The organism is Pseudomonas sp. R9.37, assembly GCF_963878885.1.
Lineage (GTDB): Bacteria > Pseudomonadota > Gammaproteobacteria > Pseudomonadales > Pseudomonadaceae > Aquipseudomonas.
The window spans coordinates 1-114,570 of record NZ_CAWNZA010000047.1; the positions used below are offsets into that span (position 1 = coordinate 1).

At 60.9% G+C, this 114,570-nt stretch carries 101 protein-coding genes, 2 rRNA genes and 2 pseudogenes; 65 read left to right on the top strand and 40 right to left on the bottom strand.

The genetic code is table 11. The features are described from left to right. From AACU78_RS23950 to AACU78_RS23985, 8 genes are all read left to right on the top strand, one after another. Positions 1-108, top strand: a 23S ribosomal RNA gene (locus tag AACU78_RS23950); the annotation flags it as partial. 168 nt (positions 109-276) lie between these two features. Next, a 5S ribosomal RNA gene (gene rrf, locus AACU78_RS23955) occupies positions 277-392 on the top strand. A 166-nt stretch (positions 393-558) separates the two neighbouring features. Then, positions 559-4,008 (top strand): exodeoxyribonuclease V subunit gamma, encoded by a 3,450-nt coding sequence (recC, locus tag AACU78_RS23960; protein ID WP_106578165.1) that lies wholly within the window; start codon positions 559-561, stop codon positions 4,006-4,008. Continuing rightward, positions 4,005-7,679 carry an exodeoxyribonuclease V subunit beta gene (gene recB, locus AACU78_RS23965; RefSeq protein WP_106578166.1) on the top strand — a complete coding sequence of 1,225 codons (3,675 nt, stop codon included), beginning with the start codon at positions 4,005-4,007 and terminating at the stop codon, positions 7,677-7,679. The genes recC and recB overlap by 4 nt, the downstream gene beginning before the upstream one ends. After that, a complete protein-coding gene (gene recD / locus AACU78_RS23970) occupies positions 7,676-9,745 on the top strand; it encodes an exodeoxyribonuclease V subunit alpha (protein ID WP_106578167.1) in 2,070 nt (689 codons plus the stop codon). Before recB ends, recD begins: the two co-directional genes overlap by 4 nt. Before the next feature lie 140 nt (positions 9,746-9,885). After that, the gene (locus AACU78_RS23975) at positions 9,886-10,452 is read left to right on the top strand and encodes a YfiR family protein (RefSeq protein ID WP_106578168.1); all 567 of its coding nucleotides are present in this window, start codon (positions 9,886-9,888) and stop codon (positions 10,450-10,452) included. Then, the gene (locus tag AACU78_RS23980) at positions 10,449-11,711 is read left to right on the top strand and encodes a diguanylate cyclase domain-containing protein (RefSeq protein WP_106578169.1); all 1,263 of its coding nucleotides are present in this window, start codon (positions 10,449-10,451) and stop codon (positions 11,709-11,711) included. Before AACU78_RS23975 ends, AACU78_RS23980 begins: the two co-directional genes overlap by 4 nt. Positions 11,712-11,715: 4 nt before the next feature. After that, entirely contained in the window at positions 11,716-12,207 is a 492-nt protein-coding gene (locus AACU78_RS23985) for an OmpA family protein (protein WP_106578170.1), read from the top strand. A gap of 1,628 nt (positions 12,208-13,835) precedes the next feature. Here the strand turns inward: AACU78_RS23985 and AACU78_RS23990 are convergent. Both AACU78_RS23990 and AACU78_RS23995 read right to left on the bottom strand, forming a co-directional pair. Beyond that, complete coding sequence (locus AACU78_RS23990; protein WP_106578171.1) at positions 13,836-14,126, bottom strand: DUF3077 domain-containing protein; 291 nt, start codon at positions 14,124-14,126, stop codon at positions 13,836-13,838. 330 nt (positions 14,127-14,456) lie between these two features. Next, complete coding sequence (locus AACU78_RS23995) at positions 14,457-15,404, bottom strand: LysR family transcriptional regulator (protein WP_106578172.1); 948 nt, start codon at positions 15,402-15,404, stop codon at positions 14,457-14,459. Positions 15,405-15,533: 129 nt separating this feature from the next. Between AACU78_RS23995 and AACU78_RS24000 the strand changes: the two genes are divergently transcribed. Continuing rightward, entirely contained in the window at positions 15,534-17,051 is a 1,518-nt protein-coding gene (locus AACU78_RS24000) for a CoA-acylating methylmalonate-semialdehyde dehydrogenase (protein ID WP_106578173.1), read from the top strand. A 14-nt stretch (positions 17,052-17,065) separates the two neighbouring features. Next, positions 17,066-17,953, top strand: coding sequence for a 3-hydroxyisobutyrate dehydrogenase (gene mmsB / locus AACU78_RS24005; RefSeq protein ID WP_106578174.1), 888 nt, complete (start codon positions 17,066-17,068; stop codon positions 17,951-17,953). A gap of 223 nt (positions 17,954-18,176) precedes the next feature. Here mmsB and AACU78_RS24010 read toward each other — a convergent pair whose 3' ends face one another. Next, positions 18,177-18,521, bottom strand: a complete 345-nt coding sequence (locus AACU78_RS24010) for a cupin domain-containing protein (RefSeq protein ID WP_010566207.1) — start codon at positions 18,519-18,521, stop codon at positions 18,177-18,179. Between the two features lie 386 nt (positions 18,522-18,907). On the opposite strand from AACU78_RS24010, the gene kynB reads away from it, so the two are divergent. Together kynB and kynA are read left to right on the top strand one after the other, a co-directional pair. Then, positions 18,908-19,558 (top strand): arylformamidase, encoded by a 651-nt coding sequence (kynB, locus tag AACU78_RS24015; RefSeq protein ID WP_106578176.1) that lies wholly within the window; start codon positions 18,908-18,910, stop codon positions 19,556-19,558. Further along, a complete protein-coding gene (gene kynA, locus AACU78_RS24020; RefSeq protein WP_106578177.1) occupies positions 19,555-20,412 on the top strand; it encodes a tryptophan 2,3-dioxygenase in 858 nt (285 codons plus the stop codon). Before kynB ends, kynA begins: the two co-directional genes overlap by 4 nt. Before the next feature lie 142 nt (positions 20,413-20,554). On the opposite strand, the gene AACU78_RS24025 is transcribed toward kynA, so the two are convergent. From AACU78_RS24025 to antA, 4 genes are all read right to left on the bottom strand, one after another. Then, the gene (locus AACU78_RS24025; protein ID WP_106578178.1) at positions 20,555-21,955 is read right to left on the bottom strand and encodes an amino acid permease; all 1,401 of its coding nucleotides are present in this window, start codon (positions 21,953-21,955) and stop codon (positions 20,555-20,557) included. 72 nt (positions 21,956-22,027) lie between these two features. After that, positions 22,028-23,035 carry an anthranilate 1,2-dioxygenase electron transfer component AntC gene (gene antC, locus AACU78_RS24030; protein WP_106578179.1) on the bottom strand — a complete coding sequence of 336 codons (1,008 nt, stop codon included), beginning with the start codon at positions 23,033-23,035 and terminating at the stop codon, positions 22,028-22,030. A 244-nt stretch (positions 23,036-23,279) separates the two neighbouring features. Beyond that, entirely contained in the window at positions 23,280-23,771 is a 492-nt protein-coding gene (antB, locus tag AACU78_RS24035) for an anthranilate 1,2-dioxygenase small subunit (RefSeq protein ID WP_106578180.1), read from the bottom strand. Then, entirely contained in the window at positions 23,771-25,162 is a 1,392-nt protein-coding gene (antA, locus tag AACU78_RS24040; RefSeq protein WP_106578181.1) for an anthranilate 1,2-dioxygenase large subunit, read from the bottom strand. Before antA ends, antB begins: the two co-directional genes overlap by 1 nt. Before the next feature lie 338 nt (positions 25,163-25,500). Here antA and AACU78_RS24045 point away from each other — a divergent pair, with 338 nt between their 5' ends. Continuing rightward, positions 25,501-26,493 (top strand): AraC family transcriptional regulator, encoded by a 993-nt coding sequence (locus tag AACU78_RS24045; protein WP_106578182.1) that lies wholly within the window; start codon positions 25,501-25,503, stop codon positions 26,491-26,493. Between the two features lie 115 nt (positions 26,494-26,608). On the opposite strand, the gene AACU78_RS24050 is transcribed toward AACU78_RS24045, so the two are convergent. Continuing rightward, complete coding sequence (locus tag AACU78_RS24050; RefSeq protein WP_106578183.1) at positions 26,609-27,484, bottom strand: LysR family transcriptional regulator; 876 nt, start codon at positions 27,482-27,484, stop codon at positions 26,609-26,611. A 114-nt stretch (positions 27,485-27,598) separates the two neighbouring features. Here AACU78_RS24050 and AACU78_RS24055 point away from each other — a divergent pair, with 114 nt between their 5' ends. The 3 genes from AACU78_RS24055 to catA are packed head-to-tail and all read left to right on the top strand — an operon-like array spanning position 27,599 to position 30,000. Next, the gene (locus AACU78_RS24055; protein WP_106578184.1) at positions 27,599-28,726 is read left to right on the top strand and encodes a muconate cycloisomerase family protein; all 1,128 of its coding nucleotides are present in this window, start codon (positions 27,599-27,601) and stop codon (positions 28,724-28,726) included. A 12-nt stretch (positions 28,727-28,738) separates the two neighbouring features. Continuing rightward, positions 28,739-29,029 (top strand): muconolactone Delta-isomerase, encoded by a 291-nt coding sequence (gene catC, locus AACU78_RS24060; RefSeq protein ID WP_106578185.1) that lies wholly within the window; start codon positions 28,739-28,741, stop codon positions 29,027-29,029. A 41-nt stretch (positions 29,030-29,070) separates the two neighbouring features. Continuing rightward, positions 29,071-30,000: a catechol 1,2-dioxygenase gene (gene catA, locus AACU78_RS24065; protein WP_106578186.1), complete on the top strand. Its 930-nt coding sequence runs from the start codon at positions 29,071-29,073 to the stop codon at positions 29,998-30,000. A 121-nt stretch (positions 30,001-30,121) separates the two neighbouring features. Here catA and AACU78_RS24070 read toward each other — a convergent pair whose 3' ends face one another. Continuing rightward, positions 30,122-30,595: an Lrp/AsnC family transcriptional regulator gene (locus AACU78_RS24070; RefSeq protein WP_003194103.1), complete on the bottom strand. Its 474-nt coding sequence runs from the start codon at positions 30,593-30,595 to the stop codon at positions 30,122-30,124. Between the two features lie 144 nt (positions 30,596-30,739). Between AACU78_RS24070 and kynU the strand changes: the two genes are divergently transcribed. Together kynU and AACU78_RS24080 are read left to right on the top strand one after the other, a co-directional pair. Beyond that, complete coding sequence (gene kynU / locus AACU78_RS24075) at positions 30,740-31,990, top strand: kynureninase (protein ID WP_106578187.1); 1,251 nt, start codon at positions 30,740-30,742, stop codon at positions 31,988-31,990. A gap of 163 nt (positions 31,991-32,153) precedes the next feature. Then, entirely contained in the window at positions 32,154-33,560 is a 1,407-nt protein-coding gene (locus tag AACU78_RS24080) for an amino acid permease (RefSeq protein ID WP_106578188.1), read from the top strand. On the opposite strand, the gene AACU78_RS24085 is transcribed toward AACU78_RS24080, so the two are convergent. Beyond that, positions 33,506-34,396 carry a LysR substrate-binding domain-containing protein gene (locus AACU78_RS24085; RefSeq protein WP_106578189.1) on the bottom strand — a complete coding sequence of 297 codons (891 nt, stop codon included), beginning with the start codon at positions 34,394-34,396 and terminating at the stop codon, positions 33,506-33,508. The two genes, AACU78_RS24080 and AACU78_RS24085, sit on opposite strands and share 55 nt — an antisense overlap. A 183-nt stretch (positions 34,397-34,579) precedes the next feature. On the opposite strand from AACU78_RS24085, the gene AACU78_RS24090 reads away from it, so the two are divergent. From AACU78_RS24090 to AACU78_RS24110, 5 genes are all read left to right on the top strand, one after another. Continuing rightward, positions 34,580-35,344: a sulfite exporter TauE/SafE family protein gene (locus AACU78_RS24090; protein ID WP_106578190.1), complete on the top strand. Its 765-nt coding sequence runs from the start codon at positions 34,580-34,582 to the stop codon at positions 35,342-35,344. Positions 35,345-35,467: 123 nt separating this feature from the next. Continuing rightward, the gene (locus tag AACU78_RS24095) at positions 35,468-36,058 is read left to right on the top strand and encodes an NAD(P)H-dependent oxidoreductase (RefSeq protein ID WP_106578191.1); all 591 of its coding nucleotides are present in this window, start codon (positions 35,468-35,470) and stop codon (positions 36,056-36,058) included. Positions 36,059-36,089: 31 nt separating this feature from the next. Then, the gene (locus AACU78_RS24100; RefSeq protein WP_106578192.1) at positions 36,090-36,986 is read left to right on the top strand and encodes a LysR family transcriptional regulator; all 897 of its coding nucleotides are present in this window, start codon (positions 36,090-36,092) and stop codon (positions 36,984-36,986) included. Between the two features lie 103 nt (positions 36,987-37,089). Continuing rightward, on the top strand, positions 37,090-37,983 hold the full coding sequence (locus AACU78_RS24105; protein WP_106578193.1) for an NAD-dependent epimerase/dehydratase family protein: 894 nt from the start codon (positions 37,090-37,092) through the stop codon (positions 37,981-37,983). A 206-nt stretch (positions 37,984-38,189) separates the two neighbouring features. Further along, positions 38,190-39,635 (top strand): SulP family inorganic anion transporter, encoded by a 1,446-nt coding sequence (locus AACU78_RS24110; RefSeq protein ID WP_106578195.1) that lies wholly within the window; start codon positions 38,190-38,192, stop codon positions 39,633-39,635. A 4-nt stretch (positions 39,636-39,639) separates the two neighbouring features. Here the strand turns inward: AACU78_RS24110 and AACU78_RS24115 are convergent, their stop codons facing one another. Further along, the gene (locus tag AACU78_RS24115; RefSeq protein ID WP_106578196.1) at positions 39,640-40,032 is read right to left on the bottom strand and encodes a lysozyme inhibitor LprI family protein; all 393 of its coding nucleotides are present in this window, start codon (positions 40,030-40,032) and stop codon (positions 39,640-39,642) included. Between the two features lie 247 nt (positions 40,033-40,279). Here AACU78_RS24115 and AACU78_RS24120 point away from each other — a divergent pair, with 247 nt between their 5' ends. Genes AACU78_RS24120 through AACU78_RS24135 form a run of 4 tightly spaced genes read left to right on the top strand, consistent with a single transcriptional unit; the run spans position 40,280 to position 44,379 of the window. Beyond that, positions 40,280-41,629 (top strand): GntT/GntP/DsdX family permease, encoded by a 1,350-nt coding sequence (locus AACU78_RS24120; RefSeq protein ID WP_242201127.1) that lies wholly within the window; start codon positions 40,280-40,282, stop codon positions 41,627-41,629. 26 nt (positions 41,630-41,655) lie between these two features. Beyond that, the gene (locus AACU78_RS24125; protein ID WP_106578198.1) at positions 41,656-42,516 is read left to right on the top strand and encodes a MurR/RpiR family transcriptional regulator; all 861 of its coding nucleotides are present in this window, start codon (positions 41,656-41,658) and stop codon (positions 42,514-42,516) included. A gap of 1 nt (position 42,517) precedes the next feature. Further along, complete coding sequence (locus tag AACU78_RS24130) at positions 42,518-43,981, top strand: N-acyl-D-amino-acid deacylase family protein (RefSeq protein ID WP_106578199.1); 1,464 nt, start codon at positions 42,518-42,520, stop codon at positions 43,979-43,981. Between the two features lie 29 nt (positions 43,982-44,010). Beyond that, entirely contained in the window at positions 44,011-44,379 is a 369-nt protein-coding gene (locus tag AACU78_RS24135) for a glyoxalase superfamily protein (protein WP_106578200.1), read from the top strand. Between the two features lie 643 nt (positions 44,380-45,022). Here the strand turns inward: AACU78_RS24135 and AACU78_RS30145 are convergent. Together AACU78_RS30145 and AACU78_RS30150 are read right to left on the bottom strand one after the other, a co-directional pair. Then, positions 45,023-45,886: a methyl-accepting chemotaxis protein gene (locus tag AACU78_RS30145; protein ID WP_371317720.1), complete on the bottom strand. Its 864-nt coding sequence runs from the start codon at positions 45,884-45,886 to the stop codon at positions 45,023-45,025. 39 nt (positions 45,887-45,925) lie between these two features. Beyond that, positions 45,926-46,942 (bottom strand): annotated as a pseudogene (locus tag AACU78_RS30150) (methyl-accepting chemotaxis protein); the annotation flags it as partial. 291 nt (positions 46,943-47,233) lie between these two features. Here AACU78_RS30150 and AACU78_RS24145 point away from each other — a divergent pair. After that, a complete protein-coding gene (locus AACU78_RS24145; protein WP_106578202.1) occupies positions 47,234-47,851 on the top strand; it encodes an FKBP-type peptidyl-prolyl cis-trans isomerase in 618 nt (205 codons plus the stop codon). 135 nt (positions 47,852-47,986) lie between these two features. On the opposite strand, the gene AACU78_RS24150 is transcribed toward AACU78_RS24145, so the two are convergent. From AACU78_RS24150 to AACU78_RS24160, 3 genes are all read right to left on the bottom strand, one after another. Further along, entirely contained in the window at positions 47,987-48,244 is a 258-nt protein-coding gene (locus AACU78_RS24150) for a PA4570 family protein (protein ID WP_003194088.1), read from the bottom strand. 160 nt (positions 48,245-48,404) lie between these two features. Next, positions 48,405-48,746, bottom strand: a complete 342-nt coding sequence (locus tag AACU78_RS24155; protein ID WP_017254008.1) for a zinc ribbon domain-containing protein YjdM — start codon at positions 48,744-48,746, stop codon at positions 48,405-48,407. A 204-nt stretch (positions 48,747-48,950) separates the two neighbouring features. Then, on the bottom strand, positions 48,951-49,919 hold the full coding sequence (locus tag AACU78_RS24160) for a polyprenyl synthetase family protein (protein ID WP_106578203.1): 969 nt from the start codon (positions 49,917-49,919) through the stop codon (positions 48,951-48,953). 239 nt (positions 49,920-50,158) lie between these two features. On the opposite strand from AACU78_RS24160, the gene rplU reads away from it, so the two are divergent. The 7 genes from rplU (at position 50,159) to AACU78_RS24195 (ending at position 55,813) form a co-directional block, all read left to right on the top strand. Then, complete coding sequence (gene rplU, locus AACU78_RS24165) at positions 50,159-50,473, top strand: 50S ribosomal protein L21 (RefSeq protein WP_007950961.1); 315 nt, start codon at positions 50,159-50,161, stop codon at positions 50,471-50,473. 34 nt (positions 50,474-50,507) lie between these two features. After that, positions 50,508-50,765 carry a 50S ribosomal protein L27 gene (rpmA, locus tag AACU78_RS24170; protein ID WP_003176049.1) on the top strand — a complete coding sequence of 86 codons (258 nt, stop codon included), beginning with the start codon at positions 50,508-50,510 and terminating at the stop codon, positions 50,763-50,765. A gap of 193 nt (positions 50,766-50,958) precedes the next feature. Then, positions 50,959-52,182 carry an Obg family GTPase CgtA gene (cgtA, locus tag AACU78_RS24175; protein ID WP_016976186.1) on the top strand — a complete coding sequence of 408 codons (1,224 nt, stop codon included), beginning with the start codon at positions 50,959-50,961 and terminating at the stop codon, positions 52,180-52,182. Positions 52,183-52,319: 137 nt separating this feature from the next. Next, positions 52,320-53,438: a glutamate 5-kinase gene (gene proB / locus AACU78_RS24180; RefSeq protein WP_083356799.1), complete on the top strand. Its 1,119-nt coding sequence runs from the start codon at positions 52,320-52,322 to the stop codon at positions 53,436-53,438. A 16-nt stretch (positions 53,439-53,454) separates the two neighbouring features. Beyond that, a complete protein-coding gene (locus AACU78_RS24185) occupies positions 53,455-53,919 on the top strand; it encodes a CreA family protein (RefSeq protein ID WP_106578204.1) in 465 nt (154 codons plus the stop codon). Positions 53,920-54,020: 101 nt separating this feature from the next. Next, positions 54,021-54,503 carry a glutathione peroxidase gene (locus AACU78_RS24190; protein WP_106578205.1) on the top strand — a complete coding sequence of 161 codons (483 nt, stop codon included), beginning with the start codon at positions 54,021-54,023 and terminating at the stop codon, positions 54,501-54,503. 206 nt (positions 54,504-54,709) lie between these two features. Continuing rightward, a complete protein-coding gene (locus AACU78_RS24195; RefSeq protein ID WP_106578206.1) occupies positions 54,710-55,813 on the top strand; it encodes an NADH:flavin oxidoreductase in 1,104 nt (367 codons plus the stop codon). Here AACU78_RS24195 and AACU78_RS24200 read toward each other — a convergent pair. Both AACU78_RS24200 and cysZ read right to left on the bottom strand, forming a co-directional pair. Next, a complete protein-coding gene (locus AACU78_RS24200; protein WP_106578207.1) occupies positions 55,782-56,984 on the bottom strand; it encodes a glycosyltransferase family 4 protein in 1,203 nt (400 codons plus the stop codon). The genes AACU78_RS24195 and AACU78_RS24200 overlap by 32 nt on opposite strands. Positions 56,985-57,038: 54 nt before the next feature. Then, positions 57,039-57,803, bottom strand: a complete 765-nt coding sequence (gene cysZ, locus AACU78_RS24205; protein WP_106578208.1) for a sulfate transporter CysZ — start codon at positions 57,801-57,803, stop codon at positions 57,039-57,041. Between the two features lie 292 nt (positions 57,804-58,095). On the opposite strand from cysZ, the gene trxB reads away from it, so the two are divergent. Further along, positions 58,096-59,058, top strand: coding sequence for a thioredoxin-disulfide reductase (gene trxB / locus AACU78_RS24210; protein WP_010206474.1), 963 nt, complete (start codon positions 58,096-58,098; stop codon positions 59,056-59,058). 182 nt (positions 59,059-59,240) lie between these two features. Here trxB and AACU78_RS24215 read toward each other — a convergent pair whose 3' ends face one another. The 6 genes from AACU78_RS24215 to AACU78_RS24240 form a co-directional block, all read right to left on the bottom strand. Next, positions 59,241-59,582 (bottom strand): HopJ type III effector protein, encoded by a 342-nt coding sequence (locus AACU78_RS24215; RefSeq protein ID WP_177410097.1) that lies wholly within the window; start codon positions 59,580-59,582, stop codon positions 59,241-59,243. Then, positions 59,575-59,871: a DUF1244 domain-containing protein gene (locus tag AACU78_RS24220; RefSeq protein WP_106578210.1), complete on the bottom strand. Its 297-nt coding sequence runs from the start codon at positions 59,869-59,871 to the stop codon at positions 59,575-59,577. Before AACU78_RS24220 ends, AACU78_RS24215 begins: the two co-directional genes overlap by 8 nt. A 98-nt stretch (positions 59,872-59,969) precedes the next feature. Next, the gene (gene folX / locus AACU78_RS24225; protein WP_003194073.1) at positions 59,970-60,341 is read right to left on the bottom strand and encodes a dihydroneopterin triphosphate 2'-epimerase; all 372 of its coding nucleotides are present in this window, start codon (positions 60,339-60,341) and stop codon (positions 59,970-59,972) included. A gap of 2 nt (positions 60,342-60,343) precedes the next feature. Continuing rightward, positions 60,344-60,904, bottom strand: coding sequence for a GTP cyclohydrolase I FolE (gene folE / locus AACU78_RS24230; RefSeq protein ID WP_053257937.1), 561 nt, complete (start codon positions 60,902-60,904; stop codon positions 60,344-60,346). A gap of 20 nt (positions 60,905-60,924) precedes the next feature. Then, on the bottom strand, positions 60,925-61,635 hold the full coding sequence (folM, locus tag AACU78_RS24235; RefSeq protein ID WP_106578211.1) for a dihydromonapterin reductase: 711 nt from the start codon (positions 61,633-61,635) through the stop codon (positions 60,925-60,927). 57 nt (positions 61,636-61,692) lie between these two features. Further along, a complete protein-coding gene (locus tag AACU78_RS24240) occupies positions 61,693-62,253 on the bottom strand; it encodes an antibiotic biosynthesis monooxygenase (RefSeq protein ID WP_106578212.1) in 561 nt (186 codons plus the stop codon). 212 nt (positions 62,254-62,465) lie between these two features. Here AACU78_RS24240 and AACU78_RS24245 point away from each other — a divergent pair, with 212 nt between their 5' ends. After that, positions 62,466-63,416 carry a MerR family transcriptional regulator gene (locus tag AACU78_RS24245; protein ID WP_106578213.1) on the top strand — a complete coding sequence of 317 codons (951 nt, stop codon included), beginning with the start codon at positions 62,466-62,468 and terminating at the stop codon, positions 63,414-63,416. 2 nt (positions 63,417-63,418) lie between these two features. Here AACU78_RS24245 and AACU78_RS24250 read toward each other — a convergent pair whose 3' ends face one another. Both AACU78_RS24250 and AACU78_RS24255 read right to left on the bottom strand, forming a co-directional pair. Beyond that, positions 63,419-64,024, bottom strand: a complete 606-nt coding sequence (locus tag AACU78_RS24250; RefSeq protein WP_106578214.1) for a hypothetical protein — start codon at positions 64,022-64,024, stop codon at positions 63,419-63,421. A gap of 58 nt (positions 64,025-64,082) precedes the next feature. Further along, on the bottom strand, positions 64,083-64,550 hold the full coding sequence (locus AACU78_RS24255) for a PAS domain-containing protein (RefSeq protein ID WP_106578215.1): 468 nt from the start codon (positions 64,548-64,550) through the stop codon (positions 64,083-64,085). A 129-nt stretch (positions 64,551-64,679) separates the two neighbouring features. Between AACU78_RS24255 and AACU78_RS24260 the strand changes: the two genes are divergently transcribed. Continuing rightward, the gene (locus AACU78_RS24260; protein ID WP_106578216.1) at positions 64,680-65,135 is read left to right on the top strand and encodes a flavodoxin; all 456 of its coding nucleotides are present in this window, start codon (positions 64,680-64,682) and stop codon (positions 65,133-65,135) included. Here AACU78_RS24260 and AACU78_RS24265 read toward each other — a convergent pair. Then, a complete protein-coding gene (locus tag AACU78_RS24265) occupies positions 65,116-66,012 on the bottom strand; it encodes a LysR family transcriptional regulator (protein ID WP_106578217.1) in 897 nt (298 codons plus the stop codon). The two genes, AACU78_RS24260 and AACU78_RS24265, sit on opposite strands and share 20 nt — an antisense overlap. Positions 66,013-66,110: 98 nt before the next feature. Here AACU78_RS24265 and AACU78_RS24270 point away from each other — a divergent pair, with 98 nt between their 5' ends. The 8 genes from AACU78_RS24270 (at position 66,111) to AACU78_RS24305 (ending at position 76,716) form a co-directional block, all read left to right on the top strand. Next, positions 66,111-66,497 carry a CidA/LrgA family protein gene (locus AACU78_RS24270; RefSeq protein WP_106578218.1) on the top strand — a complete coding sequence of 129 codons (387 nt, stop codon included), beginning with the start codon at positions 66,111-66,113 and terminating at the stop codon, positions 66,495-66,497. Further along, on the top strand, positions 66,487-67,173 hold the full coding sequence (locus AACU78_RS24275; RefSeq protein WP_106578219.1) for an LrgB family protein: 687 nt from the start codon (positions 66,487-66,489) through the stop codon (positions 67,171-67,173). The genes AACU78_RS24270 and AACU78_RS24275 overlap by 11 nt, the downstream gene beginning before the upstream one ends. A gap of 150 nt (positions 67,174-67,323) precedes the next feature. Next, entirely contained in the window at positions 67,324-68,106 is a 783-nt protein-coding gene (locus AACU78_RS24280; RefSeq protein ID WP_106578220.1) for a class II aldolase/adducin family protein, read from the top strand. Next, entirely contained in the window at positions 68,106-69,008 is a 903-nt protein-coding gene (locus AACU78_RS24285) for an alpha/beta fold hydrolase (protein WP_106578221.1), read from the top strand. Before AACU78_RS24280 ends, AACU78_RS24285 begins: the two co-directional genes overlap by 1 nt. Before the next feature lie 414 nt (positions 69,009-69,422). Continuing rightward, positions 69,423-70,334 (top strand): SDR family oxidoreductase, encoded by a 912-nt coding sequence (locus AACU78_RS24290; RefSeq protein ID WP_106578222.1) that lies wholly within the window; start codon positions 69,423-69,425, stop codon positions 70,332-70,334. Positions 70,335-70,817: 483 nt separating this feature from the next. After that, on the top strand, positions 70,818-72,608 hold the full coding sequence (locus AACU78_RS24295; protein ID WP_106578223.1) for a DUF1302 domain-containing protein: 1,791 nt from the start codon (positions 70,818-70,820) through the stop codon (positions 72,606-72,608). Between the two features lie 26 nt (positions 72,609-72,634). Beyond that, positions 72,635-73,993 (top strand): DUF1329 domain-containing protein, encoded by a 1,359-nt coding sequence (locus tag AACU78_RS24300; RefSeq protein ID WP_106578224.1) that lies wholly within the window; start codon positions 72,635-72,637, stop codon positions 73,991-73,993. A 227-nt stretch (positions 73,994-74,220) separates the two neighbouring features. Then, positions 74,221-76,716, top strand: a complete 2,496-nt coding sequence (locus tag AACU78_RS24305) for a LuxR C-terminal-related transcriptional regulator (RefSeq protein WP_106578225.1) — start codon at positions 74,221-74,223, stop codon at positions 76,714-76,716. Between the two features lie 209 nt (positions 76,717-76,925). On the opposite strand, the gene AACU78_RS24310 is transcribed toward AACU78_RS24305, so the two are convergent. Continuing rightward, positions 76,926-77,801 (bottom strand): helix-turn-helix domain-containing protein, encoded by an 876-nt coding sequence (locus AACU78_RS24310; protein WP_106578226.1) that lies wholly within the window; start codon positions 77,799-77,801, stop codon positions 76,926-76,928. A gap of 137 nt (positions 77,802-77,938) precedes the next feature. On the opposite strand from AACU78_RS24310, the gene AACU78_RS24315 reads away from it, so the two are divergent. Beyond that, complete coding sequence (locus tag AACU78_RS24315; RefSeq protein WP_106578227.1) at positions 77,939-78,850, top strand: DMT family transporter; 912 nt, start codon at positions 77,939-77,941, stop codon at positions 78,848-78,850. Positions 78,851-78,973: 123 nt separating this feature from the next. On the opposite strand, the gene norR is transcribed toward AACU78_RS24315, so the two are convergent. Then, entirely contained in the window at positions 78,974-80,521 is a 1,548-nt protein-coding gene (norR, locus tag AACU78_RS24320; protein ID WP_106578228.1) for a nitric oxide reductase transcriptional regulator NorR, read from the bottom strand. A gap of 147 nt (positions 80,522-80,668) precedes the next feature. Here norR and hmpA point away from each other — a divergent pair, with 147 nt between their 5' ends. From hmpA to AACU78_RS24400, 15 genes are all read left to right on the top strand, one after another. Next, a complete protein-coding gene (gene hmpA / locus AACU78_RS24325; RefSeq protein WP_106578229.1) occupies positions 80,669-81,850 on the top strand; it encodes an NO-inducible flavohemoprotein in 1,182 nt (393 codons plus the stop codon). 233 nt (positions 81,851-82,083) lie between these two features. Then, a complete protein-coding gene (locus tag AACU78_RS24330) occupies positions 82,084-82,590 on the top strand; it encodes a disulfide bond formation protein B (protein WP_106578230.1) in 507 nt (168 codons plus the stop codon). Between the two features lie 792 nt (positions 82,591-83,382). After that, complete coding sequence (cyoA, locus tag AACU78_RS24340; RefSeq protein WP_106578232.1) at positions 83,383-84,324, top strand: ubiquinol oxidase subunit II; 942 nt, start codon at positions 83,383-83,385, stop codon at positions 84,322-84,324. A gap of 3 nt (positions 84,325-84,327) precedes the next feature. Then, the gene (cyoB, locus tag AACU78_RS24345) at positions 84,328-86,346 is read left to right on the top strand and encodes a cytochrome o ubiquinol oxidase subunit I (RefSeq protein ID WP_053257915.1); all 2,019 of its coding nucleotides are present in this window, start codon (positions 84,328-84,330) and stop codon (positions 86,344-86,346) included. A gap of 3 nt (positions 86,347-86,349) precedes the next feature. Further along, positions 86,350-86,976 (top strand): cytochrome o ubiquinol oxidase subunit III, encoded by a 627-nt coding sequence (locus tag AACU78_RS24350; RefSeq protein ID WP_016971084.1) that lies wholly within the window; start codon positions 86,350-86,352, stop codon positions 86,974-86,976. Further along, entirely contained in the window at positions 86,976-87,317 is a 342-nt protein-coding gene (gene cyoD / locus AACU78_RS24355) for a cytochrome o ubiquinol oxidase subunit IV (protein WP_010206434.1), read from the top strand. The genes AACU78_RS24350 and cyoD overlap by 1 nt, the downstream gene beginning before the upstream one ends. An 11-nt stretch (positions 87,318-87,328) precedes the next feature. Beyond that, complete coding sequence (cyoE, locus tag AACU78_RS24360; RefSeq protein ID WP_106578233.1) at positions 87,329-88,216, top strand: heme o synthase; 888 nt, start codon at positions 87,329-87,331, stop codon at positions 88,214-88,216. A gap of 103 nt (positions 88,217-88,319) precedes the next feature. Continuing rightward, positions 88,320-89,018: a 7-cyano-7-deazaguanine synthase QueC gene (gene queC / locus AACU78_RS24365; protein ID WP_106578234.1), complete on the top strand. Its 699-nt coding sequence runs from the start codon at positions 88,320-88,322 to the stop codon at positions 89,016-89,018. A 76-nt stretch (positions 89,019-89,094) separates the two neighbouring features. After that, positions 89,095-90,180, top strand: coding sequence for a pyoverdine biosynthesis transaminase PtaA (gene ptaA, locus AACU78_RS24370; RefSeq protein ID WP_106578235.1), 1,086 nt, complete (start codon positions 89,095-89,097; stop codon positions 90,178-90,180). 214 nt (positions 90,181-90,394) lie between these two features. After that, entirely contained in the window at positions 90,395-91,111 is a 717-nt protein-coding gene (locus AACU78_RS24375; RefSeq protein ID WP_106578236.1) for a helix-turn-helix transcriptional regulator, read from the top strand. Between the two features lie 250 nt (positions 91,112-91,361). Then, a complete protein-coding gene (locus tag AACU78_RS24380) occupies positions 91,362-92,432 on the top strand; it encodes a fatty acid desaturase family protein (RefSeq protein ID WP_106578237.1) in 1,071 nt (356 codons plus the stop codon). A gap of 4 nt (positions 92,433-92,436) precedes the next feature. Beyond that, entirely contained in the window at positions 92,437-93,408 is a 972-nt protein-coding gene (locus AACU78_RS24385) for a proline dehydrogenase family protein (protein ID WP_106578238.1), read from the top strand. Between the two features lie 13 nt (positions 93,409-93,421). Further along, the gene (locus AACU78_RS24390; protein ID WP_106578239.1) at positions 93,422-94,672 is read left to right on the top strand and encodes an ATP-grasp domain-containing protein; all 1,251 of its coding nucleotides are present in this window, start codon (positions 93,422-93,424) and stop codon (positions 94,670-94,672) included. Further along, positions 94,672-95,874, top strand: coding sequence for an MFS transporter (locus AACU78_RS24395; protein ID WP_106578240.1), 1,203 nt, complete (start codon positions 94,672-94,674; stop codon positions 95,872-95,874). The genes AACU78_RS24390 and AACU78_RS24395 overlap by 1 nt, the downstream gene beginning before the upstream one ends. 1 nt (position 95,875) lies before the next feature. Further along, positions 95,876-97,003 carry an aminotransferase class V-fold PLP-dependent enzyme gene (locus AACU78_RS24400; RefSeq protein WP_106578241.1) on the top strand — a complete coding sequence of 376 codons (1,128 nt, stop codon included), beginning with the start codon at positions 95,876-95,878 and terminating at the stop codon, positions 97,001-97,003. Here AACU78_RS24400 and AACU78_RS24405 read toward each other — a convergent pair. Both AACU78_RS24405 and AACU78_RS24410 read right to left on the bottom strand, forming a co-directional pair. After that, complete coding sequence (locus AACU78_RS24405) at positions 96,990-97,706, bottom strand: hypothetical protein (protein ID WP_106578242.1); 717 nt, start codon at positions 97,704-97,706, stop codon at positions 96,990-96,992. The genes AACU78_RS24400 and AACU78_RS24405 overlap by 14 nt on opposite strands. A gap of 69 nt (positions 97,707-97,775) precedes the next feature. Beyond that, positions 97,776-98,285: pseudogene (locus tag AACU78_RS24410) on the bottom strand (DUF6622 family protein); the annotation flags it as partial. Between the two features lie 195 nt (positions 98,286-98,480). On the opposite strand from AACU78_RS24410, the gene AACU78_RS24415 reads away from it, so the two are divergent. Beyond that, a complete protein-coding gene (locus tag AACU78_RS24415; RefSeq protein ID WP_106578244.1) occupies positions 98,481-100,496 on the top strand; it encodes a c-type cytochrome in 2,016 nt (671 codons plus the stop codon). On the opposite strand, the gene AACU78_RS24420 is transcribed toward AACU78_RS24415, so the two are convergent. Next, a complete protein-coding gene (locus tag AACU78_RS24420; protein ID WP_106578245.1) occupies positions 100,490-101,740 on the bottom strand; it encodes a 2-aminoadipate transaminase in 1,251 nt (416 codons plus the stop codon). The two genes, AACU78_RS24415 and AACU78_RS24420, sit on opposite strands and share 7 nt — an antisense overlap. 89 nt (positions 101,741-101,829) lie before the next feature. Beyond that, the gene (locus AACU78_RS24425; protein ID WP_106578246.1) at positions 101,830-102,723 is read right to left on the bottom strand and encodes a LysR substrate-binding domain-containing protein; all 894 of its coding nucleotides are present in this window, start codon (positions 102,721-102,723) and stop codon (positions 101,830-101,832) included. A 144-nt stretch (positions 102,724-102,867) separates the two neighbouring features. On the opposite strand from AACU78_RS24425, the gene AACU78_RS24430 reads away from it, so the two are divergent. Continuing rightward, complete coding sequence (locus tag AACU78_RS24430; protein WP_106578247.1) at positions 102,868-103,896, top strand: amino acid ABC transporter substrate-binding protein; 1,029 nt, start codon at positions 102,868-102,870, stop codon at positions 103,894-103,896. Between the two features lie 28 nt (positions 103,897-103,924). On the opposite strand, the gene AACU78_RS24435 is transcribed toward AACU78_RS24430, so the two are convergent. From AACU78_RS24435 to AACU78_RS24460, 6 genes are all read right to left on the bottom strand, one after another. Next, entirely contained in the window at positions 103,925-104,938 is a 1,014-nt protein-coding gene (locus AACU78_RS24435) for a sensor domain-containing diguanylate cyclase (protein WP_106578248.1), read from the bottom strand. A 141-nt stretch (positions 104,939-105,079) separates the two neighbouring features. Further along, positions 105,080-106,975 (bottom strand): hypothetical protein, encoded by a 1,896-nt coding sequence (locus AACU78_RS24440; RefSeq protein ID WP_106578249.1) that lies wholly within the window; start codon positions 106,973-106,975, stop codon positions 105,080-105,082. Positions 106,976-107,081: 106 nt separating this feature from the next. After that, positions 107,082-107,273: a hypothetical protein gene (locus tag AACU78_RS24445; protein ID WP_106578250.1), complete on the bottom strand. Its 192-nt coding sequence runs from the start codon at positions 107,271-107,273 to the stop codon at positions 107,082-107,084. Between the two features lie 234 nt (positions 107,274-107,507). Next, positions 107,508-109,751, bottom strand: a complete 2,244-nt coding sequence (locus tag AACU78_RS24450; protein WP_106578251.1) for an ATP-binding protein — start codon at positions 109,749-109,751, stop codon at positions 107,508-107,510. Beyond that, positions 109,748-110,362: a biliverdin-producing heme oxygenase gene (locus AACU78_RS24455; RefSeq protein ID WP_106578252.1), complete on the bottom strand. Its 615-nt coding sequence runs from the start codon at positions 110,360-110,362 to the stop codon at positions 109,748-109,750. Before AACU78_RS24455 ends, AACU78_RS24450 begins: the two co-directional genes overlap by 4 nt. Positions 110,363-110,556: 194 nt before the next feature. Then, positions 110,557-110,937, bottom strand: a complete 381-nt coding sequence (locus AACU78_RS24460; protein ID WP_106578253.1) for a response regulator — start codon at positions 110,935-110,937, stop codon at positions 110,557-110,559. Positions 110,938-111,115: 178 nt separating this feature from the next. On the opposite strand from AACU78_RS24460, the gene AACU78_RS24465 reads away from it, so the two are divergent. Further along, positions 111,116-111,490, top strand: a complete 375-nt coding sequence (locus AACU78_RS24465) for a c-type cytochrome (RefSeq protein WP_106578254.1) — start codon at positions 111,116-111,118, stop codon at positions 111,488-111,490. Here the strand turns inward: AACU78_RS24465 and AACU78_RS24470 are convergent, their stop codons facing one another. Next, positions 111,491-113,512, bottom strand: coding sequence for an LTA synthase family protein (locus AACU78_RS24470; RefSeq protein WP_106578497.1), 2,022 nt, complete (start codon positions 113,510-113,512; stop codon positions 111,491-111,493). It abuts the gene before it with no gap. Between the last annotated feature and the right edge of the window lie 1,058 nt (positions 113,513-114,570).

Here is a 114,570-nt window from a genome sequence, read left to right on the forward strand (position 1 = left end):
TTGAGTTCCCTGAAGGGCCGTCGAAGACTACGACGTTGATAGGTTGGGTGTGTAAGCGCTGTGAGGCGTTGAGCTAACCAATACTAATTGCCCGTGAGGCTTGACCATATAACACCCAAGCAATTTGCATGCTCTGCGCTGAAAAGCAAAGAGACCAGATTGCGGTGTGTGAAGACGAAATGAACCGAAAGTTCGAATCTCACAAAACACCGAAAGCTGTCACATACCCAATTTGCTGAAGCGAGGCCACATGGTCACGACTCAGTACCCGAATTTCTTGACGACCATAGAGCATTGGAACCACCTGATCCCATCCCGAACTCAGCAGTGAAACGATGCATCGCCGATGGTAGTGTGGGGTTTCCCCATGTGAGAGTAGGTCATCGTCAAGATTAAATTCCAAAGCCCCTGTTTGCTAACGCAAACAGGGGCTTTGTTTTGGGCGGTCGAAAACATTCCGGTCACCACCGTTTCAGTCGGCTTGCCTCACTTGCAGCCTGCGGCCATCTTCAATGCTAAAGTCGCTGCCTCGATTTTGCTTTTCCCAAGGAAGCCGTTATGCCGGATGCGACGTCCCTCAGCGCTGGATTCATGGTGGTTCACGGCAACCGCCTGGACGAGCTGCGCAGCCTGGTGGTCAGCTGGATGCGCCGCTATCCGCTCGCGCCCTTGGAAAACGAAATCGCTCTGGTACAAAGCAATGGCATCGCCCAATGGCTCAAGTTAGCCCTGGCCGAAGACCCAGAAGACGACGACATGGGGGGCTGCGGCATCGCTGCGGCAATCGACGTGCAACTGCCCGGCAGCTTCATGTGGCAGCTCTATCGCATGGTCCTGGGCCGTGACGAAATCCCGCCCAAGTCCCTGCTCGATAAAGCGCCTCTGACATGGCGCCTGATGCGCCTGCTCCCTGAACTCATCGATCAACCGCACTTCGAGCCGTTGCAGCGCTTCCTTACTCACGACACTGACCTGCGCAAACGCTATCAACTGGCTGAACGCCTGGCCGACCTGTTCGACCAATACCAGGTCTACCGTGCCGACTGGCTGGAAGACTGGGCTGCTGGCCGCCACCAATTGCGTAACGGGCGAGGCGAATCCAAGCCCCTTAATCCCGCAAACTGCTGGCAGGCCGAATTGTGGCGTGCATTGCTGATCGACGTCGGTGAGGAGGGGATGGCCGAAAGCCGCGCCGGTGTGCACCAGCGCTTTGTTGAACGCATCAATACCCTTGAACAGGCGCCCGCAGGCTTACCATCCCGAGTGATTGTTTTCGGCATTTCCTCATTGCCTGCGCAAGCCCTTGAGGCGCTCGCCGGCTTAGCGAGGTTCAGCCAAGTCCTGCTCTGCGTGCACAACCCTTGCCGTCATCACTGGTCCGACATCGTTGCCGACAAGGACCTGCTGCGTAATGAATACAAACGCCAAGCGCGCAAAGCCGGCATGCCGGTCACCATCGATCCGCAAACCCTGCACCAGCACGCCCACCCGCTGCTGGCCGCTTGGGGCAAACAGGGCCGTGACTACATCAGCTTGCTGGACAGTTACGACGACCCCAACAGCTACCGCGCCGCCTTCCGTGACGGCCGCATCGACCTGTTCAGTGACAGCGAGCCCACCACGCTGCTCAACCAGTTGCAGGATGACATCCTCGAACTGCGCCCACTCAACGAAACGCGCGAGCTATGGCCGGCCGTCGATCTAAATAACGACACCTCCATCCGCTTCCACATCGCCCACAGCGCCCAACGCGAAGTGGAAATTCTCCACGACCAATTGCTCCAACGTTTCAGTGCCGACCCGACGCTGCGCCCGCGCGACATCATCGTCATGGTCCCTGACGTTGACAGCTACGCGCCGCACATTCGCGCCGTGTTTGGCCAACTTGAGCGAAGCGACCCACGCTTCATTCCCTTCACCCTTACCGACCAAGGCCAGCGTGGCCGCGACCCTCTGCTGATCGCCGTGGAACACCTGCTCAAACTCCCGGACAGCCGCTTCCCGGTCAGCGAAATCCTCGACCTGCTCGACGTCCCCGCCTTGCGCGAACGTTTTGCCATCAAGGAGCGTGACCTGCCTACGTTGCACCGCTGGATCGAGGGGGCGGGCATCCGTTGGGGCCTCAACGCCGAGCAACGCGCCGGCCTCGGCTTGCCGCATGAGCTGGAACAAAACAGCTGGCGATTTGGCCTGCGCCGCATGCTGCTGGGTTACGCCGTCGGCACCGGCGTCGCCTGCGACGGCATCGAACCCTACGATGAAATCGGCGGCCTCGACGCGGCCCTGATCGGCCCGTTGGTCTCCTTGCTCGATGCGCTCAACGACGCCCATCAGGCCTTGTCTCAACCGGCAGCGCCCCATGAGTGGGGTGAACGCCTGCAACGCCTGATGCAACTCTTCTTTCTGCCCAGCAGCGAACACGACGACTACCTCTTAGGCCAACTCGAACAACTGAGAGAGGACTGGCTGGAAACCTGCGAGTCCGTCGGCCTGCAGGACGAGTTACCCCTCACTGTAGTCCGCGAGGCCTGGTTGGCCGGCCTGGACCAGGGCCGTCTGTCCCAGCGCTTCCTCGCCGGAGCTGTCAATTTTTGCACCCTGATGCCCATGCGCGCCATCCCGTTCAAACTCGTTTGCCTGCTCGGCATGAACGACGGGGACTACCCGCGCGCGCAACCGCCGTTGGACTTCGACCTGATGGGCAGCGACTACCGCCCCGGCGACCGTTCACGCCGCGAGGACGATCGCTACCTGCTGCTCGAAGCCCTGCTGTCCGCCCGCGACCAGCTCTACATCAGTTGGGTCGGCCGCAGCATCCGCGACAACAGCGACCGGCCGGCCTCGGTACTGATCGGCCAACTGCGTGACCATATCGCCAGCGGCTGGCACAACGCACACCAGCAAGAATTGCTGGAAGCAATGACCCAGGAACACCCGCTCCAACCCTTCAGTGCGCGTTATTTCCATGAAGGCGATGCGCTCTTCAGTTACGCCCGCGAGTGGCAGTTGCTCCACGAGGCACCCGAGGTTCCAGTTAAAGAACACGAACTGGCAGAGCACCAACAGGAAGAACCCCTGAGCCTCGGCCAGTTGCAGGATTTCCTGCGCAACCCGGTCAAACACTTCTTCAGTCAACGTCTGAAAGTGTTCTTCGAAGCCGCCGAAGTACCGCTCGCCGATGAAGAGCCCTTCGTGCTCGACGCGCTGCAACGCTACAGCCTCAGCGACAGCCTGCTGAACGCCGCACTGACCCAGCCCGATCATGTGGATCAAGCACTCAACGCCCAGGCCCTGCGCCTGCAAGGCAGCGGCCTGCTGCCCATGGTGGGTTTCGGCGAGTGCCTGCGTAACGAACTGATCGAGCCGCTGCCCGATTTGCTGCAACGCTACCGCCACTTATTGGCACTTTGGCCCACACCACAAACCACCGCCGAGCCGATCAGTTTTGAGCATCAAGGCATCCAGTTGGAAGGCTGGATCAGCGGCCTGCACCGACGCAGTGATGGCGGCTTGCTCAGCGTGACCACCATCCCCAACAGCATCGGTTCGATCAAGACGCGTAAGTGGCACCGTCTGATTCGCCCCTGGGTCAATCATGTGGTGGCGTGCGCCTGCGGGCTGCCACTCAGCACCGGTTTGGTGGCGAGTGACGACACCTTGTTACTCGCCCCGCTGGATCAATCCAATGCTCGGGAAATCCTTGGCAACGTGCTGCTGGCCTGGCACACCGGCATGCGCAAGCCGCTCCCGGTAGCCGTTAAAACCGCCTTCGCCTGGCTCGGCCAAACCGATCCCGCCAAAGCCCTGGCCGCCGCAAGCAAAGCCTATGAAGGCGACGGCCTGACCACCGACGGTGAGCGCCGCGAAACCCCTGCACTCACCCGCCAATTCCCCGACTTCGCCACGCTCATCGCCAGCGAAGAGTTCGAAGGCTGGGCCGAAACCCTTTATCGCCCATTGCTCAACGCACCCTGGCGATCGCTCAACAGTGAGGAGGCCAGCGCATGATGGGTAAACCTTTAGCCCTGGCCTTCCCGCTAAAAGGCAGCCAACTGATCGAAGCCAGCGCCGGCACCGGCAAAACCTTCACTATTTCCGCGCTGTACCTGCGCCTGGTGCTTGGCCATGGCGGCGACGAAGCCGGCTTCGTCCGCGAGTTACTGCCGCCGCAAATTCTGGTGGTGACCTTCACCGATGCCGCCACCAAAGAGCTGCGCGAACGCATCCGCGTTCGGCTGGCGGAAGCCGCACGTTTCTTCCGCGACGAAATCGAGCAACCGGACGCATTGATCGCCGACCTGCGCGACCAATACCTCCCCGAACAATGGCCCGCCTGCGCCAATCGCCTGGACATCGCCGCGCAATGGATGGACGAAGCCGCCGTCTCGACCATCCACAGTTGGTGCCAGCGCATGCTGCGCGAGCACGCGTTCGACAGTGGCAGCCTGTTCATCCAAACCCTGGAAACCGACCACAGCGACCTGCTCGGCGAAGTGCTGCGTGACTACTGGCGGCTGTTTTGCTACCCGATGCACGACGACGCGCTCAACTGGGTGCGCAAAAACTGGAGCGGCCCCGCCGCCCTGATGCCCCGCGTGCGTGCGCTGTTCGGCAGCGAACGGCCCACTGGCGAAAGCCGTGAGCCCGCCGAGCTGATCAACGCTTGCCTGCAAGAGCGCCGCGAAGCCTTGGTAAGTCTCAAGGCGCCGTGGCAACAATGGGCCGCCGAACTGCGTGATATCTGCCTGCAAGCCGTGGCCGCGAAAGCCGTCGACGGCCGCAAGATGCAGGCGCGTTACTTCGAGCCCTGGTTTGAAAAAATCAGTGCCTGGGCGGCTGACGAAACCCTCGAACAACTGGACATCGGCACCGGCTTCACGCGCCTGACGCCCGACGGCATGGCCGAAGCCTGGAAGGGCGAGCCGCCCAATCACCCCGGCATCGACGCCATGGCCACTCTCAAAGCCAGCCTCGATGCCTTGCCAACACCCGACGCCGCTGTGCTGCAACACGCCGCCGGCTGGGTGGGTAAACGCTTCGAAGAAGAAAAACGCCGCCGCGCCGAAATGGGCTTCGACGACATGCTGATCCGCCTCAACGCCGCCCTGCAGGCCGACGGTGGCGAACGTCTTGCCAGTGTGATCCGCGAGCAATTCCCGGTCGCCTTGATCGACGAATTCCAGGACACCGACCCGGTGCAATACAGCATCTTCGACAGCATCTACCGCATCGAAGAAAACCACCTCGACAGCGGCCTGTTCCTGATCGGCGACCCCAAGCAGGCGATCTATGCCTTCCGCGGCGCCGACATCTACACCTACCTGCGCGCCCGTCAGTCCACCACTGGCCGTCACCACACACTGGGCACCAACTTCCGCTCCAGCCACGCCATGGTCGAGGCGATGAACCACGTGTTCCAGCGCGCCGAAAGCGGCCGGGGGGCTTTCCTGTTCCGCGAGCCGAATGGCGACAACCCGGTGCCGTTCCACTCGGTGCTGTCCCAGGGCCGCAGGGAGCAACTGCAAGTCGATGGTCACACGTTGCCAGCAATGAACCTCTGGCACCTGCCCACCGATCAGCCGATTTCCAACGCGGTGTATCGCCAGCAACTGGCGGCTGCCTGCGCCACCCAAATCGTCGCGTTGCTCAATGGCGGGCAGCAAGGTACCGCCGGTTTCCTACACGCGGACGCCAGCTTCAACGGCGTCCTTCCGTCAGACATCGCCATCCTGGTACGTGACGGCAAGGAAGCCCAAGCCGTGCGCGCCGAGTTGGCCGCTCGGGGCGTGCGCAGCGTGTACCTGTCGGACAAAGACTCGGTCTTCGCCGCCCAGGAAGCCCACGACCTGCTCGCCTGGCTCAAGGCCTGCGCAGAGCCCGACGTCGAGCGCCCGCTGCGTGCCGCGCTGGCCTGCGTGACCTTGAACCTGTCACTGCCGGAACTGGAGCGTCTGAATCAGGACGAACTGGCGTGGGAAACCCGCGTGATGCAGTTCCGTGGCTACCGCGCGATCTGGCGCACCCAAGGCGTGCTGCCGATGCTGCGGCGCCTGCTGCATGATTTCAAACTGCCGCAAACCCTGATCGCCCGCAGCGATGGCGAACGCGTGCTGACCAACCTGTTGCACCTCAGCGAGTTGCTGCAACAGGCCGCGTCAGAGCTGGACGGCGAGCAAGCGCTGATCCGTCATCTGGCCGAACACTTGGCCCTCTCTGGTCAGGCCGGTGAGGAGCAGATTCTGCGCCTGGAAAGCGATGAGCAATTGGTCAAGGTAGTGACCATCCATAAATCCAAAGGCCTGGAGTACGACCTGGTCTTCCTGCCGTTCATCTGTTCGGCCAAGCCCGTGGATGGCAGCCGCCTGCCGCTGCATTACCACGACGGACAGGGCAAATCGCAAGTCAGCCTGCGGCCCACCGCCGACTTGATTGCCCAGGCCGATGATGAGCGCCTCGCCGAAGACCTGCGTTTGTTCTACGTGGCGCTCACACGGGCCAAACATGCGTGCTGGCTGGGCATTGCCGATCTCAAACGTGGCAATAACAGCAGCTCGGTCCTGCACCTGTCCGCGCTCGGCTATTTGCTCGGCGCCGGTGCGTCGCTGGGCGAGTCTGCCGGCCTGACGCGCTGGCTGCTGGATGTGCAGCAAGGCTGCGCCGCGATCCACTACGGCCATGTCCCGGATGCGCAAGACACGCTGTTTCACCCGCCGCGCAACGCAGCCACGCTGCTCGCGCCGTTGCTGCCCAAGCGCAAGGCCGCCGAAAACTGGTGGATCGCCTCTTACAGCGCATTGCGCATCGGCGACAGCATGAGCGCCGCGCCCCTCGAAGCACCGGAGAGCCCACAAGCCCAGAAGCTGTTTGACGACGAGCGTCTCGACCCTGACGCACCGCGTGAAGTGGCGGCGTCTGGTGGCGACATACACCGTTTCCCACGCGGACCAAACCCCGGCACCTTCCTTCATGGCTTGTTGGAATGGGCGGGCGAAGAGGGTTTCAACGTCACCCCCGAGGCCATCGAGAAAGCCGTGGGCGCGCGCTGTAACCGGCGCAATTGGGAAGGCTGGATCGTCACCCTCAGCGCTTGGCTCGGCCACCTGCTGCAAACGCCGCTGCCGGTGGATAACGATCAGCTCACCCTGAGCAGCCTGCAGCAGTATCAGATCGAGATGGAGTTCTGGTTCGCCAGCCACAAAGTCGACGTGCTGGCCCTCGATAAACTGGTGTGCCAGTACACCCACAACGGCGTGTCCCGCGTCGCCGCCGAACCGGTGCTGCTCAACGGCATGTTCAAAGGCTTTATCGACCTGACCTTCGAACACGACGGCCGCTACTACGTGGCTGACTACAAATCCAATTGGCTCGGCCCTGACGATTCGGCCTACACCTTAGAGGCCATGGAACACTCGATCCTCGAGCATCGGTATGACCTGCAATACGTGCTTTACCTGCTGGCCCTGCACCGCCAACTGAAGGCGCGCCTGCCGGATTATGACTACGACCGCCACGTCGGCGGTGCGCTTTACGTGTTCCTGCGCGGCACGGAGTCGGTGAGCAAAGGCGCGTATTTCACCCGGCCGCCACGTGAACTGATCGAAGGCTTGGACGCGTTGTTCCAGGGCAAACCCATACCGCCCAAGGTTGAGCCCGCCTGGGAACAAGGAGTGCTGCTATGAGCCTGTCGCCGTTACCGCTTGAAGCGCTGATGCCGCTCAACCGCGCCGCCGACCTGCTGCAACTGCTCGAACGCTGGGTTGACCGGGGCTGGCTGCGCGCGTTGGACAAGGCTTTTGTCGGCTTCCTGCACGAACTCGATCCGCAGGCCGACCCTCTGGTGTTGCTGGCCGCGGCCTTAACCAGCCACCAATTGGGCCATGGCCATGTGTGCCTCGACCTGTTCGAAACCCTCAAGGCGCCGGATTTCGCCCTGTCGTTGCCGCCCGAAGGCGACCTGCAGACCGGTGCGATGCTGCTGCCGTCGCAGCTGCTCGACGGCCTCGACGGCGCCCACTGGTGCCACGCGCTGGCTGCCAGCCAATTGGTCGCCCTGGCGGTTGATGGCAGCGAAGCCGCGCAGAGCCGCCCATTGGTCTTGTCCGGCAAACGCCTTTACCTGCGCCGCTACTGGACGTACGAACGGCGCATCGACACAGCCTTGCGCCTGCGCCTGGCCACCCAGGAAGACATCGCCGCCGATTTGCCGCAACGCCTCGACAGCCTCTTCAACCAACCGCCGCCCGACGGCGTGATCGACTGGCAAAAGCTTGCCTGCGCCTTGGCCACGCGCGGTGCTTTCAGCATCGTCACCGGCGGCCCCGGCACCGGCAAGACCACCACCGTGGTGCGCCTGCTCGCGCTGTTGCAGGCGCCGGCCGTGGAAGCCGGCAGCCCGTTGCGCATCCGTCTGGCTGCGCCCACCGGCAAAGCTGCCGCGCGCCTCACCGAATCCATCAGCCAACAAGTGCAGTCGTTGACCGTGCCCGACAGCGTGCGGGAAAAAATCCCGACAGAGGTCACCACTGTTCACCGTTTGTTGGGCAGTCGCCCGGGCACGCGGCACTTCCGCCATCACCTGGGCAACCCATTGCCGCTGGACGTGCTGGTGGTGGACGAAGCCTCGATGATCGACCTGGAAATGATGGCCAACTTGCTGGACGCCTTGCCGCCCCACGCACGCTTGGTATTGCTGGGCGACAAGGACCAGCTTGCCTCGGTCGAGGCCGGCGCCGTACTGGGCGACTTATGCCGCGACGCCGAAGCCGGCTGGTACAGCCCCGACACGCGCCAATGGCTGCAAGCGGTCAGTGGCGAAGACCTCAGCGCCAGTGGCCTTCACGAAGACCTCGACGCCAGCCATCCGCTGGCCCAGCAAGTGGTGATGCTGCGCTATTCGCGACGTTTTGGTGAAGGCAGCGGCATCGGCCAATTGGCACGTTGGGTCAACCAGCAAAACGCCGAAGAGGCGCGCCAACTGCTCGCCGCGCGCAGCCACGATGACCTGTTCTGCCTCAGCCTCAAGGGCGAGCATGACCACGCCCTCGAGCGGCTGATATTGGACGGGCAGGGCGGCGACGCCCAAGGCTATCGTTATTACCTTAACTTGCTGCAAAGCGCACGCCCGGCCCTCGACACCCCGCGCGAAGACCTCGCCTGGACGCACTGGGCGCAGCAACTGCTGCAAGCTTTCGACGCTTTCCAGTTGCTCTGCGCTGTGCGCAAAGGCCCGTGGGGCGTAGAAGGGCTGAACCTGCGCATCACCGCGGCCTTGCGCAAAGTGCGGCTGATCGAAGGGGACGAGCAATGGTACGAAGGCCGCCCGGTGCTGATGACCCGCAACGATTACGGCCTGGGCTTGATGAACGGCGACATCGGCATCGCGCTCAAACTGCCCGAAAGCGATGGCGGCCCCCACGTGCTGCGCGTGGCTTTCCCACGTAACGATGGCCAGGGCGGTGTGCGCTTTGTACTGCCCAGCCGTCTGAATGATGTGGAAACCGTGTACGCCATGACCGTGCACAAGTCCCAGGGCTCGGAATTTACCCACACCGCGCTGATCCTGCCGGATGCGCTGAACCCGGTGCTGACCAAAGAACTGATCTACACCGGTATCACCCGCGCCAAACGCTGGTTCAGCCTGATCGAACCGCGTGGCGGCGTGTTTGAAGATGCCGTGCGGCGTAAGGTCAAGCGCTTGAGTGGGTTGATGCTGGAATTGGACGTAACGGCTGGAAAAACTGACTGATTGGTCATGAATATTTCTGATTCAGTCGTCTGAATTTTCTGGAAAAATAGCGGACTCCGCGAAGGCCCGGCTTCGCGGGGCCTTCCGCCGCTGTGCTATCGTTGCGGCATCACCCTGAAAAACCTGAAGAGAATCGCTGCATGAACGTGGCTGTCTCGCCCACAGAGCGCAGTTTGAGCTGGAGACGCATGTTACTGGTGGCACTTCTGTGCGTGCTCGCCCCGCGAGCATTTGCCCAGGCCCCCGGCCCGGCAGACCAGCGCGCCCAGGCGGTGACGCAAGTGGTGCTCGGCATCCTCAGCTATGCACGCTGGCCGGTCGAGCCTGCGCAACTGCGCTTGTGCATCGTCGGGCCCACCCAATACACCGATGACCTGGTCAAAGGCACTACCCAGGCGACCGGCCGTCCGGTGGTGGTGCAGCGTTTGCTCGCCGATCATCCTGATATCGTCAGTGCCTGCGACGCCGTGTACATCGGCAAACTCAGCGCCGATGAACGCTCGCGGTTGTTTACCTCACTGATCGGCCACCCGGTGCTGAGCATCAGCGAAGGCGGCGACCAATGCACCGTGGGCAGCCTGTTCTGCCTGCGCGTGGGCGATGAGCAGGTGTCATTTGAGGTCAACCTGGACTCCGTCGCCCGCAGCGGCGTGCGCATTCACCCCAGCGTGTTGCAGTTGTCCCGCCGTCGAGCGCCTGCGTCATGAGAACCCCGAAAGCGCGGCCGACCTTGCGCTCGGTCATCGGTCGTGGGCATTTGATCCTGGCGTTGGTGGCCGTGACCCTGGCGAGTGTGTCCTTGACCCTGCTCGGCGTGTTGGCGCTGCGCGTGTATGCCGAGCACAACCTGCACCTGATCGCGCGGTCGATCAATTACACCGTGGAAGCGGCGGTGGTGTTCAACGACAGCGCCGCCGCCACTGAGGCACTGAGCCTGATTGCCTCCACCGAAGAAGTGGCCCAGGCCGAAGTCTTCGATGCCAGCGGCAAGCTGCTGGCGCAATGGGTGCGGCCGGAAACCGGCATGCTGTCCCAGGTCGAACTGGCACTGGCGCATGCCTTGCTCGAACAGCCCATCAGCCAGCCGATCTTGCACCAGGGGCAAACCGTGGGCAGCATTCACGTGGTCGGCCACGGCGGTAGCCTGCTGCGCTTCCTGCTCAGCGGCCTGGCCGGCATCGTGATTTGCACCGCCCTCAGCGCCTGGGTGGCGTTGTACTTGGCGCGGCGCCTGCTGCAGGGCATCACCAAACCGTTGCAAAGCCTGGCCGCGGTGGCCCACGCCGCCCGTAGCGAGCGAGACTTTGACCGACGCGTGCCACCGGCGCAGATCGCCGAGCTCGACAGCCTGGGCAGCGACTTCAACGCCCTGCTCGGCGAGATGGAAGCCTGGCAGAGCCACCTGCAAAGTGAAAACGAAACCCTGGCTCACCAGGCCAGCCACGACAGCCTGACCGGCTTGCCCAACCGCGCGTATTTCGAAGGCCGGCTGATCCGCGCGTTGCGCAGCGCCGCCAAGGTCAATGAACGAGTCGCCGTGTTGTTTCTCGACAGCGACCGTTTCAAAGACATCAATGACAACTTCGGCCACGCCGCCGGCGATGCAGTGCTGGTGGCCGTCGCCGAGCGGGTGCGCGCGCAGTTGCGTGAAGATGACCTGGTGGCGCGCCTGGGCGGTGATGAGTTCGCGGTGCTGCTGGCGCCATTGCATAAAGCGGAGGATGCCCAGCGTATTGCCGACAAGATCATTGCCAGCATGGACACGCCGATCCGGGTGCCCGGCAACACCGAGGTGTTGACCTCCCTCAGTATCGGCATTGCCATCTACCCCGATCATGGCGCCACTCCCGGCACCTTGCTCAATGCCGCCGATGCGGCGATGTACCAGGCCAAACGCTTGTCCCAGGGCGGCCAGCAAACGGCGGATTCGGAGCCCACCGCCGCAAACGTTATCCACAGGAGTTGATCCCTTGTTCTCGACCGCGCGTTTCATGTTTATCACGTTACTGGTGGCATTCCTTGCCCTCGGCGGGTGCCAGACGGCCCCACCCAAAGGCCTGACACCGGCGCAAATTGCAGTCCTCAAACAGCAGGGTTTTGAACTGACTGACGAAGGTTGGGCGTTTGGCCTGTCGGGCAAAGTGTTGTTTGGCAGCGACGTTGAAAGCCTCAACAAAGCCAGCACCGACATCGTTGAACGCATCGGCAAAGCCCTGTTGGGCGCCGGCATCGAACGCGTGCGCGTCGACGGCCACACCGACGCCTCGGGCAAAGAAACCTACAACCAGCAACTGTCCCTGCGCCGCGCCAAAAGCGTGGGCAACGTGTTGACCGGTGTGGGCATGAAGGAAGAAAACATCCAGCTGCGCGGTTTGGGCAGCAGCGAGCCGGTGGCGCCGAACACCACCGTAGCGGGCCGCACCGAAAACCGGCGCGTGTCGATTGTAGTGATCGCGGACTGAGCGGGTTCACCCCTCTCAATCTGAAATGCCATCAAACTGTGGGAGCGGGCTTGCTCGCGAATGCGGTGTATCAGCAGCAAATAATCTGACTGACCCACCGCCATCGCAGGCAAGCCAGCTCCCACCTGCATTTGTGCCTGACGCAAAATTTCCACCCGCCACAGCCCAAAACTGTGGGAGCGGGCTTGCCCGCGAATGCGGTGTATCAGCAGCAAATAATCTGGCTGACCCACCGCCATCGCAGGCAAGCCAGCTCCCACACTGATTTGCGCCTGACGCAAAATTTCCCGCCCGCCACAGTTCAAAAATGTGGGAGCGGGCTTGCCCGCGAATACGGTATATCAGCAGCAATTAAGCTGGCTGCCCTACCGCCATTGCAGGCAAGCCAGCTCCCACACTGATTTGTGCCTGACGCAAAACTTCCACCCGCCACAGTCCCAAATGTGGGAGCGGGCTTGCTCGCGAATGCGGTGTATCAGCAGCAAACAATTTAGCTGACCCACCGCCATCGCAGGCAAGCCAGCTCCCACACTGATTTGTGCCTGACGCAAAATTTCCACCCGCCACAGTTCAAAAAGTGTGGGAGCGGGCTTGCTCGCGAATGCGGTGTATCAGCAGCAAATAATCTGGCTGACCCACTACCATTGCAGGCAAGCCAGCTCCCACACTGATTTGTGCCTGACGCAAAATTTCCCACCCGCCAAAGCCCCAAATGTGGGAGCGGGCTTGCCCGCGAATGCGGTGTATCAGCAGCAAACAATTTAGCTGACCCACCGCCATCGCAGGCAAGCCAGCTCCCACACTGATTTGTGCCTGACGCAAAATTTCCACCCGCCACAGTCCCAAATGTGGGAGCGGGCTTGCTCGCGAATGCGGTGTATCAGCAGCAAACAATTTAGCTGACCCACCGCCATCGCAGGCAAGCCAGCTCCCACACTGATTTGTGCCTGACGCAAAATTTCCCGCCCGCCACAGTCCCAAATGTGGGAGCGGGCTTGCTCGCGAATGCGGTGTATCAGTAGCAAATAATCTGGCTGACCCACCGCCATCGCAGCCAAGCCAGCTCCCACACTGATTTGTGCCTGACGCAAAATTTCCCACCCGCCACAGTTCAAAAATGTGGGAGCGGGCTTGCTCGCGAATGCGGTGTATCAGCAGCAAATAATCTGGCTGACCCACCGCCATCGCAGGCAAGCCCGCTCCCACACTGATTTGTGCCTGACGCAAAACTTCCACCCGCCAAAGCCCCAAATGTGGGAGCGGGCTTGCTCGCGAATGCGGTGTATCAGCAGCAAATAATCTGGCTGACCCACCGCCATCGCAGGCAAGCCAGCTCCCACACTGATTTGTGCCTGACACAAAATTTCCACCCGCCACAGTCCCAAATGTGGAAGCGGGCTTGCCCGCGAATGCGGTGTATCAGCAGCAAATAATCTGGCTGACCCACTACCATTGCAGGCATGCCAGCTCCCACACTGATTTGTGCCTGACGCAAAATTTCCCGCCCGACACAGCCCAAATGTGGGAGTGGGCTTGCCCGCGATGGCGGTCGTTCAGGTAATGATGTATTGGCTGATCCAGCGCATTCGCGAGCAAGCCCGCTTCCACCTTTATGCCGCAGTGTTCGCTTAACTGCCCGGCGTCATCGCTTGCGTCAGGTCATCCACCACGGCTTTGCCCATCTCACACAGGTAATGCGCGGCCCAGGCGTATTGCTCGCCGCGCACGTCCATGGCGGCTTCCATCGCGAGTTTCTTGGAGTAAAAAAGCAGGGTGGAGGCGTGTTCCAGGGCTTGCTCAATCGGCATGCCGGCGTTGACGCGGAACAGGGGTTGTTGGTTTTCGCCGTAGTCGCCGAACGTGACGACGCCGAGGGTGGTGATGGAGGAAAGCGGTGGATCGGGGACGACTTTGCTCATGACGATTGCTCTCTGCTGAAGTAGAGCCGCCACATCACATCGCTAAACATGAAGAGGGTGGCAGCTGTGTGCAGGTTAGCGATCCGGGCCAGAGCGCATCCCGGGTAGACTCGGAAGTCTCCCGCACACAGCCGCCATAAAACGCTAAAAGCTGGCGAGCGCCAGCTAATGCTATTGGGGCAATGTCACGCCTGAAACCCGGATCGCTAAACCCGATCGCTGATGTACAGCGACCCAGGGAGGCTAGTGACCCAAACGGTAAGGCGCAATGGGGTAGGGAGTCTCTAGGAAACGTCCTGAAAATTAAAGCGAATCGTCATTGATGGCCCTTTAATCCGCGAACGTTATCTCCCGCGTTTCCCCCATCAACAACCCGGTGTTCTGCTCTGTCACCTCTCGGATGTAATCCCACAACAACGTAATCCGCTTCAACTTGCGCAAATCCTCCCGGCAATACATCCAGAACTGCCGCGTGATCGAAATCTGCTCTCCCAACACCGGCAACAACCGCGGATCCTGCGCCGCCAAAAAGCACGGCAATATCGCCATCGACCGGCCCTGCTGCGCCGCCACGTACTGCGCGATCACGCTGGTGCTGCGCAAACTCGCGCTGGCGCCGGGCACTACATTCGCCAGGTACAACAGCTCCGAGCTGAACGCCAAGTCATCCACATAACTGATAAACGGATGCTCAGCCAAATCCGCCGGGCGTTGGATGGGCGGGTGTTGGTCGAGGTACTCCTGGGTCGCGTACAGCTGCAGTTTGTAGTCGCACAGCTTGCAGCACACATAGGGCCCGTGCTCCGGGCGTTCCAGGGCGATGACGATGTCGGCTTCGCGCTTGGACAGGCTGATGAAGTGGGGCAGGGGCAGAATATCCACCGAAATCGCCGGGTACGTGTCGACAAAATGGCTGAGCTGCGGCGTGACAAAAAAACTGCCGAAGCCTTCGGTGCAGCCCATGCGCACGTGGCCGGACAGCGCCACGCCGGAGCCGGACACCTGCTCGCACGCCATGTGCAGCGTGCTTTCGATGGACTCCGCGTAACCCAGCAAACGCTGGCCTTCGGCGGTGAGCACGAAGCCGTTGGTCCGGGATTTTTCGAACAGCAGCGTGCCAAGCGACACTTCCAACGAGCTGATGCGCCGCGACACAGTGGTGTAGTCCACCGCCAGGCGCTTGGCGGCGACGCTGGCCTTGCGGGTGCGGGCCACTTCGAGGAAAAACTTCAGGTCATCCCAGTTCAGGGAGCCCAAGGACGTGATGTTTTTTTGCATATTGGACCGGCTTTTATGTGCGTTCTTATTAGAGATTTGCACATCTATACTCCAAAAACAGTCCGAACGCCTCATTCCCAAGGCGATTCACGCGCCTTGTCTCTGCATAACTACAAGATTGGAGACCACATGAACGCTTCTGCCGACATTTCCGTGCAACAGGTCAAGTTGCTGATCAACGGTGAATGGGTCGAGTCCAAGACCACCCATTGGCAAGACATCGTTAACCCGGCCACCCAGCAAGTGCTGGCCAAAGTCCCTTTCGCCACCGCCGATGAAGTCAACGCGGCCATCGACGCTGCCCATCAAGCCTTCCAAACCTGGAAGCTGACGCCGATCGGCGCGCGCATGCGCATCATGCTCAAGCTGCAAGCCTTGATCCGTGAACATTCCAAACGCATCGCTGTAGTCCTCAGTGCCGAGCAGGGTAAGACCATTGCCGATGCCGAAGGCGATATTTTCCGTGGCCTGGAAGTGGTCGAACACGCGTGCTCCATCGGCACGTTGCAGATGGGCGAATTCGCCGAAAACGTCGCCGGTGGCGTCGACACCTACACCCTGCGCCAACCTATCGGTGTGTGCGCCGGTATTACCCCGTTCAACTTCCCGGCGATGATTCCGCTGTGGATGTTCCCGATGGCGATTGCCTGCGGTAACACCTTCGTACTCAAGCCGTCCGAGCAAGACCCGCTGTCGACCCTGTTGCTGGTTGAGCTGGCGCTGGAAGCCGGTGTGCCGGCCGGCGTGCTCAACGTGGTGCACGGCGGCAAGGATGTGGTGGATGCGCTGTGCACCCACAAAGACATCAAGGCGGTGTCCTTCGTCGGCTCAACCGCCGTGGGCACTCATGTGTACGACCTGGCCGGTAAACACGGCAAGCGCGTGCAGTCGATGATGGGCGCCAAGAACCACGCCGTGGTGCTGCCGGACGCCAACCGCGAACACACGCTGAATGCCTTGGTCGGTGCCGGTTTCGGCGCGGCGGGCCAGCGTTGCATGGCCACCTCGGTGGTGGTGCTGGTGGGCGCGGCCAAGCAATGGCTGCCGGATCTGAAAGCGCTGGCGCAAAAACTCAAGGTGAATGCCGGCAGCGAAGCCGGTACGGATGTCGGCCCGGTGATTTCCAAACGCGCCAAGGCGCGCATCCTGGAGCTGATCGAAAGCGGCGTGAAAGAAGGCGCCAAGCTGGAGCTGGACGGTCGCGACATCAAGGTGCCGGGCTTCGAGCAAGGCAACTTCGTCGGCCCGACCCTGTTCTCGGGCGTGACCACGGACATGCAAATCTACACCCAGGAAATTTTCGGCCCGGTGCTGGTGGTGCTGGAAGTTGCGACCCTCGATGAGGCCATCGCGCTGGTCAACGCCAACCCATTCGGCAACGGCACCGGCCTGTTCACCCAAAGTGGTGCGGCGGCGCGTAAGTTCCAGAGCGAAATCGATGTAGGCCAGGTCGGCATCAACATTCCGATTCCGGTGCCAGTGCCGTTCTTCAGCTTCACCGGTTCGCGCGGTTCCAAGCTCGGCGACCTCGGCCCCTACGGCAAGCAAGTGGTGCAGTTCTACACCCAGACCAAAACCGTCACGAGCCGCTGGTTCGATGACGACACGGTCAATGATGGCGTCAACACCACCATCAACCTGCGCTGATTCGGGAGACGACCATGAAGATTGCATTTATCGGCTTGGGCAACATGGGCGCGCCCATGGCCCGCAACCTGATCAAGGCCGGGCACGCGCTGAACCTGTTCGACCTGAACCAGGCCGTGCTCAAGGAACTCGCCGAACTGGGCGGCACCGTCAGCGACTCACCACGCGATGCCTCGAAGGACGCTGAGCTGGTGATTACCATGCTGCCGGCCGCCGCCCATGTGCGCAGCGTGTGGCTGAATGAAGACGGCGTACTTGCTGGAATTGGAAAGGGCGTGCCCGCGGTGGATTGCAGCACCATCGACCCACAAACCATCCGCGATGTCTCTGCGGCGGCGTCCAAGCAAGGTGTTGCAGTGGCTGACGCGCCGGTCTCCGGTGGCACCGGCGGCGCACAGGCTGGGACGCTGACCTTTATGGTCGGCGCCACCCCGGAGCTGTTCGCCACCCTGCAACCGGTGCTGGCGCAGATGGGCCGTAATATCGTGCACTGCGGCGACGTCGGCACCGGCCAGATCGCCAAGATCTGCAACAACCTGCTGCTCGGCATCAGCATGGTCGGCGTCAGCGAAGCCATGGCGTTGGGCGATGCGCTGGGCATCGACACCCAAGTGCTGGCCGGCATTATCAACAGCTCCACCGGGCGCTGCTGGAGTTCCGACACCTACAACCCCTGGCCGGGCGTGATTGAGACCGCGCCGTCATCGCGAGGCTACACCGGTGGTTTCGGCGCCGACCTGATGCTCAAGGACCTGGGCCTGGCCACCGAGGCTGCGCGCCAGGCCAAGCAACCCGTAATTCTGGGCGCTGTGGCCCAGCAGTTGTATCAATCGATGAGCCAGCGCGGGGAAGGCGGTAAGGATTTCTCGGCGATCATCAATAGCTATCGCAAGCCCCAGTAGAGTGCCGAGCCCGCTTGCCGTAGCAAGCGGGCTTGCAAATGGGCTTTTTTTGGCTGCCGGACTTGTTGTGGCGAGCGGGCTTGCCCCGCGTTGGGCTGCGCAGCAGCCCCAATAAAGTCAACGCATCTTCCCAGCCAAACCGCGGTGCCTGGACCAGGGGCCGCTACGCAGCCCAACGCGGGCAAGCCCGCTCGCCACAAGGAAGTAGTCCGAGTTAGGTTGCTCAGGCAAACACAAAATACTTACGCACCGTCTCGACCACTTCCCACGTGCCCTTCATCCCCGGCTCCACCACAAAGATATCCCCAGCCCGCAGGTGGATCGGCTCCAGGCCTTCCGGGGTGATCACGCAATAGCCTTCCTGGAAATGGCAGTATTCCCATTTCACGTATTCCACGTACCACTTGCCCGGTGTGCAGATCCAGGTGCCCATGATCTTGCTGCCGTCTTCGCTGGTGTAGGCGTTGAGGTTGACGGTGTGCGGGTCGCCTTCGAGTTTTTCCCATTTGCAGGCATCCAGGACCGGCAGTGGGTGGGTGTCGCGCAGTACGGTGATGGGCTTGGACATGGTGGCTCCGAGGCAGGGAATAGAAAGAGCAACCCTAAGGCCTTGGGCATTGTGCCAGTGGTCTGAACTCGACATCGGGATGCCCAGAAGCGCAGGCGAATGCGATTGCTCTGACACCCATGCAGTCCCTGTGGGAACGGGCTTGCTCGCGAAAGCGGTGGCTCAGCCCGCACATGTCTTGACTGGCACACCGCCTTCGCGAGCAAGCCCGCTCCCACATTGGATCTCCAGTGTTTGAGCGGCTTTGGTCAGACAAAATATTCGGGCGCCAATCCGGCATTTCCTCGCAGTAACTGCGAAAGAATTCCCGCCTGGCGCTGGAATTAGCAAGAAAATGCACGGCCGGCCCTCGTATCATTCACCCCAGAACGAGTGAGAGCCTTGAAATGAACCCAATAAAAACGTGGTGGGATATCAGCCCACCCTTGAGCACGGCGACCCCGACCTGGCCGGGCGATACGCCGTTTCAGGAAGAGCGCGTGTGGCAGTTCGGCCCCGAGTGCCCGGTGAATGTGGGCCGCGTGACGTTCTCGCCGCACACCGGCGCGCATGTAGATGCCCCGCTGCATTACAGCGCTGACGGCGCGCCGATCGGCGAAGTGTCGCTGGACGTGTACATGGGCCCGTGCCGGGTGTTGCATTGCCTGGGCAGTGGCGCGCTGGTGCAGCCGCATCAGTTGGAAGGCCGTGTGGATAACTTGCCCGAGCGCGTGTTGCTGCGCACTTATCCACAAGCGCCCCTGACCGAATGGGATTCGAACTTCACCGCCATCGCGCCGCAAACCATCGAGCTGCTCGCCAGCCTGGGCGTGCGCCTGATCGGTATCGACACGCCGTCCCTGGACCCGCAACAGTCCAAGACCATGGATTCGCACAATGCCGTCGCCCGCCATGGCATGGCGATTCTCGAAGGCATCGTGCTTGATGACGTGCCGGAGGGCGACTATGAATTGATCGCGCTGCCGCTGCGCTTTGCCAACCTGGACGCGAGCCCGGTCCGCGCCATCCTCCGCCCGCTCAAGGAGCCCACGCGATGAGCCAATGCCCGTTCTCACCTGATTACCAGCCCCCGGAAGAATGGCATAACGCCGAGCTGAATTTTTCCGAGTCCATGAGCTACGGCGACTACCTGGACCTGGGCAAGGTCCTGAGCGCCCAGCACCCGCTGTCGCCCGACCACAACGAAATGCTCTTTATCATCCAGCACCAGACGTCCGAGCTGTGGATGAAACTGATGCTCCACGAACTCAAGGCTGCCCGCGAACACGTGCGCCTGGGCGAGCTGCCGCCGGCGTTCAAGATGCTGGCGCGGGTGTCGCGGATCTTCGATCAACTGGTGCACGCCTGGGCGGTGCTGGCCACCATGACGCCGTCGGAATACAAGGCCATTCGCCCGTTCCTGGGGCAATCGTCGGGGTTTCAGTCGTTCCAGTACCGCGAGATCGAATTTATCCTCGGCAATAAAAGCGCGGCGCTGTTGCGGCCTCACGCGCACCGGCCGCAGTTGTTGAACGAGTTGAAAGTGGCGATTGCCACGCCGTCGCTGTATGACGAGGCGGTCAACCTGATGGCGAAAGCCGGGTTGGCGATTGACCCCAAACGCGCCGAGCGCGACCCGACAGCGGCCACGGTTCACGATGAGTCGGTGGAAGCGGCCTGGCGTGAGGTGTATCGCGACCCGAATCGGTATTGGGATTTGTATCAGTTGGCCGAGAAGTTTATCGACCTGGAGGATTCATTCCGCCAGTGGCGCTTCAGGCATGTGACCACGGTTGAGCGGATCATCGGCTTTCAACCTGGTACGGGCGGCACCGAGGGCGTGGGGTATTTGCGCAAGATGCTCGACACGGTGCTGTTCCCCGAGTTGTGGCGAGTGCGTTCCACGCTATAAAAAAAGCCCCGGAATCCCGGGGCTTTTTCATGAGCAATCCAATCAAATGTGGGAGGGGGCTTGCCCGCGATGGCAGCGTGTCAGCCACCGCATCCGGTGTCTGACCCACCGCCATCGCGGGCAAGCCCGGCTCCCACAAGGATCACTGCGTCACTACAACTTTCGCGTTTCTAACCCGCATCCGGTAGGCCATGTAGATAATCCCCACCCAAACCGGCATCGCATACACCGACTCACGAATGCCATCGATCGCCAGCATCACGCTGACAATCATCGCCATGAACGCCAGGCACAGGTAGTTGCTGAACGGGAACCAGAAGGTCTTGAACGACGGCGTCACGCCTTGCTCGCCCATGGCCTTGCGGAACTTGATGTGAGTGATGCTGATCAGCGCCCAGTTGATCATCAGCGAGGCAACCACCAATGCGAACAACAACTCCAGGGCGCTCTTGGGCGCGACGTAGTTGACCACCACGCACAGCATCGTCACCAGTGCCGAAATCGCCAGGGCGCGCAGCGGCACGCCTTGCTTGTTCAGCTTCATCAGCGCTTTGGGCGCATCGCCTTGCTCGGCCAGGCCGAACAGCATGCGGCTGTTGCAGTACACGCCGCTGTTGTACACCGACAGCGCCGCGGTCAGCACCACGAAGTTGAGGATGTGCGCGGCGGTGTCGTTACCGATCAGCGAGAAGATCTGCACAAACGGGCTGCCGCTGTAGGGATCGCCCGACGCGCCGAGGGTTTGCAGCAGTTGGTCCCACGGGTACAGCGACAGCAATACGGTCAGTGCGCCGACGTAGAAAATCAGAATCCGGTAGACCACCTGGTTGATGGCTTTGGGGATCACTTTGCGCGGCTCGCTGGCCTCGGCAGCGGTGATGCCCACCAGCTCCAGGCCACCAAACGAGAACATGATAAAGGCCATCGACATCAGCAGCCCCATGCCGCCATTGGGGAAGAACCCGCCGTGGCTCCACAGGTTGCTAACCGCGGCTTGCGGGCCGCCGGTGCCGCTGAACAGCAGGTAGCAGCCGAGCACGATCATGCCGACAATCGCGACTACCTTGATGATCGCGAACCAGAATTCGGCCTCACCGAAGAACTTCACGTTCAGCGTGTTGATCAGGTTGACCGCCACGAAGAACACCAGCGCGCTGACCCAGGTCGGAATTTCCGGCCACCAGAACTGGATGTACTTGCCCACGGCGGTCAGTTCGGCCATGCCCACCAGCACGTAGAGCACCCAGTAGTTCCAGCCCGCCAGAAAGCCTGCGTAGCCGCCCCAGTATTTGTGGGCGAAGTGGCTGAAGGAGCCGGCCACCGGCTCTTCGACGATCATCTCGCCGAGCTGGCGCATGATCAGGAACGCGATGAAACCGGCAATCGCGTACCCCAGGATCATCGACGGGCCCGCCGATTTGAGCACCCCGGCCGAGCCGAGGAACAACCCCGTGCCAATCGCCCCTCCCAAGGCAATCAGCTGAATATGCCGGTTCTTCAGGCCACGCTTGAGGCCTACCGGGTTAACCATGTCATCCGCCATTAACATTCCCTTCTACTTGTTTTTCTCAGGGTTGATTGCACGCCGCACCCGCCCCTCAAAAGTACTGAGGGGTCAGATATTACTCTGCGTAAACTTTTCGTAATACAGCTGAACGCCAACAAGTGCCTGATCCAGCAGCCATTGTTGGATGGATTCGACCATCGGAGGGGGGCCGCACACGTACATATCCGCCGATTGGTCCCGCAATTCGGCCAGGTCGAAATGCTCGGTGAGGTAACCGCGCTTGCCGGGCCACTCGGGCGATGGGTCACTCAGCACTTGGGTGTAGCGAAAACCCGAGATTTTCGACGCGTAGGCTTCAATGCGCACTGCTTCGCACAAGTCCTCGGCGCCCCGTACACCGTAGTACAGATGCACCGGCTGCTCGCAACCGTTGGCCGCCAGCTCATCGAGCATGCCCAGCAACGCCGACAACCCGGTGCCGCCCGCCACCAGCACCAGCGGTTGGGTGACATGCCGCAGGTAAAACGCGCCCAACGGTGCTTCCATCAACACTTCATCACCGACCCGGCAACGCTCGCGCAGGTAGTTGCTCATGACGCCATCGGGCAGCAGGCGCACCAGAAACTGCAACTGATTGCCTGGCCGGTTGGCGAAGGAATACGAGCGCCAGCTGTCGGTGCCGGGCACCGACAGGCGCGCGTATTGGCCGGGCAGGAAGTCCAGCGGCGCCTCCAATTGCACGTGCAAAATGGCCGTGCTGGCCGAGACCAACTGCACCGCACTCACCAATCCGCGCACCTGCACCGGCCCCGGCGCATTGCACAGGCTCGAATCGAAATCGAAGTAAAACGTGGCATCGGATTTGACCCGCGTCTGGCAGCTGAGCATTTTACGTTGCTGCAGGTCGAGGCTGGAGAGCGCTTCCTCGTCGACATAATCCTGGCTGTAGTCGCCCGACTCGCAACGGCCCTGGCAGGTGCCGCACACACCTTCACGGCAATCCAGCGGGATCTTGATGCCGTTGCGCAAGGCCGCGTCCAGCAGGATTTCGTTGGCGCCCACCGGGAAAAACAGGGTTTTGCCGTCGGCAAAGCTGAAGGCCACTTTGTGATTCATCCGCATAACTCCGCGTATTTGATTGGATGGCTGACGAGTGAGCTTTTGTGGCGAGCGGCCTGTTGTGGCGAGCGGGCTTGCCCCGCGTTGGGCTGCGAAGCGGCCCCAATTAAAGCCACCGCATTTCTGCAGTCAAACCGCAGTGGCTGGGCCAGGGGCCGCTTCGCGCCCCAACGCGGGGCAAGCCCGCTCGCCACAACAAGCCTTCTCGCCACAACCGGCCCGGTCGCCACGCCAGGCATGGTCAAAGGTGATAAAAATCCAGCACCGAATTGATGGTGTCGTTGAGCAGCAGGGCGTGCTTGCGGGTGATCAGCCAGCTGTCGCCATGGGCTTTCAGGCTGTAGGTGGCGCTGCCATAGAACTGCTCCGACATGGCCAGCCGATAGAACAGCGTGTGCCAGTTCAACTTCACTTCCAACAGCCCGCCGGGTTGCTCGGCAATCCGCACGTTACTGATCAGGTGCAAGGTGCGCGGCATTGGCGTGGCCGACGCCGCCTTGCCGGTGCGCAGGCGGAACACGCGGTCTTCCAGGCCCGAACGGTTGGCGTAATAGATCAACGACATCTCGCGCTTGGGATCGCGGGTGTAGACGTGTTCCGAGTCCCATTGCGGCAGGTGGAACTCACTCTGCGGGTCGAACAACTGCACATAAGCGTCCCAGTCCTGGGCGTCGCACAGCTCGGATTTACGGTAGAAAAACTGCTCGATCTGGTACTGCAATTGCGCATTCATCACTTCACCTCCCGCAGCTTCAGCGCGTGTTGGTCCAGGCCGTTAAGCAGGAAGTGCTGCCAGTTGCGGTGCTGGTTGACGTACAGGCCTTCGTGGGTGAACTCGGTGCCGGTCATCGCCGGTTGGATGCCGATGGCTTCGCTGTTCGGCGTAGGCCCGGTCTCCCAGCGATGGCTGCCGCGTGAGATATCGCTCCAGCGTTCCAGGCGGCCCTGGAAACCGCGCTGGGCTTCGCGAAATTCCACCAGGTCATCGGGTGTGCCCATGCCCGACACGTTGAAGAAATCCTCGAACTGGCGAATGCGGTTTTCGCGGTCGGCGTCGGACTCGTTTTTCACCCCCAGGCACTGGCTGATAATTTCGGTCTTGTTCCACGCCACCGGGCGAATAATGCGCAGCTGCGAGCTGATCTGGTCGAGGAAGAACAGGCTCGGGTAGATGTTCAGGTTGCGCAGGCGGTGCATCATCCACTCGGCCTTTTGCTGGCCGTGTTCTTTTACCAGGCGCGGCATGATGGTGGCGTAGCCGGAGCGCACGCTTGGGTTGGGCATGTCGCTGAACAACAGGCTGTGGCCATTCTTGAAGGCGAACCAACCGTCGTCGGTGTTGGCGTCGCCGGCGCCGAGTTTGCTGTAATCCAGCGTGCTGGCAGAGCCGCTGCCGTTTTCGGTATTCACCTGCTGGCGATGCTGCACCGTGGCCACGTAGTTGTAGTGCACGGTGCTGACGTGATAACCGTCCAGGCCGTTTTCGTTCTGCAGTTTCCAGTTGCCGTCGTAGGTGTAGGCGGATTTGCCCGGCAGCACTTCCAGCTCACCGGTGGCGGACTGCGCGACCATCATGTCGAAGAACACTTTGGCGTCGCCGAGGAAGTCCTCCAGGCTGTCGCTGCCATTCACGTCCAGGCTGATAAACACAAAACCCTTGTAGCTTTCGATGCGGGCTTTTTTCAGGCCGCGCGTGGCTTTGTCGAAGCCTTCCGGGTATTCCCCCGGCGCCTTGACCTTCACCAGCCGGCCATCGCTCTTGTAGCACCAGGCATGGAACGGGCAAGTAAAGGTGGATTGGTTGCCTTTGCCGACGCGCGTCAGCGTGGTGCCGCGGTGCTGGCAGGCGTTGATCAGCGCATTCAGTTGGCCCTCGCCATCGCGGGTGATGATCATCGGCTGGCGCCCGGCGCGCATCGTCACGAAGTCGTGGTTATGGGCCAGTTCGCTTTCGTGGCAGGCGTAGATCCAGTTTTTTTCGAAGATCAGTTCCATCTCCAGGTCAAACAGCTCCGGCTCGGTGAACATGTCCCGGGCGATGCGGAACACAGCGTCCGCCGGGCGAAAATCCAGGCAGCTTTCGATAAACGTTTTCCACTGCTCGACGCTTTTTGCACCACTCATGGGAGGCACCTTTTTGATAGGGGCTAATCGGTGGTTCATTAGAGGCAGCGCGGCAGGGTGCGGGCTATCCGCTTAATGGGCAGAGATGGGCCGCATAGTTGGGCCGCATAGTTGGCGCGCGTCATTGGGCAGCAAATACCCAGTTCGGTGCAGCGAGGTGACGCGATGCGCTACTGTCATACCAAGGGAAAGTCGCAAAAACCTGCGGCTTATCCACATAGTCGATCGTTGCTATCCACCCCGTTGCATTACGGCGCGCGTGGCGTAGAACTTGCTGTCGATTGTCAACGACGCGCCGCCAGAGCGCGCAACCGCCTAACCGCCGTGGGTGCACCCTGATGAGTAGCCATACACGCGAAATCCATATTCAACGCTTCGACCTCGAAGGCGCCTGCAGCTGGATGTCCGGCATCTGTGGGCCACACCGCCTGGCGACGTCGACGCCCGAGCGCCTGCGCTTTCACCACAGCGCCAATGTGTTCAAGTCCCGCGCTACCACCTTGGGCGTGATCGAGTACGGCACGGACGTGACCATCGGCATCGAAGACGCCGAGCACTTCAGCAGCTACAGCCTGAGCCTGCCATTGGTGGGCGAGCAGGAATTGAGCAAGAACGGCGAGCGGCTGAGTTCCAATCGCGACCAGGGCGTGATCCTGTCGCCCAACGAGCATCAGGTGCTGGCGATCTCCGGTGATTGCCGCAAGTTGCAGGTGGTGATCACCCGCGCGGCGATGAGTGAATCCCTGGAGGGCTTGCTGCAACGGCCGATTGAGGCACCGCTGCGCTTTGAGTCGGTGATGGACGCGGTGGAGGGGGCTTCAGCGTCGTGGTGGCGCATGGCGCGGTATTTCATTGCCGAGCTTGAGCGCAGCAGCGAGTTGTATGAGCAGGCGGCCTTTACGCGTGACTTGGAAAGCTCGTTGATCAAAGGCTTGATCCTCGCCCAGCCGAATAACTATTCAGAAGAGCTGCGCGACGTGCTGGGCGTGAAGCTGCCGCACTACCTGATTCGTGCCCGGCAGTACATCCACGACAACGCCCGCGAAGCGGTGCATCTGGAAGACCTGGAAGCGGCTGCGGGCGTGTCGCGGTTCAAGCTGTTTGATGCGTTTCGCAAGTACTTTGCGCTGTCGCCCATGGCGTACTTGAAGAAGTACCGGCTGGGCGCGGTGCGTCAGGAAATCCTTGAGCAGGGCTCTACTCGGACCATTTCCGAGATTGCCCTGGGTTGGGGCTTTACCCATTTAGGGCGGTTTTCGGCGGAGTACCGCAAGCTGTTTGATGAATCGCCCAGCCAGACCCTGCAGCGCAAGCGCCTGCGCAGTCTCTAAACCTGATGAAGACCAGAATGTGGGAGCTGGCTTGCCTGCGATAGCGGTGGTGAATGTTCCACCGCCATCGCAGGCAAGCCAGCTCCCACAGGGGATTTGTGTCGTTTGGGAGATCTCAGATCAACTCTTCCACCAACTGCAAACAATGACTGAGCCCCGGCGACTGATCATTCACCCGCCGGCTGAGAATGATCGGCGAGGTCGCGGTGGTTTCCACAATCGGCGTGTAGCCGATATCCGCACGGTGCAGCACCTGCACCGAGGCCGGCACCAGCGTCACGCCCATACCGGCACCGACCAGGCCGATGGCGGTCTGCAATTCGTTGGTCCACTGCGCCACCTTGAGGCTCAGGCCGTGGGCGTCGAACAGTGCGATCACATGGTCGGCATAGCTGGGGCGCGGGTTGCCGGGGTAAAGCACAAACGGCTCGGCGGCCAATTGGGCGAGGGTCGCGGGCGCACCGAGCAGCGGATGGCCGGCGGGCAGTACGGCGACCAGTCGATCCTCCACCAGCACACGCTGGACGATGGCCGGGTCGTCGATGCGAATGCGCCCGAAGCCCACGTCAATGCGGCCGGCTTTCAGCGCGTCGACCTGCTGCAAGGTGGTCATCTCCGACAAACCCAATTCCAGCTCCAGCACCGCGTGGTTGCGCAGCCGCCGAATCAACTCAGGCAGCACGCCGTACAAGGTCGACGGCGCAAAGCCGATGCCCAGCCAGGTCTTTTCGCCCTGGCCAATGCGGCGCGTGGTGTCGCACACCTTGCCCAGTTGCTCGAGCAGCACATTGGCGTGTTCATAGAAAAACCGCCCGGCTGCGGTCAGCCGCAGCGGTCGGCCACGCTCGAGCAGAATCACCCCCAGTTCGTCTTCCAATTGCTGGATCTGCCGACTCAGCGGCGGCTGGGCGATGTGCAGGCGTTCGGCGGCGCGGGTGAAGTTCAGCGTTTCACCCAGCACCTGGAAATAGCGCAGATGACGCAGTTCCATGGCGGCTCCTTTCATACCTTGAGGGTATTGTGCGAGACCCATTCTATATTGGAAGCCACGAAAAATACGGCACAGAATCGGCTCAAACCTATAAAGAACCCCACGGGTATAGCCATGCCGATTTGCGCCATCGAGTCGATTGAAACGGTCATCGTCGACCTCCCCACCCTGCGCCCGCACAAGCTGGCCATGCACACGATGCAAAACCAGACGCTGGTGATCATCCGCCTGCGCTGCGCCGACGGCATCGAGGGCATCGGTGAGGCCACCACCATCGGCGGCCTGAGCTACGGCAACGAAAGCCCTGACAGCATCAAGGTCAACATCGACCGCCATTTCGCGCCGCTGTTGATTGGCCAGGACGCGAGTAATATCAATGCGGCGATGTTGCGCCTGGAGCGCAGCATTCGTGGCAACACCTTTGCCAAGTCCGGCATCGAAAGCGCGTTGCTCGATGCGCTGGGCAAACGGCTTGACTTGCCCGTCAGCGAGCTGCTCGGTGGGCGGGTGCGGGATGCCTTGCCGGTGGCCTGGACCCTGGCCAGCGGCAACACCGAACAAGACATTGCCGAAGCGGAAAAGATGCTCGACCTGCGCCGTCACCGCATCTTCAAATTGAAGATCGGCGCCGGTGAAGTTGGCCGCGACCTGGCCCACGTGATCGCGATCAAAAAAGCCCTGGGCGAGCGCGCCAGTGTGCGCGTTGACGTCAACCAGGCGTGGGACGAAGCCGTGGCCCTGCGTGCGTGCAAGGTGCTCGGCGACAACGGCATCGACCTGATCGAACAACCGATTTCGCGCAACAACCGCAGCGGCATGGCTCGGCTGAATCTATCGAGCCCGGTGCCGATCATGGCCGACGAGTCCATCGAGTGCGTGGAGGATGCCTTCAACCTGGCCCGCGAAGGCGCAGCCTCGGTGTTCGCGCTGAAGATCGCCAAGAACGGCGGCCCGCGCGCCGTGTTGCGCACCGCCGCCATCGCCGAAGCCGCCGGTATTGGCCTGTACGGCGGCACCATGCTTGAAGGCGGCATCGGCACCCTGGCCTCGGCGCATGCCTTCCTGACCTTGAACAAACTGGCGTGGGACACCGAACTGTTCGGCCCGCTGCTGCTCACCGAAGACATCCTCACCGAGCCGCCGGTGTACCGCGATTTTGCGCTGCATGTTTCCACTGCACCGGGCCTTGGCCTGGCTATCGATGAAGAGCGTCTGGCGTTCTTCCGTCGTGACAACCACTAAGAGGCGCCTGCCATGTTGTTCCACGTAAAAATGACCGTGAACCTGCCCCTGGACATGAACCCTGAGCGCGCGGCTGGCCTGAAAGCCGAAGAAAAAGCCCTGGCGCAGCGCCTGCAGCAAGAGGGCAAATGGCGCCACCTGTGGCGCATCGCCGGGCATTACGCCAACTACAGCGTGTTCGACGTCGGCAGTGTGCAAGAGCTGCACGACCTGCTGATGCAGCTGCCGCTTTTTCCTTACATGGCCATCGAAGTGAATGCCTTGTGCCGCCACCCTTCGTCGATTCATGAGGACGACCGCTGAGCCTGTTTTGCACCCAATAATGACAAGATGAGGATTGCACCATGTCCATCCGACTTTCCCAGACTGCCCACGCCCAAGCGTTTCTCGAAGAAGCCAGCGGCAACCACAATGACGCTGGCAACCCGCGCGCCAAGGCGCTGATTTACCGGATCCTGCGCGACACGGTGAACATCATCGAAGACCTGGAAGTGACCCCGCAAGAGTTCTGGAAAACGGTCAACTACCTCAACGAGCTGGGCAAACATCAGGAGGCCGGTTTACTCGCTGCCGGCTTGGGCCTGGAGCATTACCTGGATTTGCTGATGGACGCCGCCGACGAAGAAGCCGGCAAATCCGGCGGCACGCCGCGCACCATCGAAGGCCCGCTGTATGTGGCCGGGGCGCCGCTGAGCCAATACGAAGCGCGGCTGGACGATGGCAAGGACGACGCGGTGCCGCTGTTTATGCGCGGGCAAGTGCGCGGCACCGACGGCGAGCCATTGGCGGGTGCCATTGTGGATGTGTGGCAGGCCAATACCGGTGGCACCTATTCGTGGTTTGACCCGACGCAGTCGGAGTTCAACCTGCGCCGGCGCATCGAGACCGATGCCCAGGGCAACTACCGTTTTCGCAGCATCGTGCCATCCGGCTACGGCTGCCCGCCGACAGGGCCGACTCAACAGCTGCTCGACCAACTGGGTCGCCATGGGCAGCGGCCGGCGCACATTCACTTCTTTATCTCGGCGCCGGGGCATCGGCATTTGACCACGCAGATCAACCTGTCGGACGACCCGTACCTGCACGATGACTTTGCCTATGCGACACGCGATGAATTGATTGCTGAGATTCGCTTCAGTGACGATCAACAGCTGGCGCGGGAGTTTGGGGTGCAAGGGCGCTTTGCGCAGATTGATTTTGACTTTGAGCTGCAACGGGCTGATGCGCCGGTAGAGCAAAAACGCATGCAACGCGTGCGCGCCCTCGAAGACTAAACACGGTTAAAAAATGTGGGAGCTGGCTTGCCTGCGATGGCATCAACTCGGTGTAACTGTTGCACCGAGGTGTCTGCATCGCAGGCAAGCCAGCTCCCACATTTGAATGGAGGCGTTGCGGCTATTTGCGCAGGACCAAGTCCAACACCTCATCCCGATCCTTGATCTTCTGCAACACAATCTCCGAGCGAATATCCATCACCCCCGCCGTGCGGTTCAGGTGGTTCACAATAAAGTCCGAAAAGTGCTTTAAATTTCGCGCCTGCACCCGCAGCACATAATTGCTCGCGCCGGTAATCACGTACGCGCTGGCCACCTCCGGCCAGCCTTGCACCTTTTTGATGAACGTCTCGTGCCAATCCTCCACGTCCTGGCGCAAGGACAGGTGCACGATGGCTTCCAGCTCGATTCCCAGCTGCTCGGCATTCAGCACCGCGCGGTAGCCGCTGATGATTCCTTCGCTCTCCAGCAGGCGCAAACGGCGCAGGCAGGCGGAGGGCGACAGGGCGACTTTTTCGGCCAGTTCCTGGTTGCTGATGCGGCCATCCTGTTGCAGAAAATGCAGGAGGCGCAGGTCGGTGGCGTCGAGAATCATGCTTAGAATAAATCCGCGTGTTTTGGGGTTAAATTCGAATTTCCTACAGCTTAATTAGCCTGTTACCCACCACTTTGCACGAAAATTCTCTAAAGCTTCGTTCATTATTTGCTGCATCTTCACTTATAAAAACCAGGACAGCCCATGACCACCCGAAGCCACTGCCAAGCCCTCGACGCTCAGGACCCGTTGGCGCCACTGCGTCGTCAGTTCGCCTTGCCTGAGGGCGTGATCTACCTCGACGGCAACTCCCTCGGTGCGCGCCCGGTGGCGGCGTTGGCGCGGGCGCAGCAGGTGATCGCCCAAGAGTGGGGCAATGGCTTGATTCGCAGCTGGAACAGCGCCGGCTGGGCAGATCTGTCCCAGCGCCTGGGCAACCGCCTGGCGCCCTTGATTGGCGCGCGCGACGGCGAAGTGGTGATCACCGATACCACCTCCATCAACCTGTTCAAGGTCCTCAGCGCCGCGTTGAGCGTGCAGCGCCAACGCCAGCCGGGCCGTAAGGTGATCGTCAGCGAGGCGAGCAATTTTCCCACCGACCTGTACATCGCCGAAGGCCTGGCCGAGTTGCTGCAGCAGGGTTATTCGTTGCGACTGGTGAACAGCCCCGATGAACTGCCGCAGGCTATCGACCAGGACGTGGCGGTGGTGATGCTCACCCACGTCAACTACAAAACCGGCTACATGTACGACATGCAGGCGCTCACCGCCTTGAGCCACGAATGTGGCGCGCTGAGCATTTGGGACCTGGCGCATTCGGCGGGCGCGGTGCCCATCGACCTGCACAAGGCGCGGGCCGATTATGCGATTGGCTGCACCTACAAATACCTCAATGGCGGGCCGGGTTCCCAGGCGTTTGTGTGGGTCACTCCGCTGCTGGTGGACCTGGTGCGCCAGCCGTTGTCGGGCTGGTTCGGGCATACCCGGCAGTTTGCGATGGAAGCTCAATACGCGCCGAGCGCCGGCATCGCGCGCTATCTGTGCGGCACGCAGCCGATCACTTCGCTGGCCATGGTTGAATGCGGCCTGGAGATTTTTGCCCAGACCGACATGGCCAGCCTGCGGACTAAATCCCTGGCGTTGACTGACCTGTTTATCGCGCTGGTCGAAGCCCGCTGCGCCGCCCACGGCCTGGTGTTGATTACCCCGCGCGAGCACGCCAGGCGCGGCAGCCATGTGAGCTTCGAGCACCCCGAAGGTTACGCGGTGATCCAGGCGCTGATCGCTCGGGGCGTGATAGGTGATTACCGCGAGCCGCGCATCATGCGTTTTGGTTTTACGCCGTTGTACACAAGCTTCACCGAGGTATGGGATGCCGTGGAGATACTCGGCGACATTCTCGACACCGGCACCTGGGACCAGCCGCAGTTCAAGGTTCGCAACAGCGTCACCTGATTCACGCCGATTAAGAATGTGGGAGCGGGCTTGCTCGCGAAAGCGGTGGATCAGCCAGCACGTGTAGTGACTGGCACTGCGCATTCGCGAGCAAGCCCGCTCCCACAGTGGATCTGCGTCTATATCCAAACTGTGCAATCACAATAATAAAGGGGCACACCACGTGACCACACCCGACAACGGTTTTGCAGAGATCACCCACCGCGAACTGGGCCTGCGGCGCCAGCTCACTTCCGGCCAGATGAGCATGATCGCCATCGGTGGCGCCATCGGCACCGGGCTGTTCATGGGCAGCGCCTATGCGATCGGCTATGCCGGGCCCAGCGTGCTGGTGAGCTACGCCATCGGCGCGCTGATCACCTTGCTGTTGATGGGCTGCCTGGCGGAAATGACGGTGGCGCATTCCACCTCGGGCTCATTCGGCGCGTACGCTGAGTTTTATATCAGCCCGCTGGCCGGGTTTCTGGTGCGTTACGCCTACTGGGCGGCGATTGTGCTGGCGGTGGGCGCCGAGGTCACGGCGGTGGCGATGTACATGAAGTACTGGTTCGCCAACGTGCCGGAGTGGGTGTGGATTGTGTCGTTTTCCAGTGTGCTGATCCTGCTCAATGCCATCAGCGTGAAGACCTTCGGCAATTTCGAATACTGGTTTTCGACGATCAAGATCAGCGCCATCGTCGGCTTCATCATCCTGGCGGTGTACGTGGTGTTCGGCTCCGGCAACCCGCAGTACGGCGCGCAGAACTACACCGCCCACGACGGCTTTTTCCCGCATGGCTTGAGCGGCATGTGGATCGCGGTGATCGTGTCGATCTTCAGTTACCTGAGCGTGGAGATGATCGCGGTGGCCGCCGGTGAAGCCGCCGACCCGGAACAGGCAGTGAAGAAAGCCTTTCGCGCGACCATCGTGCGGCTGGTGGTGTTCTACCTGCTGACCCTGGCGCTGATGCTGGCCATCGTGCCGTGGAACCAGGCCGGTCAGACCCAGAGCCCGTTCGTCACGGTGATGCAGACCATCGGCATTCCCGGCGCCACCGGGGTGATGAATTTTGTGATTCTGATCGCGGCGCTGTCGGCGATGAACAGCCAGCTCTACATCACCACGCGCATGATGTTCAGCTTGTCGCGGGCAGGCTTTGCGCCCAGGTCGATGGGCGCCTTGAGCAAGAGCGGCATTCCGCTGAACGCCTTGCTGCTGTCCAGTTCCGGCATTGCCCTGGCGACCTTGCTGAACGTGGTGTACCCGCAAAGCTCGTTCACACTGATGATGGCGATCTCGATGTTTGGCGCGATCTTCACCTGGTTCATGATCTTCCTCACGCACCTGTTTTTCCGCCGCTACCGCAAGCGCCATGGCGGGGCGAAGCTGTCGTTCCAACTGCGCCTGTTTCCCTACAGCACGCTGCTGGGCCTGGTGCTGATGGGCGCGGTGATGATCACCACGTATTTCACCGAGGCGTTCAAGATGACGCTGGTGTTTGGCGTGCCGTTCCTGCTGATGCTGTCGGCGGTGTATTACGGGTTTTTCCGCAAGGGCAGGGCGAGGGCATCGAACAAAGCCTTGGCGTAACCGGGCAATTGTTCGAAGGAGCGCGCGCATAACAGCAGCGTGCGGCGGGCCCACTCTTCGTGCAGCGGTTGGGCTTTGAAGCGGCGCTGCAGCGGCCAGCGCTCCAGTGCCGCTTGGGGCACGATGCCCAGGCCGGCGCCGCCCGCGACCATGCGAATCAACCCATCAAAACCATCGGCGCGGATACGGGTTTGCAGGCGAAAGCCGGCGTGCAGCGCTTGTTCCTCCAAATACACCGCCAGCGCGCTGTTGGCGGCCAGGCCGACGTAGTCGTATTGCAGGCTGTCGATGAAACTCGCTGTCGTCAGCGGGTGGTCGAGGGGCATGATCAGTACCAGCGGGTCATCGCGAAAGGGCAGGGTTTGCAGGCCGTGGGTGTCCACTGCGTCGGAAATGATGCCCAAATCCGCGGTGCCTTGACGCAAGGCTTGGGTGATGCGCAGGCTCGGCAGTTCTTGCAGGTCGATATCGAGGTTGGGGTGTTCGCGCAGAAAATCGGCAAGCAATTCGGGCAGGTATTCACTCAGGGCGGTGGTGTTGCACAGCAGGCGCACCTGGCCTTTGACGCCGTTGGCGTATTCGGCGAGGTCTTGTTGCAGGTGTTCGGCTTGTTGCAGCAGCAAGCGCGCGTGGCGGGCCAGGGCTTTGCCCGCTGGCGTCGGTGTGACGCCACGGCGGCCGCGCTCAAGAAATTCGATGCCCAACGACGCTTCCATCGCACGGATGCGCGCACTGGCGGCAGCCAGGGATAAATGGCTGCGCGCCGCGCCGGCGGTGATGTTGCCGGTGTCGAGAATGTGCAAGTAGAGGCGCAGGTCGATCAGGTCAAAGTGCATGGCTGAAGCTCTTCGGTGACTGGGCTGGCGCCTTCGCGAGCAAGCCCGCTCCCACAGTTGAAACGCATTCCAAAGGTGGGAGCGGGCTTGCTCGCGAAGAGGCCTTCAGCCTCACACAAAACAAGAGGCTGCCTCAGTATATGGCGAATTTGCGACCTCATCGAAATACACCACAATCCTGGCATGACTACCTTCCTGGCGTTTTACCAAAACCTCGGCCCCGCCCTGACCCTATTGGTCATCGGCACCTTCCTGCTGGCCGGCACCGTCAAGGGCGTGATTGGCCTGGGCCTGCCGACCGTGGCCATGGGCATGCTCGGCCTGGCTATGCTTCCGGCGCAGGCTGCGGCATTGCTGATTATTCCGTCGACGGTCACCAACCTGTGGCAACTGGCATTCGGCGGCCACTTGAGCGCGTTGCTCAAACGCCTGTGGCCGATGCTGCTGCTGATTTTCCTCGGCACCGGGCTCGGCACGCTGTGGCTGGGCATGGACGGCGGCCATTGGGTCGTTCGCGCGTTGGGTGGCGCGTTGCTGGTGTATGCGTTGAGTGGGTTGTTCCTGCCCACGTTCAAGGTGCAGCCTCACACCGAGCGCTGGCTGGGAACTCTGTGCGGGCTGATCACCGGCATCATCACCTCGGCCACCGGCGTGTTCGTGATTCCCGCGGTGCCGTATCTGCAAGCCTTGGGCTTGAACCGTGATCAGTTGGTGCAGGCGCTGGGGCTGTCGTTCACCGTTTCCACGTTGGCGCTGGCGGCGGGGCTGGCGTGGCGTGGCACCCTCGGCGGCGGCGAAATGAATGCCTCAATACTGGCGCTGGTGCCTGCGCTGTTGGGCATGTGGCTGGGCCAGGCACTGCGTCAGCGCATCAGTGCGGTGCTGTTCAAACGGGTATTTTTTATCGGCATGGCGCTGCTGGGCGGCCATTTGCTGATCAGCGGTTAAATCAAGAGTACGGCGTTATTCGTGCGTTTTGATCAAATGTATTTTGCCGCACGGCTGCTTATTCCGAGGGTTGAATGTCGATAGCCTGCCGGCAGACATTTCTAACCCTTTGGATTCGCTCCCATGAAAAAAGTACTCCTGCTCAACGGCGGCAAGAAATTCGCCCATTCCGACGGCCGCTATAACGCCACCCTGCATGAAGCCGCCGTGGCGGTGCTGGACCGCGGCGGTATCGACGTCAACGTCACCCACATCGACGAAGGCTACGACGTGGCCGAAGAAGTGGCCAAATTCCTCTGGGCCGATGTGATCATTTACCAGATGCCCGGCTGGTGGATGGGCGCGCCGTGGATCGTCAAAAAGTACATCGACGAAGTCTTCACCGAAGGCCACGGCAGCCTCTACGCCAGCGATGGCCGCACCCGTTCCGACTCGTCGCAAAAATACGGCAGCGGCGGCCTGATCCAGGGCAAGCAGTACATGTTGTCGCTGACCTGGAACGCGCCGCAGCAAGCCTTCGACGACCCGACCGATTTCTTCGAAGCCAAGGGCGTGGACGCGGTGTACTTCCCGTTCCACAAAGCCAACGAGTTCCTCGGCATGACCGGCCTGCCGACCTTTCTGTGCGTGGACGTGATGAAACGCCCGGCCATCGAGGCGGACGTGGCGCGCTACGAGCAGCATCTGGCGCAGGTGTTTAACCTGTCGGTGTAAGCTGCTACCCACCGATCAAGAAGGACAGCCTGTGAAAGCCCGATCCGATGAGTTACAGATCTTCGTCAGCGTGATTGAGTGCGGTTCGATTTCCGCCGCGGCGGAGCAGGTTGGGCAGACGCCGTCGGCGGTCAGCCGCACCCTGTCGCGCCTGGAAGCCAAGCTCGACACCACGCTGATCAACCGCACCACGCGGCGCATGGACCTGACCGAAGAGGGTAAGTACTTCTTCGAGCAGGCCAAGGTGATCCTGGCGCAGATGGATGATCTGGAAGAGCGCCTGTCGTCGCGCCAGAAAAACCCGGCCGGGCGGCTGCGCATCAACGCCGCCGTGCCTTTCATGCTGCACGGGATCGTGCCTTACATCGCCGAGTTTCGCAGCCTCTACCCGGAAATCCAGCTGGAGCTGAACAGCGATGACTTGATCATCGACCTGCTGGAACAGAGCACCGACATTGCCATCCGTATCGGCGCCCTGGCCGACTCCACGCTGCATGCCCGTTCGTTGGGCTGTACGCCGCTGCATATCCTCGCCAGCCCCGACTACCTCAAGCAACACGGCACGCCCACGACGGTGGCCGAGTTGGCGGACCATACATTGCTGGGTTTCACCCAGACCGAAACCCTTAACCATTGGCCGTTGCGCCATGTGGAAGGCGACCGTTGGCTGATCCAGCCGAGCATCGCCGCCTCCAGTGGCGAAACCCTGCGCCAGTTGGCGCTGGAAGGGCAGGGCATTTGCTGCCTGTCGAACTTCATGACGGTCGAAGACATCAATGCCGGGCGGCTGGTGCCGGTGCTGGAGGCGTTTAACAGTGGTTATCGCCAACCGATCCACGCAGTGTTCTATCGCAACTCGCAATTGGCGTTGCGCATCCAGTGTTTCCTGGACTTCATTCAGACCAAGCTGGCGCGGTATGCCTGCTGATTCGTGACCTGTGCGCAAGATTGAATTGGGCAATAGGGTCTTATTCGACAGGGATGAGTCCTCGATACTGGACCCATCACTTACCCAGTCAGGAGCACACTCCATGAATGTATTCGTTACGGGCGCAGCAGGTTTTATCGGCGGCTCCATCGCCACTGGCCTGGTCAAGGCTGGCCACACCGTTACCGGCTTGGTGCGTAGCGCCGAGCAAGCCGCTGAAATGACCGCCCTGGGCATCACCCCGGTGATTGGCACCCTGGATGACGCTGGCATGCTGACCGAGCAGGCCTCGAAGGCCGATGCGGTCATCAACGCCGCCAGCAGCGACCATCGCGCTGCCGTGGAAACCTTGCTGGCCGCCTTGAAAGGTTCGAACAAGCCCTTCCTGCACACCAGCGGTTCGAGCATCGTTGGCGATGCGTCGGGCGGTAAGGCCAGCGATGTCATCTATTTCGAGGACACGCTGCCGGCGCCGACCGTCGACAAGGCTGCGCGCGTGGCCATCGACAACCTGATTCTGGCGGCGGCCAAAGACGGCGTGAATTCGGCGGTGATCTGCAACACCCTGATTTACGGCCACAGCCTGGGCGTGAAGCGTGACAGCGTACAATTGCCGCGACTGGTCAAGCAGGCGCGCAAAAGTGGCATGGTGCGCCATGTGGGCACCGGGCAGAACATCTGGTCCAACGTGCACATCGAAGACGTGGTGGCGCTGTACTTGCTGGCGCTTGAGAAGAATGTGCCGGGCACCTTCTACTTTGTGGAAAGCGGTGAAGCGGCGTTTGTCGACATGACCACCGCCATCGCCGAAGCGCTGAAGCTGGGCAAGCCGCAGGATTGGCCATTGGCCGAGGCTGAAGCCGAGTGGGGCTATGAAATGGCCAACTATGGCCTGGGCTCCAACAGCCGCGTACGTGGCAAGCATGCCCGTGAGTTGCTGGGCTGGGCGCCGAAGCGTACGTCGGTGGTGGAGTGGATTCGCAACGAAATGGTGTGATGTTCGCTTAGCACCCCGGTGCTGCCTTCGCGAGCAAGCCCGCTCCCACATTTGACTGCATTCCACTGTTGGAACGCGGTCAAGTGTGGGAGCGGGCTTGCTCGCGAAAGGGGCTACTCGGTTTATCTGGTTTACCCAGCGCTGGCCTCACCTCGCCCAATTCCGTACCATTCCCCGCCTTATCCCCCGCAACGCCCTGGTACCTCATGAACCTCACCCGTCTGCGCGCCGATGCCCTGGCCGGCCTCACCACGTCTTTTGCGCTGCTGCCCGAATGCATCGCCTTTGCCCTGGTCGCCCACCTCAACCCGCTGATGGGGCTCTACGGTGCCTTCATCATTTGCACCCTCACCGCGTTATTCGGTGGCCGCCCCGGTATGGTTTCGGGCGCCGCGGGGTCGATGGCGGTGGTGATCGTCGCGCTGGTGGTGCAGCACGGCGTGGAGTATTTGCTGGCGACGGTGTTGCTGGGCGGGCTGATCATGGTCGCATTCGGTCTGTTGCGCCTGGGCAAGCTGGTGCGCATGGTGCCGCACCCGGTGATGCTCGGTTTCGTCAACGGCCTGGCGATCATCATCGCGCTGGCGCAATTGGAACATTTCAAAAGCGGCGAAAGCTGGCTCAGCGGCGAGCCGTTATACGTAATGATCGGCCTGGTGGCGGTGACCATGGCGATTGTCTACTTGCTGCCGCGCCTGACGCGCGCTGTGCCGCCCGCGCTGGTGGCGATCCTCGGCGTCGGTTTGGCGGTGTACCTGCTCGGCTTGCCGACGCGCACCCTGGGCGATATGGCCCACATCGCCGGTGGCCTGCCGACCTTCGCGCTGCCGCAAATTCCCTGGACCCTGGAAACCCTCGGCATCATCGCGCCCTATGCGTTCCTGATGGCGATGGTCGGCCTGCTGGAAACCCTGCTGACCTTGAACCTCACCGACGAAATCACCGAGACCCGTGGCTACCCTGACCGCGAAAGCGTGGCCCTGGGCGCGGCGAATATGGTCTCGGGCCTGTTCGGCGGCATGGGCGGTTGCGCGATGATCGGGCAAACCGTGATCAACTTGAGCTCCGGCGGGCGCGGGCGTTTCTCCGGGGTGTTTGCCGGGGTGATGATCCTGTTGTTCATTTTGTTTCTGTCGCCGCTGATCGAGCGGATTCCGCTGGCGGCGCTGGTGGGCGTGATGTTTGTGGTGTCGCAGCAGACCTTTGCCTGGGCGTCGTTGCGGGTGATCAACAAAGTGCCGGTCAATGATGTGCTGGTGATTCTGGCGGTGACGGTGATTACGGTGTTTACCGACCTGGCCACGGCCGTGCTGTGCGGCATTGTGATTGCGGCGCTGAACTTCGCCTGGCAACAGGCGCGCGAGCTGTATGCCGATGAGCATCTGGAAGCCGACGGCAGCAAGCTGTACCGCCTGCATGGCACGTTGTTCTTTGCCTCGACCACGCCGTTTCTGAACCAGTTCGACCCGGCCAACGATCCGGCTCAGGTGACGCTGGATTGTCGTCACCTGAGCGTTGTCGACTACTCGGCGATTGCCGCGCTGATGACCTTGCGAGAACGCTACCGCAAGGCCGGCAAACATCTGCGGGTGCTGCATTTGTCCGAGCGCTGCAAGAAGCTGTTAAAGCGTGCGCGCGTTCATCATGAGTAACTGATCACGGCCCGACCAGGTCTTCGAGCTCCTGCGCGCGGGTCTGGGTCATGTCCAGCACGCAGCCGGAGCCGTTGACCTGGTCGATGGTGCCGCCCGTGGCACTGCCGGCGAAGGCGCAATTGGCGTCACGGTATTTGAGCCACAGGCGCTGCACGTCCTGCAGCTTCTGCTTGCGGTCGCCTTCCTGGGCGGCCAGGGCGGTTTTATAGGCTTTGTTCAGGCGATCGTCCTGAACCTTGGTTTCCTTGACGTTGCAATTGACCATGTCGACGGTGGTGTTGGCGCTGTCCATGCATTTTTTCAGCGCCGCATTCTCGGCGGCCGAGGCGCTGGTGCAGAACGCCAGCAACAGCGCGCTGGCGGCGAAAGGAACAAGCAGGGTCTTGCGATTCATTGTCGGGATTCCTGATCGACGGTAGGGCTGCCCTCTCAGACTCGGCCCTTATGGTTGAGTTTCGGCGCGGCAAAAACTTCATGTAAGAACACCCCTCGGATTTTCATCGGCTGGCGCTGGGCATGTCCCCAAGCGACAGCACTTATCCGTGGGCGAAAATTACTTTCATAAAAATTGAAAATTTAATCGAGGAATGATTTATGAGTTTCACAACCAATTCGACGTGACCCTTTCCAAGGAGTACCGCATGGCCGCACCACTGGGCTTGGGGCTGCTGGCATACGCTGCCATCGCCATCATTGCATTGATCGTGCTGATCGCACGTTACCGACTCAACCCGTTTATCGTCATCACCTTGGTGTCCATCGGCCTGGCGCTGATGGCCGGCATGCCGGCAGACACGATCATGGGCTCGTACGAGGCGGGCGTGGGTAAAACCCTGGGGCACATTGCCCTGGTGGTGGCGCTGGGCACCATGCTCGGCAAGATGATGGCCGAGTCCGGCGGCGCCGAGCAGGTGGCGCGCACGCTGATCAACCGCTTCGGCGAGCGCAATGCGCATTGGGCGATGGTGTGCATCGCGTTCCTGGTGGGGCTGCCGCTGTTTTTCGAGGTCGGTTTTGTGTTGCTGGTGCCGATCGCCTTTACCGTGGCGCGGCGCGTTGGGGTGTCGATCCTGATGGTCGGCTTGCCGATGGTCGCCGGTTTGTCGGTGGTGCATGCGCTGGTGCCGCCACACCCGGCGGCGATGATGGCGGTGCTGGCGTATAACGCCTCGGTTGGGCAGACCGTGCTGTACGCAATTTTGATCGGTATTCCCACGGCCATCATCGCCGGCCCGCTGTACGCGAAGTTCATCGTGCCGCGCATTCACTTGCCGGCGCAGAACCCACTGGAACGCCAGTTTATCGAGCGCGAGCCGCGCACCCGTCTGCCGAGCTTTACGTTGACCATGGGCACCATCCTGTTGCCGGTGGTGCTGATGATGATCGGCGGCTGGGCCAATGTGATTTCCACCCCCGGCACAGGCTTTAACCAATTCCTGCTGTTTATCGGCAACTCGGTGATTGCGCTGTTGGTAGCGACCTTGGTGAGCTTCTGGACCTTGGGCCTGGCCCAGGGTTTCAACCGCGAGGCGATACTCAAGTTCACCAATGAATGCCTGGCACCGACCGCCAGCATCACCTTGCTGGTGGGCGCGGGCGGCGGCTTGAATCGCATTTTGGTGGACGCGGGCGTCACCAACGAAATTCTCGGCCTGGCCCACGCCTTCCATCTGTCGCCGCTGGTGATGGGCTGGTTGTTTGCTGCGCTGATGCGCATCGCCACCGGTTCGGCCACGGTGGCCATGACCACCGCCTCCGGTGTGGTCGCGCCCGTGGCCATGGGGCTGGGTTATCCACACCCTGAATTATTGGTGTTGGCCACCGGCGCGGGTTCGGTGATCTTTTCCCATGTCAACGACGGCGGCTTCTGGCTGATCAAGGAATACTTCAATATGACGGTGATCCAGACCTTCAAGACCTGGACCGTGCTGGAGACGTTGATCTCGGTGGTCGCGTTCGGTCTAACTTACGGCCTGTCTCTGGTTCTATGAGCCTTATTGTGTAACCCGGAGCCCCGATGGACATCCTCTACCAGATCCGCGCCCGCCAGGATTCCTTCAGCGCCGGCGAAGGCCGTATCGCCAAGCTGATGCTCGATGACGTGGGCTTTGCCGCGTCGGCCAGTCTGGAGGAGTTGTCCCAGCGCGCCGAGGTCAGCACGGCGACCTTGTCGCGGTTTGCCCGCAGCGTCGGCTGCCGCGACTTGCGCGATTTACGCTTGCAACTGGCCCAGGCCAGCGGGGTGGGCAGCCGCTTCCTGGACCCGGCGGGGTTGCCGGAACAGTCGGCGTTTCATCGACAGATTCTCGGCGATATCGAATTGACCTTGCGTCAGCATCTGTCGGGGTTCAACCAGGCGAGTTTTGTCGATGCCGTCAGCCTGTTGGGCAAGGCGCGGATGATTCACGCATTCGGCATGGGCGGCCCGTCGAGCCTGTGCAGTGAAGAGTTGCAAGTGCGACTGGTGCGCCTGGGTTACCCGATTGCCGCTTGCCGCGACCCGGTGATGATGCGCGTCACCGCCGCGACCTTGGGCCCTGAACAGGCGCTGATCGTGTGCTCGCTCTCCGGCCTCACGCCCGAGTTGTTGGACGTGGTGGGGCTGGCGCGCAATTACGACGCGCCCATCGTCGCCATCACCCTGGCCGATTCACCGCTGGCGCAGTTGGCGGATGTGTTGTTGCCGCTGCAACCGGCCGAAACCAGTTTTATCTACAAGCCCACCGCGGCGCGCTACGGAATGCTGTTGGCCATCGACCTGCTCGCCACTGAGCTGGCGCTGGTCATGCCGGACGAAAACCAGGAACGCCTGCGTCGGATCAAGCTGGCTCTGGACGATTATCGCGGCGGCCCCGATAGCCTGCCGCTTGGAGATTGATATGAAGTACGACACGCTGATACGCCAGGCGCTGATCATTGATGGCAGCAACACACCAGGTTATGTCGCCGATGTAGGGCTGCGTGACGGGCGTATCGAGACAATCGGCGATCTGTCGAACGCCCAGGCTGAGCATGAAATTGATGCAGATGGCCGCGTCTTGGCCCCCGGTTTTATCGACGTACACACTCACGATGACACGGTGGTGATCCGCCACCCGCAAATGCTGCCCAAACTCAGCCAGGGCGTGACCACGGTGATTGTCGGCAACTGCGGCATCAGCGCCTCGCCGGTGAGTCTGCGCAGTGATCCGCCGGACCCGATGAACCTGCTGGGCACGCGTGAAGCATTCGCTTACCCGCGGTTTGCCGATTACCGTGCTGCCGTGGAAAGTGCTCACCCTGCGGTCAATGTCGCGGCGTTGATCGGCCATACGGCGCTGCGCAGCAACCATATGGACGACCTGCACCGCACGGCCACGCCGAATGAAATCGGTGCCATGCGTGTGCAGCTGCGAGCAAGTCTTGAGGCTGGCGCGCTGGGTTTATCCACAGGCCTGGCCTATGCCAGCGCGTTTAATGCCGATACCGATGAGGTGCTGCAACTCAGTGAAGAACTGACGGCGTTTGGTGCGGTGTACACCACGCATTTGCGCAGCGAATTCGAGCCCGTGCTGGAGGCGATGGACGAAGCGTTTTTGATCGGCCGACATGCCAAGGCACCGGTGATTATTTCCCACCTCAAGTGCGCCGGTGCGGGCAACTGGGGGCGCAGTCCGCAGCTGTTGGCGTCGCTGGAACTGGCGGCGAAAACTCATCCGGTGGGCTGTGATTGTTATCCCTATGCGGCCAGCTCTTCGACCCTGGACCTCAAGCAGGTCACCGACGCATTTCGCATCACCATTACCTGGTCGACGCCACACCCGGAAGTCGGCGGGCGCGACTTGCAGGACATCGCCGCCGAGTGGGATGTTTCGTTGCTGGACGCGGCACGCCGCCTGCAACCGGCGGGTGCGGTGTACTACGGCATGGATGAAGCAGATGTGCGACGCATCCTCGCGCATCCGCTGTCGATGGTGGGCTCTGATGGCTTGCCGGAAGACCCGTTCCCGCATCCACGCTTGTGGGGCGCGTTCCCACGGGTGTTGGGGCATTTCAGCCGCGATGTGGGGTTGTTTCCGCTGCACACGGCGGTGCACAAGATGACCGGGCTGTCGGCGGCGCGCTTTGGCTTGGCCGAGCGTGGGGAAATTCGTCAAGGGTATTGGGCTGACCTGGTGTTGTTCGACCCATTGCGGGTGCGCGACGTGGCGGACTTCAAGGAGCCCCAACGCGCGGCTGAAGGCATTGATGGCGTGTGGATCAACGGCGTGTTGAGCTACAGCGACGGGCAGGCCAATGGTCAGCGGCCAGGGCGGTTTTTGGCGCGCAGTGGGGATTTGCGTGGTGGGTTTTCGACTCTATAGTGGGCGCTTTCATACACGGAGCTGTGGTCATGCACTTAGGAAAAGTCACCCCCATTCTGCGGATATTCGACGAAGCCAAAGCGTTGGAGTTCTACGTCGACTTCCTCGGGTTCAAGGTCGACTGGCAGCATCGCTTCGAGGCGAATTTCCCGTTGTATCTGCAGGTGTCGCTGGGTGAGTGCGTGCTGCATTTGTCCGAGCATCATGGCGATGCGTCGCCGGGGTCAGCGGTGCGGATTCAGGCGCAAGGCGTGGACGCGTATCAGCAGCAATTGCTGGCCAAGGATTATCGGTATGCCAAGCCTGGCGTTGAAGAAACGCCCTGGGGCTCGCGGGAGATGAGCATCGGCGATCCGTTTGGTAATCGGCTGGTGTTTGTCGAGGAAGGCGAGGGCTGATCGGTCAATTGCAGGCAATAAAAAACCGCCTTAGTAGGGCGGTTTTTTATTGCAAACCCAGTGAGTGGCTGGGGTTGCTGTCTCAAAGGACGCATCGACCCGCGGGTGGATACTACCTGCCAGTCACATCGTCACGCAAGACGGAAAGGATGGTTGGCAGGGAGCGCTTTTCGGACTTCATCCCTGGACAGATTTGATCGCAAAAGCTTGCAATGAATCTATCGATAAATGCTGGATGTTTGACCACTGTTGGACACACCTCCGGCAGGAATGTTGGTTAGGCTCTTCCTCGTTCTGCGTTTGTCGCTTTTCAGGTGAGCCGGGTATGCGCGCGAATTCTGGACCGACCGCCACGGGCTAGTAATCCGTGCCGGATTGATGCGGAAGGACCACTAGCCCGGCCACCTCAAAGGACGCATTGACCCGCGTCCAAAGGCTCACGTGTTCCGGTAAGTGCGCTGGAGGTAAGGCTCAACGCTTGGAGGGCCGAGTATGTCTAAGTTTGCACGACGTACGTGGAACCTCGTAGTGAGTGCCCTGCGTGTTTATCACGTGTGGACATTCCTGCGGGACAGCTTCGATGACCTTTAAGGTCTGAGAAGTGGAGCCGCCTCGGTTTCGGCCGAGGCGGTTTTTTGGTTTTTTAAACCCGGAAGTGACTGACCATCTGCTGCAATTGGCTGCCCAGACGCGCCAGTTCCACGCTCGACTTGGCCGTCTCGTCGCTCGCCGTTGCGGTCTGCTCGGACACATCACGCACGTTCACAATGCTGCGGCTGATCTCTTCGGCTACGGCACTCTGCTGTTCGGCCGCGGCTGCAATCTGCTGGTTCATCGATTGGATGTTCGACACGGTGCGGGTGATGTTTTCCAGCGACACGCCGGCCTTGCGCGTCAGCTCAACGCTGCTGTCGGTGAGGCTGCGGCTGTTGTTCATCACGGTGGCCACTTGCTGAGTGCCGTTCTGCAGGCCGGCGACCAGGCCTTCGATTTCTTCGGTGGATTTCTGTGTGCGCTGGGCCAGGCCACGCACTTCGTCGGCGACCACGGCGAACCCACGACCGGCTTCACCGGCACGCGCCGCTTCAATCGCGGCGTTGAGTGCCAGCAGGTTGGTTTGCTCGGCCACGGCCTTGATCACGTCCATCACGCTGCCGATCTTGTTGCTCTCTTGCTGCAGGTGCGTCATGGCGTCGGTGGAGCGCGCCACTTCAGCCGCCAGGCGTTCGATCTGGGCGATGGCCTCGGCCACCACTTTGTCGCCTGCGCGGGCTTGACCATCGGCATCGGCGGCGGCCAGGGACGCTTGCTCGGCGTTGCGTGCGACTTCCTGCACGGTGGCCGTCATTTCGTGCATCGCCGTGGCGACTTGATCGGTCTCGATCTTCTGGCTGTTGACGCCGGCACTGGTCTGCTCGGTTACGGCCGACAGTTCTTCGGCGGCGCTGGCGATCTGGGTCACGCCATCGCGAATACCGCTGATCAATTCACGCAGGGTGGTGCCCATGCGCTGGATGCCTTGTTGCAACACGCCGAGCTCGTCACGACGGGTCACCTGGATATTGTGGCTCAGGTCGCCGGAGGCGATGCGCTCCACTACGGCCAGGGTGTCCTGGATCGGGCGAGTGATTTGGCGGGTGATCACCACTGCAGCAATGATGCCGACCAGCAGGGCAAGCAACGTGCTGATCAGTTGCAGGCTGCGGGCCTGGGTACTTTCGGCGTCACGACGGTCCAGTTGAATGTCATACAGTTTGTCGCTGATGGTGACGATATCGGCGCCTTGAGTGGTCATTTCGGCGCGGGCGCTGACGATGTTGGCGTTGGCCGCCTTGTAGCTCTGCACGGCGCTGCGATAGGCGCCCAGGGCGGCTTCCAGCGAGGTCAATGCGCTTTGCTGGCTGGTGCCGAACGCCGCGCTGAGGCCTTTCAAACCGCCGATGGCTTTCTCGATTTGCGCAGCGGCGCGAGCTTCGGTCTCGGCATTGACGGTGTTGGTGTAGCCGCGCACCTCGTAACGGGCCAACTGGAACTCTTCCTTGGCGTGAGTCACGGCCTGGTACTGGGTGAAGCGCTCCGGGCTGTCGGGCATCTGCTGCACGCTGGTATCCAGCGCATCGATCTGTGCGTTGGCGATGTCGGCTTTGTCGCCCATGACCTGGCGCGCGGTGTTGCCATTGCGGTAGGCCTCACGCATTTTGTTCAGGGACTGCTGATACGCGGTGATGACGGCCTTCTGCTCGGTGAGCAGCTTGAGGTTTTCCGGGCTCTTGAAGCTGTCCAGCAGTTTCTGTTGCTGTGCGGCGAAGGCGTCGAGACTGGTCTGTACGTTCTGTGCCACGGCTTCGTCGCCGTTGGCCAGCATGTATTGCAGGCGCACGATGCGCAGCTTGGTCAACGAGGCATTGAGCTGGGTGATGTCGCTCATCCAGTTGCTGCGGTCGATCAGGCTGCCCAGGCTGGTCCAGCCGGTCAATGCCAGGATCGACGTGAGGACCAGCACCAGGCCGAAGCCCAGGCCGAGTTTGAGGTTGACGCTGATGTTGCCGAACCAGCTATTCATCGAATGCTCCGCAAGAATGATGTGTGTCTGCTGGACGGTGTTTTTTGTTTGAGCCAGCCAAAGTGTGTAGGGCTGTATCGGCGAAGGCGGGGGATTCTGAAATGTTTTTAATCTGGGTGCGACGAAGTGTCGCCATCGCCGCTGAGCAATCCATTCCCTGCCGGGCCTCAGAGGCCGGGGATGGGGGGCTCATCATCGGCCGGTCTTGTGTGCTAGTCTGCTGGCCCTTTTAGTTCAGGGCCGCCACGCAAAACAGCGTTTTTCGTAATGGCCCTACAGCGGAGCCTCTTCATGTCCGAAGTTAATCTGTCCACCGACGAAACCCGCGTCAGCTACGGTATCGGCCGTCAGTTGGGCGACCAACTGCGCGACAACCCGCCACCGGGCGTGAGCATCGACGCCATCCTGGCAGGCCTGACCGACGCGTTCGCAGGCAAACCAAGCCGCGTTGACCAAGAGCAAATGGCGGCCAGCTTCAAAGTTATCCGTGAAATCATGCAAGCCGAAGCGGCTGCCAAGGCTGAAGCCGCGGCTGGCGCTGGCCTGGCGTTCCTGGCTGAAAACGCCAAGCGTGATGGCATCACTACCCTGGCTTCCGGCCTGCAATTTGAAGTGCTGACTGCCGGTACAGGCGCCAAGCCGACCCGTGAAGACCAAGTGCGTACTCACTACCACGGCACGCTGATCGACGGCACTGTGTTCGACAGCTCTTACGAGCGCGGCCAGCCTGCAGAATTCCCGGTTGGCGGCGTGATCGCCGGCTGGACCGAAGCCCTGCAATTGATGAATGCCGGCAGCAAATGGCGTCTGTACGTGCCGAGCGAACTGGCTTACGGCGCTCAAGGCGTTGGCAGCATCCCGCCGCACAGCGTTCTGGTGTTCGACGTCGAGCTGCTCGACGTTCTGTAAGACCTGATAGCACTGGCATTGGCTTTATGTGGGAGCCGGGCTTGCCCGCCATGCGACGACTCGGTCTGACGTCTTACCGAGTTGAGGCCATCGCAGGCAAGCCAGCTCCCACATAGGGCCTGTGTGTTGGCTCGCTCATGGATGGAACTTGCCATTGAGCTCCGTCGCCGGGCGCAACGCTCGGGCATAGCAGAACAGAAACAGATTACGCACCACTTCCTTCAGCACCCCAGGTTCACTGGAACTCAGGCCATTCACGTCCAGGTCGCCCTGGTCCTGCAGTTCATTCAGTGCTTCTTCTTCCAGCACTGCACAGACTTCTCCGGTTTCCCGATGCAGGATTCGCAGGTAGGGGTGTGGGCGGTCCAGCCAGGCATCTATCAAATAAGTCATGAGTCATTCTCCTTGATGGGTTTCAATGAGAATAATTCTTATTCGTAGAATAGCAAGTGCCTATTGGCGGTTTCCTGGTTTTTCTGTGTGGATATTGCGCGTGATCAACGCTGAGGGCGAAACGCCATCCCGCGGCGGGCGCGGGATGGATGCAGCAGATTCAGACTTTACGGACGAACTCGGACTTGAGTTTCATCGGGCCGATGCCGTCGATCTTGCAGTCGATATCGTGGTCGCCGTCGCACAGACGGATATTCTTGACCTTGGTGCCGACCTTGACCACCAGCGACGTGCCCTTGACCTTGAGGTCTTTGATCACGGTAATGGTGTCGCCGTCTTGCAGGACGTTGCCTACAGAGTCTTTCTTCACGGTTTCATCACCGGCTGCTTCGGCCTCGCCATTGGCGGACCACTCATGGGCGCATTCCGGGCAGATCAGCTGGGCCCCATCTTCGTAGGTGTATTCGGAATTGCATTTTGGGCAGGGTGGCAACGTGCTCACTAAAGCTCCTTGAAAGTCAGGAATGGCTAAAGTCGCACATTATATAGGGATTTGAGGCGCGAGCGGGGGAGTGGGTTGGCAGTGGGATCTGGATGTGGGAGCGGGCTTACTCGCGAAGGTGGTGGATCAGCTGGATATTTCTCACTGATCCACGGTTTTCGCGAGCAAGCCCGCTCCCACACAAGCCCACTCCATCAATCGTCTTCAGTGCGTACGCGCGACCGCGAACTCACTCAGTTCGACCAGGGCGTCCCGGTATTCGCTGGCAGGCAGGGCTTCAAGGCACTTGATGGCGCGGGCGACGTAGTCACGCGCCAGTTGCGCGGTGTACTCCAGAGAGCCCGAAGCTTCAACGGCTTCGCGGATGGCCTCCAGGTTTTCGATCCCGCCTTTCTGGATCGCCTTGCGCACCAGGGCGGCCTGTTCTGGCGTACCTTCGCGCATGGTGTAGATCAGCGGCAAGGTCGGCTTGCCCTCGGCCAGGTCGTCACCGACGTTCTTGCCCAGGGTCTCGGCGTCGCCCTTGTAGTCGAGCAGGTCGTCCACCAACTGGAACGCCACGCCCAGGTGATCACCAAAGGTGCGCAGGGCTTCGGCCTGTTCGGCAGTGGCGCCGCACAGGGCGGCAGCACTGTGAGTGGAGGCTTCGAAGAGCATCGCGGTTTTGCCGCGGATCACTTCCATGTAGGTTTCTTCGGTGGTGCTGGCGTCGCGGACCTTCGACAGCTGCAACACTTCACCTTCGGCGATGATGCGCGTGGCTTGTGAAAGAATCTTCATCACCGGCATCGAGCCCAGTTCGACCATCATTTCGAACGAGCGCGAGTACAGAAAGTCGCCGACCAACACGCTGGGGGCGTTGCCCCACATGGCATTGGCGGTCTCACGGCCACGACGCATGCCGGACATGTCGACCACGTCGTCATGCAGCAGGGTGGCGGTGTGCAGGAATTCGATAGTGGCGGCCAGCAGGCGCAGGTCATCGCCTTCGCGGCCCAGGGCCTTGCCACACAGCAACACTAATAAAGGACGCAGGCGTTTGCCGCCCGCCGACGTAATGTAGTCGCCAATTTTGGAGACCAGCGGCACTTTAGAAGTCAGCTGCTGCTTGATGATGCCGTCGACGGCGCTAAAATCGTCCGCGACCGCGCGGTAGAAAGCTTGGGGTTGCATCAGCGACAGTCGCTCCAGAAGGGTTGCGCGGCATGCTAGGACCCTCACCCCCGGGTGTCAAGGCGCGATAGACGGCCTCTTGCAACGCTCCGTTGCCTTGCGTACAATCGCGCACCCTGAACTTCCTGGGCAGCACCTGCCTTACGCAATTGCATTCGGGACGTCCATCCCATGCAGCCATGCCAGCCAATACCTCTTCTTATAAAGCGCTGGGTGAGCAGGATTATCGGAGAAATACCATGTCGTACGCAGTAATTGTTACTGGTGGCAAGCAATACAAGGTCGCCCCAGGTGAATACCTGAAGATCGAAAAACTGGAAGTCGCCACTGGCGAATCCGTTACCTTTGATCGCGTTCTGTTGGTCGCCAATGGCGATGACGTGAACATCGGCGCTCCAGTTGTTGCTGGCGCTACCGTTGTGGCTGAAGTGATCTCCCAAGGTCGTCACGATAAAGTCCGCATCATCAAGTTCCGTCGTCGTAAGCACCACATGAAGCGCATGGGCCACCGCCAGTGGTACACCGAGATCAAAATCACCGGTATTCAGGCTTAATTTCAGCCTAATTCCTCACTAGGAGAATTGACTCATGGCACACAAAAAAGCTGGTGGTAGTACCCGTAACGGTCGCGACTCAGAAGCCAAACGCCTTGGCGTGAAGATGTATGGCGGCCAGAAAATCATTCCGGGCAACATCATCGTGCGTCAGCGCGGCACCCAATTCCACGCCGGTTACGGTGTTGGCATGGGTAAAGATCACACCCTCTTCGCTAAAATCGAAGGCGTGATCAAGTTTGAAGTAAAAGGCGCTTTCAACCGCCGTTACGTGAGCGTTGTCGCCGCTTAATTGCGCGATCGCTGGAAAAGCCCTGTCTCGCGACGGGGCTTTTTCGTTTGTGGAGTGAGTCTCTTGCAAAGCTGTTTGTAATGAGCTCAGGCGCTGGATAGGCGGTCATTGTTTGAGGTCGCTGCGCTCATTTTTGCAAGAGTCTTATGTCTTGGTTTCTTAAGCTCGTCCATGCGACGAGAGGCGTTTTGTTATGAAGTTCGTTGATGAAGTTTCCATCCGAGTAAAAGCAGGCGACGGCGGTAACGGTTGCATGAGTTTCCGTCGCGAAAAATTCATCGAAAACGGTGGCCCCAACGGGGGTGATGGCGGTGACGGCGGTTCCATCTACATGATGGCCGACGAAAACCTCAACACCCTGGTCGACTACCGTTACACCCGGCACTTCGATGCCGAGCGTGGCTCCAACGGCGGCAGCACCGACTGCACCGGTAAAAAAGGCGAAGACCTGGTGCTGCGCGTACCGGTCGGCACCACGATCATCGACTCGGCCACCCAGGAAGTGATTGGCGACCTGACCAAGGCCGGCCAGAAACTGATGGTTGTGCAGGGCGGCTGGCACGGTCTGGGTAACACCCGATTCAAGTCCAGTACCAACCGTGCACCACGCCAGACCACGCCGGGCAAGCCGGGCGAGCAGCGTGACCTCAAGCTGGAAATGAAAGTACTGGCAGACGTCGGCCTCTTGGGCCTGCCGAATGCCGGCAAAAGTACCTTCATCCGCTCGGTCTCGGCCGCCAAGCCGAAAGTCGCCGACTACCCGTTCACCACCCTGGTGCCAAACCTGGGCGTGGTCAGCGTGGACCGCTGGAAAAGCTTCGTGATCGCCGACATTCCGGGCTTGATCGAAGGTGCTTCCGATGGCGCCGGCCTGGGGATTCGCTTCCTCAAGCACTTGTCGCGTACCCGTTTGCTGCTGCACCTCGTCGACATGGCGCCGCTGGATGACACCAGCGCACCGGACGCCGCCGAAGTGATCGTCAGCGAACTGACCAAGTTCAGCCCGGCCCTGGCCGAGCGCGATCGCTGGTTGGTGCTCAACAAGTGCGACCAGATCCTGGAAGAAGAGCACGAAGAGCGCGTCAAGGAAATCGTCGATCGCCTGGAGTGGGAAGGTCCGGTCTACGTGATCTCGGCCATCGCCAAAGAAGGCACCGAGCGCCTGACCCGCGACATCATGCGCTACCTGGAAGACCGCGCCGACCGACTGGCGGCCGACCCGGTGTTCAAGGCCGAACTCGCCGAGCTCGATCAACAGATCGAAGACGAAGCCCGTGCCCAGCTGCAAGCCCTGGATGACCAGCGTGCCCTGCGCCGCAGCGGCGTGAAGTCGGTCCATGACATCGGCGACGATGATTGGGACGAAGAAGACGTGGATGATGAAGACGGTCCGGAAATCATTTACGTGCGCGACTGATTCGTTGCAGTAAACTTAAGCGCCGCTCACTCGAGCGGCGTTTTGGTATCTGGGTATACGGGTAGTCACTAAAGTAGTCACGAATAACGTTATGGGCCGCGCTGGGTCGCGCAGCCCTCAATCTAAGGTTGAAGATGATGCGGAGCAAAGTGACAGGTGCGCAGCGCTGGGTCGTAAAGATCGGAAGTGCGCTGCTGACGGCGGATGGCAAAGGTCTGGATCGCGCAGCCATGAGCGTCTGGGTCGAGCAGATGGTGGCCTTGCATGAGGCCGGTGTCGAGTTGGTGCTGGTGTCGTCCGGGGCCGTTGCCGCCGGCATGAGCCGCCTCGGCTGGACCGCGCGACCCAGCGCGATGCACGAGCTGCAAGCCGCCGCTGCCATCGGCCAGATGGGCCTGGTGCAAGCCTGGGAATCCAGCTTTGCCGAACATGGCCGCCACACGGCGCAGATCCTGCTGACCCACGACGACCTGTCCGACCGCAAGCGTTACCTCAACGCCCGCAGCACACTGCGCGCGCTGGTCGAGCTCAAAGTGATCCCGGTGATCAACGAGAATGACACAGTGGTCACCGACGAAATCCGCTTCGGCGACAACGACACCCTGGCCGCGCTGGTGGCCAACCTGGTGGAAGCCGACCTGCTGGTGATCCTCACCGACCGCGACGGCATGTTCGACGCCGACCCGCGCAACAACCCCAATGCCCAACTGATCTACGAAGCCCGCGCCGATGACCCGGCGCTGGATGCCGTGGCCGGCAGCGTCGGCGGCGCGCTGGGCCGTGGCGGCATGCAGACCAAGCTGCGTGCTGCACGCCTGGCCGCGCGTTCCGGCGCGCACACCATCATCGTCGGCGGGCGCCTGGAGCGTGTGCTGGACCGTCTCAAGGCCGGTGAGCGTATTGGCACGTTACTGTCGCCGGAACGCGGCATGCTGGCGGCGCGCAAGCAGTGGCTGGCCGGGCACCTGCAAACCCGTGGCACGCTGGTGCTGGACGATGGCGCCGTGTCGGCGCTGTCCCAAGGCAACAAGAGCCTGCTGCCAGTGGGTGTCAAGCTGGTGCAGGGCAGCTTCCGCCGTGGCGAGATGGTGGTGTGCGTTGCGCCCGACGGTCGTGAGATCGCCCGTGGCCTGGCCAACTACAGCGCCCTTGAAGCGCAGAAAATCATTGGACAATCGTCTGACGCGATTGTCGGACTATTAGGGTACATGGCCGAACCGGAGCTGGTTCACCGCGATAACCTGATCCTGGTCTAAATAAAGGGAATACACGATGCGCGTCATGAACGGAGTACTCGGCCTGTTGCTGGCTCTGCCGCTGCTGGCCTCGGCTGAAGAAATTGGCCAGGTGTCGACGGTGTTCAAGTTTGTCGGGCCCAACGACCGGATCGTGGTCGAGGCGTTTGATGATCCCAAGGTTGATGGCGTGACCTGCTACCTGTCGCGCGCCAAGACGGGCGGCGTCAAAGGCGGCCTGGGCCTGGCCGAGGACCGCGCCGAAGCCTCGATCGCCTGCCGCCAGGTTGGCCCTATTCACTTCAAGGGTGAACTCAAGGATGGCGACGAAGTGTTCAAGGAACGCACCTCGCTGGTGTTCAAGACCATGCAGGTGGTGCGCTTCCTCGACAAGAAGCGCAATACCCTGGTTTACCTGGTTTACAGCGACCGTTTGATCGAAGGCAGCCCGCAAAACGCAGTCACGGCGATTCCGATTTTGCCGTGGCCGACCGCTCAGTAGCCGACAGGCGAGTTTTGTAATCGGCGTCTATGATTGCAGGCTTGCAGTCTGTAATCTCGAACGGCCGCAATGCGAAGAACATGGGATATCTGGAGTTCGTCATGAGTGCTTTCCACGACCTGAAACTCAAAGCTTTGGACGGTCAAGAGCTACCGCTGGCGCCCTTCAAGGGGCAAGTTGTGCTGGTGGTGAATGTGGCCTCCAAATGTGGCTTGACCCCGCAATACGCGGCGTTGGAAAACCTCTATCAGCAGTACAAGGGCCAGGGGTTTACCGTATTGGGCCTGCCGTGCAACCAGTTTGCGGGCCAGGAACCGGGCACCGAGGAAGAAATCCAGGCGTTCTGCAACGTGAACTACGGTGTGACCTTCCCGTTGGGCAGCAAGCTCGACGTCAACGGCCACGATCGCCACCAGCTGTACCGTTTACTGGCGGGCGAGGGCGCCGAGTTTCCTGGGGATATCACCTGGAACTTCGAGAAGTTCCTGCTCGGCAAGGACGGGCGAGTGCTGGCTCGATTCTCGCCGCGTACCGCGCCGGATGATCCGACAATCGTGCAGGCCATCGAAAAAGCCCTGAGCTGAACGCCACCAAAGGTTTTTATCGGCGAGTGCGCTTCTGTGACAAGCGCGCTTGTTGTGGCGAGCGGGCTTGCCCCGCTCGCCACGGGTTCTTTGGTGATTCACTTCCTGACTTTTACCCCTTAATCACCCAGATCAATAGTGCTTTCAGGCGCTGCACACTGCTCATATTATCCGCATCATAAATACCTCTTCCGCGGAGTGCTCCCATGCCTGTCCAAGCCTTGTTCAAACCTTTCCAGCTCGGTGCACTGCAACTGTCGACCCGCGTGGTCATGGCGCCCATGACGCGTTCGTTTTCGCCGGGTGGCGTGCCCAATGCCAAGGTCATCGAATACTACCGCCGCCGCGCCGCCGCCGGCGTGGGCCTGATCATCACCGAAGGTACCGTGGTCGGTCATCAGGCCTCCAACGGTTACCCGAACGTTCCGCATTTTTACGGTGAGGCCGCGCTGGCTGGCTGGAAGAAAGTGGTCGACGCCGTACACGCCGAAGGCGGCAAGATCGTGCCGCAACTGTGGCACGTGGGCAGCGTGCGCCGTATCGGCACCGAGCCTGACGCCAGCGTCCCGGCCTACGGCCCGATGGAAAAACTCAAGGACGGCAATGTGGTCGTCCACGGCATGACCACCCAGGACATCCAGGACGTGATCAATGCCTTCGCCCAAGCCGCCAAGGATGCCCAGCGCATCGGCATGGACGGCGTGGAGATCCACGGCGCCCACGGTTACCTGGTCGACCAGTTCTTCTGGGAAGGCAGCAACCAGCGCACCGACGAATATGGTGGCAGTCTGGCCAACCGTTCGCGTTTTGCCATCGAACTGATCCAGGCCACCCGCGCCGCCGTAGGCCCGGACTTCCCGATCATCCTGCGTTTCTCGCAGTGGAAGCAGCAGGACTACACTGCGCGCCTGGTGCAAACACCCGAGGCGCTGGGTGAGTTCCTCAAGCCGTTGTCCGACGCGGGTGTGGATATTTTCCACTGCTCAACCCGTCGTTTCTGGGAGCCGGAATTCGAAGGTTCCGACCTCAACCTGGCCGGTTGGACGCGCCAGCTCACCGGCAAGCCGACCATCACCGTTGGCAGCGTCGGCCTGGACGGCGAGTTCCTGCAGTTCATGGTCAACACCGACAAGGTCGCGCAGCCGGCCAGCCTGGAAAAGCTGCTGGAGCGCCTCAATAAAGACGAGTTCGACCTGGTCGCCGTGGGCCGTGCCTTGCTGGTGGATCCGGATTGGGCGGTGAAGGTGCGCGAGGGGCGTGAGGGCGACATCCTGCCGTTCAGTCGTGAGGCGTTGACGACCCTGGTGTAAGAGGCGAAAGGGCGGGCACCGGGTGTCCGTCCTTGCACACGCCGCGTAACTGACGTTCGAACTGTTCGATAATCGCCGGCCAGCCCTGGCGGCTCGCATGTTGGCGAGCGTTCAGGCGCATACGGCGCAGGCTCTCTGCATCTTCCAGCAACCAATTGGCGGCATCGCAAAACGCAGCCTCATCCCCCGGCATCGCCAGCACGCCGTTGTAGCCATGGCGGATATGCTGGGTTGCGGCCGCCTGATCGTAGGCCACCACCCCCAATCCCGAGGCCATGGCTTCCAGCACCACGTTGCCGAAGGTTTCGGTCAGGCTGGGGAACAGGAACACATCGCCGGAAGCGTAATGCCGGGCCAGTTCTTCACCGCGCAGGGTGCCGCAGAAAATCGCCTCTGGCAGTTCCTTTTCCAGCATCGTGCGTTGGGGGCCATCGCCGACGATGATCAGTTTCATCTGGCGCAACGGATAGGTGTCTTGCAAGGTTTCAAAGCAGCGCTTGAGCAACCCCAGGTTTTTCTCCTGCGCCAGTCGACCTACGTGCAGCACGGCGATCTGCTCAGCGTTCAATGCCCAACTTTCACGCAAGGCGTAGTCGCGTTTCGCCGGGTGGAACAACTGGCTGTCGACCCCGCGCGCCAACATTCCCAGACGCTCGAAATTGCGCCGCTCCAGCTCCAGGCGCTGACTGGTGCTGGGGACCAGCGTCAGCGTCGAACGGTTAGGGAACCAGCGCAAATAGTGCGTGACCATGCGGCTGAGCAGGCTCAAACCATATTGGTTCGAGTACTGCTGGAAGTTGGTGTGAAAGCCACTGACTACGCTGATGCCCAGGCGCCGTGCCGCGCGCAACGCCGACAAGCCCAACGGCCCTTCGGTGGCGATGTAGAGCACGTCGGGGCGCTGACGGGTCCAGCGGCGCAGTAACTTATGCATCGACGACTGGCCCCATTGCAGGCCGGGGTAGCCTGGCAGCGGCCAGCCGCGGCACAGCAGCAGCGCGTCATCGCTGGGGCGGCTCTGATCGCTGCCCTGGCGTGGACGCACTAACTCGACCTGATGGCCGCGCGCGCGCAAACCTTCACACAGGCGGCCAAGGGTATTGGCCACCCCGTTGATCTCTGGCGGGAAGGTTTCGGTGATCAGGGTGATGTGAAGCGAAGCTGTCGTCATGACCCACAGTTTCACCGTGGGCCATGTCGTCATTGTGTCATTGGCATGATGGATTTATGACCGGGTCACTTTCTGCATCGCCATGGCCTCGGCGCCTTGCTCGCGCACCCAGAACAGCGTGGCTCCGGCCACCGCCGCCGGCATCATCAGCAGGTTGACCACCGGCACCAGCAGCACCAGGTAGACGATGCCGCCGAAGCTCATGCTCTGCCAGCGCTTCTGGCGCAGCCAGGCGAGCATCTCGTTCCAGCCCAGCTTGTGGTTGTCTGCCGGGTAGTCAATGTATTGGATCGCCATCATCCACACGCCGAACAGCAGCCACAACGGCGCGGCGATCAGGTTGACCACCGGAATGAACGACAGGATGAACAGGCCGATGGCGCGTGGCAGGAAGTAGCCCAGCTTGCGCATTTCCCGCGCCAGCGTGCGGGGCACCATCGCCACCAGTTCGCCCCAGCTGAACGGCGGGAAGTCGTCGGTGCCGCGCACCACCACTTCAACTTTCTCGGCGAGAAAGCCGTTGAAGGGCGCCGCGATGATATTCGCCAGCATGGTGAAGGTGAAAAACACCATCAGCACCACCAGCACCACAAACAGCGGCCACAGGATGTAACTGAGGAAACTCAACCAGCCCGGCAGCGTCGGCATCAAGGTGTCGACCCACAGGCTGAACTGATGGCCGGCGAAGTAGATCAAACCGACGAACAGCACCAGGTTGATCGCCAGCGGCAGCACTACAAACAGGCGCAGGCCTGGGCTCAATACCAGTTTGAGGCCTTCGCGCAGGTACTGCGGGCCGGAAAGAGCAGGGGCGGGCATTGGAGAACTCCGAGCAGGATGACAAACGCGCCGACCTTACCGCCTTTGCATCCTGGGCGAAAGCAGCGACATCAGCGGTAACATCTAAGCACAATGGCGTCGATTAATCGGGTACCAGGGATAGAGACCACCTATGAGCTGGATTGTTATTCCGTATTTCCTTAATCTTGCCCCCCTCTATACGCTGCACCCATTATTTTCAGGATCTGCGAGTTCAAGCCTTCCCCAAGTGCTTCGCGGTCCTTTTTTATTCCAGCCGTTCTGTAGTCCGGACGGTCGATAGGAGTGAGTCATGTCTGATACCCGTCATTCGCGAGTGATTATTCTCGGTTCCGGCCCTGCCGGTTACAGCGCTGCCGTTTACGCTGCCCGGGCCAACCTCAAGCCGTTGCTGATCACCGGCATGCAGGCGGGCGGTCAGTTGACCACCACCACTGAAGTCGACAACTGGCCGGGCGACGTCCATGGCCTGACCGGTCCGGTGCTGATGGAGCGGATGAAAGAACACGCCGAGCGCTTTGAAACCGAGATTGTTTTCGACCACATCAACCAGGTCGACTTCTCGAAAAAGCCTTACAGCCTGACTGGCGACAGCGGCGTGTACACCTGTGACGCGCTGATCATCGCCACTGGCGCCAGCGCCCGTTACCTGGGCCTGCCGTCGGAAGAAGCATTCATGGGCAAAGGCGTATCCGCCTGCGCGACCTGCGACGGTTTCTTCTACCGCAACAAGCCTGTTGCCGTGGTGGGTGGTGGCAACACCGCCGTGGAAGAGGCGCTGTACCTGGCCAACATCGCCAGCACCGTGACCCTGGTTCACCGCCGCGAGACCTTCCGCGCCGAGAAGATTCTGATCGACAAGCTGCACGCCCGTGTCGCTGAAGGCAAGATCATCCTCAAGCTCAACGCCACCCTCGACGAAGTCCTGGGCGACAACATGGGCGTGACCGGCGCTCGCCTGAAAAACAACGACGGCAGCTTTGACGAGCTAAAAGTCGACGGCGTGTTCATCGCGATCGGCCACACCCCGAACACCTCGCTGTTCGAAGGCGTGCTGGAAGCCAAAGACGGTTACCTGGTGGTGCAAGGCGGCCGTGAAGGCAATGCCACCGCCACCAACATCGAAGGCATCTTTGCCGCCGGTGACGTGGCTGACCACGTCTATCGCCAGGCCATCACCTCGGCCGGCGCCGGCTGCATGGCGGCTCTGGACGCCGAGCGTTACCTCGACGGTTTGAAGGACGCTTCGTTCTAAACCCGTTGAAATGAAAAAACCGGCTGCGAGGCCGGTTTTTTATGTCTGCGATTTATGCAACACCGCCGTTCAAATGTGGGAGCGGGCTTGCTCGCGAATGCGGTGTATCAGTCACCAGACGTATTGACTGACACTCTGCATTCGCGAGCAAATCCGCTCCCCCATTTTGATCTATGCCTGACTCAGGATTTGCGGGTCAGTGGCTGTGCGGCGAACTTCACACCCGCCAACCCATGCTCGATCAGCGCACGAATGTTGCCGTGATCGCTGCCTTCAGGCGTAGCCACCACCGAGCGGTAATGCTCGCCAAACGCCAGCAGCGCTTCCTGATCGCTCAAGCCTTCCAGCAACGCCAGGCCCAGGGTCTTGCACGACCCCTCGTTCTGCCCGGCGGCGTTTTCCACGTTGCCATTGGTGAAGGCTTGCGGCTGGTAGTCGTAACCCGCGGCTACAAAAGCCAAGGTGTCAGCAAAGGCATGTTCGCCGCTGTTGAGGCTGGCGCGCAGGGTCTTCAAATCAGTCATGGGTTTTTCCTTTGGCAAACGCCGCCTGTTGTTCGGCATTGGCTTCTTTCTGGTATTGGGCTTTCCACTCGGCGTACGGCATGCCGTACACCACTTCACGGGCGTCATCGAGGCTCAGCTCGATGTGGCGCTCATCGGCCTCGGCCTTGTACCACTTGGACAAGCAGTTACGGCAGAAGCCCGAGAGGTTCATCAGGTCGATGTTCTGTACATCCTTGCGGCTGTCCAGGTGTGCCACCAGCCGGCGGAAGGCGGCGGCTTCAAGTTCGAGGCGTTGTTGATCGTTCATGGTGGTCTCTTTGAGACAGCTTCAAGCGGGCAAGCTTCAAGCTGCAAGTTGGAGTGTGGTCGGCCTTTAGCTTATCGCTTGCAGCTAGCGGCTTGCAGCTAGCGGCTTGCAGCTAGCGTTATCGAGACCGACTCGGCAAAGCGCAGCGCGTGAGGCTTGTCCACTTCGACTTCGGCGTACAGCACCGACTCGTTGCTCATCACCAGGTCCAGCAGCTCCTGGGTCAGGCGCTCGAGCAGGGCGAAGCGGTTGCCTTCGACGTGGGCGATGATGGCCTTGGTGATGGTGCGGTAGTTCAGCGCGTGATCGATGTCGTTGTCGCGCACGGCTTCCTGGGCGGCGTACAGGATGGTCAGGTTGATCAGCACGTCCTGCTTGTTGAGGATCTCGTCCTCGTTGATGCCGATAAAGGTGCGCAGGCACAGGTCCTTGACCCGGATGCGCGCCATGCCTGGTTGAAGTTGTGGCATTGCTACTTGCTCCGTCCAATCAGTTGCAGGAACTCCATGCGGGTGGTGTTCGACTCGCGGAACGCGCCGAGCATCACCGAGGTGTTCATGGTTGAATTCTGTTTTTCCACGCCGCGCATCATCATGCACATGTGCTTGGCTTCGATCACCACTGCCACGCCGGCGGCCTGGGTGACCTGCTGAATCGCGTCGGCAATTTGCCGCGTGAGGTTTTCCTGGATCTGCAGGCGTCGCGCGTACATGTCGACAATGCGCGCCAGCTTCGACAGCCCGAGCACCTTGCCGGTCGGAATATAGGCCACATGGGCCTTGCCGATAAAGGGCAGCAAATGGTGCTCGCACAGCGAATACAGCTCGATGTCCTTAAGGATCACCATTTCGTCATTGTCGGACGCGAACAGCGCACCGTTGACGATTTCGTCCAGGTTCTGCTCGTAGCCGTGACACAGGTACTGCATGGCCTTGGCAGCGCGCTTGGGGGTGTCGAGCAAGCCTTCGCGTTCCGGGTCTTCGCCCAGGCCTTTGAGAATTTCGCGGTAGTGTTGGGGCAGGGACAAGGTCATACAACATCCTCACAAACGGCTTACTTGATATGCCGCCCGCCGTTGACGGTCAGGGTGGTACCGGTGACATAAGGGTTGTCCAGCAGGTAACGCACGCTCTGGTAGATCACCTCGGGCCCGGGTTCGATGCCCAGTGCCGATTTGGCCAGGACGTTGGCGCGGTAGGCCGCGTCGTCGCCCTCGTTGAACATCACCATCGCCGGCGCAATGCCATTAACCTTGATCAGCGGCGCGAACTGCGCAGCAAACGACAACGTGAGGCTGTCGAGCCCGGCCTTGGTGGCGCAATAGGCAATATGCTGGCGGCTGCCTTTGCGCACCACGTCGTCGCTGATATGCACGATATCGGCAGGTGAAGAGCGTTGCAGCAAGGGTGAACAATGCAGGTTGATCAGGTACGGCGCAAGCATGTGCACGCTGAACATGTCGGTAAACGCGCGGCTTTCGTCGCCGGGCGTTTCCGCGACCCACGCCGATGCGTTATGGATGATCGCGCGCAGGCTGTTGGTGTGGGTTTGCAGTTGGGCGATGAAGGCCAGAATCCCGGCTTCACTGGAGAAGTCGGCAAACACGCCGACCGCGCCACGCTCACGCAAGGCCTCAACGCCTGGACGCTCGCTGCGGTAGCTGAAAATAACCGGCTGGCCCTCGTCCAGCAGGCGCTCGGCGCAATGCAGGCCGACACGCTGGCCGGCACCGGTGATCAGGATCGGGGCGTTCGTTGCAGTCATGGGAGGCTCAAGTCGCTGGCAGGCTGAAACTATACCAGCGACCGGCCGCCCCTGTACTCAAGCGGCAGCTTCGGCGACCTTGCGCGTCGGCGGTGTGGGGTGCAGCCAGTTCGCCAGCAGGTGCGTCGACAGGGGAATGAACCAGAAAACCATCAAGGGCGTGAGCGCCAAAGTGCTGACCAGCACGCGTGGGGCCAGGTCCAATTCGTTGAGCAGCGGCCCCAGGACGAAGTTGAACAGCAGCGACACCGGGAAAAACGCCAGCCAGATCGCCACAGCCTGTTTCCAGCGCGGCGGCCGTGCACCCACGGCGCCGAACCAGCCATCGATGCCACTGACGCGATGCTCGGACGGGTCGGCGAACAGCTCGCTGCCACGGCTCAACCAGGCACTGCGCGAGGCGGAAAACTCCCAGGCGTGCAGGGTTTTTTCGTCGGCAAAGCGGAAGATGATTTGAAACTCGTCGTCATGGGGCGGCGGAGCCAGTACACCGGAACCCAGGTAACCGGGGAAGTCAGTGGCCAATTGCTCGCCTTCACGCAGCCAGGCCATCAATTCTTCATAACGCCCTTTGGCCACGCGGCGCGCAACCATCAAGGTGACAGGGGAGGTAGACATTGTGTATCTCCAGATAATCAGGTGCGCTGAGCCGGGTAGACGGCGCACAAAGGTGGCGGCCGGGTAGGCCATCACCTGAAAAACAGGCAAGGATTATTCCTGTTTTGCAAAAATACGCCAGTGACATTGGTCAGAAGGGTGCGGGCCTTGAAAAGGACAAGTGGAAAGGCGTTAAATGGGATCCAAATCTACACGGACGTTTTTGATCCCCGATGCCCGAAATTACTGCTCCTGTTCACGAAATCGCCCACGGCAGCCTTGCCGATTCCAGCGAGCTTTTTCCGATTCGTGAAGTCTCGAGATTGACAGGTGTCAATCCGGTCACCTTGCGAGCCTGGGAGCGACGGTATGGCCTGATCCAGCCCGCGCGCACCGAAAGTGGGCATCGCCTCTACTCCAGGACCGATATTGAGACCGTCAACAGGATTCTCGATTGGATTGAGCGCGGCGTTGCGGTAAGCAAAGTCGGCAAGATCCTCGCCCGCGATGATCAGCAAGCCGATGTGGTTCGCGCCGAGCGAGACTCGATCGAGGACACGCAATGGCAAACGCGGTTGAGGCAGGCCATCAGTGCTTTCGATGATCGCGCCCTTGAACACCTCTACAGCCAGTTGTCAGCGACCTACCCGCCAAGTGTGGCGTTTCAAGACATCCTCATGCCCCTTTGGAGCGACTTGCTGCGTCATCAAGGCCGCTTCGGCCAAGCCAGCGAGTGGTTATTTTTCGATGCTTTCCTGCGTGAGCAAGCCTGGCTGCGCTTGCAACAGGGCAGCGGCTCGCCCGGGTCCCGGGTCTTGCTGGCGGCGTTGCCCGGCGAATGCCGTAAGTTGGAATTGCTGGTGGCGGCGCTATTGGTCGGTCGGCAGGATCTGCCCATGAAGGTGCTGGAAGTGGGTCAGCCCCTGGACGAACTGACATTGGTCTGTGAAAAAATCCGGCCCCAGGCGCTCGTCATCTTCTCCAACCATTCACACAACCATGAGCTGGCCGAGCGCCTGAGTCGCTTGGCGATGACGCTCGATTGCCCACTGTTTCTGGCGGGCGCCGCGTCTGACTTCGCCGAAAAAGACCTGGCAGGTTCCTCGGTCGGCTGCCTGGGCAGCGATGGGCTTGTGATGCAGCGCCGCTTGCAACAGTTTCTGAGTGGGCAGCTGGATACCTGAAGTCAGGCGTGTACGTGCGGATGAACCAGGCGATGCTGGTGCAGGATGAACTGGCGCAGCCGCTCGATTTCATCCGCATCGCTTTGGCTCAGGCGGTAAGCGAATAAGCCGCGGGCCGTTTCCCGCTCCAGCGCGCCGCGCAAGGCAATGCGTTCGTAGCCGGACGGGCTGAACCACAGGGAAAAGGTTTTCGGCGGTTTGACCCGGCCACGAATCTCAACCAGCACGCCTTTGAATGACACCTCGTGAACCCATAACGCGGCAGGGTTGCCCTTGACGTTTTCCAGTGCCACCGGTGCTTCAAGGGCCAGACGCCACGGCCGGATCATCGGCCCGTCTTCAAAAATGCTCGGCACGCCCAGGCGCAGATGAACTGCGTGAAACTCGTCTTCTACCAGGTGCAGCGGGAACGTGAGTTGCTGGTTGTCGAACTGCGCCTGGATGGTAACGTGGTCGTGAGCGGCCAAGCGCGTGAGCAAATCACGAATCTGTGCACCGCCGTTGACCGTCAGGCTCGACCACGCATCCCGCAGGTTGAGCTGCGGGTTGTGCTGCATGTCCTGGATAAAATCCAGTTCGTCCTGCGTCAAAAGCGCGTCGCGGTGCATTGATGGAGCTCAACGATGAGACATTAAAAAGCCATTATCGCTCTAAAGACCGTGTTTTTTACACTTTGTTAATTCCGCTCGTCGCTTTGAGCGCCGCCAACTCGCCTTTAAGCTCGGCCACCTGTGCTTCCAGCTGGGCCACGCGTAGTTGTGCTTTCACCTGCGCGCTGACGTCTTTTTGCACGCCCACAAAATAGGTCTGCTTGTCGGCTTCGTTGTAAACCGTCGACAGCGATAGCTCGTTCCAGAAAGGCGCGCCGTCCTTGCGGTAGTTGCGCAGGATCTCCCGGCACGAACCGCCGCTGTCGAGGGCTTCACGAATCGCCATCAAGGCTGGCTGGTCGCGGTCGCCCGCCTGCAGGAAGCGGCAATCCTGATACAGGATGTCGTCCAGTGCATAGCCGGTCATGCGCTCGAAGGCCGGGTTAACGTAGATCAGCGGCTTGTCTTTGCCTTCGCGTTCGGCGACGACGATGCCGTCGTTGGAGGCGTTGATGACCAGCTGCATCAGTTTGGCGTTAATCATTGAGCGGTCCATGGCTTGTTTTTAGAGCCTGCAGTGTATGGCATGCCCTGAATCTTGCGCGGCCTGCGCCGAAATATTTGCGCCAGCTGCTAACATCCCACGCTTTGGCTCAACTACAGGATCAGATTGATGAAAGTCGCCATCCTTTCCGGCTCGGTCTACGGCACCGCTGAAGAAGTCGCTCGCCACGCCGCCGGCATGCTCAACGCGGCCGGTTTTGAAGCCTGGCACAACCCGCGCGCCACCTTGGCCGATGTGCAGGCCTTTGCTCCTGAGGCCCTCCTGGCGGTGACGTCCACCACCGGCATGGGCGAGCTGCCTGACAACCTGCAACCGCTGTATTCGAGCATCCGTGACCAGCTCCCCGCCGCCTGGCGCGGGCTGCCCGGTGCCGTCATCGGGCTGGGCGACGCCAGCTACGGCGACACCTTCTGCGGCGGCGGCGAGCAAATGCGCGAGCTGTTCGGCGAGTTGGGCGTGCGCGAAGTGCTGCCGATGCTGCGCCTGGACGCCAGCGAAAGCGTCACCCCGGAAGCCGATGCAGAACCTTGGCTGGCCGAGCTGGTCACTGCACTGCGCGGTTGACCGGGAATTCACGCAGCAGCGCCAGCCAGGCCTGGGCGGCTTTGGACAGATAAGCGCCCTCACGCCAGATAAAGGCAATGTCCCAGCGCAGGAAGTCGGGCGCCTTGAGTGTCAGGCGCACCACGCCCGGTCGCACCAACCCGCGGGCGACCACACTGGGCAACAGCACCACGCCCTGACCGGCCGCGACCAGGGCGACGAGAAAGTCCGCCTGGCCGCTGCGGCCGATCTCCTTCGGCGTAAAGCCCAATTGCTGACAAGCCTGCATCAGTCGGTCATTGAGCACAAAACTGCGTTGGTACATCAGGAAGGGCGTGTCCGCCAGTTCCTCCAGGCGCACCTGGGCATTCTCAGCCAATGGGTGATCCATCGGCAGCAAGGCATCCAGCGGCTCGTCGCAAAAGGGTTGCCAGGCAAAGGCCGGATCACTGGGCATCAGCGTGCCACCCACGTCCAGCTCACCACTGAGAATCGCCTGCTCGATCGTGCGGCTGCCGCCTTCGAGCAATTGGATGGTGACCTTGGGGTAGCGCCTGCGGTACTCGGCAAACAGCCCGGCAAACAGCGTGTCGCCCGCCAACAGCGGCAAGCCCAGGCGCAGCTCGCCACGGGCCAGTTGCTGCATATCATCGAGCTCACTGAGCAGTTCTGTTTGCAGGCGCAACATGGCTTCGGCGCGCTGCAACACCACCTCGCCGGCGGCCGTCAGGCGAATGTGCGAGCCCGTGCGTTCCAGCAGCGGCGTGCCGAGGCTCTGCTCCAACTGTGCCACTTGCTTGCTGACGGCCGATTGGCTGATGTGCAAGGTTTTACCGGCCTGGGTAAAGCCGCCTCGACGGATCACTTCGACAAAACTGCGCAGCTGTTTGAATTCCATATGCTTGATTCCAGTTTGGAATAGTTGGCAGTCTAACAATTCGCTGTGGGGATGGGGGAGGCGTCTTTAAACTGAGCGCCTGTGAGGATCAAACGCTTATGAACCGTTTCAGCTTCAAACATATCGCCCGCCTGCCGCTTGAGCTGGTTGTGCTGCTGGCTATCTATTTTCTGGGCACCCAGCTTGCCGTGTGGTTGGCTTGGCCCATACCCGGTGGCGTGGTGGGCTTGGGCCTGTTGCTGGCGACATTCGCCACCGGCCTGGTCAAGCCGGCCGCCCTGCAACTGGGCGCCGGGGTGTTGATGGCAGAGATGCTGCTGTTTTTTATTCCTGCACTGATGAGCCTGCTTGATTACGGCGGCCTGGTGCGCAATGACGGCTGGCGCATCCTGCTGGTGATCGGTTTCAGCACACTGTCGGTGATGCTGGTGACGGCATTCACCGTAGAGATGGTCTGCCGCTGGAGCATGCGCCGTGAAGCTTGAGTTGATGCCGGTGTTCTGGCTCGCCCTGACCCTGGGCGCCTATGTCTTCAGCCGCTGGATCTATCGCCGCACCGGGCGCTATTTGCTGTCGCCCTTGATCCTCGTGCCGGCGCTGCTGTTGGCGGTGGCCGCGCCGATGCACACGGCGTACGCCGAATATGCCGCCGACACCCACTGGCTGATGCTGGTGCTGGGCCCGGTCACCGTGGCGTTTGCGGTGCCGATCTGGCAACAACGCCGCTTGCTGGCGCGTCATTGGTCGGCGTTGCTGCTGGGCATGGTCGCCGGCAGCGCGGCCTCCATCGGCACTTCGTTCGGGCTGGCCAAGGCGCTGGCATTGAACAGCTCGGTGACGATGTCGCTGTTGCCGCGCTCGATCACCACGCCGTTTGCCATGCCGGTTTCCTCTGACCTGGGCGGTGTACCGGAACTGACCGCTGTGTTTGTGATGTTCACCGGCGTGTTCGGCGCCATGCTCGGCGGCGTGCTGCTCAAGTGGTTGCCGTTGCGCACGCCCCTGGCGCGTGGCGCGTTGTTTGGTGTGGGCGCTCATGGTGCGGGCGTCAGCCGGGCGCAGGAAGTGGGCGGTGAAGAGGGCTCGGTCGCGGGCCTGGTGATGGTGTTGACGGGCTTGCTCAACCTGTTCGCCGTGCCTTTATTGGCGGCGCTTCTCTGACGCGGCGCCCGCTGACTTCAACTATTCTTGTTGCTGACTCGTTCGGTCATCAAGCTGGCTGCGAAGGCGACTACTTGCGCGATGGCGTCTGACTAGACTGGCCCTTCACTCAAAAAAACAATAAGAAAATGTGCCAAGGAGGTCGTTGCCGTGAGCCTAGCCCCCGTTCTATCGCCACAGAATGTCAAAGACCAGGTCAGCGCTGCCGAATGGCAAGCCCGTGTCGACCTGGCCGCCTGTTATCGCCTGGTCGCGCTGCATGGCTGGGATGACCTGATCTTCACGCATATTTCGGCCAAGGTGCCGGGCACCGATGATTTTCTGATCAACCCCTACGGGCTGATGTTTCACGAGATCACGGCGTCGAGCCTGGTCAAGGTCGACCAGGCCGGCAACAAGCTGATGGACAGCCCCTACGAGATCAACCCCGCGGGCTACACGATCCACAGCGCCATCCATGACGTGCGCCACGACGTGGCATGCGTGATACACACCCACACGCCCGCCGGTGTTGCTGTTTCGGCGCAGAAGCAGGGCGTGTTGCCGATCAGCCAGCAATCGTTGTTCGTGCTCGCAAGCCTGGCGTATCACGCCTACGAAGGTGTGGCGCTCAACCATGAAGAAAAGGCGCGCTTGCAGGCAGACCTGGGCGACAACAATTTCCTGATGCTGCACAACCATGGCCTGCTGACCTGCGGCGGTACCATCGCTGACACGTTCCTGATGATGTTTATCTTTCAACGCGCCTGCGATATCCAGGTGCTGGCGCAAAACGGCGCGGCTGAGTTGATTGTCATCGAGCCGCAGATTCTTGCCGGGTCCAGGGCCATGGTGGCAGCGGTCACCAAGAGCGCTCAGGGTATGGGCGGCGCGCTGGCCTGGCCCGCGCTGCTGCGTAAACTGGACCTGCAAGATCCCGGGTATAAAAGCTGATGCCACTCGCCGAAATCCCGCTCAGAGCCTGGCGCAAACGCGCTCAGGAATTCGTCTTCCGTGGTCGTACGATCCGTTACTGGGTGGCCGGGCAGGGCGAGCCACTGCTGTTGATTCATGGCTTCCCCACGGCCAGTTGGGACTGGCACTACCTGTGGCAGCCGCTGGCCCAGCGCAACCTGGTGATTGCCTGCGACATGCTGGGGTTCGGCGACTCGGACAAGCCGGTGGATCACGACTATTGCCTGTTGGAGCAGGCCGACCTGCAGCAGGCGTTGCTCGACCACCTGCGCGTGGAGCAACCGGTGCATGTGTTGGCCCACGACTACGGCGACAGCGTCGCCCAGGAATTACTCGCCCGTCATTACGAAGGCCGTTTTCAGATGGCCAGTTGCGTATTCCTCAACGGCGGGCTGTTCCCGGAAACCCATCGCCCGGCGCTGGTGCAAAAACTGCTGCTCAGCCCGCTTGGCTGGATGATCGGCCGTGCCTTCGGGCGCAATGCCTTGTCGAACAGCTTCAGCCAGATTTTTGGCCCGAATACGCGGCCCAGTGAAAGCGCGCTGGATGATTTCTGGAGCCTGATCAATTGCAATGACGGCACGCGCATCCTGCACAAACTGATTGCCTACATTCCCCAGCGCCGCCGCTTGCGGGAGCGCTGGGTGGACGCGTTGCAGCGCAGCGAGGTGCCGTTGCGCGTGATCGACGGCGAAGTCGACCCGATCTCAGGTGTGCATATGGTGGAGCGTTATCACCAGTTGGTGCCGCACGCCGACACGGTGTTGCTGGCCAATATCGGTCACTACCCGCAGATAGAAGCGCCGGTGCTGGTGCTCAAGCATTACCTGGCGTTTCGCGAGCACCTCGGCCAGCCCGCGCCACGGGTGGCCTATTCCTGAGCCACCCGTTGTGGCGAATGAGCTTGTTGTGGCTGCGCCAGGTTTACATTAGCGAGCGGGCTTGTTGTGGCGAGCGGGCTTGCCCCGCGTTGGGGCGCGAAGCGGCCCTGAAACCTGCCACCGCGGTACACCAGACACTGTGCAGTAACCTTATCGGGGCGGCTTCGCCACCCAACGCGGGGCAAGCCCGCTCGCCACAACAGCCCGCTCGCCACAAGAGGCCTGCTGCTCAGCAAGCCTGCTTACCACAGCACGCGCGCTCGCCACTGAGAAGGCGACGCCCTGCGAAAGCCTGAGACGCACAATCATCCCGCTGCCTTATCGAGCACCATTCAGCCTCGGCCGACTTTATTGTGACCGGAGGCTGTGTGCCTGACACTCACGCCATTGCCATTGTCGCCAGCGGAGTTCGGTATGAGTGAGTCAGTGCAGTTCCAGGATAAGGTCGTGATCGTCACCGGTGCCGGCGGCGGGTTGGGCCGGGCGCATGCGCTGCTGTTCGCCCGATACGGGGCCAGGGTGCTGGTCAATGACCTCGGCGGTTCCACTCAAGGCGAGGGCGCCAACGCCTCGGCCGCCGATCGCGTGGTCGCCGAAATCCGCGAAGCGGGCGGCATTGCCGAAGCCAACCATGACTCCGTCACCGACGGTGACAAAATCGTGCAGAACGCGCTCGATGCATTCGGCCGCATCGATGTGGTGGTGAACAACGCCGGCATCCTGCGCGACAAGACCTTCCACAAAATGGACGACGGCGACTGGGACCTGGTGTATCGGGTGCATGTCGAGGGTGCCTACAAAGTGACCCGCGCTGCCTGGCCGCATTTGCGTGAGCAAGGTTATGGCCGGGTGATCTTCACCGCGTCCACTTCGGGCATCTATGGCAACTTCGGCCAATCCAACTACGGCATGGCCAAGCTGGGCTTGTACGGCTTGACCCGCACCCTGGCGCTGGAAGGGCGCAAGAACAATATTCTGGTCAACGCCATCGCCCCCACCGGCGGCACGCGCATGACCGAAGGCCTGATCCCGCCGCAAGTGTTCGACCGCCTCAAGCCGGAGCTGGTCAGCCCGTTGGTGGTGTACCTGGGCAGCGAGGCGTGCCAGGAAACCTCGGGCCTGTTTGAAGTGGGCGGCGGCTGGATCGGCAAGACCCGCTGGGAGCGCAGCCTGGGTGTAGGGTTTGACCCCGAAGCCGGGTTTTCACCCGATGATGTGGCTGCGCATTGGGCGCAGATCTGCGACTTCGAAGGCGCCGCGCACCCCAAGGACAATATCGAGGCATTGAAGGAGATGATGGCCAACTTGCAGAAATTCAGCCTCTGATCGTTGCTCGAACACTATCGAATACTGCGGGGCGCTGATGGCGCCCCGTTTTCGTTCAGGCATAAAAAAGGCCGCTGCAAAGGCAGCGGCCGAAGTAAGACGTTGGATCAAGGAGCGACAAATCAACGTCAGTGAACACGGGTAACAGATTGAATAAATTAGCCAATCCATCGAAATTCAGCTGTTCTCCCCAGGTTGGGAGCGGGCCGTTTGCCCTGAGAGCGAGGTAAGAATAGTCGGTTGTAACAAATTGAGTAATAGCGGTTCAAGACAAGGACTGTTACCAAATTGGCAACAGTCGCGCTCCAGGCCATCCATTCCCCTGATAACGCGCTATCTACCCCAGTCATGGCCCGGTCAAAACCCCGGCCAGAGCGGCTGCTAATCCTTTCGAGCGACACTGCGAATACCCCTTTGGTGCGCTTATCGCTCCTCGCGGGCGGCAGTAGGGTGGGGCCTTCTGTCACTCACCGGGGAAGACGCATGACAAAAACAACAATGCGCGCCATCTTCACGCCACAGGCGCTCGCCGCGGCGGTTGCACTGGGCTGCTGCGCCCAGGCACAGGCTGTTTCGTTCAACATTGGCGAGATCGAAGGGCAATTCGATTCTTCGCTGTCGGTCGGCGCCAGCTGGGGCATGCGCGATGCCGACAAAAAGCTGGTGGGCATTCCCAATGGCGGCACGGGTCAAGCGTCCACCGGGGATGACGGGCGGCTGAACTTCAAGAAGGGCGAAACCTTCTCCAAGATCTTCAAAGGCATTCACGACCTGGAGCTCAAGTACGGCGACAGCGGCGTGTTTGTGCGCGGTAAGTACTGGTACGACTTCGAACTGCAGGACGAAGACCGCGAGTTCAAGCAGATCAGCAATCACCATCGCGACGAAGGCGCGCGGTCGTCCGGCTATGAGCTGCTGGATGCCTTCGTCTATCACAACTATTCGATTGGCGACCTGCCCGGCAACGTGCGCGTCGGCAAGCAGGTCGTCAGCTGGGGCGAAAGTACGTTCATCGGTAACTCGATCAACAGCATCAACCCCATCGACGTGTCGGCCTTTCGTCGACCCGGTGCCGAAATCAAGGAAGGCCTGATCCCGGTGAACATGCTGTTCGCGTCCCAGAGCCTCACCAACCAGCTGTCGGTGGAAGGTTTCTACCAGTTGAACTGGGAAAACACCGTGGTGGACAACTGCGGCACCTTCTTCGGCAACGACGTGGTTGCTCACGGCTGCAACAACAACTACACCGTCGGCAGCCCGGCGATTGCGCCGCTGCAGCCGGTGGCGGCCGCGTTCGGCCAGGGCTTTCAAGTCACGCGCGAAGGCGTGGTGGTGCAGCGTGCCAAAGACCGCGAAGCCCGCGATGGCGGGCAGTTCGGGGCGGCCTTGCGCTGGCTTGGCGATGACACCGAGTACGGCCTGTACTTCATGAATTACCACAGCCGCACACCCACCGTGGGCACGATCACCGCCAACACCAACCTGGCCACCATCGGGCGTATCGCGGCCACCGCCAACGCCATCGCGCCCGGCAGCGGCTCGGGCCTGGCCCAGAGCACCCTGCTCGGTCGTGGTCAGTACTACCTCGACTACCCGGAAGACATCCGTCTGTACGGCGCCAGTTTCTCCACCACCTTGCCCACCGGCACGGCGTGGACCGGCGAGATCAGCTACCGCCCGAATGCGCCGGTGCAGCTCAACACCACCGACTTGACGCTGGCGTTGGTCAACCCGATTGCCGGCCAAACCGCCTCGCCGATCCGCAGCTCGTTCGGCTCGGATAACTCAGGCTACCGCCGCAAGGAAATCACCCAGATCCAAAGCACCATGACCCAGTTCTTCGATCAGGTGCTGGGCGCCGAACGCCTGACATTGGTGGGCGAGGCGGCCTATGTGCACGTCGGCGGCCTGGAGGCCAAAACCAAACTGCGCTACGGCCGCGACTCGGTGTATGGCGCCTATGGTTTCGGCGGCGATACCGACGGCTTCGTCACCGCCAATTCCTGGGGTTATCGCGCCCGCGCAATCCTGGATTACAACAACGTGTTTGCCGGGGTGAACCTCAAGCCCAACCTGTCCTGGTCCCATGACGTCAGCGGCTATGGGCCGAACGGGATATTCAACGAAGGCGCCAAGGCGATCAGCGTCGGTGTGGACGCGGATTACCGCAACACCTACACCGCCAGCCTGAGCTACACCGACTTTTTTGGCGGCGACTACAACACCCTCACCGACCGCGACTTTATCGCCCTCAGCTTCGGCGTGAACTTCTGATCTGCTTTAAGGAAGGACAACAACCTATGCGTAAGATATTTGCAGTGATGGCCCTGAGTCTGCTGGCCGCCCACGTGATGGCGGCGGTATCGCCCGAAGAGGCCGCCAAGCTTGGCACCACCCTGACGCCGGTCGGCGCTGAAAAAGCCGGCAACGCCGACGGCTCGATCCCGGCCTGGACCGGCGGCATCCCCAAAAACGCCGGCGCGGTGGACAGCAAGGGTTTTCTGGCCGACCCATTTGCCAATGAAAAACCGCTGTTCGTGATTACCGCCGCCACGGTCGACAAGTACAAAGACAAGCTCTCCGACGGCCAGGTGGCGATGTTTAAGCGCTACCCCGAAACCTACAAGATCCCGGTGTACCCAACCCACCGTACGGTCAACCTGCCGCCGGACATCTACGAGTCGATCAAGCGCAGCGCGCTCAACGTGCATGCGATCAACGACGGCAATGGCCTGGAGAATTTCACCGGCAACCGCTACTACGCGTTCCCGATTCCGAAAAATGGCGTGGAAGTGCTGTGGAACCACATCACCCGCTACCACGGCGGTAACCTCAAACGCATCATCACCCAGGCGACTCCGCAAACGAATGGCAGCTACACGCCGATCCGTTTCGAGGAAGAAGTGGCAGTGCCGCAAGCCATCCCGGACATCGACCAGGCCAAGGCGGCCAACGTGCTGAGCTTCTTCAAGCAATCGGTGACCGCCCCGGCACGTCTGGCGGGCAACGTGCTGTTGGTGCACGAAACCCTCGACCAAGTGAAGGAACCGCGCCTGGCCTGGATCTACAACGCCGGCCAGCGCCGGGTTCGCCGCGCGCCGCAAGTCTCCTACGACGGCCCGGGCACCGCTTCCGACGGCCTGCGCACCACCGACAACTTCGACATGTTCTCTGGCGCGCCCGACCGCTACGACTGGAAGCTGGTCGGCAAAAAAGAGGTCTACATCCCCTACAACAGCTACAAGCTCGATTCGCCGACCCTCAAGTACGACGACATCATCAAGGCCGGGCACATCAACCAGGACCTGACCCGCTACGAACTGCACCGCGTGTGGGAAGTGATCGGCACCGTCAAGCCGAGCGAACGGCACATCTACGCCAAGCGCCACATGTACATCGACGAAGACAGCTGGCAGGTCGCGCTGGTTGATCACTACGACGGCCGTGGCCAACTGTGGCGGGTTGCCGAGGGCCACGCGCAGTTTTACTACGACCATCAGGTGCCGGTCTACACCGTGGAAACGCTGTACGACATCATCGCTGGGCGCTACATCGCGCTGGGGATGAAAAACGAGGAGAAGAGCAGCTTCGTGTTCGGCTTTGCGGCCAAGGCGGCGGATTACACACCGGCAGCGTTGAGGTCTGAGGGCGTGCGCTGATCCGGGATCAAACTGGGATCAAAATGTGGGAGCGGGCTTGCTCGCGAAAGCGCAGTGTCAGTCACCGAATGCCTGGACTGATACACCGCCTTCGCGAGCAAGCCCGCTCCCACATTGGGTTTTGTGCATGGCTATAAATCACCCCGCTGAATACTTCTTCAACAACCGCCGACCACAGGACTAGGGTAGGCGCCAGGTTGCATAACAATAAAAAGCAGGATGCAGCAATGACCGCCATGACACGCTGCCTGGACCGTCCTGGATTCATGCCACGGCTGTCCGCCCACCATCTGTTGCGCCCGCGCCTGGCCGGGCCTTTGCTGGCGGCGCCGGTCAGGGTGAAGCTGCTCTGCGCGCCGGGTGGCAGTGGCAAGAGCGCGTTGCTCGCCGAGTGTGCGTTGCAGGCGCCGCCGGAGTGTCAGGTGTATTGGCTGGCGCTCAATGGCGCCGCGCTCAGCCCCGATGATTTTGGCGCGCGGCTGGCGCAACACCTCGGTTTGTCGTTTGTCGACGAAGCCACCTTGTTGCTCGACCTCAGCCGCTGGCACAGCCCGGCGTGGATATTTCTCGACGATTTCTGCCGCCTGCCGGCCCCCGAACTGGACGCCTTGCTCGACCGTTTGCTGAGCGCCGCCAGCCCGGCGCTGACTTGGTGGCTGGGCGCCCGGCGGCGCCCGCTGTGCAACTGGCCGCGTCTGCTGCTCGACGATGAGCTGCTGGAATGCAGTGAGTTGATGTTCAACCCTGCGGAAATCCAGCAACTGCTCGGGCCCACGCACACCGTCGACAGCGTGATGCAGTTCAGCGGCGGCTGGTGCGCCGGCGTGCGCATCGCCTTGCTCGGTGACGGGCACCCGGACAGAACCTTGCTCGACTACCTGCAACACGAACTTTTCGGCACCTTGCCCGCCGAGCTGGCGGAGGCCTGGCGTGTGTTGGCGCATATGCCGCGCTTCAACCCGGGCTTGTGTGAGCACTTGTTCGGCTTTGGTGACGGCGATCACTACCTGCGCGACCTGCAAGCGCTGGGCGCATTTATCCAGCCGTGGGAGGACACCACTGATTGGCTGCAAATTTTTGCGCCATTGGCGCAACTGATCCGCGATGAGCCCTGGCCGGCCAAGCGTTCCTGGCACCGTCGCGCCTGCCAATGGTTCACCGCACAGCAGGACTGGCAGGCCGCCTTTGAACAGGCGCTGCTGGCCGAAGCCTACGAAGTGGCGGTGAGCCTGTTGCAGCACTTCAGTTTTGAAGACTTGTTCCGTCAACAGAACGCAGTGCTGCTGTTGCGCCTGCATGAGCAGCATGGCGATGAATTGATGCTCGGCTCGGCGCAACTGGTGGGGCTGGTCACGGCGGCGTTGCTGTTTGCCGGACGCTTCGACCAGGCAGCCTTGTGTATCGATCAATTGGCGCGGTTCGCCCCGCAACCGACCGCGGCGCAACAGCGTTATCTGTTGGCCCGCTGGCAGGCGCAATGGGGCTGGCTGTTGCACTTGAGCGGCGATGCCCAGCGCTCCCGCGAGCATTTTCTCGAGGCGCTGCAAGCCTTGCCCGACAGCGCCTGGACCTCGCGCCTGATGTGCCTTTCGGGCCTGACCCAGCAAGCTTTGCTGCGCGGTGAACTGGACGTGGGCCAGGCCTTGAACCGCGAAGCCCTGTGCCTGGCGCGTGCACAGGGTTCGTTGGTGCTGGAGGCATTGCTGGAGCTGGATCACGCGCAACTGCTGGAACAACGCGGCGCACCCTATCGGGCGCAGAGCCTGTTGGAGCATGTGCAGGCAATGCTGGTGGGGCAGCGGCTCAAGGCCGGCCCGTTGGTGGGGCGGATTGCCTTGCGGCGCGGGCATCTTGCGCTGCGACAAGGCCAGGATGCGCTGGCCACTGAGTGTTTCGAGGCCGGTTTGACGATGTGCCTGCACAGCCAGGACAAGCGCGTGCTGTACGGCTTTCTCGGCCTGGCACTGCTGGCAGCGAACCGAGGCGATTACGCCCAGGCGTTTATCCAGCTGCGTGAGGCCGAGCGCTTGATGCAGCAGCGCCAGGTACCGGACACGGTGTATCGCGCGGTGCTGCTGTTGGTCAGCGGGCATTTCTGGTTGCAGCAGGGCCGCGCCGAATTGACGCTGGAAGCGGTGCGCCGGGTGCTGCGCCACTTTCGCGGGCCCGATGCCAAGCAGGCGCCGCCGGCCACGCTGGAATTGATCCCGCGCCTGGAGTATTTGCTGGTGCTGGCCGAAGTGAAGCTGGGCGGTGCCGAGCAGCCGATTGCACGGCTCAACGATTTGCTCGACACCACTCGGCAGCGCGGCATGCTGTGCCTGGAAACCGAGTTGCAACTGGTGCTGGGCGAGGTGGCCTGGCAGCTCGGTGATCCGCTGATGGCTCGTCGGGCCCTGGAGGCTGGGCTGGCGCTGGCCGGGCGCTGCCAGGTGCAGCAGGCGATTCGCGAACTGCGGTTGCGCTCGCCAGGGTTACTGAGTGAACTGGGCCTGGAGGCGCAGGCGGCGCCCAGCGGCGTGGCGGAAAACCCCCTGAGCCAGCGCGAGCTGCAAGTGCTGCAATTGATCGCCCTGGGCAACTCCAACCTGGAAATCGCCGACCGGCTGTTTATCTCGTTGCACACCGTCAAGACCCACGCGCGGCGTATCCACAGCAAGCTCGGCGTGGAGCGGCGCACGCAGGCGGTGGCGAAAGCCAAGACATTGGGGTTGATGGCGTAGGCAGCGGGATCATCCATAGGGTTTGAATGCCGTCTCATGCTCTCGTGGCGAGCGGGCTTGCCCCGCGTTGGGCTGCGCAGCGGCCCTGTAGGATATTGAGATTTTCCTCGTGGAGCGCGGCGCCTGTTTTTGGGGCTGCTGCGCAGCCCGACGCGGGGCAAGCCCGCTCGCCACGGGTGTGGGTGTGCGGGTGTGCTGGAGGGTTGTGTTTAGCCGTGGAAGGCTTGGCGGTATTCGCCGGGTGTGGCGCCCATGGCTTGGCGAAAGCGGTGTGTGAAGTGGCTGGCGCTGGAGAATCCGCACATCCAGGCAATGTCGCCCAGGGGGAGCGTGCTGGCACGCAGCAGGCTTTGCGCGCGGGCCAAGCGTCGCGCCAACAGGTATTGATGGGGCGGCAGGCCGAAGCTTTGGCGGAACATCCGCGCGAAATGGTATTCCGACAGCGCACACATCCCGGCCAATTGCCCCAGGCTGATCGGGTCGTCGAGGTGATGGTCGATGTAGTCCACCAACCGCCGGCGCTGATGCGCGGCCAATCCGCCTTTCAAACGCAGACCGTCGCGCGCGCCAACCTGGCTGAGCAAGGTGTGGCTGAGCATTTCATGGGCCAGGCTGCTGGTCAGCAGGCGTTCGGCGGGTTCGTGCCAGTTGAGCGCGATCAACTGATGAAAGCGCCGGGCCTGGCTGGCGTCTTCAAGAAAGGTGCTTTCGCGCAATTGCAATGCGCGCGGTTCGCGGTCCAGCAGGGTGACGCAGCCGAGGGCAAATTGCTCGGGGCTGAAGTACACATGGGCCAGGCGGATTTCACCATTGATCACCCAGGCTGACTGATGCTCGGCCGGCAGGATGCAGAGTTTGTCAGGGCCACCTTTGGTGCCGGGCTGATCACGGCGAAAAGTCCCGGTGCCGCCGCCGATGTAGCAGGACAAAGTGTGGTGGGTGGGCGCCTGGTAGTCCTGAGCATCGTGATGGTTGCTCCACAACGCCGCAGACAGGCCGTCACCGAGCTCGGCGCAGGCTTCGAGGCGTGCGTTGGGCGAGCGGTTAAGGGCTTGAAAGACTTGCAGGGATTCCAGCTCTGGCATGGTTGTTCTCTCCGACGCCTTGCATCCTACTCCGCAGCGCGGGCGCTGTGATCCCGCCGCCCGACAAAAGCGCAAGAATGTGCAAGAGCGCGGGCCGGTCTGCGGGCAACACTGTGGCTCAATCGACGGAGCCCGCTATGAACCTTTTCCTTTACTTACTTACCGTGCTGATCTGGGGCACTACCTGGATTGCCCTCAAGTGGCAATTGGGTGTCGTGGCGATTCCTGTGTCGATCGTCTATCGCTTTGGCCTGGCGGCGCTGGTGCTGTTTGCGCTGTTGCTGCTCAGCCGCAAATTGCAGGTGATGAACCGGCGCGGGCACCTGATTTGCCTCGCCCAGGGCGTGTGCCTGTTTTGCGTGAACTTCATGTGCTTTCTGACAGCCAGCCAATGGATTCCCAGCGGCCTGGTGGCGGTGGTGTTTTCCACGGCCACGCTGTGGAATGCCCTCAATGCGCGGGTGTTTTTCGGTCAGCGGGTGGCGCGCAACGTATTGATGGGCGGCGCGCTTGGATTAATGGGGTTGGGTTTTCTGTTCTGGCCGGAGCTGGTCGGGCACACCGCCAGCCCCCAGACGTTGCTGGGCTTGGGCTTGGCGTTGTTGGGGACGATGTGTTTTTCGGCCGGCAACCTGCTGTCGAGCCTGCAGCAGAAGGCCGGGCTCAAGCCGTTGACCACCAATGCCTGGGGCATGGCCTACGGTTCGGTGATGCTCGCGACCTATTGCGCGGCGCGCGGGATACCGTTCGACATGGATTGGAGTGCGCGTTATGTCGGAGCGCTGTGGTACCTGGTGATTCCGGGCTCGGTGATTGGTTTTACCGCCTACCTCACGTTGGTGGGCCGTATGGGCCCGGAGCGCGCGGCGTATTGCACGGTGCTGTTTCCGGTGGTGGCGCTGAATGTGTCGGCGTTTGCCGAGGGGTATCAGTGGACGGCGCCGGCGTTGATGGGGCTGGTGCTGGTGATGCTGGGGAATGTGTTGGTGTTTCGTAAGGTTAAACCGAGCCAGCCTGTGAACCCGATGCTCAAGGTAAAGCAAATCTGATGGGGGCGCTGGCTTGCAGGCGATGGCGGTAAGTGGATGAGCCGGCAGGTACACCGCTATCGCCGGCAAGCCAGCTCCCACCTTGGAGCGAGTTGTTTCTGCGTTCAGGCTGGGGTGCTCGTTCTATTTGAGACCCAGACGCCTGGCCATGCGGCCGAGGTTGGCGCGGTCGAGGCCCAGTTCGCGGGCGGCGCTGGCCCAGTTGTGCTGGTGGCGCTCCAGGCAGGCGCTGATGACTTGGCGCTGGTAATGCTCGGTGGCCTGGCGCAGGTCGCCGGTGACCACAGGGGCCACATCGGCCGGTGCTTCGATTGCCAGCGGCGCGCTGACATCGGGCAGGTCCAGGTCGTGGGCACTCAGGCTCAGGATCTTCGGACGTTCGCGACAGTTTCCCAGGGCTTTTAGCGCGCTGCGTCCGATCAAATGTTCCAGCTCGCGCACATTGCCCGGCCAGTTGTACGCCAGCAGCGCCGCTTGAGCGTCGCTGGTCAGGCGCAGACTGCCCAGGCCCATGCGTGAACGGTTCTGCTCGAGGAAGAAGCCCGCCAGCAGCAGCACATCACGGCCACGTTCACGCAGCGCCGGCACTTGCAGCGGGTACACGCTCAGGCGGTGATAAAAGTCGGCACGGTAGCGGCCGTTGCGCACCTCTTCGGCCAGGTCGCGGTTGGTGGCGGCGATCAGGCGCACGTCCACTTGATGCTCCTTGTCCGAGCCCAGGCGCTGCAGTTGGCCGCTTTGCAGCACGCGCAACAGTTTGGCCTGCACGGTCAGCGACAGCTCGCCCACTTCATCCAGAAACAGCGTGCCGCCATTGGCCAGTTCGAATTTGCCGCGGCGCTCGTTCAGCGCGCCGGTAAAGGCGCCGCGCACATGGCCGAACAGCTCGCTTTCCACCAGGGTTTCCGGGAGTGCAGCGCAGTTGAGGCTGATCAGGGGTTTGTCTGCGCGCGGCGACGCGGCGTGGATGGCCTGGGCGACCAGTTCCTTGCCAACGCCGGTTTCGCCGGTAATCAACACGGTCAGGTCGCTGCCGCCCACCAGCTTGATTTCCTCGACCAGGTGCTTGTGGGCCTTGCTCTGGCCAATCATTTCCTTGTGCTGCTGGCCGCTGGCCTGGCGGTAGATCTCGGCGCGCTGGTGCTCATCTTCGGCGCGCAAGGCCAAGCGCTCGATACGTTCGGCGACGTTGACGGTAGCCGCTGCCAGGCTGGCGAAGGCCTGCAGGGCGTCGAGTTCAACACGCTCGAAGCGCTCGGTGTCCAGCGCGTCGAGGGTCAGCAGGCCCCAGGGTTTGTCGTCGATAAACAGCGGGCAGCCCATGCAGTCGTGCACTTGCAGGTGGCCGTGCAGGCCATCGACCAAACCATCGTAGGGGTCCGGCAGTTCGCTGTCGGTGTCAAAGCGGGTCGGTCCGGGGCTGCTCAGCAGCACCGCAAAGCGTGGGTGCTCGCTGACCTTGAAGCGTCGGCCGAGGGTGTCGGTGCTTAAACCGTCCACCGCCAACGGCACCAGCCATTCACCGTCCAGGCGCAACAGCGCGGCGGCATCGCACGGCAGCAGCGCGCGCATGGCTTGCAACAGGCGTCGGTAGCGCTCGCCTTCGGGCAGTTCGCGCGACAAGTCGGCAACCAGAGGCAGCAGGGTAGTGAGCAGCGATTGTGCAGTCATAATGACTCCTTGTAGTCCTTATGACTATAAAGTGTAGGAAGTCATATTGACTACTTTGTATTTAACCAATTGAAAAATAACGGTTTATAAGTTGGCACGAATACTGAGTACGTAAGGGCAATCAGTAAAAAGACCCAGGAGTCTGCCATGCTTAGTGCCCAAGACCGTGCCATCGTCAAATCCACCGTGCCCCTGCTGGAAAGCGGCGGCGAAGCGCTGATCACGCACTTCTACCGCATGATGCTCAGCGAGTACCCGGACGTTCGCCCGCTGTTCAACCAGGCCAATCAGGCCAACGGCGACCAGCCCCGCGCCTTGGCCAATGGCGTGCTGATGTATGCGCGGCATATCGACCAGTTGGACCAACTGGGCGATCTGGTCGCAAAGATCATCAACAAGCACGTGGCCCTGCAGATCCTGCCGGAGCACTACCCGATTGTGGGCACGTGCCTGCTGCGGGCCATTGCCGAGGTGCTGGGCAGCGAGATTGCCACGCCCGAGGTGCTGAGCGCCTGGGGCGCCGCCTATGGTCAGTTGGCCGATATCCTGATTGGCGCCGAAGCCGCCATCTACGACGAAAAAGCCCAGGCCCCGGGCGGCTGGCGCGGTGCACGGCCGTTCCAGTTGGTCAAGCGCGTGGAGGAGAGCAACGAAATCATTTCGTTCTATTTTGCCCCGGTGGATAACGGCCCGATCCTGGCGGCCGCGCCGGGCCAGTACCTCGGCATGAAGCTGATGATCGATGGCGAAGAAGTGCGCCGCAATTATTCCTTGTCGGCCCTGAGCGATGCGGGTTTGTACCGCATCAGCGTCAAGCGCGAGGCTGGTGGGCGGGTGTCCAACTACCTGCATGACCAGATGCACGTCGGCGCGACCCTCGACCTGTTCCCGCCATCGGGCGAATTTACCCTGGTTGCCAGCGACAAACCGCTGGTGCTGATCAGCGGCGGGGTGGGCATCACACCGACGCTGCCGATGCTCGAAGCAGCCCTGGCCACCGAGCGCCCGGTGCACTTTATCCACTGCGCGCGAAACGGCGGGGTGCATGCGTTCCGTGACTGGGTCGACGCCCTGGCGGCCAAGCACCCGCAACTCAAGCGCTTCTATTGCTACGCAGAAGACGATGGCGTGAGCCCGGCCGCAGACAAAGTCGGGATGCTGAGCCAGGAGCAATTGGCGGCGTGGTTGCCCGAACAGCGTGACCTCGACGCCTACTTCCTGGGCCCTAAAGGCTTCATGGCGGCGGTCAAGCGCCACCTTAAAGCCCTCGGTGTGCCGGACAAACAGGCGCGCTACGAGTTCTTCGGCCCGGCCGCGGCCCTGGAATAAGGTTTCCAGGCACAGCACTGTTCAACCTGTGGGAGCGGGCTCGCTCGCGAAGGCTCAGTGTCAGTCGACTTATAAGTGGCTGATCCACCGCCTTCGCGAGCAAGCCCGCTCCCACAATTGGCTTTGCATGCCTCCCGATTAATCCGCCGTTAACCCCTTTCTGTTTTAACCATCCCCTGTGTGTAAACTTGCGGCCATCAGGCACAACCATAATCAGGCAAAGGGAAACGGGGATGAGTGACGAATTGCGTTTAGGCAGGGAGCGGCGCTTTCTGGTGTTGCTGGGCATCATCTGCCTGGCGCTGATCGGCGGTGCGTTGTACATGCAGGTGGTACTGGGCGAAGCGCCATGCCCGCTGTGCATCCTGCAGCGCTACGCCTTGCTGTTGATCGCGGTGTTTGCGTTCATCGGTGCCGCCATGCGCCGCAAAGGCGCGGTCACCTTCTTTGAAGGGTTGGTGGTCCTCAGCGCCTTGGGCGGCGTGGCTGCGGCCGGCCATCATGTGTACACGCAGTTTTTCCCTGCGGTCAGCTGTGGCATCGATGTCCTGCAGCCGATTGTCGATGACTTGCCGCTGGCCAAAGTCTTTCCCCTGGGCTTCCAGGTCGATGGCTTCTGCAGCACGCCGTACCCGCCGATCCTTGGCCTGTCCCTGGCACAGTGGGCGCTGGTAGCGTTTGTGCTGACGGTGATCCTGGTTCCGCTGGGCATCTATCGGAATCGCCAACGCACGGCCTGAAGCGGCCCACTGAAACGCCCTGTTCTGGCTTAATGGAAGGACGGGGCGTTTTTGTATGTAGGGTTTTGTGAAAGGGACGTGACGAAGGGCAACTTGAGGTGCGCGCAGCGTGCGACATGTTGTCACACGGACGCGGTCGCAGGACGTTTCTGACGCGCCACGCCGGCCCATAAATTTGCATAAAACGGCCAAGATGTGCTGTCAGTTCATCGATTGAACGGTACCGCGAACGTCGCACCGGTTGCCTCATTCAGTGATGTCCGAATGCCTTGTTTTATGGGGACTTGGATACGTTTTGCATGCCCTTACAAGGTGTAAGGGAAGGGCGCTGTCACGCAATAACACGGCAATTTTTGTGGTTTTTGTTGAGAATCGAACACGATAAGATCCCGAACCTTTGCAAGATTGGTGAAGGATTGTTGCTGGAATCGATAAAAATTATTTCTTTATAAGACATGGTTTATACATCGCTAGCTAACTACAATCGCCCGCACTGAATGTCCGGTGCTGTTCAATCTTTGAGCATTGGAGCGGTCGAGGGGCAGATGGATGGCTCTGTGCGACCCCAGGTTCCGGCAGCCTTTCAACTATCCGCACCAAATGGAATTGGTCTGTAACAAGGCCTTTAGCCACGAAATCGAATAAGAACTCACCGCAGGTCCGTGCAACGTCCATGTATGGCGTGCCGGGCAGGCTCTTATTCAATCGAAGAGAAATGCCAACCCTTGGCAGGGTGAAGTGTTGGCGATCAAAACCCAACTGCATTGCGCAAGCTGCTTTAGAGGTCGTGAGATGAGTAAAAACAGGTACCCCCGATTACTAGGCTTTTTGCCGCTGCTTGGCATGTTGTTAATGCTGGGAGGCTGCAAGTGGACCTTGCTCGACCCAAAAGGACAGGTCGGTCTGGATGAACGAAACCTGATCATCACCGCCACCCTGCTGATGCTGCTGGTCGTGGTCCCCGTGATCATCATGACCTTCGCCTTCGCCTGGAAATACCGCGCGTCGAACACCAGCGCTACCTACGCGCCGAAGTGGTCGCACTCCACCAAGATCGAAATCGCAGTGTGGCTGGTGCCGATCCTCATCATCATTGCCCTGGGTTATGTGACCTACAAGTCCACCCACGCGCTGGACCCGTACCGTCCGCTGGAATCCGACGTCAAGCCGATCAACATCGAAGTCGTCGCGCTGGACTGGAAGTGGCTGTTCATCTACCCGGACCTGGGTATCGCCACTGTTAACGAAATCCAGTTCCCGGAGCACACTCCGCTGAACTTCAAGATCACCTCCGATGCTGTGATGAACTCGTTCTTCATCCCTGCTCTGGGCGGCCAGATCTACGCGATGGCAGGCATGCAGACCAAGCTGCACCTGATCGCCAACCAGAAAGCTGAAATGGAAGGCATCTCCGCCAACTATAGCGGCGCTGGCTTCACCGGCATGAAATTCAAAGCGATCTCGACGAGCCAGGAAGATTTCGACGCCTGGGTAGCCAAAGTCAAGGCCGCACCTAAACAGCTTGATCAAGCTGAATACGATGCTCTTGCCAAACCAAGCCAGAACAACCCAGCCACTCTGTACTCCGCGTACACGCCGGACCTGTTTCAGAAAATCGTCGACAAGTACGAAGGTATGAAGCCAGGCAAGCCGGTCAAGCACGAGAAGAAAGAAGTGGCCGTGGTTGAAGGTTCTGACACGGGCTCGCATTCAACTGCTGGGGCAGAGGAGTAAACGATGTTTGGTAAATTAAGTTGGGATGCGGTCCCGTTCCACGAGCCGATCGTGATGGTGACTATCGCCATGATCGCGCTGGGTGGTCTGGCACTGTTTGCTGCAATCACGTATTTCAAGAAGTGGACCTACCTGTGGACCGAGTGGTTGACCTCTGTCGACCACAAAAAAATCGGTGTCATGTACGTCATCGTTGCCATGGTCATGCTGCTGCGTGGTTTTGCCGACGCCATCATGATGCGTACCCAGTTGGCCATGGCCACCGAGGGTTCGCCTGGCTACCTGCCGCCTGAACACTATGACCAGATCTTCACCGCTCACGGTGTGATCATGATCATCTTCATGGCGATGCCATTCTTCACCGGCTTGATGAACCTTGCCTTGCCGCTGCAGATCGGTGCGCGTGACGTTGCCTATCCGTTCCTGAACTCCTTGAGCTTCTGGCTGCTGGTTTCCGGCGTGGTGCTGATCAACCTGTCCCTGGGCGTCGGCGAATTCGCCAAGACCGGTTGGGTTGCGTATCCACCGCTGTCGGGCATTCAGTACAGTCCGGGCGTGGGTGTGGACTACTACATCTGGGCGCTACAGTTATCAGGACTCGGGACGACACTGACGGGGGTCAACTTCCTGGCCACCGTCCTGAAAATGCGCGCCCCTGGCATGAAACTGATGGACATGCCGATCTTCACCTGGACCTGCACCTGGGCCAACGTCCTGATCGTGGCTTCGTTCCCGATCCTGGCCGCTACCATGGCGCTGCTGTCGCTTGACCGTTACCTGGATTTCCACATTTTCACCAATGAACTTGGTGGCAATCCGATGATGTACGTGAACCTGTTCTGGGCATGGGGTCACCCTGAGGTGTACATCCTGATCCTGCCAGCGTTCGGTATCTTCTCTGAAGTGATCTCGACCTTTACCGGCAAGCGCCTGTTCGGTCACCACTCGATGGTTTACGCATCGGGCGCGATCTCTGTACTGGGCTTCATGGTGTGGCTGCACCACTTCTTCACCATGGGCTCGGGGGCCAGCGTCAACGCCTTCTTCGGCCTGGCGACGATGCTGATTTCCATCCCGACGGGGGTGAAGCTATTCAACTGGCTATTCACCATCTACCACGGCCGTCTGCGTATCACCAGCCAGGTTCTGTGGACCCTGGGCTTCATGGTGACCTTCGCAATCGGCGGCATGACCGGCGTACTGCTGGCCATCCCGGGTGCTGACTTCGTACTGCACAACAGCCTGTTCGTGATCGCTCACTTCCACAACGTGATCATCGGTGGTGCTGTATTCGGTTACATCGCTGGTTTCAGCTTCTACTTCCCGAAAGCGTTCGGCTTCAAGCTGCACGAAGGTTGGGGCAAGGCTGCATTCTGGTTCTGGATCTCGGGCTTCTTCGTCGCGTTCATGCCGCTCTATGCGCTGGGCTTCATGGGCATGACCCGTCGTCTGAACGCTACCACCAACCCTGAGTGGGTGCCGTACCTGTACGTTGCCATGTTCGGTGCGTTGATGATCGCTGCCGGTATCGCCTGCCAGCTGATCCAGCTGTACGTGAGTATCCGTGACCGTAAGCAGAACGCTTGCGAATCCGGCGACCCATGGAATGGCCACACCCTGGAATGGTCGACTTCGTCGCCACCGCCGTTCTACAACTTCGCTGTGATTCCTACTGCGAACACGATCGATGCGTTCACCGAAGCGAAGGAAGACGGTACTGCGTACCAGCAACCCAAGCATTACGAGCCGATCCACATGCCGAACAACACCGCCACTGGCGTGGTGATGGGCGCGCTGTTGACCGTGTTCGGTTTCGCGATGATCTGGCACATCTGGTGGCTGGCAATCGTGGGCCTGGTAGGCACCATCGGTTACTTCATCATTCACGCTGCCCGTGATGATCAAGGCTACATGGTGCCGGTCGAAACGATCGAGCGCATCGAAGCCGAGCAACACGCTCGCCTGGTAGCCGAGAAGAAAATCCCGGCCAACCGTGTAGAAACCTCGTTGGAACAGGCTTAAACCATGTCGAACTTAGTGACCAATGCTGGACACGCCCATGTCGATGACCATGGGCACGATGACCATCACCACGACTCGGGGCCAATGACCGTATTCGGTTTCTGGCTCTACCTGATGACCGACTGCATCTTGTTTGCGTCGATCTTCGCGGTGTACGCGGTACTGGTAAACAACGTAGCGGGTGGCCCATCGGGCCACGACATCTTCGAACTGCCTTACGTGCTCGGCGAAACCGCCTTGCTGTTGTTCAGTTCGATCACCTACGGCTTCGCCATGCTGGCCTTCTACAAGGGCAGCAAGAAGGGCGTACTGAGCTGGTTGGCACTGACCTTCCTGTTCGGCCTGGGCTTTATCGGTATGGAGGTCAACGAGTTCCACCTGCTGATCTCCGAAGGCTACGGCCCGCACCGTTCCGGCTTCCTGTCCGCGTTCTTCACGCTGGTAGGCACCCACGGTCTGCACGTATCTGCCGGCCTGCTGTGGATGGCGGTGATGATGTATCAGGTCAATAAACACGGCCTGACCAACACCAACAAGACTCGCCTGAGCTGCCTGAGCCTGTTCTGGCACTTCCTGGACGTGGTCTGGATCTGCGTCTTCACCGTTGTTTACCTGATGGGGACTCTGTAATGGCTAATGCACACTCCCATGACCATGACAGCCATGATGCGAGCCACGGCAGCGTTAAGTCGTACGCCATCGGCTTCATCCTGTCGGTAATCCTGACGCTCATCCCGTTTGGTCTGGTGATGTACCCGACCCTGCCGAAGTCCATCACGTTGATGATCGTTCTGGCATTCGCGGTGATTCAGGTTCTGGTTCACCTGGTGTACTTCCTGCACCTGGATCGTTCCAAAGAGCAGCGCGATAACGTAATTGCGTTTGTGTTCGCAGGCCTTGTGATCCTGCTGCTGGTTGGTCTGTCGATATGGATCATGTTCAGCATCCACACGTTCATGATGGCGAAGTGAGGTAAGACCCGATGTCGCTTAAGCACTTTATCCAAATCACCAAACCGGGGATCATTTTCGGTAACGTGCTTTCTGTGGCAGGCGGTTTCTTCCTGGCCTCCAAGGGACATGTCGATCTGGCCATCTTCCTGGCTGCAATGATCGGCACCTCCCTGGTGGTAGCTTCCGGTTGTGTATTCAACAACTGCATTGACCGCGACATCGATATCAAGATGGAACGCACCAAGAACCGCGTGCTGGTCCAGGGCCTTATCTCCCTGAAACTGGCACTGCTGTTCGCGACCGTCCTGGGTGTTGCCGGCGTCGTGTTGTTGTACAAGGTGGCCAACCCGTTGGCGGCGCTGTTTGCCGTGATCGGCTTTGTCATCTACGTCGGCCTTTACAGCCTGTACCTCAAGCGCAAGTCGGTTCACGGCACGCTGGTGGGCAGTCTGTCGGGGGCGATGCCGCCGGTGATTGGTTATGTGGCTGTGACCAATAGCTTCGACATGGCCGCGCTGGTGCTGCTGGTGATGTTCAGCCTGTGGCAGATGCCGCACTCTTATGCCATCGCGATTTTCCGCTTCAATGACTACCTGGCTGCTTCGATCCCGGTTCTGCCGGTCAAGCGTGGCATCCAGGTAGCCAAGAAACACATCCTGCTCTACATCCTGGCCTTCCTCGTGGCGACCTTGATGTTGACCTTCAGTGGCTATGCCGGCATGAGCTATCTCGCCGTCGCTGCCGCCATGGGCATGTACTGGTTGTACATGGCCTGGACCGGCTACAAGGCGGTGGATGACACCGTCTGGGCGCGCAAGCTGTTCGTGTTCTCGATCTTCACCATCACCGCGCTCAGCGTGATGATGTCCCTGGACTTCCAGGTACCGAAAGAGCTGTTGCTGACCTACGCACACTGAGTCATCGAGCAGTAAAAAACCCCGCCTTCGCAAGAAGCGCGGGGTTTTTTATGGAGTGGCCTTTAAACTATTCCCGAATTCTACGAATGCAGGAAGCAAACCGATGAGTAAAAAAGCCGTTATCGTATTCAGTGGCGGGCAGGACTCTACGACCTGTCTGATCCAGGCACTGCCGCTGTATGACGAAGTGCACTGCATTACCTTCGACTATGGCCAGCGCCATGTGGCAGAAATCGAGGTCGCCCAGAAGCTTGCCAAGCAGTTGGGCGCTACCGTTCACAAAGTCATGGACGTGTCCCTGCTCAACGAGTTGGCCATCAGCAGCCTGACTCGGGACAACATCCCGGTGCCGACCGTGAACAGTTCAGGCGACAGCCTGCCCAGCACCTTTGTGCCGGGGCGCAATATTCTGTTTCTGACCCTGGCGTCGATCTACGCCTATCAGGTAAAGGCGCAAACCGTCATTACTGGGGTGTGCGAAACCGACTTCTCAGGCTATCCCGATTGCCGCGATGAGTTCGTCAAAGCGCTGAACAAGGCGCTTGAACTGGGCATGGAGTACACGCTGCGCCTGGACACGCCGCTGATGTGGCTGAACAAGGCCGAAACCTGGGCCCTGGCGGATTACCATAACCAGTTGGACCTGGTTCAGCACCAGACCCTGACCTGCTACAACGGCATCCTCGGCAGCGGTTGCGGTAACTGTGATGCCTGCAACTTGCGGGCTCGCGGCCTGAATGACTACCTGCAGAACAAGGCCGATGTGATGCACAGCCTCAAGCAGAAGTTGCAGCTGAACTAAATCAGCCCACACCCGCCTCGTCATACTCCTCTGTACGTGTTGTGCGAATCCAACACCCGCCTACAAGGAGTAGTCCATGGTCAGCGTAAGTCGTCGGTCCCTTCTCGCCATTGGCGCGGCCTTGCCGGTGCTGGGGCGCCTGGATTGGGCGGTGGCCAGCCCGCCGCCGGCACCCGCTGACAAGGTGCGGCTCAATTACAACGAAAGCCCCTACGGCCCCTCAGCCGCTGCCCGTGAGGCGATGCAGCGCGGGGTGGCCATCTCCGGGCTGTATCCCTATGGCCACATGTACGCCTTGGCTGGGCTGTTTGCCCAGCAGCAAGGCATCGCCGAAGAACAGGTCGCCGTGTTTGCCGGCTCCATGGCAGCGCTGCGCTACGCCGTGCTGGCGTTTACCAGCCAGACACGCGGGCTGGTGATGGCCACGCCGTCCTACGAAGTACCGCGCCAGGCCGCCGACTCATGGAAAGCGCCGGTGCGCGAAGTGAGCCTCAATGCCGAGCATGCGCACGACGTGCCCGCCATGCTTGCCGCCGATCCGCAGGCGGGCATGCTCTACCTGTGCAACCCCAACAACCCTACCGGCACCCTGACGCCAACCGAGGCGATCCGCCAGGCGTTGGCGAACAAGCCCAAAGGCAGCGTGCTGGTGGTGGACGAGGCGTACATCGACTTCTCTGATGCCCCAAGCTGTGTGAGTTGGGTCAAGGACCATGACGATTTGCTGGTGCTGCGCACCTTCTCGAAACTCTACGGCATGGCCGGCGCGCGCCTGGGCTTGGCGATTGGCCACCCGGCGCTGCTGGAACGGCTGGCGGTGTTCGGCGGCGACAACGTGCCAGCAGCCTCCACCTTGCTCGGCGCCCGGGCGAGCCTGGAAGACGTCAAGCTGCTGCCCCATCGTAAGGCGCTCAACGCTCGGTTGCGGGATGAGACCGTGGCGTGGCTGAAGGCGCGGGGGTTTGCCTGCACCGCGTCGCACAGCAACTGCTTCATGATCGACGTGAAACAACCGGCCCAGCAGGTCATCGAAAAGCTCGCAGCACACAACGTGTTGATCGGGCGGGTCTGGAAAGACTGGCCGCAATGGGTACGGGTGACGGTGGGCAATCAGCACGAGATGCAGCGGTTTCGCGAAGTGTTTGCGGCGCAGGTGGCCTGAGCCAGGGCGCTCGGCAGCGCAAATGGCCATTGCGTGCTGATGGTCGGCTCGGTCCAGGAAGCACTGGACAAGCCCTGTACGGCATGTTTCATTCTTGTCTTTGTGTAGAGATATTTCCTACAGTATGGGTCGACTCTGACCAGAGGCTTCGGGATTGAAGCGTTCCCGTCAGAGCATTAGCCTCATACGTTGTCACTTATCAGGGACGATATTCATGCGAAGCGATGGCCAATCCAGCAACACCATGTCCATACAGCCCGCCGATGTGCGCCAATTGCTCGATGCCGAACTGACCCGGCGCGGCCTGGGGCACTTCGAGGTGTATCAGTGTGGGCCGACACTGGATGAAGCAGAGATCATCACCAACTACCCCGACGCGCTGGACCGCTCCGACTCGGCGGACGATTTTTACCAGCGTGGCCAACTGCTGTCCTTGTCCAAGGAGCGGGTCAAACCTTTTTTCTGGAGCGATGAAAACATCCTCGCGCCTGCCGCGGAAGCGGTGCCGGTGCCTGGGCCCTGTGCACCGGTGGGCGAGGGCGCAAGCTTTATCGTGCATGGCAACCGCGGTTTTTACTCGATCCTCAACCTGTGCAGCTTCGGCGAAGACCAGCAGTTTCGCGACACGGTGTTAGCCAACAAAAGTGAACTGCAGATGCTGCTGGTCTCGGTCTACGACGAGGCCCTCGAAAGCTGCGCCACGGTCACGCCTGCGCCGATACAGGAAACGGTACTGACCCCACGAGAAACCGAAGTGTTGTCCTGGACCAGCCTGGGCAAGACCTACAACGAGATAGCCCTCCTGACCTCAATGAGCCCGCGTACCGTCAAGTTTCATATGAAGAATATCTTCAGCAAGCTGGACGTCACCAACGGCAAATCGGCGATTCGCAAGGCCCTGAACCTGGGGTACATCCGCGAACAGGCCTGATCTAGAGGCTTCCCACCTTATAAACGCTACGCTCGCCGGTGATTTTTCAGCGGCGAGTCTACGCGTGCGTCTCGTCGCAGCCTACCTGTCTAAAAGGGCAGCTTGTTCGCCATCGAGCGGTGCTTTAGTTTTTTTTGCAGCCGATGAGTCTAGCTCAGGCAAAAAAAACAATAGCCGCACCACCTGAAAAAATTCCTTTGCCCAGCAATGAGACGGGTGTTGCAGCGTGCCGCTTAATTATGGAGTGATTATGCTGGTCGATAAAAACAAAGAACCTGCTGGCGAATACGCCGCGGGCATTTCCCGTGAAACCTTTGGAATGCTCAAGCACCTGTGCAAAAAAGATAACTATCACTGGGCCATCGCGTTGGGTAAGGATTACGCAATCATTGCCTTTGCCATCTACCTCTCCTTGGGCATCAGCTACTGGTTCTACCCGGTTTCGCTGTTTCTGATCGGCACCACGCAACGCGCCCTGGCGAATGTGCTGCACGAGTCAGCGCACAAGATGCTGGCCAAGAACCGCGTTATCAATTGGGTCTCCGGCACGTTTCTCTCAGGCTACCTGATCTTCCACCTGCATCAGTCCTACAGCACGTCGCACATCAAGAACCACCACGTGCACCTGGGCGATCCGGAAAAAGACCCTGACTACGCCTTCCACTTGCAGTGCGGCCTGTACGACGTCCAGCAAAGTGAACGTGAGTTCTTCCTCAAGAACGTCTTGCTGGCGCTGTCCGGCTACCGGACCGTGCAGTACATCCGGTACATCATCAAAGACCGCGTCAAAGCCCAGGGTGCGGATAAAACCATCCGCAACGAACGCATCATGCTGTGGGCTTACTGGGCGGTAATCTTCGCCGTCGCCGCCGGGTTCGGGGTGGTCGCGCAGCTGTTGCTGTTCTGGCTGGTGCCGCTGTTCACCACCGCCGTGGCCGTGGGCTGGATCATCGAGTTGGCCGAGCATTACCCATTGCCGGCTGCTGAGACCGAGAAGCTGCTGCTCACCCGCAATCGCAAGGGCAACGCCCTGGAGAACTTCTTCTTCGGCCGCCATGACGACAACTACCACCTCGTGCACCACCTGCACCCGGCCATTCCTCACTGGAACATGCGCAAGGCTCATGAGCTGCTGATGTCGCACCCGGAGTACGCGCGTTGGGACAACCTGTGGGCGGGGATCTTTACCCGTGACCGCCATGGCCGCCACAAGGAAACCATGCTCAGTTACGCGGCCAAGTTTCGCGCGCACAAGATTGCCAACCACACCGATGATTCGAGCTTCGCACGTCGGATGCTGAACCAGGCCTACGGGGTTTAACGCCATGAATGACATCGACAACAGCCTGCTGGCAACCCTGGCGCTGAAGAAACTGGCGGCGAACAAGACGTACCGCGACCTGTTCCTGGCCAGTGACACGCTGCGCGACTTCCTGCGCCCGGCCGCCCTGCGCTACATCATTTCCGAAGACCGCCTGGAGATGCTCGACAAGCTGGCCGCCCTGCAAGGCAAAGGCTATCGCACCGGCGTCGAATACGTCGGTGAAGAGGCCACCACCCTGGCCGAGGTGACCACGGCCACCGACGAATACCTGAAGCTGATCGACCTGATGGCGCTGCACCCCACACTGGCCGAGCCGCCACAGCTGGGTTTTGACCTGTCCAACGTCGGCACGATCATTTCCCGTGAACTGGCGATCGAGAACTGCTCGAAGATCCTTGCCCATGCAGCCGACAAGGAGGTCGGTGTGATCCTCAGCATGGAGCGGTCCCAGTGGACCGACTCGATCCTGGATATCTTCATGCACCTGAGTGCACGTTTTGCCAACTTGGGTATCACCCTGCAGGCGCAGTTGAACCGTACGCCCGATGACCTGGCGCAAGTGCTCGCAACGGGCTGCAAAGTGCGCCTGGTCAAGGGCGTCTATGCTGAGCCTGCTGCGATTGCCTTGCCGCGCGGTGCGCAACTGAACGAGCGTTACCTGGGGCTATTGGACCGCATCAACGGCGCCAGCTCGAACTACGCGTTCGCCACCCAGGACCCGCTGCTGGTGAAGGAGATTCTCGCCAGCGGAATTGCCAGCCGAGGCGAGTTGGAGATGCTGCACGGCGTGCGCCCCGAGCTGATCAAGGCGGTCAAGGACCAAGACCAGGTCAAGACGCGTGTTTCAGCGGTCTACGGCACCAACTGGTACCTGCACCTGCTGCACCGCGTGGCCGAGTTCCCACAGAATATTTTTCTGGCGCTGGATGACGTGGTCTCGCCACGGCCTTCCGAAACCGCCAATCACTACTGAAAAGGACATTCTCATGAAGCAGTACGTCGCGTTGGTAGATGTCTATTCGAGCGGTAACTTTTTGCCGCAGTTCTTCCATGAGGCGGGCATCGGCCTGATCCATGTGCAGAGCACGCCGGAACTGATGCCGAGCATGCTGGGGCCGAACCTTTCGGAGTTCGAACACAACCTGATTTTCAACGGCAACCCCGAAGACGTCGTGCGTCGCCTGCGTGAGTTCAACGTGATCGCGGTGATCGCCGGCCAGGAACCCGGCGTGCCGTTCGCGGACTACTTGAGCGAACAGCTGCAACTGCCTTCCTCCAACGGCAGTGCCGGTTCCCGGGCACGTCGCGACAAGTTCGAGATGATCAGCAAAGTGGCCGCCGCCGGCCTGCTGACCGCGCGGCAGATCAAGTCCGCCGACCCGGCCGAGCTGCTGGCCTGGGTGCAGGACGGCCAAGTGTTCCCATGCGTGATCAAGCCGCTGAGCTCGGCCTCAACCGACGGCGTGTCGATCTGCCACAACGTCGACGACGTGAAACGCGCCTGCGAGGAAGTGGTGTCCAACCTGGATATCTTCGGCCTGGCCAATACCGAAATTCTTTGTCAGTCCTACCTCAAGGGCCCGGAGTACATCGTCGATACGGTCAGCCGTGACGGGCAGACCTATGTCTGCGGTATCTGGCGCTACGTGAAGCGCGAGATCAGCGGTGGCAAGAACATCTACGACCGCGACGTGCTGATTGCTCCGGACAGCGCCGAGGCCAACGTGCTGGTGGACTACATCGTGCAAGTGCTCAAGGCGCTGGGGATCAATAACGGCCCGGCCCATTCGGAAGTGATCCTCACCGAGGCCGGCCCTGCGCTGGTGGAAGTCGGCGCACGCTTGAACGGCAACATGGAACCCAGGTTCCATGACATCAGCCTGGGCGGCAACCAGGCGCAGCTCACCTATCTGGCGTACTGCGACGGTGAGGCGTTCAAAGCCGGTTATGCCGGCAAGCGCTACCACAAGCTCAAGGAAGCCTGTGTGATCAACACCGATACCACGCTTCAAGGTGAGGTCACCGGGTTCAACGACGCCGCCATCCACCTGATCGAGGCATTGCCCTCGGTGCATAAACTGAGTGTCAAATACAAGGCTGGCAAGTTGATGAAAAAGACCGTGGACCTGCTCAGCAGCCCGCTGCGCGTGTTCCTGGTATCGGAAAACCAGCGCGATATCGACAAGGACTACGAGCAGATCCGCCAGTACAAAGACAACGTGTACGTGATCCGCTGATGATGGGCACCTATCGCGCGTTACGCGGGCTCAACGGTCGGTTGCAGTCGCTGTTCCTGATTACCCTGGTGTTCCGCATGGGCACCATGGCGTTCCCTTTCTATGCGGCGTACCTGATTCATCAGCACGCCGTGTCGGCGGGCACGGCTGGCTTGCTGGTCGGGGTGTACGGCGCGGGTGCGCTGTTTGTGGACTTGATCATCGGCGCGGTGATCAAGCGCTTTTCCGCCAACCGGGTGATCCTCGGTTCGTTGCTGCTCAATGCCGTGCTGTTGCTGATCATTCCTTCAGTGGACAACACGGCCGCGCTGTTTGTGTTGTCGTTTCTGTGGGGCGCCTGTTACGAGGCGTTCACGCCGGCGACGTTCTCCGAAACCGTCACCCACAGCAGCAGTGAGACGCGCAAAGTGGCGTTCTCCTGCAACCGTCTGGCCATCAACATCGGCATGGCCATCGGGCCACTGTTGGGCAGTCTGATTTTCCTCAGCAACGCCGACGCAGTGTTCTACCTCAATGCCGCCTTGTCGTTGGTGTCGTTCGTCGCCTGCCTGCGGTTTGGACGCGCGGTTCCGGTGGCACCGGTGACCACGCTCGCCGGCAAGGGCAATGGGTTGCCGGAGAGCGCGCCGCATGAGCGGTCGCGGTTGCTGGTGATCCTGTTGGCGGCATTGCCGGTGCACATCGCCTACGCGCTGCCGCCGACTTTCCTGTCGGCCTACATCATCAATTACACCGAGTTGCCGGCTTACTACGTCGGCATCATTTTCTTTATCAATGCATTGTTGGTGATTCTGTTCGAGGTACCGATCAACCAACGTATGTCGCACCTGTCGAGCAGCCGCTCGTTGGTGGCCGGTTTCCTGGTGGCCGGCGTGGGGTTTTTCTTGATGGGGTTCAGTCACATCGGCGCGTTGCTGCTGGTGGCCACTGTGCTCTGGAGCCTGGGCGAAATGATCGTGTTTCCCGGCATCACCCACTACGTCAGCAGCATTTCCAGTCGCCATACCGTGGACCGCAACCTCGGTTACTACTCGGCGGGCGTCAACATCGGGGTCATGATCACCCCGTCGCTGGCGTTTATGTTGGTGTCCCAGCCGTCCTTGCCTTCGCCGTGGCTGCTGGCCGGCACCGTATTGCTGCTGTTCGCGGTGGCGGTGGGCGTGATGAAAAGCTCGACACTTTTGTGGAACAAGGAAGCGTGAAATGAATATCGTGCATTTGAACACTGCCGGTGCCGGCCTGATGTCATCGGCCACCCTGAACGCGATCCAGCGCTTCACGGCCATCGAGGCCCAGATGGGCAGTTATGAGACCGAGCTGGCCTACGACGAGTTGCTCAACGTCGACCTGTATCGGGCGGCAGCCGGGCTCTTGAATGCACAGCCCACGGACATCGGTTTTTTCAGCAGTGCCACCGAAGCCTGGACCAGCATCCTCGGCAAACTGAAATTTCCCCGTGGTAAGCGCGTGTGGGTGTCGACCTCGGAGTACGCCGCGAACCTGATCTTCTTCAACTACCTCAAGCTGTCGCGCGATATTCGCGTTGAAGTGATCCCGACCACCGCCACCAGCCCGCTGGACCTGGAATGGGTGCGACGTCATCTGGACGACGATGTGTTCCTGGTCAGTGTGTCGCACTTGCCGTCGTGCTGCGGCGTGATCAACCCGGTGGAAGCCCTGGGCGCGCTGCTCAAAGAGTCGAACACGCTGTATGTGGTGGATGCGTGCCAGTCGCTGGGGCAACTGCCGCTGGACGTGCGGGATATCCATTGTGATTTGCTCACCGGCGCGGGCCGCAAGTTTCTCTGTGGGCCACGCGGCAGTGGGATCGCCTACGTGTCGCCACGCCTGCTCAGCCAGTTGACGTTGAATTTCGCTGACTTGCACGCGGCCAGCACGGATGGCCAGGTCAATCGGATCGAGGTGTCCGGGGCTCGGGTGCTGGAGATTGCAGAAAAGAGCTTTTCAGCGTTGGTGGGGTTGCACACCGCGTTGAGTGAATACACGCAGGTGGCAGCAAAGGTGAGCACCGAGCCCTACGCGCTGCTGGCACAGGAGCTACGGCGCCTGCCGCAGTTGACGCTGCTGTGTGATCAGTTTCAGCAGACCGGGATTGTCTCGTTCGTGCCGCACAACCTGTCGGCCAAGGCGTTTGTCGGCCAGGCCCGCGAGCTGGGGCTCAACCTGTGGGCGGGCACTGCCGCCCATACGCCGCTGCTGTTGAAGGACCTCGGCGCGACGCATTTCGTGCGCGCCTCGGTGGGCCGGCATGTCACCCAGGCCCAGGTTGAGCAGGCCCTGGTGACCTTGCGCGCACTTATTGCGCAGTGATGGCGTAACCGTCAAAGGCGCTTTGTTGTTGCAGCGCGGTCACGATGCTTTTGCGCGTGACCGGCTGTTCTACGCCGCTGTTGTCCACAAAGGTTTCACTTTCCAGTTCCGCCTCGTTGCCTTCACCCACGAACGTAAAGCCCAGGAATTCCAACGCCTCACGGTCAACGTTCAGCTTGGAGCGAGGTGTACGCAGTGGCAGGGTGACACTGATGCCATCCTTGCTGATCACAAACACTTCGGCTTCCTTCTTCGCGCGTGCTGCCTTGCTCTTGCCGGCGCTGGGGTTGCTGATGGCCTGGTGAGACTGGTTCAGCACCTTCAGGGCCAGGCCATAGACCAGTTCCTGGAACTCGGGGTCGTCCTTGAAGCTGGACAGAATGCGGCTGATCGAGAACTTGCTGCTGAGGTCCTCCAGGGCGATGTTGTCGGCGGCCTCGGCGTCTTTCAGTTGCTTGAGCTGGCCCATCAGGTCGTAGGCCTTGTCGTCGTCGAAGGCGTCGTGGGCCTGGCGGATGGCCACGCGCAATTCGCGGATCTGGTCGCTTTCCTTGGAAGTGTGGAATGCGTCCAGCACCATCTCACTGATGATCTTGGCCGCAGGCACATGCTGTGAAAGATTGATGGCGTTTTCGTATTCAGCTTTGGACTGCAGGGCTGTTACGGATTCTTCGGTGGAGTGTTCGGTGTAAGAATCGGACATTGAAATTTCACTACTTCAGTAAACGGGACAAAAAAGCGTCGCGCATTTTCAGCGGGGAGGGGGATCAGGTCAAGGCAGCACAATGCCCTTGTCGCGGCGCAACGCCGTCAGCGCCCGCTGCAGCCGCAGGGCGCGTCCACAGAACAGACCAACGGTAAACCCCGAGACACCGCCCACCGCCACCAGCATCGCTGGCGTGCTCAAAAACAGCGGATGCACCGCCTGCTGGTAGCCGAAGCAATACTTCGCTGCAAAGAACAACTGCGAGATCAGCAAGGTTTTCCACGTGCCTGGCAGCACCAGGGTGTCGCCATCGGCGTCGAGCCTTGCGCCTTCTGCGTTGAACAGCAACATGCCCAGCAGGCTGCCCATCAACGCGCCGCCGACCCAGGCGCTGCTCGACAGCATCGACGGCGTCAGCGACGTCAGTGACCACACCACCAGCACCACCGGCAGGATTATCAGCGCGCGACGATTCTCGCGCCCGCCCAGGCAGGCCTTGATGCCGTAGTAACAAATCCACAGGTAAACGGCGTACACCCAAAGGGGCGTGCCTTGAAGGATATCGAGCATGGGGCGCTTCCGTGCGGTGTGGGTAGGTGGCGGATAGTCGTTGAGGCGTCAGGGGGTTGTCCATCAATTTGGCCCTGACCCACATCAACACCGTGCGCGACAAAAGCCGTTACAACACACAAGCCTGATGAACCCATAAAAACGATGACCTACCTGCGCCGAGGAGACCGCTCCAGGCCAGGTTATTAAAGGATTAATGCCATGGCCTTTTCCCTGTCGCGCCTGGCCTTGCTGGGGGCGACGCTCTGTCTGGCGCTACCCCTGCACGCCGCCTCCACCGAAATCGAACACGGCAAATACGTTGCGCAACTGGGCGACTGCATCGCCTGCCATACGGCCAAGCAAGGCAAGGTGATGGCCGGCGGGCTGGCCCTGAGCACGCCGATGGGCACGATCTATTCGAGCAACATCACACCCGACCGTGAGTCCGGCATCGGCAGCTACACCTTCGAACAGTTCGACAAGGTGATGCGCGAAGGCGTGACGCCTGCAGGCGTGAATCTTTACCCGGCAATGCCCTATCCGTCCTACGCCAAAATGAGCGAAGAGGACATGCGCGCCTTGTACGCTTACCTGATGCAGGGCGTTGAGCCGGTGCAACAGGCCAACCTTGAGGCGGACATGGGCTTCCCGTTCAATCAGCGCTGGGGCCTGGCACTGTGGAACGTTGCCTTTCTCGACACGCAGCCGTTCCAGCCGGACCCGAGCCGCAACGAGGTGCTCAACCGTGGCGCCTATCTGGTCCAGGGCCTGGGCCATTGCGGCTCCTGCCATACCCCGCGCGGCATCGCCTTCCAGGAAAAAGCCATGAGCGATGAGGGCCGCAGTGGCCGGCATTACCTGGCTGGCGAAACCGTCGAGCACTGGCGGGCCCTGAGCCTGCGCAACCTGTGGACCGTGGAAGACACCGTGCAACTGCTCAAGACCGGGCAGAACCGCTTCGCCACCGTGGCCGGCAACATGGCCGATGTGATTCACCACAGTACTCAGCACTTCAGTGACTACGACCTCACGGCCATCGCCAGCTACCTCAAATCCCTGCCGCCAGGCGAAGACGATCTGCCAATGCCGTCGGTGGCCCGTGCACCCGCCGCGCCGCCGGCCGACTTGTTTACCAGCCGTGGCGGCTTGGGTTACCTGCAGTTTTGCAGCGACTGCCACCGCAGCGACGGCGGCGGCGTGAAAGGCCTGTTTCCACCATTGGCCGGTAACCCGAGCATCGCTGCCAACGACCCGACCTCGCTGCTGCACATCACCCTGACCGGCTGGAAGACCGCACAAACCGCCACCCACCCACGGGTCTACACCATGCCCGGTTTCAGCCGGCTGGCGGACTCGGAAATCGCCGAGATCCTGAGCTTCGTGCGCACCCGCTGGGGCAACGAGGGCACGCCGATCAGCGCCGCCCAAGTGAAAACGCTGCGTGACCAACTCAACCCCGCCACCAGCGATTCATCGGCCTTCGAAACCCCGCGTCTGGCCGACTTGCTCGCCGCACCGAATGCTGACCAAGTGGTTCGCGGCATGCGCCTGCACCTGCAGACCCAGGCGCTGCTGCCGGAGAACGTCGGCAATGCGCTCAACTGCACCAGTTGCCATCTCAACGCTGGCACCGTGGCGGACGGCTCGCCGTTTGTGGGCGTGTCGGCGTTCTTCCCCAGCTATGCGCCGCGTGCCGGCAAGGTGGTGACCCTGGAGGAGCGCATCAACGGTTGCTTTCGTCGCTCGATGAATGGCAAACTGCTGCCGCCACAATCGGCGGATATGCAGGCGATGGTCGCGTACTTCGACTGGATGAAAAACAACACCCGCCCCGAAGACAAAGTCGCCGGGCGCGGTGTGGGCAAGATCGACCCTTCAATCAAGCCAGACCCGGAAAACGGCCAGCAGGTGTACGCCAAGCAATGCGCGGTGTGCCACGGCGACAACGGCCAAGGCCTGGCGCGTGCCGACGGCGAGCAAGTGTACCCGCCGTTGTGGGGCGAGCAGTCGTTCAACATCGGCGCCGGCATGGCGCGGCCGTACACGGCGGCGGCGTTCGTCAAACGCAACATGCCGATTGGGTTCCACGAGAAATTCCCGTTGGGGCAGGGTGGTTTGTCGGACCAGGAAGCCGTGGACGTCGCGGCGTATTTCTCCGGCCAACCGCGCCCGGATTTTCCGGACAAGGTCAAAGACTGGCCCAACGGCGGCAAGCCCGCCGATGCGCGCTACTGAGTCAGCTGCTTGAGACAGGCCTCAAGGATATCCAGGCCTTCCTCCAGCACCGCAGGCTCGGTGGTCAGCGGTGCCAGCAGACGGATGATGTGTCGCGACTTGCCGCTGGGCATTAGCAGCAAACCGGCATCCCGCGCCAGGCCCAGCAGTTGGCTCAGTTGCCTGGACGCGGGCGAGCCGTCGGCATTGGCCAGCTCGATGCCGCGCATGGCACCGACGCCGGTCAGGCGGCCCAGATAGGGCACACCTTGCGCACGCCATTGTTCATAACGGCTGACGATGGCTTCGGCCTGGTGTGAACCCCAGGTTTTCAGGTGTTCATCCGTCATCGCGTCCAGCGTGGCCAATGCGGCCGCGCACGCAATCGGGTTGCCGGAGTAGGTGCCGCCCAGGCCGCCTTTGGGCAAGGTGTCGAGCAAGGCTTTGCGCCCGACCACCGCGCCCAATGGCACGCCGCCGGCGATGCTTTTGCCGAGCAGGATCAAGTCCGGTTCAATTCCAAGGCGCGAGAAGGCGAAGCGCTGGCCGGTGCGGCCGAAGCCGGACTGGATTTCGTCGGCGATCAGCAGGATGTTTTTCTCATCACAGAAACGTCGCAAGGCCTGGGCGAATTCGACGTCCAGGGCCAGGAAACCGCCTTCGCCCTGTACCGGCTCGATGATGAAACAGGCCACGTCCTCAACGTCGATTTCCACGCTGAACAGGCGGTCCATGGCCTTGAGTGCTTCGGCACAACTCACGCCGTTATCAACGCTGGGGTAGGGCAGGTGGTACACCGGCCCAGGCAATACACCGACCTTTTGCTTGTAGGGCGCTACCTTGCCATTGAGGTTGAGTGTGGCCAGGGTGCGGCCGTGAAAGGCACCGTCAAACGCGATCACCGCCGTGCGGCCAGTGGCGCCGCGCACAATCTTCAACGCGTTTTCCGCTGCTTCCGCACCGCTGTTGGTGAGCATGCCGCTTACCGGGTAATCCACCGGGATAAACGCGGTAAGACGGTCCATCAATTCGATGTAGGGCGCGTGAGGTGCGGCGTTGAACGCGTAGTGGGTCAGTTTGGTTGCCTGCTGCCGAATCGCCTCGACCACGCCTGGGTGGCAATGCCCGAGGTTGAGCACGCCGATGCCGCCGACAAAATCGATGTAGCGTTTGCCCGCGGTGTCCCAGACCTCGGCGTTCTTGCCGTGGCTGAGAATGATGGGGTGGACGGTGGAAATCGACTGGCTGATGGTTTCGTGGCTCATGAATCTCGGACTCGGCAATGGCGGGCGTCTTTTTATCTAAGCCGCGCGCCCGGCCTTGCCGCAAACGAAATAAAGTCGCCGTGTCATTATTAAAAGTCGGGATGTGCTTTTAAGTAGTCCACCATCCAGTTCAAGAATGCTTTTACCTTAGGGACCTCGCCGGCGTGTTCGGCATGCGCGATAAAGTGCGCGCCGGCGCTGGGCATTGTGTAATCCCAGGGTGTCATCAGGCTGCCACTGGCCAACTCTTCGGCCACCAGGTACTGCGGCACCAACGCCACGCCGTAGCCCGACTGCGCTGCGCGAATGCACATGTAGAACGTGTCGAAACGCGGCCCGTGATAGCTGTTCTGCGAATGCAGGCCCTGCTCCAAAAACCACTCATGCCAGGCTTGTGGGCGTGACGTGCATTGCAGCAAGGTGTGGCGCGAGGAGGCATCGCTGCCTTCGGCGACAAACCCCGGTGCGCAGACCGGCACCACGGCCTCGCGAAACAGCTCGATGCACGTCGCCCCCGGCCAAGAGCCCTGGCCGAAGAAAAACGCAATATCGGCCTTGGCCTGCAACACGTCGAAGGGCTCCAGCTCGTTGCGCACATCCAGGTGGATGTTCGGATATCTGGCCGCAAAATCCTTGAGCTTGGGCACCAGCCAGCGGTCGCCGAAGGTCGGCTGGGTGGCGATGCGCAGCACTTCGGTCTCGCCGCCGTAGGTGAGGATGTAGCGGCTGGAAATGTCCACCTGAGTCAAAATCTTGTGGACCTCGGCGAGGTACAACGAGCCCGCTGGCGACAGGTACAGACGCTGGCGCACGCGCTCGAACAGGTTGTGGCAGAGCATCTCTTCGAGCTGCGCGACCTGCTTGCTCACGGCACTTTGGGTCAGGTGCAGCTCTTGGGCGGCGCGGGTGAAACTCAGATGGCGGGCGGCGGCTTCGAAGCACTGCAGGGCGGTCATCGAAGGGGTCAAGCGTTTAGAGATCATGCAGTTCATTCCAAATCGGAAGGAGCCTTTGCCTAAAGGTCGTTTGTGACAGGGGCGTAAAGCCGTCGATACTGCGCGGCCACACTATAAACCGGCGCGGGCTGTGCGGCGCCGAATAATAAAGATCGACAGGGAGTGCCTCGCATGAACAACCTCAAGACCACCTTGGCCGCACTCACCGCTGCCGCGGTCGTAGGCCTGGCGGGCAGTGCCCACGCCGGCGTGACCCTCGACGCAATCCAGAAAAAAGGCTTTATCCAGTGCGGCGTCAGTGACGGTTTGCCGGGCTTCGGCGTGCCGGACGCCACCGGCAAAATGACCGGCATCGATGTAGACGTGTGTCACGCCGTCGCCGCGGCGGTGTTCGGCGACGCCTCAAAAGTGAAGTTCAGCCAGTTGACGGCCAAAGAGCGCTTTACCGCGCTGCAGTCAGGCGAAATCGACTTGATCTCACGCAACACCACCTGGACCAGTTCCCGTGACTCGGGCATGGGCCTGGTGTTCACCGGCGTCACCTATTACGACGGCATCGGTTTTCTGGTTAACAACAAGCTGGGGGTGACCGGCGCCAAGCAACTCGACGGCGCGACTATCTGCATCCAGGCCGGTACCACCACCGAGCTCAATGTCTCGGATTACTTTCGCACCAACGGCATGAAGTACACGCCAATCACCTTCGACACCGCCGACGAAAGCGCCAAGGGTCTCGAAGCCGGGCGCTGCGATGTGTTGACCACCGACCAGTCGGGCCTTTACGCGCAGCGCATCAAGATGGCTCACCCGGATGAGTTCGTGGTGTTGCCGGAAGTGATCTCCAAGGAGCCACTGGGGCCGCTGGTGCGCAAGGGCGATGACGAGTGGTTCAGCATCGTCAAATGGACGCTGTTCGCCATGCTCAATGCCGAGGAAATGGGCATCACCTCGCAGAACGTCGAAGCGCAGGCCAAATCCAGCAAGAACCCCGACGTTGCGCGGCTGCTGGGTGCCGACGGCGATTACGGCAAAGACTTGAAACTGCGCAAGGACTGGGTGGTGCAGATCGTCAAGCAAGTGGGGAACTATGACGAAGTGTTCGAGCGCAATATCGGCCAGGGCAGCGTGTTGAAGATCAAGCGTGGGCTCAATGCCTTGTGGAGCAACGGCGGCATCCAGTACGCGCCGCCGGTGCGCTGATCACGCCAAGCCGGTGTGGCCGCTGTATTTACTCCGACACCACGTCCTTTCCCGCCGCCTTGGATCGATACAGCGCTTGATCGGCGCGTGCCATCAAGGCGGCAGGGGCCTCACCCATACGACGCTCGACCACACCCAGGCTCAGGGTCACTTTGAAATCGCCCACGGCAGGTATTTCGGTGATTTTCTGCCGCACGCTTTCGGCCAGTTGCTTGGCCGAATCGAGGGTGCTTTTGGGCAGCACCACCATAAACTCGTCACCGCCCCAGCGCGCCAGCAAATCACCGGGCCGCACACAGGCTTCCAGGTTCTCCACTACCCGAATCAAGGTCCTGTCGCCGACGCCATGGCCGTGTTGGTCATTGATCGGCTTGAAGTCATCGATATCCATGGCCACCAATGCCAATGGCACGCGGAAGCGCTCGGCGCGCTCACATTCCTCCAGCAGCACTTTTTCCAGGCGATACCGGTTGGCGATACGCGTCAGGGCGTCCTGTTCGGCCAGGGAGCGGTTCTCATCCAGCTGCAATTGCAGTTGCTGATTGACCCGAGACAATTCACGGGTGCGTTCGGCCACCAGAGCCTCCAGCGATTGATTACGCTTTTGCAACTGTTCGATGGAGTTCTTGCGGGTGTGAATATCGCGGTGGGCGCCGACCATGCGGGCTACCGAGCCGTCAGGGTTACGTGCAATGACGTAGCCCCGGTCTTCGATCCACAGGTAGCTGCCGTCTTCTTTTCGGCAGCGGTACTCGGCCTGGTAATGGGGGGCGCGCTGATTGATGTAGTCATCAAACACGGCCATCACGCGGGGGTAATCCTCGGCGTGGATCACACTCTCCCAGGTGAACACAGTGTTTTCCAGGGAGTGGCGGGGGTAACCCAGCATTTCGTACCAACCGGGGTTGCGGTAGACGAAGCCGGTATTGGCGTTCCAGTCCCAGATGCCATCGCTGACCAGTTCCATGACGGCATGCAACATGTCGGCGTTGAGTTCGGAAAAGTCATTGCGCAGCGGGTTATTGCCGGAGGTATCGTCCATCTTTGCGCTTCCCTGCGTGTGCTGGTTTATAAGGCCAGTCTTCGTTGACGCCGATACTCCGTGGCTGGCGCTACTGTACATCGGGACTTGCGCGGTTTGAATAGGGCGGCTGTGCTGCTTTAGATGTATGGCTATGAGCCATTAATTCGGCGCCAGCATCCTCGTCCGAGGCTTTCCATCGGCGTTGTGCTGGTAAATCGCCTCCGGTTGGCCGTGGTCGTTGAAAAACACCTGACCGATGCCCGCCGAGTTCCACAGCCGTTCGCCCGCTTCGGCATGTTCCGGAATATGGGGCACCACCTGCATGGTACGGCGGCGTGTGAACCAGTTGAGCGGTGAGCGTGGTGAGTAGAGCCAGCGGTTCAGGCGGTCGAACCATTCCAGCAGGCATGGGGGGAACTCGTTCTTGATGCCGCTGCTGGTGATCTGCCAGATTCTCGGCCCGCCGTTGCGGTGGCGGATGAGCACTTCGTAGACGAACGAGTAATGCACGTCGCCCGAGAGGATCACGTAGTTACCCGGCGTGCGCGAGTGGCGGAAGATGTTGAGGATTACCTGGGCGGCACCGCGATGGGCCATCCAGTTTTCGGCGTCTACCAGCAGCGGGTAGCCGCACCAACTGAACACCTTCTGCACGGTTTCGATCAGCTTGACGCCAAAGATCGGCGCGGGCGAGACGATGATGGCGCAGGGGTGGTCCAGCAGTTCCTGTTGCAGCTCGCTCAAAGCTTCCCAGTCCAGCAGGCCGGAGGGCTGCTTGAGCGTGAACTCGCTGCGCCAGCGGCGGGTACGGGTGTCGAGCACCACCAGGGCCGGTGTGGTGGGCAGCACGTAATGCCAGTGCTGGAATTTCAGCAGCGCTGCCAGCAGGCCATCTTGCAGGGCGGCGTCCAGATGGTTGCCTTTAACCTGGTTGGCCAGTGCCTGGGTTTGGCTCAGCAGCTCAGCAAATACATCCGGCTGGTTGCCCCAACCCTGGCACAACACGTAGGCGAGCAGGGCATTGCCGATAATGCGCCTGGAAAACGGGTGGCCGTAGGCGGTTTCCTCCCATTGGGCACTGAGGTTCCAGTCGTCGGTGATGTCGTGATCGTCGAAGATCATCAGCGTCGACAAGTGAGCCAAGACCCGTGCGGCGCCCGGCAACCCGTGTCGGAATTGATCAATGGGCACCTGTTCGCGGGCATAACGCTGCTGCTCCTCGGCGCTCAGTTGCGGTGGTTGTGGCGTGATCAATTGCCAGGGCGTGGGCGACCAGGCCAGCAAGTACATTGCAATCACCTCGGCAAAGCTCACCAGGTGATTGTCGGCCGTGCTGCTGGTGAAAATCGGCTTCTTGACGCCACCAAAAAACCGCTCGCGCAGGGTCTCGTTGCTGTCCAGCGCCGGGAGCAGGTCGGCGCGATGGTAATAGCTGGCGCGGTGCCCGTAGAGGCTGGCGCTGTCAGTCACCACCGCACCCTCCAGGTATTCGTCAAACAGGCCCAGTCGCGCGATCAGCGCATGAATCGCGCGTAGCATCGGGCCGGCGACATCGTCGGCGTAGATCTGGTCACCGCTCATCATCAGCAAGGCCGGGCGTTCGGCCGGCGTGTGTGCGTCGGCCAGCAGGCGGTCGACGCACAGCAGGCCGTCGTCGGCTCGGTGGTGCGGTTTGCGGCAGGAACCGTGTACCAACTGGTGGATACGGCTGTGCAGCACGAAGTTCGGCTGCCGGGCGTCGGCATACAGCAGGTGCGGCGCCCACTCGGCGATGCCCAGGTTGTCGATCAGCAGGTCATAGCCGATGACCACGTCCAACGGCAGGGCGTCGTCCAGCGCCACGTCGAGCAGGTGAATGAAAGCGTGGCGCCCCACCGGCACGACTTGGCATTGGCCTTGATCCAGGCGGATATCGCGGCTGTGTTCGGCAACGTGCAGCCTCAAGGTCGGCGACAGCTCACGGCTTGCCACTAACCACAACACCAGGCGGCGAGGCTCCAGCCGCCGTAACAGCGGCCCGGAAAGAACGGCGGGCAGTGTGCCTGCTTCAAGCATAGGGGTGAGAACTCTGTGCAGGAAAGGCCGGCAGGTTAACCCAGCGCATGTCAGTGTTTTGTTAAGGGATGGCGGGGGCGGGATGGCTTGCCCCGCCTTGCATAGGCTAGAGCAGATTGCCCTTGCCCAGGCTTTCCAGGTTGCCTGAGCGGTTGTCCTTGTCTGGGGCATTTGCGCCGCTCAGGCCTGTGGCTGCCGCCTGATCGGAGCTTGGCTTCGGCGGTTGTGGGGGCGGCGTGGCGTTGGTCAGCTGGATAGTGTTGATGTAGTTCAGATTAGCGCTGAGAAAAAAATCCATTGGGGTGTGCTCGGTAAGGCCAGGAAAGTGTTGTTACGTTGCGAACGCGCACAGAACTTACAAAGCCTTGGCTGGCGCGGCTATACACGCGTTGGGTCAAAACGTGACAAGGCTACCGGCCACCAATCCGTGGCGGGCGAGACGCCCAGCGCCGGGGTGGTGTGTTGCCGGTATCGCCAGCCGGCCTGATGTGGAGAGCAAGCCCGCTCGCCACATCAAGTGCACTTGCCGCTGTCAGGGGTGTGCCCCCTCAGTTCCCCTGGGCACCGTAAAGCGAAACTCGCTGCCCCGGCCGACCTCACTGTGCGCGTCGATTTGGCCGCCATGGGCCTGGACGATGCCCTGAGTGATGTACAGCCCCAAACCACTGCCGGTCGGGTTGTTTTCGGTCTGGGTCCAGTAGCGATCAAACACATGCGGTAACTGTTCAGGCGCAATGCCTTCGCCGGAATCGCGCACCGAAAACACGATCTCTTCGTCATTGCTCATGGCGCTCACGCCGATGTTTCCCTGGCGCGGGGTGAACTTGATGGCGTTGCCGATCAGGTTCGACAACACCTGGAACAGGCGCTCAGGGTCCCCGTTGATCTGCAACCCCGGTTCCGCGTTGAACGACAGCTCGATGCCTTTCTCCATCGCCAGCGGCGCGAGCAGGGCATAGGCTTCTTCAAACATCTGGCTGACGTCCAGCACCACCGGCTTGACCACATAACGGCCCGCCTCGATCTTCGAGGTGTCGAGCAAGTCTTCCAGCAGCACGTTCATGCGCCCTGCGGCCTGTTGCATGGTGTCGATCGCCGAAGAAATACGTCGCGAAGTGTGCGGGCCTTCGGAGCTGAACGCCTTTTGCATCATGCCGCAGAGCATCGAGATAACGGTCATCGGGTTACGCAGATCGTGGGACACCACGGCCACCAGGTCATCGCGCGCGCGTACGGCTTGTTGTTCGCGTAACACTTGGCGGGCGAGATCATTTTCCAGGGCTGAACGGCGCAGGTCGTTGGCAGCAAACCGGTCACCATGGCTCCATTTGGTGGAGATGCCGGCCATTTCCACTTTCCAGATTTCAAACGAGGTCCGTGGGCGAAGGCGCAAGCCAGCGTCTGACTCTTCCAGATTCAACGGCTTGTCCGGGTTGCCGCTCCAGTTGATGTTCTCTTTGACTTCCGGGCGAAACCACAGCACGCCGTTATCCACAGGCTTTGGCAGGCTCATGGCCAATACGCCACTGGCCACGTGCTGGAACTCGGCGGCCGGCGGGTACACCGAAGTCAGGTTGTGGGTGGAAAACACCGGTTCGCCGCTGGCTTGCAGCCATGCGTGCAGCGCGCGAATCTGCTCGGGCTGCGGGCAGTTGCCGTAACGGTGCAACTGTTTGTCCTCGATGATTGCCACGCCGCCCGACAGGGTCAGGTCCATCAGGACTTGCGGCTGCTGGGCCAGGCCGTCGAACACGTTTTGTTCGGATGCTTTCATCGCGCGATCAAGCAGGGCCAGGGCCTCGACTTTTTCGTCGCGTTGGCGGCTCAGGTCCAGGGCTTCCATGGCGCTGATCTGCAACGACAGCACCTGGCCGATGGTTTGGCAGGCCAGGCGCAGGTCATTGGGCACCAGCAGTGGCTCGCGATTACCGCAACTGATCAGGCCCCAGAGCTTGTCGCCTGCCATCAAGGAGATGCTCATGGACGACAGCACGCCCATGTTCTGCATGTATTGGCAGTGAATCGGCGACACGCTGCGCAGGGTCGCAAAGCTCAGGTCCAGCGGTTGGCCGGTGTCCGGGCGCAGCTTGGGCAGCAACGGCACGGGCTCATAGGCGGCATTCGGGATGATGCGCAGCCAGTTGGTGCGGTACAGCTCGCGGGCCTGCTCGGGGATGTCGGACGCCGGAAAGAACAGCCCGTTGAACAGCTCCATGGACGGCGCCGAGGCTTCGGCGATCACCTGGCCATGGCCTTCCTCTTCGAAGCGGTAGATCAGCACCCGGTCATAGCCGGTGATGGCCTGGATTTCATGCACGCTGATTTCGTACAGCGCTTGCAGGGTTTTCGCTGACTGCAGACGTTGCAGCATCTTGCCCAGATCGCTGGTGCGACCCTTCAGGGCTCGCGGTTTGAAATCTTCCAGGCGCGGTTCGAATTCGAGCACCAGCACCTCTTGATGGCGGTGCAGCAGGCCTTCGAATTGCGCGCCGTTGAAGGTGACATGCAGCGCTGGGCCGTCGGAAAACGTGTTGTGTTCAGCCATGGTCTGCACGGCTTGAGCATGTTCTGCGCCCATCAGCGTGTGCAGCGGCTGACCCAGCAGCGACTCGGGCGTGTGACCGAACAGGCTGCCAACGTTGGCGCTGACCTGAATGATGCGCAGGCCCGGCTCCGACAACGTCAACAGCACGCCATGGGGCTGTATCGCGCCGGGGGTGCGGATGGGTTCGTCGGCACAGTTGGCAAGCAGTTCTTCAAAATCTTCGGGTTTCATAGCAGTACCTCCTGGCTGACGAGCCAATGCTCGAAGCCGCTGAATGTCGAACAAGCTGCCTGCACTGCGCGCTGTTTGGCGTGCGCATCCAGGGGTTGGCGGCTCAGGTAATCGAGAAAGTCTTTCCAGCGTCGACCGGTCTCGGCGCCGTATACATTGAGAAACGCGCCGCCGCGTTCGGCGTCGATGCCCAGGCGCTGGGCCATTTCCCGGCGCAGCACTTGGCCACCCAGGGTTGCGCCTTCCAGTACATAGAGGGCACCGAGGCAGGCAGCAGGGGTCTCGAACAGGGGGAGGCTGGAACAACGGGGCAGGGCGGTGATGGCGTCGTCAGTCAACCCAAGGGCGTAAAGATCGTGCAGGAGTGTGGGCGTTTTCACACGCAATGACGTATCGAATCCATCGGGGATCAAGCCACTGTGATACAGCGCGGCTTCCATCGGCTCATAAAAACCGTAGTACGCCTGAAGCAATCGTCGGTACCAGTCGGCATCCAGACGCTTGGAAAAAAACGGCAGGCGTTTTTCCAGCGCCACATGCAGCAAGCCAGTGCCTGAACGTAACGCTTCCAGCAATGAGGGCGCACTGACGTCAGGGGCCTGTGAATGCATTCAATGAGCTCGAACTGTGGGCCTTTCGGCCATGAATGACGCTGTAAATGGGCGACGATTCTACACAACTCATTGCCATCACCTGTGCGCACTAGGCGAAAAGGCTGACCGGCGGATCAGAAAAGTCACTCCTTGCGTGATTAATGACCACGGAAAAGCACCTCAAGTTCGCTTTCGGTGATATCGCGGCGATATCAGTGCAGGGACATACCCTGTTGGTTCAGCGCCGTTTGTACGCACTCAACCAGGTGTTCGGCGCTCCACGGCTTGGGTAAAAAACGCACGGAGCCGCCCAACTGCGCCGCCAGCTTGATATTGCCGGAGGTCAGCACCACGGGCACAGACGGCCAGCGATGCGCCACCACCTTGCTCAAGTCATAACCATTGAGCAAACCGGGCATCTGGATATCACTGACAATCAAATCCACGGGGTCGTCGCCGCGCTCCAGGTAAATCATCCCTTCATCCGCCGAAGGAAATGACGTGACGTGCGCCCCGAAATCCTCCAGTACATCCACCATTAACGAGCGAATGATCTCGTCGTCTTCCAGCACTAAAATCGATGGCTGAGCCATGATCCTTACTCCACCATCAGGGTTCAGTAAGGTGGAGTGGGGCGGGCGTGAATAGGTTCGATTGGATATATTCCGGGCGATGGATGGTCGTTTTAGAGCGGTCAGGAAGGCGTTGCCCGCAGCGGCATACGTCGCTTGCAGGCATAATCGCCCCACCGTTGCCTGATGTGGAGCCTTCATGAAGCACGCCTTATTGACCCTCGCCCTGATTCTCACCACTGGCCCGGCTTTAGCGGCAGGCGATGCGGAGGCGGGCGGTAAGCTTTTCAGCAAGACCTGCGGCGGTTGCCACAGCATCGGCGAAGGCGCGCGCGGCGGCTTCGGTCCGCAGCTTAACGGCATCATCGGCCGCCCTGCCGGCACCACCACGGACTACCAGTACTCCGACGCGATGAAAAACTCGGGCGTGGTCTGGACCCGCGACAAACTCGCCGCCTATATCGAGGCGCCAAAAAAAGTCGTCAGCGGCACGCGCATGATCTTCTGGGGCATCAGCGACCCGCAAAAGATCGAAGACATCCTGGCCTACCTCGAAACCTTCCAGCCCAAATGATCACTCGCGCACGTTCCTGAACAGCATCAACCGCGCACTTTCATGCAGCCCGCGCGTCAGGCCCTGCAGGCGTTGAAACTCTTCAGGGTGCTGCTTGGCCACGTCTTCGCGAGGTGTTTGCGACGCCAGGTCATGCAGGGTTGGTGAACTGCCATCGTGTTGCATCTGCAACAGGAAGTCCTGGGTCACGCCGCCGATAATCGGGACCGTGCCCTCGTGCAACACCAGTGGCACCACACGTTCGCCTTCCGGGGCCGGCTGCTGGATGTCGCGGCCCATCGCGCCAGTGCGAAAGGGGATGCCTGCCATGCCGGCGACTGTCGGCAACAAATCCGCAAGGCCCACCGCCTCTTCAATCACCCGTGGTTGCAGGCCCGGCGCGTGGATCAGCAACGGTACGTTGTTGCTTTCAAGACCCAGTTGCTCGAAGGCCGGGGCCATGTGCGGGATCTGGCTGATGCGGGTGTTGTGGTCGCCGAAGAACACAAAAATGCTGTTGTCGTACCAGCCGCCGGCCTTGGCGATGTCCATCAGGCGGCCGATGTTGAAGTCCAGCAAACGCACTGCGTTGTACTGCTCGACGCTGCGCGAGCCAGCGGCCTGGGCCTGTTCCAGGGTCACGTCTCTGACCTGGAAGCCGTCGTTCTGCTTGGGAATGGTGAACGGGCGATGGTTGCCGGAGGTTTGCACGTAAGCGAAGAACGGCCTGTCCTTGGGCACGGCGCGCAGCAGTTGGTCGCCCTCCTTGAACAGGTCCAGGTCAGAGATGCCCCATACGTCCACCCGCGGTGAGCGCCAGTAGCTTTCGTCAAACAGCTGCACGCCATCGATGCTCTGGCGGATCAGCGCATTGATATTCGCCCAGCCAGCGTTGCCGTTGATCATGTAGAACTTCTGGTAGCCCTCGAACGCGTTGATCAACGTGTGCTGCCGCGTGATCAGCGGGTTACGCGTGGCGGTCTCCTGGCGGGTCACATCGGGCACGCCGGTGATGCTCGCCCACACGGTTTTGGCGGTGCCGGTGACGGGCACATAGAAGTGTTTGAAGAACCAGCTTTGCGTTGCCAACGTGTCCAAGTTCGGTGTGGGGTTCAGCGGGTTGCCGTAGGCACCGACGGCGCTGGTGCCGAGGGATTCGAGCATCACGAAAATCACATTGGGCGGGCGCTCGCCTTGCAGACGGTAGGGTTGCACGCCTTGTTCGCGGGTGAAATTCAGTTGTTGGGGATCGGGCTGGTCAACGCCCAGATACTTGGCAACCTGCGAATAATGTTCGCGCACTGTGGCTTCATCGAATTGCGCCTGGCCGACCTTGAGCGTGTCGTACAAAAACAGCACCGGGTTCAGGCCCACGGCGGCAACCTGGCTGTTGCCGGAAAAAAACGCATCGCTCCAGCGCAGCGGCACCGGGTTTTCCAGGTTGAGGTTGGCCACGCGGCCAAGCAGCGCCAGCAGCACGGCGACAACGCCGACGACGGCCACACAAGCCACGGCCCATTTGCTGATGACTGTGGGTTCGCGATCCAGGGTCAATCGCTCCAGACACACCAACGCCCATACCCACAGCGCCACGGCGGCCAGCCAGCAGGCGGTTATCCACAGCACCGGGTAGGTTTCCCACACCATCTGTTGCGAAATCTGTGCGTCTTGCAGATAGCGCAACACGGTCGCGTTGATGCGCACGCCGAGGTAGGCGTAGTGGCCGAAGTCGATGATGTACACCAGGCCGACCACGGCCAGGGCTACGACCAGATAGCCGCGCGCCAGCCAGCGCAGGGCGGGCAGGGTGGTGAGGTTCCAGCGGGGAAGCCAGGCCAGCACGGCCAGTGGCAACATGATCAACACGGCCAGGCGCAGGTCGAAACGCAGGCCGATGCCCAGGGTCTCCGCCAGCGCCGGAGTGTTTAAATCCAGACCGGAAAAGCTGATCAAAAACACCAGCCGCAGAGCCGCCAGCAACGCAAATACCAACCCGATCGCGCCCATGCCGTAGCGCAGGCGACGTGATTGCAACACACCCATCATTGACCTCTACTCAGTCTCACAAACACCACACAGCAAATGTGGGAGCGGGTTTGCCCGCGAAAGCGGTGGTTCAGTGCCAGCGTGGTTGCCGGACACGCCGCCTTCGCGGGCAAGCCCGCTCCCACAGTTTGAGTTGTATTAACCGGGTGACTACGCAGTAGCCCGCCAGGAGCGGATCGACTCCATTTCATCGCTCCTTCCCAATTTCCAAAACGACACCACTCCAATGTGGGAGCGGGCTTGCTCGCGAAAGCGGTCTATCAGTGCCAAAGTTGTTGCCTGACACGCCGCCTTCGCAGGCAAGCCAGCTCCCACAGTTTGGATCGTGTTAACCAGTGACTACGCAGTAGCCTGCCAGGAGCGGACCGCCATCGGTGACTTTCCCCAATCTCCAAAACGACGCTGATCAAAGGTGGGAGCGGGCTTGCCCGCGAAAGCGGTTTATCAGTGCCAAAGTTGTTGCCTGACACGCCGCCTTCGCGGGCAAGCCCGCTCCCACAGGTTGAGTTGCATTAACCCGGCGATTACGCAGTAGCCCGCCGGGAGCGGATCGACCCAATCGGATCGCCATCAGTGACCCTTCCCAATTTCCATAACGACACCACTCCAATGTGGGAGCGGGCTTGCCCGCGAAAGCGGTCTATCAGTGCCAAAGTTGTTGCCTGACACGCCGCCTTCGCAGGCAAGCCAGCTCCCACAGTTTGGATCGTGTTAACCAGTGACTACGCAGTAGCCCGCCAGGAGCGGACCGCCATCGGTGACCCTTCCCCAATCTCCAAAACGACGCTGATCAAAGGTGGGAGCAGGCTTGCCCGCGAAAGCGGTTGATCAGTGCCAAAGTTGTTGCCTGACACGCCGCATTCGCGAGCAAGCCAGCTCCCACAGTTTGGATCGTGTTAACCAGTGACTACGCAGTAGCCCGCCAGGAGCGGACCGCCATCGGTGACCCTTCCCCAATCTCCAAAACGACGCTGATCAAAGGTGGGAGCGGGCTTGCCCGCGAAAGCGGTTTATCAGTGCCAAAGTTGTTGCCTGACACGCCGCATTCGCGAGCA

Coding starts and splice junctions, on each gene's coding strand:
- AACU78_RS24010 (WP_010566207.1), bottom strand. CDS start 18,521: ATGTCCAAGCCCATCACCGTACTGCGCGACACCCACCCACTGCCGGTC.
- AACU78_RS24300 (WP_106578224.1), top strand. CDS start 72,635: ATGCGTAAGATATTTGCAGTGATGGCCCTGAGTCTGCTGGCCGCCCAC.
- AACU78_RS24420 (WP_106578245.1), bottom strand. CDS start 101,740: ATGAGCCACGAAACCATCAGCCAGTCGATTTCCACCGTCCACCCCATC.
- AACU78_RS24215 (WP_177410097.1), bottom strand. CDS start 59,582: ATGACTGATTTGAAGACCCTGCGCGCCAGCCTCAACAGCGGCGAACAT.
- cyoB (WP_053257915.1), top strand. CDS start 84,328: ATGTTTGGTAAATTAAGTTGGGATGCGGTCCCGTTCCACGAGCCGATC.
- AACU78_RS24070 (WP_003194103.1), bottom strand. CDS start 30,595: ATGATTCTCGACGCCACCGACCTGCGCCTCCTGCATTTTCTGCAACAG.
- AACU78_RS24450 (WP_106578251.1), bottom strand. CDS start 109,751: ATGAAACCCGAAGATTTTGAAGAACTGCTTGCCAACTGTGCCGACGAA.
- AACU78_RS24265 (WP_106578217.1), bottom strand. CDS start 66,012: ATGGAATTCAAACAGCTGCGCAGTTTTGTCGAAGTGATCCGTCGAGGC.
- catA (WP_106578186.1), top strand. CDS start 29,071: ATGTCCATCCGACTTTCCCAGACTGCCCACGCCCAAGCGTTTCTCGAA.
- AACU78_RS23975 (WP_106578168.1), top strand. CDS start 9,886: ATGAACGTGGCTGTCTCGCCCACAGAGCGCAGTTTGAGCTGGAGACGC.
- AACU78_RS24260 (WP_106578216.1), top strand. CDS start 64,680: ATGAAAGTCGCCATCCTTTCCGGCTCGGTCTACGGCACCGCTGAAGAA.
- folE (WP_053257937.1), bottom strand. CDS start 60,904: ATGACCTTGTCCCTGCCCCAACACTACCGCGAAATTCTCAAAGGCCTG.
- mmsB (WP_106578174.1), top strand. CDS start 17,066: ATGAAGATTGCATTTATCGGCTTGGGCAACATGGGCGCGCCCATGGCC.
- AACU78_RS24250 (WP_106578214.1), bottom strand. CDS start 64,024: ATGCACCGCGACGCGCTTTTGACGCAGGACGAACTGGATTTTATCCAG.
- AACU78_RS24445 (WP_106578250.1), bottom strand. CDS start 107,273: ATGGATTTTTTTCTCAGCGCTAATCTGAACTACATCAACACTATCCAG.
- rplU (WP_007950961.1), top strand. CDS start 50,159: ATGTCGTACGCAGTAATTGTTACTGGTGGCAAGCAATACAAGGTCGCC.
- AACU78_RS24195 (WP_106578206.1), top strand. CDS start 54,710: ATGCCTGTCCAAGCCTTGTTCAAACCTTTCCAGCTCGGTGCACTGCAA.
- AACU78_RS24025 (WP_106578178.1), bottom strand. CDS start 21,955: ATGGCGGATGACATGGTTAACCCGGTAGGCCTCAAGCGTGGCCTGAAG.
- AACU78_RS23995 (WP_106578172.1), bottom strand. CDS start 15,404: ATGCAAAAAAACATCACGTCCTTGGGCTCCCTGAACTGGGATGACCTG.
- AACU78_RS24430 (WP_106578247.1), top strand. CDS start 102,868: ATGAACAACCTCAAGACCACCTTGGCCGCACTCACCGCTGCCGCGGTC.
- AACU78_RS24310 (WP_106578226.1), bottom strand. CDS start 77,801: ATGCCAGAGCTGGAATCCCTGCAAGTCTTTCAAGCCCTTAACCGCTCG.
- AACU78_RS24220 (WP_106578210.1), bottom strand. CDS start 59,871: ATGAACGATCAACAACGCCTCGAACTTGAAGCCGCCGCCTTCCGCCGG.
- AACU78_RS24045 (WP_106578182.1), top strand. CDS start 25,501: ATGAGTAGCCATACACGCGAAATCCATATTCAACGCTTCGACCTCGAA.
- AACU78_RS24400 (WP_106578241.1), top strand. CDS start 95,876: ATGAATATCGTGCATTTGAACACTGCCGGTGCCGGCCTGATGTCATCG.
- antC (WP_106578179.1), bottom strand. CDS start 23,035: ATGAATCACAAAGTGGCCTTCAGCTTTGCCGACGGCAAAACCCTGTTT.
- norR (WP_106578228.1), bottom strand. CDS start 80,521: ATGACTGCACAATCGCTGCTCACTACCCTGCTGCCTCTGGTTGCCGAC.
- trxB (WP_010206474.1), top strand. CDS start 58,096: ATGTCTGATACCCGTCATTCGCGAGTGATTATTCTCGGTTCCGGCCCT.
- cgtA (WP_016976186.1), top strand. CDS start 50,959: ATGAAGTTCGTTGATGAAGTTTCCATCCGAGTAAAAGCAGGCGACGGC.
- AACU78_RS24330 (WP_106578230.1), top strand. CDS start 82,084: ATGAGTGACGAATTGCGTTTAGGCAGGGAGCGGCGCTTTCTGGTGTTG.
- AACU78_RS24240 (WP_106578212.1), bottom strand. CDS start 62,253: ATGTCTACCTCCCCTGTCACCTTGATGGTTGCGCGCCGCGTGGCCAAA.
- catC (WP_106578185.1), top strand. CDS start 28,739: ATGTTGTTCCACGTAAAAATGACCGTGAACCTGCCCCTGGACATGAAC.
- AACU78_RS24245 (WP_106578213.1), top strand. CDS start 62,466: ATGCCCGAAATTACTGCTCCTGTTCACGAAATCGCCCACGGCAGCCTT.
- AACU78_RS24130 (WP_106578199.1), top strand. CDS start 42,518: ATGAAGTACGACACGCTGATACGCCAGGCGCTGATCATTGATGGCAGC.
- AACU78_RS24110 (WP_106578195.1), top strand. CDS start 38,190: ATGAACCTCACCCGTCTGCGCGCCGATGCCCTGGCCGGCCTCACCACG.
- AACU78_RS24305 (WP_106578225.1), top strand. CDS start 74,221: ATGACCGCCATGACACGCTGCCTGGACCGTCCTGGATTCATGCCACGG.
- AACU78_RS24270 (WP_106578218.1), top strand. CDS start 66,111: ATGAACCGTTTCAGCTTCAAACATATCGCCCGCCTGCCGCTTGAGCTG.
- kynA (WP_106578177.1), top strand. CDS start 19,555: ATGAGCCAATGCCCGTTCTCACCTGATTACCAGCCCCCGGAAGAATGG.
- AACU78_RS24425 (WP_106578246.1), bottom strand. CDS start 102,723: ATGATCTCTAAACGCTTGACCCCTTCGATGACCGCCCTGCAGTGCTTC.
- kynB (WP_106578176.1), top strand. CDS start 18,908: ATGAACCCAATAAAAACGTGGTGGGATATCAGCCCACCCTTGAGCACG.
- ptaA (WP_106578235.1), top strand. CDS start 89,095: ATGGTCAGCGTAAGTCGTCGGTCCCTTCTCGCCATTGGCGCGGCCTTG.
- AACU78_RS24385 (WP_106578238.1), top strand. CDS start 92,437: ATGAATGACATCGACAACAGCCTGCTGGCAACCCTGGCGCTGAAGAAA.
- AACU78_RS24190 (WP_106578205.1), top strand. CDS start 54,021: ATGAGTGCTTTCCACGACCTGAAACTCAAAGCTTTGGACGGTCAAGAG.
- AACU78_RS24460 (WP_106578253.1), bottom strand. CDS start 110,937: ATGGCTCAGCCATCGATTTTAGTGCTGGAAGACGACGAGATCATTCGC.
- AACU78_RS24120 (WP_242201127.1), top strand. CDS start 40,280: ATGGCCGCACCACTGGGCTTGGGGCTGCTGGCATACGCTGCCATCGCC.
- AACU78_RS24090 (WP_106578190.1), top strand. CDS start 34,580: ATGACTACCTTCCTGGCGTTTTACCAAAACCTCGGCCCCGCCCTGACC.
- AACU78_RS30145 (WP_371317720.1), bottom strand. CDS start 45,886: ATGGGCACCACCCTGCGTGAATTGATCAGCGGTATTCGCGATGGCGTG.
- cyoE (WP_106578233.1), top strand. CDS start 87,329: ATGTCGCTTAAGCACTTTATCCAAATCACCAAACCGGGGATCATTTTC.
- AACU78_RS24350 (WP_016971084.1), top strand. CDS start 86,350: ATGTCGAACTTAGTGACCAATGCTGGACACGCCCATGTCGATGACCAT.
- cyoD (WP_010206434.1), top strand. CDS start 86,976: ATGGCTAATGCACACTCCCATGACCATGACAGCCATGATGCGAGCCAC.
- AACU78_RS24145 (WP_106578202.1), top strand. CDS start 47,234: ATGTCCGAAGTTAATCTGTCCACCGACGAAACCCGCGTCAGCTACGGT.
- AACU78_RS24050 (WP_106578183.1), bottom strand. CDS start 27,484: ATGGAACTGCGTCATCTGCGCTATTTCCAGGTGCTGGGTGAAACGCTG.
- AACU78_RS24315 (WP_106578227.1), top strand. CDS start 77,939: ATGAACCTTTTCCTTTACTTACTTACCGTGCTGATCTGGGGCACTACC.
- AACU78_RS24000 (WP_106578173.1), top strand. CDS start 15,534: ATGAACGCTTCTGCCGACATTTCCGTGCAACAGGTCAAGTTGCTGATC.
- AACU78_RS24185 (WP_106578204.1), top strand. CDS start 53,455: ATGCGCGTCATGAACGGAGTACTCGGCCTGTTGCTGGCTCTGCCGCTG.
- antB (WP_106578180.1), bottom strand. CDS start 23,771: ATGAATGCGCAATTGCAGTACCAGATCGAGCAGTTTTTCTACCGTAAA.
- AACU78_RS24095 (WP_106578191.1), top strand. CDS start 35,468: ATGAAAAAAGTACTCCTGCTCAACGGCGGCAAGAAATTCGCCCATTCC.
- AACU78_RS24375 (WP_106578236.1), top strand. CDS start 90,395: ATGCGAAGCGATGGCCAATCCAGCAACACCATGTCCATACAGCCCGCC.
- AACU78_RS24470 (WP_106578497.1), bottom strand. CDS start 113,512: ATGGGTGTGTTGCAATCACGTCGCCTGCGCTACGGCATGGGCGCGATC.
- kynU (WP_106578187.1), top strand. CDS start 30,740: ATGACCACCCGAAGCCACTGCCAAGCCCTCGACGCTCAGGACCCGTTG.
- AACU78_RS23990 (WP_106578171.1), bottom strand. CDS start 14,126: ATGAGCAAAGTCGTCCCCGATCCACCGCTTTCCTCCATCACCACCCTC.
- hmpA (WP_106578229.1), top strand. CDS start 80,669: ATGCTTAGTGCCCAAGACCGTGCCATCGTCAAATCCACCGTGCCCCTG.
- AACU78_RS24395 (WP_106578240.1), top strand. CDS start 94,672: ATGATGGGCACCTATCGCGCGTTACGCGGGCTCAACGGTCGGTTGCAG.
- AACU78_RS24285 (WP_106578221.1), top strand. CDS start 68,106: ATGCCACTCGCCGAAATCCCGCTCAGAGCCTGGCGCAAACGCGCTCAG.
- AACU78_RS24150 (WP_003194088.1), bottom strand. CDS start 48,244: ATGACTTATTTGATAGATGCCTGGCTGGACCGCCCACACCCCTACCTG.
- AACU78_RS24160 (WP_106578203.1), bottom strand. CDS start 49,919: ATGCAACCCCAAGCTTTCTACCGCGCGGTCGCGGACGATTTTAGCGCC.
- AACU78_RS23980 (WP_106578169.1), top strand. CDS start 10,449: ATGAGAACCCCGAAAGCGCGGCCGACCTTGCGCTCGGTCATCGGTCGT.
- AACU78_RS24390 (WP_106578239.1), top strand. CDS start 93,422: ATGAAGCAGTACGTCGCGTTGGTAGATGTCTATTCGAGCGGTAACTTT.
- AACU78_RS24440 (WP_106578249.1), bottom strand. CDS start 106,975: ATGCTTGAAGCAGGCACACTGCCCGCCGTTCTTTCCGGGCCGCTGTTA.
- AACU78_RS24405 (WP_106578242.1), bottom strand. CDS start 97,706: ATGTCCGATTCTTACACCGAACACTCCACCGAAGAATCCGTAACAGCC.
- recC (WP_106578165.1), top strand. CDS start 559: ATGCCGGATGCGACGTCCCTCAGCGCTGGATTCATGGTGGTTCACGGC.
- AACU78_RS24055 (WP_106578184.1), top strand. CDS start 27,599: ATGCCGATTTGCGCCATCGAGTCGATTGAAACGGTCATCGTCGACCTC.
- AACU78_RS24435 (WP_106578248.1), bottom strand. CDS start 104,938: ATGGACGATACCTCCGGCAATAACCCGCTGCGCAATGACTTTTCCGAA.
- folM (WP_106578211.1), bottom strand. CDS start 61,635: ATGACTGCAACGAACGCCCCGATCCTGATCACCGGTGCCGGCCAGCGT.
- antA (WP_106578181.1), bottom strand. CDS start 25,162: ATGAGTGGTGCAAAAAGCGTCGAGCAGTGGAAAACGTTTATCGAAAGC.
- AACU78_RS24135 (WP_106578200.1), top strand. CDS start 44,011: ATGCACTTAGGAAAAGTCACCCCCATTCTGCGGATATTCGACGAAGCC.
- AACU78_RS24455 (WP_106578252.1), bottom strand. CDS start 110,362: ATGCATTCACAGGCCCCTGACGTCAGTGCGCCCTCATTGCTGGAAGCG.
- AACU78_RS24085 (WP_106578189.1), bottom strand. CDS start 34,396: ATGCACTTTGACCTGATCGACCTGCGCCTCTACTTGCACATTCTCGAC.
- AACU78_RS24125 (WP_106578198.1), top strand. CDS start 41,656: ATGGACATCCTCTACCAGATCCGCGCCCGCCAGGATTCCTTCAGCGCC.
- AACU78_RS24380 (WP_106578237.1), top strand. CDS start 91,362: ATGCTGGTCGATAAAAACAAAGAACCTGCTGGCGAATACGCCGCGGGC.
- AACU78_RS24295 (WP_106578223.1), top strand. CDS start 70,818: ATGACAAAAACAACAATGCGCGCCATCTTCACGCCACAGGCGCTCGCC.
- AACU78_RS24415 (WP_106578244.1), top strand. CDS start 98,481: ATGGCCTTTTCCCTGTCGCGCCTGGCCTTGCTGGGGGCGACGCTCTGT.
- recB (WP_106578166.1), top strand. CDS start 4,005: ATGATGGGTAAACCTTTAGCCCTGGCCTTCCCGCTAAAAGGCAGCCAA.
- folX (WP_003194073.1), bottom strand. CDS start 60,341: ATGCCACAACTTCAACCAGGCATGGCGCGCATCCGGGTCAAGGACCTG.
- proB (WP_083356799.1), top strand. CDS start 52,320: ATGCGGAGCAAAGTGACAGGTGCGCAGCGCTGGGTCGTAAAGATCGGA.
- AACU78_RS24290 (WP_106578222.1), top strand. CDS start 69,423: ATGAGTGAGTCAGTGCAGTTCCAGGATAAGGTCGTGATCGTCACCGGT.
- AACU78_RS24115 (WP_106578196.1), bottom strand. CDS start 40,032: ATGAATCGCAAGACCCTGCTTGTTCCTTTCGCCGCCAGCGCGCTGTTG.
- AACU78_RS24200 (WP_106578207.1), bottom strand. CDS start 56,984: ATGACGACAGCTTCGCTTCACATCACCCTGATCACCGAAACCTTCCCG.
- AACU78_RS24465 (WP_106578254.1), top strand. CDS start 111,116: ATGAAGCACGCCTTATTGACCCTCGCCCTGATTCTCACCACTGGCCCG.
- rpmA (WP_003176049.1), top strand. CDS start 50,508: ATGGCACACAAAAAAGCTGGTGGTAGTACCCGTAACGGTCGCGACTCA.
- recD (WP_106578167.1), top strand. CDS start 7,676: ATGAGCCTGTCGCCGTTACCGCTTGAAGCGCTGATGCCGCTCAACCGC.
- queC (WP_106578234.1), top strand. CDS start 88,320: ATGAGTAAAAAAGCCGTTATCGTATTCAGTGGCGGGCAGGACTCTACG.
- AACU78_RS24105 (WP_106578193.1), top strand. CDS start 37,090: ATGAATGTATTCGTTACGGGCGCAGCAGGTTTTATCGGCGGCTCCATC.
- cysZ (WP_106578208.1), bottom strand. CDS start 57,803: ATGCCCGCCCCTGCTCTTTCCGGCCCGCAGTACCTGCGCGAAGGCCTC.
- AACU78_RS24255 (WP_106578215.1), bottom strand. CDS start 64,550: ATGATTAACGCCAAACTGATGCAGCTGGTCATCAACGCCTCCAACGAC.
- cyoA (WP_106578232.1), top strand. CDS start 83,383: ATGAGTAAAAACAGGTACCCCCGATTACTAGGCTTTTTGCCGCTGCTT.